The following is an 82,655-nucleotide window of genomic DNA, read 5'->3' as shown; positions in this document are numbered from 1 at the left end:
CTCTCCATAAAAGTAGATTGGTTTCCGTTCGAAGCCAAAGCTTCGAATGGAGCATTCTACTAGATGAATTCGCTTGTTAGCTCATTCAAAAAACTAGCTTTGCGAAACGTTCGTTTCGCGATTTATGACCATTTGACTGGTCGCTCATTGTTCAGTTTTCAAAGAACAAATACTTGGTTTATTTCCTTCCGGCTCATGACCGGAATTAGATCTTACCATGAATCGAAACATGATTGCAAGCTTTATTTTTCAGCTTGTTTTGGCTTCGATCGCCGCTTCCAAGTTGATGTCTCGGAGGCAGAAATAGAATATACCATGGATGAATAGGATGTTGCAACTGTTTTTTTGAAATTATTTGTTCTAGCTGCTTGAATACTTATACCCCCTCTCCCGGTAGGCTAAACGAACACCTCCGATGCCATCAGTTTCTCAATATGATGAATGGCCACTGCTCTATCTGACACTTCCTTACCACTACTACGATTTAGTCTGCCGATACTGACGCAGCAAGGACAATTGCTTCGTAAGAAAAACCGGCGTATACGGCATGTCTTCACGAAGCCAAGAGATGATCGTGCCGATCATGGCCGAGGAACTGTACCAGATCGCAATATCTTTGTGAATCCCCGAGCTGGCGAAATCACGTTCACATCCAGGACGTTCAACGCTCTCCGTGATCAGCTTCGTCAACAGCTTCAGCAGCCGTTCCGTAAAGACCGTCGTTCGTTTCGCGGCAAGAATGACTTTATAGAACTTGAAATTCTCCGCGATGTGCTCTAGCAGATTGACCATCAACGGCCAATCCACTTCTTCCGCGACGCTCCGGTTCGGCTTCGGCGCATTGATGATCGAAGTAATTTCCTCAATCATATCGTCGGCCATCTTATCTAACATATCCGGCATGTCCCGATAATGCAGATAGAACGTCACTCGATTGAGCGTGGCACGCTCCGCGAGACGATTGACCGATATTTTCTCGATTTCCATTTCCTGCAGCAATTCGATAAAAGCATCGCGAAGCAACCGCCTTGTACGAAGAATGCGGGGATCGATCTGATCCTTGGCATGACCCATAGTAGCTACTTCCTCTCCCGCTAACTCTATATACTGTAAACTATACAACACGATGTAAATTAGGTCTAGCATACAAAATAACCGCATCCGAGCATAATGCCCGAATGCGGTCAGTCGTCGTACAAGATCCCGTATACTTACCCTTTCACAGCTCCCGCCGTTATCCCGGCAACAATCTTCTTATTGAAGAAAATGAATAACACGAGAGGGGGAAGCGTAATGAGCAGAATGTTCGTATAGAGCAGGTTGTATTGCGATATGAATTGACTCATGAAGTTGTAGAGCGTGAGCTGGACCGTTGCATTCTTAGAGCCAGGGAAGAAGTAAAGCGGGTTGGTAAAATCATTGAAGATCGCCACCGACGAGGTCACGATGATCGTCGCGTTCACGGGCTTCAACAGCGGAAATATGATTTGGAAAAACAATCGGAATCCCCCGCAGCCGTCAACCACAGACGCTTCATCGATCTCTCGGGGAATCGCGCCCATGAAGCCGCGGTACAGCAGTACGCCAAACGGAAATCCGAGTGCTACCTCGACCATGATGAGTCCCAGCATCGTTTTGAACAGGTGAAGCTTTTCCAGTACCCAGATCGTAGGCACGATCGCGGGGGGAATAATCAAACCCGCCAGCACGAAGAAGCTGATCCAAGGCGTTACCCGGTCGGAGCGTCTCTGCATAACGAAGCCCGCCATGGCGCACACCAGTAACAAGATGGCGATCGATAGGATCGTCAATGTCGTACTGTTCACGAAAGCGAGCACCAGCATATGATCGCGGGACTGGATCACTTCCTTGATGTTGCCCCACAGATGATTTGCCTTCGGCCATGCCATGTTGCTCAAGGAAGCGCCTCTCTCGTCTTTCATCGCATTCACGATCACGAAATAGAGCGGAATCCAGAAAATAAGAATCGAAGCCAACACCGCTCCGAATTCCAGGCTGAACCGGCGGAGCTTGCCCATCATAGGTCCACCTCTCTTCGGTTCAGGTAAAGCGACAGCGGGAATGCTAGCGCGGATACAAACAAAAACAGAATGACGTTGCCGGCCGTAGCCAGTCCATAGAAGCCGCCTTGATACTGCTTATAAATAATAGAGGCAATGACGTCGGTCGCGAACCCGGGCCCACCGCGCGTCATCGACCAAAGGATGTCGAAGCTGCGCAACCCGCCGATAAACGCCAATATAATAACCGAATTCGTTGCCGGCCGGCTCAGCGGAAGGATGATATTCCAGAACTTATGCCAAGCATTGCCTCCATCGATCTGGAGTGCCTCGTAATATTCCTCGGGAATAGACATGATACCCGCAATGTAAATGACAGTAGCAAAGCCGACACCCTTCCACACATCCACGAAAGCTACCGACAACAAGGCAATCCGCGTATCTCCCAGCCAATCCGGACCGGATATGCCAAAGTACGCAAGCGTCGTGTTGATCAATCCCTCCGTAGGATGCATAAGCGTACTGAAGGCGATACCGACGGCTATCGTACTTACCAAAGTCGGAAAGAACACGACGGATCTCAGATAATTTTTCGTTCTTATTTTCGAAGTAAGGAAGACGCCAAGCAGCAGTCCGAATACCACCTTCAAGCCGCAGGTGACGACCGCATAGATGAACGTATTCTTGAAGCCGATATTAAGCGATGACTCTTGGAAGAACGTCTTAAAGTTCTCAAATCCGATATAAGTCCAATCCTGAAGCGTCCAACGGGTCATGCTGAAGAAGAAGGACATGAACGTAGGCACAATGAAAATGATCAAGTAGATGATCGCCGCAGGCAGCAGGAAGTAGTAGGTATAGGTGCTTTTCCAAACCTTGTTCATTGCGATCCCCCTTGCTGGTATGGTTGAGATAGGCAGGCAGAGTACGAGGCCGATAAAGGGAAGGAGCTCCTGATGCTGCCCCTCCCCTTTGGCCTTCAGCGCTCATGCCATTGATTCTACCAGCCGGCGAGTCCGAGCTGCTGTGCTTGTTTCTCAACGTCCTTGTCGTACATTGCCGCTGCGTCAGCTGCTTTGCGTTGACCCGAACCAACCTCGACTGTGATCTGAGGGAGGTTAGGCCCTTTGACCGGAGAGACAAATTCAAGCGCCGGTGCGGTTTTGCCGGAATCGAAATACGGGAGCATATCTTTCACGACCTGCGGAACGTCGTCCGGGATCGCAGCGCCTTTAATAACATAAGGGCCGGTAGGCTTGGATACCTTACCCACTACAGCCATACCCTCAGCTGAGGCGATGAAAGCGACGAATTTTTTGGCTTCATCCGCATGCTGTGTGTTTTTGTAAATGTAAGCTGCCGTCGGCATCCACACCGTGAGTCCATTCTGGTCCGCATGATCGCCGGGCTGAGCGAAGAATCCAATGTCATTGATGCTTTCAGGATTGTTCTGTGCGATGGTCGGGATGACGAAGGTCAGCATCGGATAGTGCGCTCCCTTACCCTCGGCCAGCATCTTGAGCCCTGCATCTAAGTTGGCAGCAAGGTAATCCTTGTTCATGTAGCCCACCGTTTCTTCAAGCTTCTGGAAGCCTCTTAATGCGATAGGCGTTGTCGCATACTTCGCTTTATTCGCGGTATAGTCGGCTGCGAAGTTCGTATCGTCGGCTTGAACGTTGTAATAGTCAGCGAGCATGATCAACTGTGAGGTCCACGAATCCTTGTAGGTCCCAATAATGGCGGTAATGCCCGCATCCTTAATCTTCTTGTTGTTCGCCATCAATTCATCCCAAGTCTTCGGCACGGTCAGTCCGAGGTTCGCATAGATCTTCTTGTTGTAGAACCAGCCCCCGCCCATCGTTCCGTTCGTTGGCGCACCGAATTGTTTGCCGTTAAAGGTTACCGTCTGTTTGAAGGAGTCAATAACATCCGCTTCCCAAGGTTCACTTGAGACATCTAGAATATTCTCCTCCGGATTAAGCGCTTGCATAAGTGAGCCTGCGTTGTAGAAGAAGACGTCGTTCATATCACCTGTCGATAGGCGTGTCTTCACGAAGTTATCGCCTTCGCTGCCCGCCGGCCTGGTTTCCGTCTCGATAGTAATGTTAGGATTCTTCGCTTGGAATGCATCTACTAATGCTTTGGCTACATTAACGGAATCTTGCGAGTTATCGACCAGCAGCGTTAGCTTAACCTTTTCCTGCGAATTACTGGATTCGTTCGTCGACGAGGATGTGTTATCGGATTGTGTGGTGTTAGCAGCTGTATTGTCCTTGGTGTTGGTAGTGGTGTTGTTGTTGGAATTTCCGCAGCCGACAAGCAAGCCGGCAAATAACGAAACGCACGATAGGACGGCTACATATTTTCTCGATATTGCTGCATTCGACTTCGCCATGAACAATGTCCCCCTGAATAAGTATCGTTCGCCAAGAAAGAAGTAATATAGGGCCCGGGTACCCATATCCCTATTATAAGTCCCGCACTACATCACGTTCAGTGGGTCATTTCATTGTTCGACGTCCGTATTTTTTAGATCATTTCACGGTATTGGCCGGGTGTGGTGCCCGTGCATTTCTTGAATACTTCGGAGAAATGCCGATATGTATGATAACCGACTCGCTCGCTTACCTCATTCACCTTCAAGCCTCTGCGGAGGAGCATTTTAGCAAGCTCCATGCGGTATCGAGTCAGAAATTTGATATAGGTCTCTCCTGTTTCCTCCTTGAACAGCACGCTCAAGTAGGCGGCATTCATGCCCACGTGTTCCGCTACTTCCTGCAGGGACAAGTCCCGATTCACATGCTGCACGATATACGTACGAGCCCGCTCCACTGCGGAATTCTTCGGCGTTTGGTCATCTCCTAACGTTTGACCATCCAAGTGCGCCTTCTCCACTAACTCCCGCTGGCTCTCCTCCCATTTTCTGCGGATGTCCATCGTTTCTCGCTGACTGGTTATCTTGCTGACGGCCTTATGTAGAGATCGCTCCACGCTCTCATCCGTTATCGGCTTCTCCAGATAATCCGTAACGCCAAGCTGGATCGCCTGCTTCACATATTCAAATTCATTGAAGCCGCTGAATACGATGCAGCACGTATCCTCCGCTTCTCGCATGATTTCCTGGATCAGCTGCAGGCCATCCATCCCCGGCATTCGGATATCGGTCAATACAATGTCAGGCTTTACACGTCTGAACACCTCTAGCGCGGAAATGCCATCACCTGCTGTCCCGACGAGCTCTACCTCCAGCCCGGTCCAATCAATGAGCGTTCGCAAGGCTTCAATTACGATATATTCATCGTCAAACACAACGGCTTTAAGCACGGCTTACGCCTCCTCGCGAATCGGTTTGAATCTGACTTCCACCTTGGTGCCCACGCCTTCTTCGCTTGTAATTTCAAAAAAACTGCTCGCCCCATAATAAAGCTCTATTCGTTCCTTTACATTGGCAAGCCCATACCCTTGGCGAGTAACAGACATATCCGCGATTCCAACCCCATCGTCCTCGACGATGAATACGAGATACTCGCCCTCCCGTCTCCCGGAAACTTCTATCTTCCCTTCGCCGAGCTTCGGTTCAAGTCCATGGTAAATCGCGTTCTCCACGAGCGGCTGCACGATTAGCTTCAGAATTTCAATCCCCATGATGGATTCGTCGAAGTCAGCGCGATAGGTGAAGCGATTATTGTACCGGATGTTCTGTATCGTCATGTAGTGCTCAATATGCTGCACTTCCTTAAAGACCGGAATCGTCTCTTTTCCTTTATTCAAGCTGAGCTTGAAGCTCTCGGACAAGGAAAGCGCCATCTGAGCGGCCTCCTGATTCTTCTGTAAACGGGCCATCCAATAGATGGAATCCAACGTGTTATATAGAAAATGGGGCTTGATTTGCGCTTGGAGCGCGCGCAGCTCCGCTTCCCTCTCCTTCAGTTCCGAATGAAGCAGTCTCTTCGCCAGCTCCTCGTTCTCCGAGGAAATGCGCTTGAATGTCTCGCCGATTGTCCCCACCTCGTCTTTGGAGAATTTACTGTCGAATTCCCGGGCTCCTTTGTTCCAATCGACCATCATTTTCTTGATTTGAATAAGCGGTTTGGTGATCGTACCTGAGATGATAACCGACAGCAGCAGCGCGACGAGTGCAATTAATGACGCAATCAACGTGGTTGCCGTACCGATCCAATTCGACTGCTTGAGCAGTTCCTTCTTCTGAATCAGATGCAGTAACGTCCACCCCGTCGTCTGGTTGCGATACTGACTGACCAGATAACCTTGTTCGCGCAGCTCGCTCACGGTCGCTGACAGGCCGCTTGCCGTCTTCGGCAATTCGATCGTCTGCACCTCCGGATAGACCACTTGAAGCTCCTTCTCCGAGGAATCCACGGCCATGAACATGCCGTTATTATGGCTTTCGCTGAATACGCTGCCGAACATCGACTTGGATAGATTGATGATCAAGAGGCCGATCGCTCTGCCCTTCGGATCCCCCGAATCGCGGAACAGCTTGACTGTAGAGAACGTATGGGATGAATCTCCAAGTACATTGTAGTTGAAGAACACCACTTTCCCTTTGGCCGCAACGGCTCGTTTGTACCACTCCGATGCTTCAATATCTTGTTTCTTCGCAGCGGTTTCGTAAATACCCGCATCATCGGATTTGCCCAGACAATAGGTTTGGTAGTAGAGATCCAGCACGCACAACGAGTCGACGTAACGGGAATCGTAAGAATCGCTGTTGATGACCCGCTGCAGGCGATTGCTGGTCGTGGCATTCATCTCGCTTTGCTGCGTACTCGAATTGAGCTCGCTGCTGCGCAGATCATTGCGGATTTCATCGTTTAAGACGATCGAGCGGTTCAGGTTAAGCACGTTGCGGAACAGCAAATCGGCCACTTCATTGGACGTCTCCAGGTGGTCGATATTCGTCTGCGTATTGTTAAGCGTCAATGTATCTTTCGCGATATTAAAGGATATATAACCGAGGAGGAACAGAGGAGGAACGGACAACAGAATCATTGCGGCCAGAAATCGACTTCTGACTTTGCGGAAACGAAGCAGCGATAACAGCCTTGATGTCCATCTCATAGGTTTGGCGCCTGCCTTTGATATAATAAACGGTCTGACTGTGGAGATCAGGCCGGATTCTACTTCATTATATAGTATGAAGCAACGAGGTAAAGATTGGATAGTTCGGATTTCATAGAATCGAGGTTCGTTATTTTTGGATCGTCTGGTTGTATCCAGACACAGATTTGTGGTGTAACATGGAGGTACAAGTTTGCTATTCCCAGCTGTATCAAGGTTTTTCCGGCATTTGAGGACGCGGAATTTGATTGATGACATTACATAATCGGGAGTGAAATCGCATGATTAAACTTCTAGTCGTGGAAGATGAGACCGTTACCAGAAAAGGTCTAATAAAGCACATCAAGTGGAAAGAGCTGGGTGTTGATGTTGTCGAGGAAGCCAAAGACGGAGTAGAAGGCCTCGAAGTAGCTCGCCGCATGCATCCCGATATCGTGGTATCTGATATAAGAATGCCAGGCATGAATGGTATAGAATTCACTTCATCTCTCCGGGAACAGTTCCCTGAATGTAAAATTATCTATATGAGCGGATATTCGGATAAGGAGTATCTTAAAGCTGCTATTCGCTTCAATGCTGTCAGCTATGTCGAGAAACCTATTGTTATTGAAGAGCTGCAAGAGGTTATACAAAAGGCCGTACATCTATGTATGGAGAATCATAAAGTCAATCATATCAACATGGCGCTTTCAGACAGCCTGCCCTTCATCAGGCAGAACATCGTGAACGAGCTTATTCATAACCATATCGAATGTGATGAACTGAAACGAAATTTAAATCTTATCGGCGTACCTTTTGACCAAGGCGACTCTTATACGGTCTCCATCGTTGTCCCTTCCTTTGATGGGGACAAAACTACCAATGAAGTTAAACAAAGCTGCTGCAATAGCATCATCGAATTTCTGAATCACTCCTCGCACGGCTATACCCATTTAGCGGTTATGAAGGACTCCGGCACTATTTTGGTCCTATCCGCACATAAGCCGGAACGCAAGATTGACTTTGTTGCGATCTATTCTCTTCTCTCCGAGCATCTGAAGGAGCGAGGAATGACATGCTCAAGACTATCTTGGGTAGTTGGAGGCGCTTCACCCGAAGTGTCGAAAATACGTGATTCCTACGAGACAGCAGCCGGTTTCCTCAAACATCTTTTTTATTACGACTTTGGCACTGTTTTTTACGCTGCCAACAGAGAAGTCTCCGTATACCCGATCCATGCGGAAATTTTAAAATCTTATGCCGAGCTCTTACAGGAGCTTCATAAAGATAAAATCATCCAGTTTACCGAACAGTTATATAGTGTTATTAAGACAAAAACAGGAACTCCGGTAGACGAAGTCAAGAATCTATTCTATCAAATGATGCACATGCTGGTTGAGCAAGCTTCAAAGAGGGGATTACATCTAAGCACATCCGACCATCAGAAAGAAGAATATGATTGGGCGATAATGTCGCGAATCGATACGCTCAAGCATCTTAAAGGTTATTTCCAGAAGAAGGCCGCGTATCTCCTGGATCGTATCGAAAATATCGAATTGAGCAGCAGAGCCGTTCTTGATGTGATCAAATATATACGAAGCAACTATAGCGACAAGGAAATTTCCGTGAATCTGCTTGCCGAGCACGTTTACCTGACGCCTACGTATCTCTCATCCCTGTTTAGGAAAGAGACAGGCAAAACCATCAGCGAGTTTATTACGGAGGTCCGAATTGAGAATTCGGCCAATTTGTTAATGAAGCCGCAAGCCAAGCTTTATGAGATCGCCGATCGATCAGGCTATAACGATGCCAATTATTTTACAAAGGCCTTTAAGAAAATAACGGGAATGACACCAACGCAATTTAGGAGAAAACACAAATCGTGAAAAAACGGTCCCGGGCTCTAGTCGGATTTTTTACGCATATGAATATTAGGGGAAAACTGCTCATCTCCTATTTCATTCTCATCTTCTTGCCACTGGCGCTGCTGACTACGATATCCTACACAAATGTATCCAGTGATTACGAGAAACAAATTCTCCATTCCGCAGATCAGTCGTTCGACCAAGCCTATACGTTTCTAAACTATAAGGTAAACACGCTAATAAAGGCATCCGATGTCATCTATTTCAATGCCGATGTTCAAACGATTCTGGCAAGAAACAAGGAAGAGTTCGAGAATGATTATGTGCAGCAGAACATCGACCGGTTGAAATTGGAAAATTTTCTAAGCAGCTTCCAAAATACCGAGGATGTCTACCGGGCGGGTCTGTACGTTCCCGGCTGGATGATGTATGCAGCGCAGAGCTTCAACTTCTATGATAAGGACAGCTTCTCGCATACGCAAAGCTACAAAATGCTCATGTCATCCAAGGATAAGGTCAGCTGGCTTCCACCCCATAGCATTAAAAACAACAGCAGCAACCTCGATCCGGTACAGGTGATTTCTCTCATCAGAAAAATCCGAAATACGGAGCAGACGACGGAATTCATCGGTATTATCGAGCTGAATATCTTAAAAGAAACGATTGAAAAGATGATTCAAAAGGCTAATATCACCTATGACGGCGTCGTCTATATTCAAAACTCCCATGGCGAAATCATAAGCTGCTCGAACCTGCTCAATTTCAATCGCATCGACCCGAACACGGAGCTTATCAAGGAACTTCAGAATAACGACACCTTATGGAATAACGCGAAATTCGGCAACAGCGATTTCGTTATTAAAGCAAGAGCGATCGAAAATACGGATTGGACGATGGTGACGGCGATTCCGTTTACGGAAATATACGCGCAAAGCATCCGAATTCGAGATCTCATGCTTGTATTGATGCTGATATGCGGACTAGTCTCTTATGGGCTTGCCTATTTCATTACAGGCGCTACCGTCAAGAGAATCCAACTGCTGAGGAAAAAAATGAGATTGGTCCAGGAAGGCTTTCTTAACGTGGAAGTGAACTCCAAAATTCACGATGAGATCGGCGACTTAACCGACAGCTTCAATCATATGGTCAAGCGAATCAAGCTTCTGGTGGATGAACAATACCAGAACGGCAAGGAGATCAAGAATCTGGAGCTCAAAGCTCTCCAGGCGCAAATCAACCCGCATTTTCTGTACAATACGCTTGAAATGATCAACTGGAAAGCCATTGACAATGACGTACCTGAGATTGCCGTCATCTCGCAATCGCTGGCCAAGTTTTATAAGCTAAGTCTGAATAAGGGCAAAGATATCGTAAGTCTCGAGGATGAGCTCGATCATATCCGCATCTATGTCAAAATTCAGAATCTGCGATTTGACGATAAAATCAAACTGGCAATCGATATTGACCCTGGCTTATATAGCTGCAATATCCTGAAACTAATTCTCCAGCCGATTGTCGAAAACTCCATTATCCACGGCATTAGAGAAGACAGGGATAAAGATAGAGGCTCCATTACGATCACAGGATTTCTGGACAGAAATGATCTGGTCTTGACCGTCAAGGACGATGGCGTGGGAATGCCGCAGGAAAAAGCCGAAGAGATCCTTGCAAACGGAAACGCAGCCGATGAAGTCCATGGCTATGGCGTGCGAAACATCAACCATCGGATCAAGCTCTGCTACGGCCAGGAATACGGCCTAACCTACCGCTCCTCGCCGGGAAACGGAACGTTGGTCGAAATCAGAATCCCGGCTGTACGTACCGCTGGATAACAAAAGGTTCAGGAAGGGGCAATCCCCTCCTGAACCTTTTGTCCATCTACTTCCCGTTAGCTATTTATTGGCTGCAAGAAAGGCATCCAGCTGTTTCTGCATTTCGGCGATGATCTTATCCGAGCCGGCATTTTTGATTTTATCGACCAGCGTCTTCAGACCTTGTTCCGGATCTTTAATATAGCCATAGTTGAGCGGAAGCGCGTACTGCTGCACGACGTTATTAACGGCAGCCATTTCGTTTTTGACAGGCTCGAAATCAGGCGTGAAGAGCGCATAAGGATTATCGAGTGCCCTGTCTGCCAGCTGCTTTCTCACTTCATTAATGTTCGGCGGAGAGTCGACAGGCTCTTTGTAGAACTCAGGCGACTTAAAGCCCCAGGAGCAATAGCCTTCAGGTGCAAAGCCGTCCAAATCTAGTGCTTTCAGCTTGTTGTCCGCGGTAATCTCATAATGTTTGCCCTCGATGCCGTAAGTGAGGAGGTTATAATAGCTTTGATCCGTTCTTAGCAATTCCAGGAACATCAGCGCCCGCTCAGGGTTGGCGGCCGATGCCGGGATCGCCATTCCATCCTGCATGGCAGACGTTTTATACGTGTATTTGCTGTTCGGGAAGAATCTGACATCCCAATCCGGATGCTTCATGTAAGCACCTTTCCAGGAATCCTGGTTATGCAAATTGCTGGCCGCTTTTCCGTTCTCGAACATCTTGTCGTCTTTATTGGACAAGATCGATTTGGACCAGTAGTTTTTATCGCCCCACTCCTTCATTTTCTTGTAGTAATCCGAAATGCCATCGGTTTCATACAAGTCCACGATTTTAGCGGAAGCATCATCCATGCTCACCATAAACGGGGAGTACTGCGTCGCCAGGATGTTATAGTAGCCATTTGCGTTTGCGTAATAGCTTTCAAGACCGCCCGACGAGCTAATCTGACCGCTTGGATCCAGCTGCGAATCGTTCTTCACGACGGCATCCAAATATTTGCCGTAATCATCCAAGTTTTCGATCGTTTTCAAACCGTATTTGTCCATCAAGTCGCCACGTACGATATAGCCCATGTCACCATACTGGTAGAATTGCGCAGGCATGGCGTAGAGATGGCCGTCAACTTCTGTCTGTTTATACGCATCAGGGGTGATTTGAGCCAAGCTTTTCGGCGCATACGTCTTAGCCAGATCTTCAATCGCCAGGAAAGCGCCTTTTCGAGCATTGGAATAGAAATTCGTCCACGTGGATGCGTAAATCAGATCGATCGGTTCGCCTGAAGCCAGGAGCAGCGGATATTGCGTGCCGAAATCGGCCCAGCCCACCCAGTTTACTTTTACGGTAGCATTCAAATCCTTCTCGAGCTTCTTGTTTACTTCGGCAAGCACCATGTCGTAATCCTTAGCAGGCGAGCCGATCAGGTACATGTTCAATTCAACCTTCTTGGAAATATCCACAGCTGTATTACCGGCATTTTCTTTTGAGCTGCTTGTATTGCCGTTTGAGTCATCGGATTCCGCACCGCCGCAGCCTGTAAGCACAAGCCCCATACTGAGTGCCACACTTAAAAGCAATGTTAGTGCTTTTGTCTTCCTCACACGTACTCCCCCTTAAAAATGTTGTTTATACGATAAACCGGATGAACCGAGATTATCCTTTTATTGCTCCGACGGTAAGACCCTTCACGAAATACTTCTGTACATAGGGATAGACGAGGATAATGGGGCCTGTAGCAATAACCGCCATAGCCAGCTTTAGGGATAAGGTAGGGACATCAATCATGGATACGCTTGCTATGCTGGATAGTCTGGATATGGCTTCGGACGATTGCAGCGTCGAGAACAACAAATATTGAAGGGGATATAACTTAATATCCGTTATAAAAAGCATGGCGTTATACCAATCGTTCCAATATTCCAGAGCATAAAACAGTCCGATTGTCGCAAGCCCGGGTTTCGTTAGCGGTAAAATCAGCTTTAAAAAAATGGTGAAGTCTCCCGCTCCGTCGATTTTTGCGGATTCGCTTATGGAATCGGGTATCGAGCTTATAAAGGTTCTCATCACGATCAAATAAAACACATTGATGATCAGCGGGATGATTAAGGAAAGCAGGCTGTTTTTCAAATGCAGGTATTTGACGAAGAAGATGTACAACGATAGAATCCCGCCATTGAACAACGTGGTGAAGTAAAAGAAGAACGCAAGCTTGTTTCGATATAAGAAATCCTTTCTGTTCAGCACATAAGCAGTCATCGAAGTAACAAACAGTCCTACGCCGGTTCCAACCACCGTAATGAAAATGGATACTCCATAGGCCCTTAAGATGTCCTCGGGGTACTTGAATAGGACTCTATAAGCCTGTAAAGAAAATTCAGATGGGATGATACCGTAGCCATGCTGCGTAATGGCACTTTCCGAAGTGAATGATCCGGACACCAGCATTTCAAATGGCAGCAGGCATAGAACTACAGCCACGATAACAACCGAATAGCTGATTATGTTGAATAACAGATACGTGCCTTCAATCTTCTTGTGCGCCTTTTCATTCGTGCCGGTAGCATAAGGTTGCTGCATAGTTCTCCTCTCCTGTTCCTAAAACAGAGCGTTGTCCGGTTTGGTCTTTCTGATGATTCCATTCACCACCATGATCGTGACGAAGCAGAGCACGGATTGATAGAAGGTGGCCGCAGCCGGCATCGCGATATCGCCGCTTGTAATCAGCGATCTGAATACGAACGTGTCGATTACATCGGTGGCGTCAAAGAGCTGGCCGTTATTCCCGACAATCTGGTAGAACATCTGGAAGTCGCCGCGTAATATTCGGCCCAGATTCAATAGGAAAATGATGAATATCGTTGGCATGATCGATGGAATGGTGATGTAGAATATTTTCTGAAATATATTGGCCCCGTCGATTTCCGCCGCTTCAAAGCACTCGGAATCGATGCTGACAATAGACGCAATATAGATAACCGACGTATAACCAACCCATTTCCACGCGTTAAAAAAGCAAATGATGAATACCCATACATAAGGCATGCTGTACAGATTAACCGGATCCAGGTTCAACGCTTTAAGCACCGTATTCAGCGTTCCGGTCTCATAGTTGAAGATGTTGAAAACAAAGACGCCAACAATCGTCCACGAAATAAAGAAGGGCAAGAAAATGATCGATTGCGATATTTTCTTGAAATACCGGCCTCTCATCTCATTGATAAAAATCGCGATCATAATGGCAGACAATTGCGAGGTTACAAGATTCAGCATGTTGTAGAGGATCGTATTTCTCGTTACCAATAAGCCTGTTCCGGAAGTAAAGAAATATTTGAAGTTCTCGAACCCATTCCATGGACTGCCAAACACGCCAAGGTTAAACCTGTAATCCTTGAATGCCAGTATGATTCCGGCCATAGGGATATAAGCGATCAAGAGAATCAAACAGATCGCAGGTAAAGCCATCAGAAATAAGGTTCTGTTTTTCCGGAGTTCATAGAGAAAGCCGTGCTTGTTCAAACCTGTTCACTTCCTTCGTCTGCAAGTCATATGGGAACTAGTAGCAAACCCTGTCCATATACAGCTTGATAAAAGCTTCCGAATCCACGTTCTTGGCAGCCTGGATGACGGACTGTTCCGCATTTCCGCGCCAGTAGAGTGCGGTTTTGTTATAAGTCGCCCCGCGTGTAAACTCACCTTGGGTCTCCACAACAATCTCATCCCGTTGGAATTCCAGAATTTTATCGTCAAATACCGCGCAAATCGCCAGAGGATCATGCATCATCGGATAGTGATCCGTTACCTGCTGCCACCTTCCGACTAATTCGCGAATATAAGCGGCCGACCGTTTAGGCTTGGTGAACAACCGGTCGACATCTTCTTTGGTCAGGATACATTGAACCGTAACATCCAGTCCGACAGCCTTAATGGGAATACCCGATTCGAACACGATTCTGGCGGCTTCCGGGTCGCATCTGATATTCCATTCACTGAGGTGGCTGTAGAAACAACCGCCCATCATTACGATTTCTTTCACCTTCGTTTTGAGCTCCGGCTCTTTAAGGATAGCAATCGCAATATTGGTCAAAGGACCGATCGGCACTAATGTGATATCCCCTTCGGATTTCATGACCGTATTGATAATGAAATCTATCGCATCTGTACCGTAGCCCTCCGCATGTCCGTCCTTTTCTTCAGAGAATTGGTTCGGGATCTCGTTCAAGTCAACCTTGTTGAGGATCGGACTTCCGATTCCGGCGTATACGGGAATATCCGACCGACCGGCCATCTCGAGCATGTTAACCGCTAGTTTTGCCCTGGCTGTCACATTTTTGAATACCGTCGTGATACCGATAACATCCAGTTCAGGCGACTCGAGAGCAAACGCGATCGCCAGTGCATCGTCGATATCATCGCCAATATCCGTATCTATAATTATCTTTGTTCTGTCCATCATTCATCCTCCGTATCATCAAATGAAAGGGCTTACAATTGCTTACAAGTAATATTGTAGTCTTAAATCAGAAACGGATATATAAACAAAAATATGATAATAAGTAAAAATATACGATGTTTTGAGCGGCCTCCTATTCGCCTCTTAAACTCTTAAACAACAGAAAAAAACCTTGATAGACCAAGGTCATCAAGGTTTTGGGGCTATTCGTTATGATCGGTTTGGAAGAACAACTTCGATCTTCTCTCCCGGCAAACAAGCATAGGTCAACGTTACTTCATTCACGTCCACTTGAATTTGGAGTCCACTCTCCGTTCTAGTCACATGAAGATCAAAGTTTCTTCCGAAGGCTTGAATGGAACGGAGGGCCATGGTGTTCCACTCCGCAGGAAGCTGCGGCGCGCATGTGAAGGAATCTAACCCTGACGGCTTGATGCCAAAAACCCCTTCCGTAAAGATACGGCAGTATAACGCGCTCTCTGCAGATAAATGTCTTTGGTTTCCTTCCGGGAACGCCTCAACCGCATAGGGTACGTGGTCGCCCAGCAGCCTTCTTCTTGAGTAAGCTTTAAGATATTGATGCGATTGATCGACTTCTCCCGCCATGAATGTCGCCTGAAAACCATATAGCGTAGAGCGATCCCAGAACGTCTTGTCTCCAGACTGCGTGGCGAGGCCATCCATCGTCCACAGATTAGGCGAATATAACGCTCTGACAGTGCCCTCTTTGCGATCCATGATTCCCATAGTCAGAGGCAGACAAATCCAAGAACGTAATTTATCATTGCCCTCATAGTAACGATAGGTTTCGTATCCATCGACGGTTGCGCCGAAATAACGTTCAATGGCCTGCCTTACTTGGATTGCTTCCGCACTATACGTTTCGTCCATCGTTTCTTCACCCAAAGATCGAGCTAGTTTAGAGGCTGCGCATAAAGCCCCGTAATAGAGAGAAGAAGTAGAGAGATTAGCTTTCCCCGTAGGAAATCTGCCCTCCAACTCATCCGAGTCGGATGCAACCACGCCTTCAACCGTAAGCATCCGTTTGCAGTATTCCAAACACCATTGAATGGCCGGCCACAATTCCCGGGCAATCGATACATCTCCCTGGGCTAGCGTAAATAAGGAGGCACCATAAGCATACATTGCCGCATCTCCCCGGTCTCCGGCACCCTCCCATACATCAACACCTTCCGCAATGATAGAGGAAGGAATACGCGAGTAGTCAGGACCCATGAAAGCGCGATATAGACGGTAGCAATTTAAGGATGCCTCGATTCCTGCGCTGTGCCCCAGATACGGAAAGAATGGACCGACGTACTCCGCTTGATCGTTGGCCCAGATAGCTGCATAATAGGAGCCTCCCCCGGGTCCGTGCATTAAACCGCCTTTTGTCGCGAATATGCTCTCCGACGCCCGCAGCTTAGCGAATTCAAACATTTGGTTTAGAACGGGATCAGGTGTTTCAAGCTGCAAAGTGGAACGAATTTGACTTACAAACCCCTCTCGCTTCTCCTCTTCTTCACGCCCGTTATAGACTTGAACAGAGTCGAGCAGCTTCCTTCCGCTGATCGTCAAATAGAAGGAAAAAGCCTCATCCGGCTGTAATGTCACTTCCGAAGGCGCATCGTGGATCACATCAAGCAGATAGATTCCATAGACTCCTCTCCTGGTGTGAGAATGAGCCAGAGAAGAGATTTCTATCGTCATGGGCTCCCGTGAATCATTAACAAGCGTGTATTTCTCCATCGCCGCGCTGCAATCCGTGGTTGGGAAGAGCAAATGCTCGATACGAAGCTTGTTGTCTGTTCGGCACTTAATGGCAAGCAATCCATTAAACGTTACTTCGTAGGGTTTCTCCGATCGCACCCGCTCGCCGTTGATTGTGATAGCTGGTAGGATCTCCGAGCCATATTCTTGTATTAGGCTGGCATGTGTATCATTAGGAATCGTCCTGAGCATGGGCCAGATCACGCCACGCTTCAGTACCAATTCTCCTTGTTCATCAATTCCATAATGGACGATCATGGATATTCGCTTCCCGCTCATTTCAATATGATCCTCGTGCGGAAGTCTTGTCTCGTTCTTAATCTCCCATGTGATCTGATGCTGACTGTTTAGCGACCAACGGTTGACTGTTTGGATTGCATTCATAGTTATCACCTCTCTGGTATTCGTTCGATTCCCTGCTGATATCATCTCTTATATTAGGGTACGCTAGGAAAATTGAGGATGTACATACCCTCACGGCATTGTCTTTTTCATCACTAAATGACAACGTTTACATCAATATACCAAACGCGGTTCGGCGTTACTACTCCATTCCAAGATGAACAAGCTCCATCCTCCATTGCCACAAAACCGTCAAACGCTTCCCATTGTGCATCATTGCCCATTGTGCAATAATAATCCCATGTTCATTATTGCCCATTGGGCAATAGGAGTGCTAAAGGTACGAATATGAAGTGAGGTGAAGGCCTACGGCCGATACACATGAATAAGCAAAGCTTGCGTGATGTCAAAAGAGAAGCAACCGCAAATCTACTTGCCGAAGCCGCATTTGATCTCGCACTGGAAAACGGGATGGACGGTTTTGTTGTCGAGGATGTTGTGCAGCGCGCGGGATATTCGAGAAGAACGTTCGCGAATCACTTTTCCTGTAAAGAAGAAGCTGTAGTGATGGGGGCATCTGCCTTTAATAACGTCGATGAAGTGAATGATTTGCTCGAGAACCTGGCCGATCATGCTACTCCGCTTGAGGTTTTGGAGCATCTGGTCAGGATGGAGCTTACAGCCGGTTTATTTCAAAAGACACGTGAGCTCGTCAAGCTTTCCAAAACTTATCCGACGTTAGAGCCTTATATCCTTAGTTCACTCCACCGTCATCAAGGTGATGCCGAGGAATTGCTGCTGGACTTATTCCAGGAACAATATGCGAATAGCTACATCCAACTGCTCGTTGGCGCCGTATATGGTGCTGCACTGCCAATGCTGTATGGGAGCAGCAACATCCTGTTTCCCGGTCAACCAAAGGATGAGTCATCAGAATCCATCTTGTTAGATCACTATCTGAACGAAATGTTTGGCTATTTAAAAAACGGTTTCCAAATGGTTGTACCGAAATAGCAATTTCTATATAAAAAGGAGAACCACACTGTTATGTCTACATTCCTGTACAGAATAGGTAAAACGGCTTACAACAAGCCTTGGCATTTCATTATTGCCTGGATCGCCATTCTTGGTGTTGTAGGTGCGCTTATTGGCATTAATGGCATCCACACCAGCTCCGAGATGAAGATAAAAGGTACGGAAGCACAAAGGGTACTCGATCAGCTGGTCGAAGAATTGCCGCAAGCTTCCGGCGGGCAAGCAAGCGTTGTCTTCACTGCGCCTAAAGGCGAACGTCTGGATACGCCAGATAGATTACAAGCCGTTACTAAAGCAATCCAAGACGTATATGGAATTGAGTATGTCATTAATCCTGCTGAAGCGGCAGCAGCAGCAGGCGCAACGGCTGCTGACAGCACGCAAGCAAGTGAAACGAACCAAACCGCTTCAGCAGAGCAGCCTCCGTATGGTCCGCTGATCGTGGATGGAAATCCCGTACCCGGCGTGATGATTTCCGCCGACGGCAACGTAGCTTTGTTCCAGTTCCAGTTTACCGTTCAGCAAATGTCGCTGCCCCAAGAGGTTATCGATACTGTCGTGAAGTCTGTTACTGCAGTTGAACAAGCTAACTTAGGCATTAAAGCATTGCCAAGCGACACGCTTGTAGGCAAACCGGCAATTGGCGCTACCGAAGGGATCGGGATTGTTGTTGCAGCGGTCGTGCTGTTCATCACACTTGGCTCTGTCGTTGCAGCCGGTCTGCCGCTCGTAACAGCACTCCTTGGTGTAGGTATAAGTATTGGAGGTGCTTATTCCCTCTCCAAATTTATTCCGATGACGGATATCACGCCTGCACTTGCCATGATGGTTGGTTTGGCCGTTGGGATCGACTATTCCTTATTCATTGTGAATCGTCAGCGCCGCATGATCTTGGATCAAGGCTTAAGCGCACGAGAAGCTGCGAGCAGAGCGGTTGGCACTGCGGGCAGCGCCGTATTCTTCGCAGGATTGACCGTTATTGTTGCGTTATGCGGGATGGTGGTCATGAATATTGATTTCCTATCCGCTATGGCACTCGTGGCGGCAGCCAGCGTCTTCATCAATGTACTGGTAGCCTTGACGCTGCTGCCGGCATTGCTTGGTCTCGTTGGTGAACGCATCTGTTCGGTCAAAGCGCGGAAGAACAATAAGGAACAGGCGAAGGTAGCCCGTCAAGGAGTAGCACATCGCTGGGCGAACGGCGTTGTGAAACGCCGCTGGCTCGTCATCATAGGTGTCATTGTTATTCTCGGGGCTGCTGCCGTTCCGGCGGCCGAAATGAAATTAGGCATGCCTTCCGGAGATACGGCAAACCTGGATACGGCACAAAGACAAAGCTACGACGCCATCTCCGCCGGCTTTGGTGAAGGCTATAATTCTCCGTTGCTGCTGGTTGCAGAACCTTCCGGCTCTTCGGATAAGATTACGCCTGAAGTGCTGGGCAAGCTTGTTCAAGCTATTCAGAAGCATCATGATGTCTCCATCGTAACGCCAATGGGGATCAACCAGACCGGGGACATCGGCATCATTAGCGTCATTCCTAAATCCGGTCCGACGGACGAAGCAACGAGCAATCTCGTTCAAGACCTTCGCGCTAAAGACTCCAGCATCTCACAAAGTAACAACGTGACGATTGGCGTGACCGGTTTTACAGCCATTAACATCGATATGTCAGCCAAATTGGCTGAGGTATTCCCGCTCTATATCGGCATTATTCTCATCCTGTCGCTGATCATTCTGCTTCTCGTATTCCGGTCGATTCTCGTACCGGTTAAAGCAACGATTGGGTTCCTGCTCAGCATCGTGGCTACCTTCGGGATTACGACAGCAGTCTTCCAATGGGGCTGGCTGCATGCTTGGTTTGGCTTCGACACCGGCGGCCCGCTTCTCAGCTTTATGCCGATCATGGTATCCGGTATTCTGTATGGTCTTGCGATGGATTATCAAGTATTCCTTGTCAGCTCTATGCGTGAAGCCTATGTCCATGGGCATAAAGGAACTACCAGTGTCGTCGAAGGCTACCAGCAAGCAAGCCGTGTCGTCGTGGCGGCAGCCGTCATCATGGTGTCGGTCTTCGCCGGGTTCATTCTGACCGAAGACATCATGCTGAAGCAGATCGGTTTCGCCCTCACCATCGGCATTCTGATTGACGCCTTCTTCGTTCGAATGGCGCTTGTTCCCGCGATTATGGCTGTCTTCGGCGATAAAGCATGGTCGATGCCGAAATGGCTTGACCGTATGATCCCGAACCTGGATGTAGAAGGCGACAAACTGATCGCAGAGCTCAAAGCTGCGAATACGAAAGATACTAAGGATTTGAAGAAGGCTGCACCAAGCCGGGCACATTAATTAAAAGAAAGGACCACTGCAGAAGCAGTGGTCCTTTTTTCGTCGATAGCTTACTTATAAGCACGCATCGCTTTAAACAGTTCTTTCATCGAAGGCTTCTTCCCATACATCAGCACGCCTGCGCGATAAATCTTCGCGGACAACCAGCCTGCTGCCAGAATGGAAGCCAGCAGCGTTGCAATGGACAGCCATACTTGCCATAGCGGCGGATCGGACAGGCCGAGCCGGGAGACCATGGCGTAGGGAGCGAAGAATGGAATAAACGAGCACACCTTCATGAGCAGCGATCCCGGATTGTTCATTCCGCCGAAGATGCAGATGTAGAAGCCGGCGAGTGACAGCATCGTAATGGGCAGCACCGCCTGGCCCAGATCCTCCGTGCGGCTGACGATGGAGCCGACTGCCGCGAAGAGCGTAGCGAACAAGAAGTAGCCCGTTAGGAAGAACACCAGCGCATAGGTCACCAGAACCGGATCGATATCGTTCAGCGAAATACCCAGATCGCCGAGTTTATCACTATTCTGCGGCAAAGTCATATTGATCACAATGACCACGATATATAACGCCAGCTGCAGCAGCACGACGAGAAACATCCCGAAGATTTTGCCGAACATCGCTTTCAGGGGCGAGACGCTTGTGATGAGAATCTCCATGACACGGGAGCTCTTCTCCGCCGTAATCTCGCTTGCGATCATTTGACCGCTGATCATAATCGCCATGAACAGCATAATAATGATCACGTACACCGTTCCGAAGTCCATGCCTTGCTGGGCCTTCGTCTTCCCTTGTCCAATTGAGCCTGCACCTTCCACAGTGGAAATTTGCACGGAATCCAGCTCAATCGGCTTCGTCAGGAGCGCCTTCACATCGTCGCTCAATCCGCCTCCGCCAATGACCGCCTCCATCTTGACCACCTGAAGTGCAGCGGACAACGACGACGACACCTTCGATTCCATCAAGCTCTCAGACTTATACGTAATGGCAGGGAAATCGCTCTCCTTGCCTGGCGAGAATTCGATATAGCCGTGAATGACATCATCGGCAATGGCCTGCTTCAGGGCTTTCTCGTTTGCATCTGCCGAACCGGCGTCTGCAATGGGAACCAGCTTCAGTTCCGGCTTCTCCTGCTTCCCATAGTAAGTATTCAGCATATTGGCAATTCGCGTGGAGGTGAACAGCTCTGATTTGGCTTTCTCACTCGTGCTGTCCAAGTAGCCAACCGCAGTCGGCTTCCCTTCGCCGCTAAATTGAGAGATTAAATACGGTAAATTGATAACAATACTCATGATGACTGCAATGATAAGCGTCGTAACGAGAAAAGCTTTCCCTCTCAGTTTGTTCTTCGCCGTAAAGCCTACAACTGTCCAGAAACCGCTATTCATGGCTCTCACCTACTGTCTTAATAAAGATTTCATTGAGCGTTGGTTCCAAAATTTCAAAGCGCTGCACGCCGGTTTGCGCCATGGCCAGCTCCAGCACAGGGCGACCCGCCGCCTCGTCATTGATCAGCAGCTCATAACCATACTCCTGACGTTTCACGTTCATGACACCGCCAACCGATTCAAGGCCGGAAACGTCGCCGTCCGTTGCCAGAATAATGCGCTCCCGCGGAAACTTCTTCTTGATGGCTTTCAGATTACCTTGCAGAACCGTGTTCGATTTATGCAAAATCGTGATGTTGCGGCACAGCTCCTCCACATGCTCCATCCGGTGGGTCGAGAACAAGATACATGAACCGGCATCACGCAATTCCTTAACCGTCGACTTCAGCAGCTCCACGTTGACCGGATCCAATCCGCTGAACGCTTCATCCATGATAACGATGCGCGGCTGGTGGATGACAGCAGCGATGAACTGGATCTTCTGCTGATTCCCTTTGGACAGCTCCTCTACCTTCTTGCCGTAGTACTCCGGTACGCCGAACCGATCCAGCCAGCGCTTCAGGTTCTGATCGGCATCCCGCTTGGACATGCCGCGCAGCTGGGCGAGATAAATGATCTGATCGGACACCTTTACTTTCGGGTACAGACCGCGTTCCTCAGGCAAGTAGCCGAGTCCCTTCAACTGCTCTTTCCCATACGCTTTGCCATCATATCGAATGCTGCCGGAATCCGGATAGATCAGACCAAGTACCATACGCATCGTCGTTGTTTTGCCGGCGCCGTTGGCACCAAGCAGTCCATAAATTTCTCCCGGTGCAACCTCGAGGCTGATGCCATTTACTGCCGTCTTATCTCCATATTGCTTATAAACTTGTTCAATCGACAACGCATTCATCTTCTATAAAACTCCCCTCGCATGTTCGATATGATACTGCAAAATCTCATCGAGCTCGCTCCGCCATCTCTTTATACGTGTTTCCTTCCGCAATGGTAGCATGAATTACCAATCTCATAAACAAACGAGCCGACTCTCTCGAAAATAATAAATATCTTCTCTCTTAAATCCATACTTGCCATTCTTTAAGCTAATATGCGGCTCAAAGGTAAACAGCGACGCCTCGCTGAGCATCGTCGTGTTTCCCAGCTCGAAATATAGTCCGACATTACATGCAAAATCGAGATTTACGTAGCCCCAATCCCATAATACCAGAAAGAATCGATTCCCTTACTGCGCATGAAGCTTTCGGCTCTGTGAACGATGTCACGCTCCGTTACTCCTTTACGAATAAAGGTTTGTAAGTCATTCATCGTTTCTCTCGCAATCGATTGGACTAGGCGGTAATTGGCCAAATGCTCCATGTGCACGCTGCCCCACTTTCTTCCTGTGCTTATATAAACCAGTAATGCCAACGATCAGTACGCTCACGGAAGAAATGAACCGAAGGATGAATGCTTTTAGAATAGCGGCATCATCCGGCCCATTGCCGACGGGACCAACCCGTGGCCTGTACGCATCCCAATAGGCCAATATGGCCAAACAAATCATAATAGACGCCGCGACTATGACGAACACGTATCGCTTCAATGGGCTTCTCTCCTCACTGCTGGTCAGGTTACTCCATTATAAAAAACCAGTTCCGTTCTTGTAAACAATTGGAAACAAAAAAACACCTTGCCAGAGCATCATACCTGCTCTCGTTTGGTGCCGGGTTTCTCATTTACTTGATTTACGATACGAATAATCTCTTCCTGCTCTTTCATTTTTGCAGCAATATCATAGTAGATATCGCTGAGCTGCGGCGGCGGAGACTCATCATCATTATAAATACCCGGGAAGCTCCCCAACCGCTCCTGCTTAGAGCTGCGAAGAGGCGGAAGCTTGGCGATCTCACGTTTCAAGATAAAGCGAAGAAGCAGTGCCGATACAAGCATCGTAGCTCCCGACTTCCAAGAGTCCGTAAATCCCAGCACCAAGATCGCGAATAGAATCGCCGGATAAATAAACAGCAGCGTAAAAAGCAGGATTAGAAGTTTTGTCAGGAATGATTTGAAAACCTCCATACGTACCACCCCTGCCCCAGTTGTTACTTATGTGTATGCCGCGAGGGGTTATCCATATTAAAATAGAACTATAAAACGAGTATACAAGGAGGCATTACTTTGACAGCAATGATCTTGTCAGGTGAACCGAGCGCTATCGTCATCCGAACGGAGGACAGTTGGCAAACACTTGCCCGTGCCGGAGCGGATAGATGGGAAGCGGCGGGACTGGCACTTACGATGAAACGCAGAGGGAATGTCATCTCGCTTGAGCTGGAAGCGCCAATTCTGCCCGTTCGCACAATCAAACTGCGCTGGAATGAAACGCCGGCAGGAAATCTGCTCCTCCTCGGCGATCACTGGGAGCGCGGTTACGGAGACTTGGAATGGCGAGGTATCGTGCCGGAGCGCGTAATGCCTTGGTATTTTCTCGCTCACGATGGGCTGCGCACAGCAGGTTACGGTGTGAAGACAGGCGCGAATTCGCTCTGCTACTGGCAGCTTGATTCAGATGGCATAACGTTCACTGCTGATGTCACGAGCGGCAGCGGCGGCGTATGTCTTGGTGCGCGTACACTTGCGGTTGCCGATATCATTTATGATCCGGGCACGCTTGGCGAAACGCCTTTCGCAGCGGCAAGGCGTTTCTGCGCCTTGATGTGTGACAAGCCTTTAATGCCGAAGCAGCCCGTATATGGCGGCAATAACTGGTACTATGCCTACGGGGAAAGCTCTCATAGGGAGATTTTAGAAGATTCGCGGTTTATTTCTTCGTTATCTTCGAATACGCTCAATCGTCCGTATATGGTCATTGACGATGGCTGGCAGTCAGCCAAAGACGACGGCGGCAGCTGTAATGGCGGACCGTGGATAGGGAACAGCAAGTTCCCTGACATGGAACGGCTCGCCGGTGAAATGAAAGAGATCGGCGTGAAGCCCGGCCTCTGGTTCCGTCCGCTCCTGACGACAGAGCAGGTACCTGCAGAGTGGATTCGTTACAAGGAAGCATCCACCGGCGGCAGTGTGCTCGATCCTAGCATTCCGGGCGTACTGTCCCATATCCGCGAATCGGTAGAACGAATGGTAGGTTACGGATTCAATATGCTGAAGCATGATTTTACGACGTACGATATGCTCGGTCAGTGGGGCTTTACGATGAAATCGAAGCCTCATGCACTGCCTTATCCGTTCCATGATCGTTCCAAGACAACCGCCGAAATTACGCTCGAGTTATACCGTACAATTGCCGAAGCTTCCGGGCAGGCGGACATTATTGGCTGCAACACCTTTAGCCATCTTTCCGCAGGACTGTTCGAGATTCAGCGGACCGGCGATGATACAAGCGGACGCTGGTGGGAGCGGACTCGCTACATGGGCGTGAACACGATGGCTTTTCGCATGACGCAGCATGGCACCTTCTATAGCCACGATGCGGATTGCCTGGGCTTAACGAAGGACGTGCCATGGGCTTACAACCGGGAATGGCTGCGCCTGCTTGCCGGCAGCGGCACTCCGCTGTTCGTTTCGGCCGATCCGGCCATCGTTTCGAAGGAGCAGGAGCTCGCACTGCGCGCCGCTTTTGAACTGGCGGCTCAGCCGCTGCCGGTTGGCGAGCCGCTGGATTGGCTGCGCACGACATGTCCGAGCCGCTGGGTGCTGGGCGGTGAAGAAACTTCGTTCCAATGGAACGAGGTTTCCGCAGAGCTGCTGGATGAGAAGGATAACGGCTGGTGGGTATAGTCGCAATTAATAACGCAAGCCCCTGATCCTGATCAGGGGCTTGTTTTCCATTAGTTAGCCAGCTATCTATAACCAAACTTGTCTCACTACCATATAGTAACTAGTAATAGTCACATCATATAAAGGAGGACGAGTTATGCCCATCTATGATTCCGGTCCGATTTGGAACGGCCAAGTTCCGCAGATCACAAGCCTTGCGATTTGTGTCTTCACGACCGACCGACAGCCTGCCGCCGCAGCCATCGAAGTCTATCAAATCGTGCCGTCCGGCTCCGGATCCGGCGAGAAAATCCCATATGTCATGAAGCTGGTATCGCTTAATCCGATCGGAGAGCCCAACTCCAGCTATACGCTGGACAATGTATATGCAGGTGTCAATGTCTTCGGCGTTCGTATTGAGACAAGCGGCATTGGGGGCAGTAACGTTGCTTTTACCGTTGGCGTCACTTGGGACCATGTTCACGTCGAGGATTACTTCCTCATTGGCAGATGCGAGTGACCGTTTTGCTGCATGAAAAAACAGTCCGTGGGTCGACATCCCCGGACTGTTTCTTTATGTGGCTATTCCGACTTACATATCCGCTCATGCAGAAAATCAACCAGATGCACGGCTTCCATCTTGCCGCTCATGCCATGCTTCTCGATGCCAAGCTTCATCTGCAGCAGACAGCCGGGATTGCTTGTGAGCAAGTAATGGGCGTCTGTTCGTTTCACATGGTCCATCTTATGATCCAGAATGTGGCCGGCCATCTCCGGCTGGGTCAAGTTATAAATGCCCGCCGAGCCGCAGCAGCGATCCGCCTCGTAGAGCTCGATGAACTCCGCATTCGCCACGCTGCGCATCAGCTTGCGCGGCGCTTCGGAGGAGCGCATCGCGTTGCGCAGATGGCAGGAATCCTGGTACGTGATGCGGACCTTGTCCGTGGAGGCGAAGCTAACGCCGCCTCCGCAGGAGCCGCCGCATCCGGCGGCAGCGGTTTCGGCCGCTGCCGCGCTGGCGGTTTCGGCCAAGCCCGAGCGAGGCTTCGCGCTGCCTCCGCCGCAGCTAGGCGCAGCGGCAGCCTTGCTCGCCGCCACGGCCAGCGTCGCCGCGTCCTGCAAGCGGCCGTGCTCCACGAGCAGCTTGCTCACATCAAGCGTGCGCTTCGCAAACCAAGCCGCGCCTTCCGCCCACTGCGGATCATCGTGCAGCAGGTGGTCGTATTCCACCAGCAGCGCGCCGCAGCCGCCGGCATTGGAAGCAATCCAATCGACGCCTGCGGATTGGAACGCCTTGATGTTGCGCTTGGCCAGCTCCTTCGCTCCTGCTTGCTCGCCGCTGTGCGCATGCAGCGCGCCGCAGCAATTTTGCGTCTCGGGAATGACGACGTCGAAGCCCGCTTCATTCAGCAGTTCAACCGTGTGCTTATTCGTTTCCGTGAACAACACATCCATAATGCAGCCCCGGAACAAGCCGACCGTTCCCACCCGCTCCCCTTTCGCCGGATGGTGGGAGCCGATTTGCTCAACCACGCCGCGATACGAAGCGTCCGGCAAGATGCTCTCCATCTGTCCCATATGAGCCGGAAACAGCTTCATGAAGCCAACGCCGCGAACGAGCTTGCGCAATCCCGACTGCTGATAGATTTGCAGCGCTCCCCCGAGCAGCCGCATCCGTTTCTGATGCGGAAACATGCCATCGAATGCGGTCTTCCGTGCCAGTTTTACCCACCACCGGTGGCTAGTCGTATGCTGCTCGATGGAGTCACGCGCCTGCTCCAGCAGCTGACCGTATTTTACATCCGCAGGGCATGCAGGCTCACATGCACGGCAGCCCAAACAATGATTCATCTGCGTTTCGAACGCATAGTCCGGATCCATGATTCCATCCGCCACGGCCTTCATCAGCGCGATTCGTCCACGCGGCGATTCCGCTTCGATGCCCGTTTCGCGGAAGGTCGGACATGCCGGCAAACAGAAGCCGCAGCGCATGCAATTGGTAAGCTGATCGTAATCGAGCGTACTCTTCAGCGTCGTAGCGAGCTCGCTGCACTTGCCGCCTTCCTTAGATTCCAGCAGGGAGACAAGAGAGTTAGCCATGGCCGAGCACCACCCTTTTGCGCGTGGATTTGGCGAACATTTTGCCCGGATTCAAGATGTTGTTCGGGTCAAAAGAAGTCTTGATCGCCCGCATAACCTCCATGCCTGCCGCGCCTACCTTCCACTCCAAATACGGAGCCTTCACTAGGCCAACGCCATGTTCGCCCGTGATCGTGCCACCGAGCGCAATGGCGGCCTCGAAGATTTCCTCGAACGCCAGCTCCACACGATGAATTTCATCCTTATCGCGCGCGTCCGTCGTAGCTGTCGGATGCAAATTGCCGTCTCCGGCATGGCCGAACGTGCAGATCGTCACGTTATGCCGCTCGGCAATCTCGTTGATGGCAAGCACCATCTCGGCGATCTTCGAACGCGGCACCGTCGCATCCTCCAGAATCGTCGTCGGACGCAGTCTCGCCAAAGCCGTAAAAGCACTCCGCCGCGCAGTCAACAGCTTCAGCGCCTCCGCTTCGTTCTCCGCAATGGAGACGCGTTCCGCATGCTCGCTGCGGCATATATCCGCGATCCGCGCAATATCCCGCTCCACCATCTCCGGATCGCCATCCTGCTCGATGAGCAGAATCGCGTCCATATCAAGCGGAAGCCCCAGCTTCGCAAAATCATCCACGACTCGAATCGTCGGATTATCGAGAAACTCCAGCGTCGCCGGAATAATGCGGTTCTCAATAATCTTCGAAACGGTGCGCGCCGCGCCATACAGATCCTTATACATCGCCAGCATCGTCTTCTTCGTCTTCGGCGGCGGGATCAGCTTCAGCGTCGCTTCCGTAATAACCGCAAGCGTACCTTCCGATCCGACCAGCAGCTTCGTCAAATCATAGCCGGCAACGTCCTTCATCAGCTTGCCGCCGGTACGAAGAATCTCGCCATTTGCGAGTACGGCTTCAAGGCCAATCACGTAATCCTTCGTCGTCCCATATTTCAAGCCGCGCAGTCCGCCGGAGCACTCGGCAATATTGCCGCCGATCGTCGAAATCGCCATGCTGCTCGGGTCCGGCGGATAGAACAGGCCAAGCTGCTCCACATGCGTAATAAACTGCTTCGTATTCAGGCCAGGCTGCACGGTAGCGGTGAGATTCTCGAGATCCACCTCAAGAATACGGTTCATGCGGTGCATGACCATGACAATTCCGCCGTGGACCGGTACGGTTCCGCCGCATAGATTCGTGCCGGAGCCGCGGCTGACAACCGGGATGCGGTGCTCCTGAAGCAGCTTCAATATGGCTGATACTTGCGCCGTATTCTCGGGATAAATGACGCCATCCGGCAGCGATTGCAGCATCGGCGTTCCGTCGTAGGAATGCGTAATTAACGATTCCGGATCGTCTTTGAACCACTGCTCGCCAACGATAGCGCGCAGCTTGATTTTGACCGTGTCATGAAGCATATAAGAGTTCCCCCCAGCGATAAATAGATCAGGTCGTCTGATGACTTTGCTTTGAAAAAAGTATATCATAAGATGGAGAAATGGAACATCGATAATTAGCCGTCATTTTGACGACGCCACCCGCTCAGGAGGATTCTCCCTATGAATATGAACGAACGCCCGCTCAAGAGTAATGAATGGGTTTCTCGCGAGCTTTATAATCGGATTACATCCGGTGCCATTCTTCCCGGCGACAAGCTTCCGTCCGTTGTTGACCTCGCCGCCGAATACGGCGTCGGTCGCTCTACTATTCGCGAAGCGCTAAGCGCGCTCAAAGCGAAAGGACTGCTCGATATTCGTCAAGGCGGCGGCACCTTCGTCAAATCGCCTGATCCCGGACTGCTCGAGGACAACTCGCCCGCCGCCCTCAAGGAAGACTGGCTGGATCGCGCCGATTCCCTGCTTCAACTGCTGGAGGTGCGCAAAGTGCTCGAAACCGGCTGCGCCGCACTAGCCGCTAAACATCGCAGCGCTGACGATCTTGCTGCCTTGCACGAGACGCTGCAGCAGATGGAGCAGCGGCTGCCTGATGAAGCCTTCAGCGAGCAGGCTGATGTCCGCTTGCATGAGCAAATCGCGGCCGCGACCCATAACCCGATGCTCATCGAGCTCATGAAGTCACTCTCGATCCGGCTGCATGAGAGCATGCGCGATACGCGTTCCCTCTGGTTCTATGCCGAACGTCAGTCCGCGCGCAGGCTGCTCGAAGAGCATAGCGCCCTCGTTGATGCGATCGAACAGCAGAATGAAGCACTCGCATCCTCGCGCATGGAGATTCATCTCGCCAAAGTCGAGCAGGTGCTGCGCGACAAAACCGGTACCCTCTAGCAAGCAGAGCATCGGTCAACAACAAAACCGGTACCCCATAGCGGAGATACCGGTTTTCGCTCTGCACATCCTATAGATCTTCTTCGATGACAGGTATACGCAGCACATTCGGATCGGTGAATATATCACATTCATCGCGGCTCGTGCTGGAAAACTCCGACACAATCGCGCCTTCGCTGCCCGCCTGGAACCAATGCTTCGTGCCAGGGGAGATGGTATATTGCTCGCCCGGATTCAGCTCAATCTCATGGAACACCGTGTAATACGGCTCACTGCCTGCCGGGACTTTCGCTTGAATTGCGGCAGCTGGCTCTCCTTCGACATAGAGCCACACTTTGCCGAATCGGCAGCGGAACGTTTCCAGCTTGCCGGGATCCGCACCAACCGGTGGATGCAGATGCTCAGGACAGGTTTGGCCGGCGAACAAAACAAGCTCCTTCGCGCAATAGCGATCATTATTAATATACGTAATGAGTTCGAGTCCTTGCGTTTCCAAATCCTCTAGTCCGAACGTTGCGACCTCTATATTGTCACGTTCCTCCGCTGTCAGCACAATACCGACTTGACCAAATAATTCCGCCGTCCGCTGCTGCGCGGCCCGCACTTCGCTTCTCTTCACGCTCATCCGCCTCCTTATGATTCGGCCATTCGCTTTCGTTTCACCGTTTCTCCCTTGGCCCATACCAAACGCCTTCTGCAGCTTGCCCCTCCGCCTCCGCAGTCACCGCGGCACTTGCACTACTCCAGCCTGGCAATGCCAGCGTCACCGCTTTTCTTTGCCAACCTGCCGCCATGCGCTGCTGCACGGTTTCCCATGCCGGAACGCCGCTCGTCGCATCCGCATGCTCTACATTGCTGGCACCAACCGCTACCGCGCCATTCAAGACCGCTTCAGGACTCAACCCCTTCAGCAATCCGGCTATGAAACCTGCAATCGTGCAATCCCCCGCACCGGTTGTCCCCACTACTTCGACCTCGAAGCATGGCACTAGCAGCTCGCGGTCCAGCCATGCATCTACATCCGTTGGTGCGCCAGCCCCCATTGCCGCCAGCTTCTCGCGATTGTCCGTTGTCCGCAAATAGAGACCGTGCTCGCCCAGCTTCAGCACAACTACGCTGACACCAAGGTCCAGCAGCTCTTGCGACAGTTGCCGTAGCAGCGAACCATCTGCAAAAGGCAGCAAATCATTCGTATCATGAACGGACAACAGCCGATCATACTCTTCACGCCTAAGCATATACAGAATCTCCTCGAAGCTGGGCAGGAACACATCAACGTTCGGCAGCGCTTTCACAAATACGCTTCGCCAGTCCGCCAATCCTGCCGGCGACTCCGGATCCGGTTTCGCCAAGTCCAGCGATACCGTGAGCCCTGCTTCCTTCACGCGCGACAACAGCTTCGCCAGCTCCGTTCCGCCATCCTCGTACATGTTCCGCATGAGCGGCGGGTAGCCAAAATGAAACAAACGCGCGCCTCGCAGCGCTTCGACAGGTAAATCATTGGCCGAATACGTATCGTTCGCCCCCGTGCAATGGAGGAAGATCCGGTCTATATTCGGCGGACTGATAACGAGCGAGTAGGAAGTGTGCTCACCTGCGGCGACTATCATCCCACCTGCAAGCTCTTGCCCGTACCCGCGCAGCACATTCATAATCGCTCCGCCGAACAAATCATCGCCGATCTTCCCCATCAGCTTGGTTCCTAAACCAAGCCGGTGCAGCGCAAGTCCCGTGTTTGACACAGCCCCGCCCGTTGAAATGACGGCAGCGCCAATATCCACCAGCTTGCCCGGAACGAGTATCGCCCCCATTCCGTCCTTCTTCGCCTGCATAGCAGGGATAACATCCAAACAAATATGTCCTGCCACTACGACTTCGACGACATTCATGTTTGCGCGTGCTGCGCTCAAGGTTAATCCCTCCAGTCGATCGATACGGTTTCTCCGGTGCGCTGCGATTCCAATGCCGCCGTAAACAAGAGGTGGCTGCCGTGCGCCTCTTCCGGGGTTGCGCAGTAAAATGGCTGCTTCATCCCAGCTTTGCCGCTGACAAGTTCATCGCAGAAGGCCGCCCACATTTGCAAAATCGAATCCGAAAACCCAAACTCGAAAATCCCGCCCGTAATCGTCCCATACGCCGACTTGTACGGTACATCCACCGTATGCCAGGCCTGCTGCTTACCCGGTGAATAAGGGAGCGATGCTACCTGCTTTGGATTTTTCGTGCTGAATTCCGCTGACATCTCCGTTCCTTGGATACGAATGAACCATGTATTGGCATGCCCCGGCGCAATACGTTTCGTCGATAGTACCATCGGGAATTCTTGATCAGCCGTCTCAACGTCGCAGGCTAAGATGGCATTATCCCAGGTTTCGCAAGGGACTTTATCGCCTTTGCCGTCCGGGCGTTCGGAAACAATTTTGCTCAGCAAAGCGCGAACGCTTCTCGGCTGCCAACCGAATCGCATCGGCAGGTGCAGCACGTGCATCCCCAGATCGCCCATACATCCATACTCGCCATTGGTCGCAATGCGGCGTTTCCAATTGATCGGCTTCGTTGGATCGAGGTCGCTCGAATGCCAGAAGCCTGCCTCCACTTCAATGATTCGTCCGAATTTGCCTTCATTCACCCACTGGATGATTTGATGTGCCCCGGGATAGAAAGGGAACTCCGATGAACAGCGGACAATCACCTCGGGATGTGCCACCAGCGCGGCATTAATGCGTGAATTCGCCTCTTTGTCGATACCGAAAGGTTTCTCCCCAAGCAAATGTTTGCCCGCGGCAATAATATCCACATAGATCTGCGCATGCAAATTATGCGGAACCGCGCAGTATACAGCTTCCACATCAGGATCGGACAGCAGATTCTTGTAGTCGGAATACACGCGTTCAACGCTTGGCACTTGGCGCTGAAACCACTCTGCCGCAGCCGGATTCGCATCGCATACCGCTACAATGCGAGGTTCGAATTCGACTCCCTCTAGGTGCAGCCATCTTGCCGCTGCACTTGCGAACTCCTTGCCCATCAACCCACAGCCGATGACGCCGAAACGAACGATCCGTCTGCTCATCCTACTTCGCACCCTCTCCGCCTAGAATAGCTAGTGCTTCGGATGCCGTGGCACCATGATGCACGATCGACATCAGTGCATTCGTCATCCCTGCCGGATTCGGATGCTGGATCACATTGCGTCCGTATACGATACCGGATGCGCCTTGATTCATGAGCTCCACCGTACGGTTCACGATTTCTTCGTCGCTTGCCCGGCCGCCGCCGCGAACCAGTACCGGTATTCCGGAGGCTACCTCAATAACGCGGCTATATTCCGTTACATCATCGCATGGATCTGCCTTAATGACATCCGCGCCAAGCTCTACGCCTTGGCGGACGAGCGGCATGATTTTGTTAATATCGCCGTCAACCATATAACCGCCTTTCGCCTCATTCGGCAGCATGACAAGCGGTTCAACCATAAGCGGCATCCCATATTTCTCACACTCGCTCTTCAGCAGCGAGATGTTCCGTACGCACTGATGGTGCAGCTCCGGTTGACCCGGCAGCAGCAGCAGGTTCACGCACACAGCGACGGCATCGAGCGCGACTGCCTTCTCAATCGCACGATCAACAAGCTCACTGAACAAGAAGCGAGGCAGTTCAGTACCATAGATATTCGCCGCATCCGTACGCAGTACAAGACCAGGCTTCTTCTTGCCCGGAACAGCCTGCAGCCACTTCGCTTGGCCAATGCTAAGTTGAATACAGTCCGGATTCGCTTGTACGATCGTTTCGATCGCCTGCTTCATATTCTCAATGCCCGAAAGGAAGGAAAACTCGTTGAAAAAGCCGTGATCTACCGCTACATCAAAACACTTTCCTTGCTCGCTAAACATCCGATTGAGACGTGGTGCTGCCGATGCCATATCTACCATTCCCCTCTGTTCTGTTGGAACAAATAATGTTCGTTTATAACATTATTCTATATGAGCTCCGTGCAGCTGTCTATCAAAATGTTTAAAACAAACAACTTTGCTGCCAACTACATTAAGCTTCCAGCAGCTGTACCCCGTTCTCGCTACATGCCTCAATCAACGATTGCTCCGGCAGCTGATCGCAAATGATGCGATGGATTGCTGACAGCGGAGCGAATGAGAACAGCTCCTTCGCCCCATATTTCGTATGATCGACAACGACATTAACCTCTGTCGCTTGCACGATAGCCGTCCGTTTAATTTCAGCTTCGTACATATTGGAGTTGCTAAAGCCATGATTTGCCGTTATCCCTGTAGCGCCGAGAAATACACGGTCAAATGCCATCTTCCCAATGGCCTCCACCGTTCCGGGCCCCACTAATGTTGACGTCGTTTCCAGCGCCATACCGCCTGTGACAACTGTGGTAATCCCGCGTTCTAGCAGCTCCAGCGCGATATTCAGCGCATTTGTCACTACCGTTATGTTCATGCCAGCCTTCAAATGCCGCGCGACATAGAGGGTAGTTGTACCCCCGTCAATAAATATCGAGTCGTTCTCACTCACCAGAGCTGCGGCTGCTCTGCCGATTCGATTCTTCTCCTCGGTCATGACGACGGACCGATCCTGCAGCGCTACATCCTTCGATGCCAATATCGCACCGCCGAAAGTCCGCTTTACGTAACCCGCCAGCTCCAGCTTCTCGAGATCACGACGAATCGTCATCTCTGTCACACCAAACGTTTCTTTAAGACCGGCGACCTTCACCTCGCCGCTGCTTTCCAGCATCCCGAGCAGCTGCTGCTGTCTCTCATTCATGCTCATCGACATCTCGTTCTCTCCTTTCCGCGCCGCTTTTAGCTAACGGTTAATTCCAATTCATAGACTAGCGATGCTCCCGGCTCCAGCATGAACAAGCTTCCTCGTTGCCGTTCAATTTCCATCCCTTCCACATCACAATTAGAAGGCTCTATGCCAAGAGCATGTACGCCGGCACCCGGCATCTTCCACTGCACCAGCTTCGGAAGGTTGTCGGTATTCCAGCTGAGTTTTACGGCAATTGGTGCATGATGTCCCCATGCAATCGGAAACGCCGGCTGATGGATGGTTACTGCAGCCCTATCACCCGCACGCTCAGCCAGTTCATGATAATACACACGCTCCGCATAGTCCGGATCCGGCGCATTCCAGCTGTCATAGCCCTCTACCGGAACTTCGGCTTCACGCGGCACAACCTTACCCCCATCCGGAAAATCAATCCGCGACTGCTCCGTCAGCAGCGGATAACCAAAATTCACATGATAAAGCATCATATGCGGGCAAGCTTTAAAGCCCGCATTCTCAACGACGTCGCGAATCGTAACCCGATTCTCGCCAAGCCTGCACCTGATTTCACGTCTCAGCCTTAGATGCCCGCCGAACATGGATGTTTCCTCCAGCGTTCCTGCGATACGCATCTCGTACTCGTCTCCTTCCCACCAGCCTTCGGCAACCACCTGCCTTGCAGCCGTATGATGCGCTCGGCCATGCAAACCATAGGATTGGCCATCTACTTGGCTTGGAGAACCCGCGCTTATGAGCCCGCAGGTCATTAGCAATCCACCCGAAGCGGTACGCAGCCAGCCTAATCCCTGATCATCATAGTGAGAAGGATGCACATCACCGTTCGCTGACTGCCAGGATAACGAGCCGCTACCGAATAATGCGGATGAAATATCCAATCCCTTGTCAGGCATAACATCAAACGATAAGCCTGCCCCTGTTCGAACGGACAGCACGGATGAACCTGCTTCATTGCCCTCTGTCAGCGTCAGTTTGCGAATCCCGCCAATTTGCTCGATTCGTCCAACTCTAGCTTCTATTTCCCTGCGTGTATATTGTCGTTCATGCAGCTGCATCGATTACACTCTCCTGTTCGATTCAAACATCGATTGTTCCTTATTCACATATTTTACTGGTTCACTACCTGTCTGTAAACCTAAGCCTACAGGTTGACAGCACAAAAAAGCGGTAAATCCCGTGATAGGATTTACCGCCATGCTTTCCGGCAGCTTAACCGCCGAATAGAACATCCAGTACCGGCTTCGTATGACCGCCCGGATACAAGAGATAAAGCAGCACATATACCGTAACACCGGTAATGGCCGTGAAGAACCAAATGATTGACGTAACGCGTCCCCATTTGCGATGTTTGGCGAAACGGCTCTTGAAGCCAAGCGTCAATGTAGTCAGTCCGAATACTGCACCTACTGTTGCCAGCACGATGTGGAAGAATAGGAATGTCAGATAGTAGGGCTTCAGTTCATCTGAGCCGCCCCAGTCTGTGTTGCCTACGAATATCGTACGCGATACGTAGATAATAAAGAAAAGCAAGGCAGATATAGCGCCTGCAATCATCACTTTCTTGTGAGACTCCAGCTTTCTCTTGATTGCCAGGCTCCAGCCGATTGCAACAAGAATCGCGCTAAGTGCGATAAAGGTAGTACTGATCGTAGGTAGTACCGTGTAAAGTGACAAGGAGCATCCCGTCCATTCATAAATAATCAATTAAACCTATCTATTAGTTAAGCGCACCGCTGTCCGGCAATTCGTCATCGGAATCAGCATGCTCTTTCTTATACCAATGGAAGAAGACATAGGCCAGAATCGCGCCGTACATGATTTCCTGAACAAGCTTCATGACAATACCGCCAAGCTGCTGATCCTCGGTTTGTCCCATTAGATTGAAGAAGGTTGGTCCTTTGAAGCTGGCCAGCAGAGCGCTTGGATCGCCGGATACGCAGTAACCCATCGCTTGCGCCCATACTTCCGGGTCATTATAAGTGGCATACATCGTATGGCTCGCGAAAATAATAAGCGCGCATGCAGGTGTAAGCAGCATCCCGCTAGCGAAGATATACGCCATCTTGCGTACATCCGTCAGACGGTTCCACTCCGGTATTGGGCAAGTGATTTGCCACCACATCATAAACGAAGTGACAAGTAATACCATGTAATAGATTCGGTGGATCAGAAAATGCGTCATCACGTAATCATGTACAGCCGGAACGTGATAGACCGAGAACAACATGTTAAACACCACGAGTGTAAAGATCGGATTCATCAAGGACCGATATTTCGACCAGAACGGTCTCTCAAATACGTAACGCCATATATATCCAGGAATGCCGAGCAGCAATAGCGGCGGAGCAATTAAATACGAAAGTGACATATTCACCATGTGGAACGTGAACATGAGATGACCGAGCAATTCAAGCGGCCCGCCTTGTGCTAAGTAATACAGCACCATTCCGATCACGAACCATGTTTTCTGCATCGCCGTGACACGAGGTTCATTGGGCGCATGTTTTTCCTTCCAAGGGCCAGCCAAGTAGAAATAGAGAATAACCAATGCTGTCATAAAGAAGAAAAACCACGGGCTCCATAACTCTTCAAAGCTGAAATATTGCAATCCGAGCATGATGGTACCCCTTTCCATTCACACATACATTTACAACAAAAGAGGGGGCCAACTAGGACCTCCCTCTCTTCAATTTAGAACCGTATTACCACCAAGCCCAATATTCGGCCATGATGACAATCGTGAATACGACGAACACACCCATTAGAATACCGACAATCGCGAAAACATGACCGCGGTCTTTCATGTGCATCCAGAAGCCCATTTGAATGAAGACTTGCAGAAGCGCCATCAGAACCAGCGTGATGTAGATAAACGAAGTGTTAACCTCGCCTGCAGCTACCATTGCGAATGCAATGACAGTCAGCAGAATCGAGAAGATAAAAGCAATGATATGCTTCTTAGGACCTTCGTGTTTATGGTGTTTCTTCTCTTCGGCAGCAGAATGTTGACCAGCCATTCGTTAGCCCACCTTTCCCATCAAGTACACGACGGTGAAGATGAATACCCACACAACGTCGATAAAGTGCCAGTACATACCGGCAACATATATCTTAGGAGCAGTTACGACATTTAGACCTTTTTTGAAGATCTGCGCGATCAGAATCGAAATCCAGAGAACCCCGAACAATACGTGAGCCCCGTGGAATCCGACAAGCGTATAGAACGATGTACTGAATGCGCTGGTTGAGAACTTATGACCTTCGTGAACGTAATGCGTGAACTCATAAATCTCTAGGCCCAAGAATGCAAGACCGAAGAGTACTGTGATAACGAGCCACCATACCATCGACTTCACTTTGTTCGTGTGCATCGATTGAATCGCGAACACGCTAGTCAATGAGGATGTTAACAAGATGAACGTTGCGATCGCAACGGTTTTAAGATCGAACAACTCCATTGGAGTTGGGTTGCCGTCGCCGACTTGATGACGAAGTGCCAGGTACGCCGAGAACAGCGTACCGAACAATACCGTTTCACCGCCTAGGAACAGCCAGAAACCAAGAACTTTATTACGTCCCTCGAGGGTTGCTTTTTCCGGCTCATGAGGGAGTTGGCCGTCTACGTGTGTATGTCCGCTCATGCTTTAACCCCCTTATTCCCTTGAATCTCATCCACTTCGATATGGAAGCCATGATCGTCATACACCGAACGCAAGAACATGCATGCAAGTGTAATGAGCATTCCGAATATAGCGACAATGTGATGATTTAAAATATACGCCCAAGCGCCAGTACCGTAATCGCCTTTCGCGTACATGAATCCTAGACCTGCAATGAAAAGGCCAACGGCCATGAAGAGCGGCAGAATAGATGGTGATGGCATATGGATAGGACCAAGCGGTTCAGCCGGGATCATTTCCTTTTTGCCGTCCATTTTTTCTTTCCAGTAAGCATCATATCCGCGAACGAGCGGAGTTTGTGCAAAGTTGAACTCTGGTGCTGGAGAAGGAATCGTCCATTCCAGTGTACGTCCATCTTCCCAAGGATCATTACTTGCATTACGTGGTTTCATCGAAGTAATTACAACGTTAATCAAGAACATGATTGTACCAACACCCATCAGCATTGCGCCGACTGTACTGATCATATTCAGGTTGTTAAAGCCCAAACCGTCTAGGTATGTCCATACACGACGCGGCATCCCCATCAAACCAAGGAAATGCTGTACGAAGAATGTAAGGTGGAAGCCGATGAAGAATGTCCAGAACATGATTTTACCGAGTGTTTCGTTAAGCATGCGACCGAACATTTTAGGCCACCAGTAGTACAGACCGGAGAAAAGACCCATGATCAAACCACCAACGATAACGTAGTGGAAATGGGCAACTACGAAGTACGAATCGTGATATTGGAAGTCAGCTGGTGCAGCTGCAAGCATAACGCCTGTTACGCCACCCATTACGAATGTCGGAACGAAGCCTACTGCGAACAGATTAGCCGTTGTGAAACGGATCGAGCCGCCCCACATCGTAAACAACCAGTTGAAGATTTTGATACCTGTCGGAACCGCGATCAACATCGTTGCAATGGAGAACAATGCGTTCGCAACCGGGCCAAGACCCGTTGTGAACATATGATGCGCCCAAACCATGAAGCCCAAGAAACCGATCAATACTGTTGCAAATACCATGGAGCTGTAACCGAACAACCGTTTACGCGAGAATACGCTGATGACTTCGGAGATAACCCCGAACGCAGGCAGGATCAAGATGTAAACCTCAGGATGTCCGAATATCCAGAAGATATGCTCCCATAGTACTGCATTACCGCCGTTGGTCGGTTCGAAGAAGTTACCGCTGAATACGCGGTCAAACATCATCGCTACTAAGCCAACTGTCAGCGCAGGGAAAGCGAACAAGATAAGCGCCGAAGTAATGAACGCGGTCCATGTAAACATTGGCATACGCATGAAGCTCATTCCCGGTGCACGCATGTTAATAATTGTTGCCAAGAAGTTAATACCGCCAACCAACGTTCCGATACCGGCGATTTGAAGACCGATAACATAATAATCGAGACCGTGCGTTGAGCTATAAGTCGATGTCGAAAGTGGTGCGTATGCTGTCCATCCTGCATCAGGTGCGCCGCCAGCAAACCAGCTGACGTTTAGCAGAACGCCCCCTGCGAAGAATGTCCAGAAACCAATTGCGTTAACGAACGGGAATGCAACGTCCCGCGCGCCGATTTGCAACGGCACGATCGCATTCATCAAGGCGAATATGATCGGCATCGCTGCAAGGAAGATCATTGTTGTACCGTGCATCGTAAGTAATTCGTTGAACGTATGCGCCGCTACGAAATCATTTAACGGCTTCCATAGCTGAATCCGAATCAGGAGTGCTTCCAATCCGCCAACCAGGAAGAAGAATCCGCCCGATAACAGATACAGAATGCCGATTTTTTTATGGTCAACGGTTGTCAGCCAATCCATCAGGCCACTATACCGTTTAACCGCATGTCCGTGAGCCAAAGTAGGTACCTCCTTCATTCCGTAAGTAATTAATATTCTAGCTTCAAGCCTGCCAGGTATTTCGCGATGGCATCGACTTGGTCTTGGGTCAAGTCAACCTTAGGCATCAACGTGCCCGGTTTTACTTTCTGTGGATCGGAGATCCATCTCTTCAGGTTCTCTTCAACCGTGCCTTCGTTCGCGTACTCCGCTTGGTCAGTATTGACCAGAATACCCGCTACCGATTGACGGCTTCCGACACCTGTCAAGTTCGGATAAATTTGTCCGCCGTTACCGCCGATTGCGTGGCAGGACAAGCACTGTTTATTGAGCAGTTCCGCAATTTCCTGATTCTCAGGAAGCGCGACCGGATTCTTCATAGCAGCTACCCAGCGGTCAAACGAAGCGTGGTCTACAACCTTCACTTTGAAATCCATCAAGGAGTGAGACGGTCCGCAGAGCTCGGCACATTTGCCTAGGTAAACACCTGTCTTCGGTGCTTTAAAGTACATGATGTTCACGTTACCGCCTGGATTCGTATCTGTTTTACCAGCTAGCGATGGAATCCAGAAAGAGTGAAGCACATCAGCTGTTTTCGCTTCGATCGAGATAACCGCATCGTTAGGGATGAGCAGCTCTTGTGCTGTCTTCACACCAAGGTTCGGATATTCGAACTCCCACCAGTATTGGTGAGCTGTAACTTTAACTTGTATTGCAGCAGGATCCTTGGTGTAGTCCTTCGCGAGCCCGAAGACGGACTTAACTGTTGGAACGCCGAGGATGATCAGCAGGATAATCGGAATGACTGTCCAAATAATCTCCAGCTTGTGGTTCCCTTCCACTTGAACAGGGATCGATTTGTCGCCTGGACGACGGCGAAAGCGAATAATTACATAAACTGCAATAGCGAAAACGACTAGAACGACCCCGATCATGATCCAGATCGTTAATTTCATTAGTCCGTACTGTTCTTCGGCAACCGGCCCTTGCGGTCTAAGCGTCGACAAGTCAGCTCGTCCGCAAGCTGACAGCAGCAACACCATTCCGGCAAGAAGCGGCATTAGCCGTTTTAGAACGTGCCACCGATTCATCATCAATCAACCCCACTTTTTACGTTTTCGCAGCTGCCGTAGATGGCGCAAAAAGCGGCTGTGCTGCGTGAAATCCTAGATGTTTAGACAACTTCTTCAATCTAATCACTTTATTAAATATAAAGTTGAAGGTGGTATTTGTCAATGTTCCCAGGCGTGTTCACAAATTGTTCTCATACCAGTAAAATCGCCGATTTTTACGGTTTTGCCGCTTGCCATTTTACCGTTTTGAACCACCATGTCTATCCTACATTGTGTGCAAAAACCATGGTTCTTTATGTATCGAAATAGCATGCATATTTGTTTCGCGCTAGCCCATCCTAAAGCTAGGTTAATGAAAGGAGCTACCCTTAATGAAAAAGCGAGCAGCATATCGTTTATTTCTCATTTTGATTGCCGCCTGTGCAATGGTAACCGTCATGGCCTTAAGCGGCTGCAATTACGAACGCCACGTTCAGAACAGCACGTTCGATTACGGCTCCAAGAAGAAAGGCGATCCCAAAATGCTCGGCAGCCGGATGTATGGCACCATGAGCGGATTGCCGGGACAGCACGACAATGCCTGGTTTGAATACAGCTCCCTCATTTCGAATGACGTGTCCAATATTAACGGTGTTGCCGGTGCGATCGTCATGCTTACCGATAAGAACGCCTATGTCGCAATTACAACAGACTGGACTGCAACAGGCACGCGCAAAACAGGCGGTCCCAGAGAGCAAAATAACGGCGGGACAACCGAAGGCGTCTATAATGTAGATAACGGCAGCCCTTATTGGAACAACCAAAGGGTCGCAACGCCATACAACTCTGCACTCACCATCAACGATCACAATGAAATTTCCGGCGAGTTGAAACAAACGATTGCGATTCACGTGCGCAAGCTGGCTCCGGCGGTTCAGGAAGTTCATATCTCGGCGAACAAAGAGTTCAACAACCATATGGTTCAATACGCGCAGGAAGCATGGGCGGGACACTCCCTCACGCCATGGCTCCCTTCATTTAATACGCTCGTACAGCATCAATTCGTAGGCGGAGACAAAGTACCCGAACCGATCGACAGCCAGCTTCGATCATCTCGAGCTCACATGAACCAATAATAATGATTTTGTTAATATGGACTGGCGGACTGAAGCGCAGTATGCGTTTCAGTCCTCTTTTGCGAGTGAAAAATCGCCTCTATATAATGAAGGAAAAATTCACGCCTGCATGATTCACTAGCATTAGTGTGCTCAATATATGGGTATGGCAGTCCCCTTGACAAACTGGCCCAAAACATTTATCTTTAAATTAAGATATTAAGTATTAAGACAAAAATCTACATCATTCGAGGTGAAAATCATGTCTGCCGAGACCGATCAAGAATTGCATCTCTTCATTATATTGTCTCGTGCTCATCAGTGGGTTAGCGCTCATGTTCATCAGGATATTCGTAAGCACGGCCTCAACCCAACTGAGTTTGGCGTTCTCGAGCTTCTCTATCATAAGGGCGAACAGCCGCTGCAGCAGATTGGCGAGAAGATCCTCATGACGAGCGGCAACATTACTTATGTCATCGACAAGCTTGTTTCCAAAGGATTGGCACACCGTAAAGCATGCCCTACAGATCGTCGTGTCATTTACGCTGAAATTACAGACCAAGGCAAGCAATTTCTCGCAGATGTGTTTCCGAGTCATCGTGAGGTTATTTCCAATGCAGTGAGTGGTTTAACAACGGAAGAACAAGAGCAAGCGATTCATTTATTGAAGAAACTAGGTATCGCGGCACAGAGCAGCTATGCATAGCGCTTTGTAATAGCTAGCATGCGGAACAAATATCTTAATATTAAGAAACTTTATATTTTTATTTTATGGAGGAAAATCAAGCATGAGCATGGCATTAGGTTTATTACTTATTCGATTGGTTGTCGGCTTGACCTTTGCAGGACACGGCGTGCAGAAGCTGTTCGGTTGGTTTGGCGGGTACGGCCTGAAATCGACCGGAGGCTGGATGGATTCCATTGGTTTAAAACCAGGCATTCTGATCGCGCTGGCTGCTGGACTTGCTGAGCTTATCGGAGGCTTGCTCTTCATCCTTGGTTTATGGCTGCCGGTATCGGCTGCGCTTCTTGTACTGACTATGCTTGGCGCCATCATTTCGGTTCATCGCAGGAACGGCTTCTGGATTACGGCTAACGGCATGGAATACAACATTGTCCTCATTGCAGTCGCAATTGGCATCACACTCATTGGTGCAGGCGAATATGCAATCGGCGACTGATCTAATCACAAATTCATTTATTGGAGGTCATAATTATGATACAAACACTCGTATATGGACCATCTCTTCAAGCTACAGGCGCATTTGACGGCGGCAAAATCACAGAGCAGAAGCCAATTGGCTTCTCCGGTGAAGGATCTGTCGTGAAACGAGTAAGTCCATTATTCTACTGGGCATGGGCTCATGCCAAACAAGGAGGCTATATCCCGCTTCATCCTCACCAAGCGTTCGAGATCATGACCTATGTTGTAGCCGGTCAAGCGGAACACGGCGATACGCTCGGCACCAAGAGCACGATCGGTCCAGGCGGGGTTCAGCTTATGCAAACCGGCTCAGGCGTCAGCCATGAAGAACGTTTTGTGGGACCGGACATGGAGGGCTTCCAAATCTGGTTCGAGCCATCCATCCAAGAAGCCTTGAAACGGCAGCCTACTTACAACCAATATGAGCATGAGGATTTCCCGATTGCCCAAGGCGATGGTTATACCAAGAAAACGGTCATGGGTGAAGGGTCGCCAATTTCCATTGATGCTGATGCGCTCATGTGGGATGTTGAGCTTGCGCCAGGCGCGCAGTATACGCATTCGATCGCTGGTGGACGGACTTTGACTGCTCTGGCCATTCGCGGAGATGGCTCATGGACATATTCATCGGAAGATGCGAAAGATACAGCTTTCAAACATAAAGACTTCATCTTAGCCAGAGCCGCCGAAGCCCAAGAAGCCGTCATCACGGCAAGCGGCGATACACCGCTGCGTCTCATTCTGATTGATGTCCCTACAAACGTAGATTACCCGCTCTATCCTAAACGTTAATAGTAATGGTGTGTAACAAAAAGGGATCAAAGTGCCGCCCCGGCGCTCTGATCCCTTTTCTTCTTATTTAGTGTGCTGCAGCAGGACGTTCCTTCGCTTTGTCCGCTTCGCCCGCATTGCGGGTCGCCGCTTCGCGATCTTCCAGCATCTCTTCGATTGACTTGGTTTTGAGACGGGCCGCACCTTTGTAATCCTCGCGTGTCGGAATGAGATTGCCTGCAGCGAGCCGCTCCTTCGCTTGCTCGATAGACGCACTGTACTGCGGCAGCCATTTGGCTTGCGCGACAAGCATTTCATCGACCATTTGCCAAATTTCCTTCGGATTACAGACAGCACCTACAAGCGGATCCATCATCATCGCTTGGCGGAGCAGCTTATCATCCCCATGAACGGCAGCTTCCACTGCGAGCCGTTGTACGGAAATACTCACGTTGCACACGGCCGCGCAGCCAAGTGGCAGGTCACCGACGACCGGCATGTTAATGCCATTCGCATCGACATAACCCGGCGCTTCAATGATGGCATCATTCGGCAGGTTCGCAATCACGCCGTTGTTCACGACGTTGAAGTGACCGCGGTACAACCTGCCTGTTTCCAACCCTTCAATAATGTAGGAGCCGTGCTCTTCCGAACGTTTCTCCGGGCTGTATACGTAAGGATCGCCTTTCATCCAGTTCGGGAAGTCCGTCTCGAACCAGTTCCGCCCTTCCGTACATACGCGCAAATAGCCGCCGGTTTCCCCATTGATCCATACGCCCATATCGATCCAATCCTGAATCTCATCCGCGCGTTTGCGGTACCATGGCACATACTCGCTGAGATGTCCGTTCGATTCCGTTGAATAGTAGCCGAATCTGCGCAGCATATCGATGCGCACCTTCTCCGTCTTCTGATACTCCGGATGGTTCTCGAATGCCTCAAGCACTTCGCCTGTCTTATCAACACCGTTATGCTTAACGGATATATACCAAGTCTGATGATTAATGCCTGCGCAAATAATATCGACTTCTTGCTTCTTCAGCCCAAACGCAGTCGCAATTTGATGATGACCGCCTTGAACGCCGTGGCAAAGTCCAATTGTACGCACGCCGCCGTATTTGTTGCAGGCCCATGTCAGCATCGCCATCGGATTGGCATAGTTGAGCAGCAGCACATCCGGTCTGGCTACCTCGCGGATGTCTTTACAGATGTCTAGCATCGCGGCAATCCCGCGCTGGCCGTACATGATTCCGCCTGCACAGAGCGTATCGCCAACACATTGGTCTACGCCATATTTTAGCGGGATGTCGACATCATGCTGGAAGGCTTCCAAGCCGCCGATCCGGACGACGGTAAGTACGTATTTGGCATCCTTTAATGCTTCTCGGCGGTCGGTCGTCGAATGAATTTGGATATGAAGCCCATTCTCGATAATGTCTCGTTGGCACAGCTGTGTCACCATGTCCAGATTGTGCGCATTAATGTCCGTAAACGCAAGCTCGATGTCGCGAAACTCGGGCACCGCAAGCAAATCACGCAGCAATCCTCTCGTAAATCCGATACTGCCCGCTCCGATAAACGTAACTTTAAAAGACATGCTAAACCCTCCTGAGGTTAATGGAATAGGATACACGTTCATTACCCTCATTCTAGCAGGAGCTCCAAGAATGCGTTTCCACAAATCCAACCGGATTGCGCCAAGCATGTCAACTATTGCAACTGCTTATCGAAGCCTTGCATCGTTTCGATGGATTTTCGATAAGCCGCAGGAGACATTCCGGTCACTTTCTTAAACAGCATGCTGAAATACTGCCGGCTGTTCAAGCCGATATAATCGGCAATATCGATGATCGGCACATCGGAGCGCGCAAGCAGCATCTTAGCTTTCTCCACGCGCAGCTCGGCCAGGTATTCCGTGATCGTCACATTCATATTCGCCTTGAAAATCCGCTGCAAATAGACCGGGTGCAAGCTTACAGCGGCAGCAACATCCTTCGCCTGGATATCGCAATCATAATGCTGATGGATGTATTCCGTTGCCTTCCTTACATAGCGGTGATGCTGCCCCTGAGCCACATCCTTCGCTTCATCTGCCGCGAGCCGTGCCACACGAACGAGCAGCTGCGCAAGCAGCAAATGCGTCATACTCCGGCGCTGCGCTCCGCCGGTATCCATCTCCATGACGATACTCTTGAGCGTATGATGAATTTCATTGGGATCCCGCAGCACGATGGTACTAACCTTGCGGTCAAGCAGCTCCGCCAGCGCTTCATGTCCTTGAGCAAGCTGCATCATGGACGGGTATATGCCCTCGCATTCCGTGAATATAAACTCGACATTGAGCATCCGGCACGGACTTTCTTTCGGTACGATAAGCTTATGCGATACGCGGGCATCCAGTAAGATCAGATCGCCTTTGCGCATCTGGAACACATCATTCATCGTCTCCACCGTACATGTACCGGAAATGACATACATAATCTCGATGGCATCGTGAGCATGAAAGTCCATATCGTAGTCGAGCCACTGCTTATAATAGTAAGCCACGATGTTTGGGCGGAAATCTCCGCTTTCTCTCCAATGAGGATCGTATAGGCTGTAAGATCGCATACAAACATCCGCCTCCATGTTCATCGATTAGTGGGTAGACTCCCAGCTACATATAGACAGCTTATTAGCTTATCGTTCAAGCGAACCGCGCCTCAGTGACTTCTGCAGCTGGACGATCAAGTAGCTGAGAATAACGCCGACGATCACTCCAATCGCAAGGTCATGGGTCACGACAACCGAAGCCACAGTAACGACCATGACGATCGTTTCGCTGGCTGGGACCGAACGCATTTTGAATACCGATTTCCAGTCGAATATCGCAATACACACCATCAGCATAATGCCAATAAGGGCTGCCATCGGAATAAGAGCGAGCAGATCGCCAAGCACGACAACGAGCAGTAAGAGGAATAACGCCGCAACGAGCATCGAGAGTCGATTCCGGCCCCCCATCTTCACATTAAGAACAGACTCCGCAACAAGCGCGCAGCCCGCCATGCCGCCGAAGAACCCCGCGATGAAATTCGCAATCCCTTGGCCTCGCATCTCTCGGTTCTTGTCCGTCGTTTCGCCCGTCATCTCATCCAACAGGTTCTGCGTCAGCATCGTTTCGGTGAAACCGACAACGGCCAGAGACAGCGAGTAAGGCAATATAATGAAGAACGTTTCCCACGTAAATGGAATACCCGGCAGTAAGAATGAAGGCAGCGAAGCATCGATGGCTGCAATATCGCCGATTCGAGTGACGTCGCTGATGCCAAGCGCCCATACTAGGATTGTCAGCAAGGCCACGGCAACAAGCGGCGACGGCACCGCTTTGAAATATCGTGGGAGAATATAAATAATGAGAAGTGCTGCTGCAATCAACACGTACATCATGAAAGACGCATCCACCAAGTAACGCAGCTGGGAGAGGAAAATCAGTATCGCAAGAGCGTTTACAAAGCCCGTTAACACCGGCTGCGGTACGAAACGCATCACTTTGCCAAGCTTGAAGACACCCATTACATATTGAATAACACCGGTCAAGACCGTCGCGGCGAACAAGTAAGCAATCCCATGCTCCTTCACCAGCGTCAGCATCAATACTGACATGGAGCCGGCTGCCGCCGAAATCATGCCGGGCCTGCCACCCAGGAACGTAATGACTAGCAAAATACAAATCGTCGCGTAAATCCCTACTTGGGGCGGCACTCCAGCCATAAACGAAAACGCCAAGGAGTCGGGTATTAAAGCAAGTGTCGCCGTCATGCCGGCAAGCACATTGAGTCTGACATCCGATGTCCATTGGTCACGCCAAGTTCCAATCACGAACCGTTCACCTCTACCTATAGTAATAGATACCGAAATTTCGCTATTCTATCGGTTAGCATAACCCCCGATTCCACGGACGGTCAACGTTCTTTTTTGAGCGTTTCCATATATGAAAAAAAGCCCGCAAACTGGCCCCTTTAGAAGAAAGGCACAGCTTACGGACTAGATTGTAATTAGCGAATACGATATTCGTCAAAATAGCGAGGGAGAATCGTCGTCGAAGCACCTGGCTGCTGAGGGAGCGTGTAGAAACCGTCAACGACAGTAGCCGGTTCTTCAAAAATATGACGAATCCACGGGATGTACTCCAGCATAATCGCATTTTGCGTGGAAGCGACCAAATGCTGATGGATTTGGCCCATATCCCCAACATGCGGGCAAATCGGCAAATCATATGCTGCTGCGAGGCCGGCAACCTGCAGCCATTCCGTAATGCCTGCTACACGTGTCACATCGACTTGAACGTATTCAACCGCGCCTTGGTGGATGTAGTCACGGAACGCATATTTATTGTAAACATGTTCGCCGAGTGCAATCGGCACATTCAATTCATCCGCCAATTTGCGGTGCCCGGCCACATCGTCCGGATTGAGCGGCTCTTCCAGCCACATCAGATCAAACTGCTCCAGCTTCTTGCCCCACGTCATCGCCGTTGTAATGTTCCACTGCTGATTCACATCGATCATCAAGCCGATATCATCGCCAATTGCTTTGCGTACCGCTTGCACACGATCAAAGTCCTCACGCGGATCCGGTTTGCCAACCTTCATTTTCACAGCCGTGAATCCTTGATCCACAATGCCGGCAATATCCGAAAGCAGACGTTCCTTGCTCCAGTTGAGCCAGCCGCCGTTCGTATTGTAGGCTTTGATTTTCTCCGGCTTATGACCGCCGAGATACTTCCAGAGCGGCAGATTCGCTGCTTTGGATACGATATCCCATAGCGCGATATCAACGGCAGCCAGCGCCATATGCGTAATACCAGCCCGGCCGATCCAGTGCATCGGTCCAAAACGCAGCTCGTCCCAGATCTGTTTGATCATCGTCGGATCCTTACCGATCAGCACAGGAGCATAGTAGCGATCGATCGTGTCCGCAATCATCTCGTCACCCTTCGCTGTCGTTCCCGTGTAACCGTACCCCGTAATGCCCTCATCCGTTTGAATTTTGATGCCCGTCACGCCCCAATGAGTCGCCACGTTGATTGCATCGGTAATTGGTGGCGTGATCGGTACATGAAGGATAAAGCTTTGCGCGCTAACAATTTTCACAGTTATTCCCTCCGGTTGTTTGGCCGACTCTGAAAGGGTAAGGAGACAAGCCCCTCACTCCCCCAGTGGCGACGAATATTAGAATATAGGTCCCTTAAAACGTGCTTGCTTTGTGCGTATCCGGACACCAGCGTGCCGCGCGATATTGAGAAATGAGCACATCGACGGCTTTCTCCGTTCGAATGGCTGTCAGCGCCTCGAAGGCATATGCGCGTGTATAGCGGTCCGAACTAAGCAATCCTGACTGCAAACCGGATACGACTAGATCCGGATCACCGAACTTCCCGATGCGAAGTAAGGACAGTGCTGCCGTATAGCCGATTTTGTTCTTGATATATTCCTGGTTGTAGACATATGAGCCATTGCTGCCTGCAGCCTCATTCTCCGATTGCTCCTGCTCGACCGCTTCCTCCAGTACACGAACGAGTGCTGGAATTGTTAGTTCAACCGCACCGCCAATCATCCCAAGCGCTTCTACAGCGTTACGGCGAACCCATTCGCTGGAGTCCGTGAGTGCAGCTATTAATGCCGGTACTGCAGATTCAGCCTCTATTCCGATCATGCCGAGTACAAAAGCGGCATGCGCTCTGCTGTTCTCCTCTGCATGCTCAAGCACTTCGATCAGACTCGGCACAGCCGCAGCCCCTGCTGCTTGAAGTCCATAAGCTGCACGCTGCACCGTTAATTTGGATCCATCCTTAAGTATGCTGATCAATTGCTGCATGCTACCCGATCCGATATGACCCAGCGCATAGGCTGCGTTCAAAGCCACATCTTCAGTGGTATCGTGAATCAGCGCTGCAAGCTTCGGCGCTGCAACTGCGGCCGCTTCGCCCATTAGGCCCAGTTTGTCGGCAGCACGTCCGCGACTAATCGCATCTTCGCTCGCCAGCATTTCAATCAGACCCTGTACCTCGTCTTCGTTACCGGTGATGACAGGCTTAAAGGTCTTCTCTCCTCTGAGCCAGTTCCATGCATCATGCCACAAGTTAAGATGCGCTGCCGGTGCTTCGACCGGAAACACCGGCGAAGCATTCTTATGATTCCAGCTCGGCGATACCGGCTCCCGCAGACGAACGAATTGGAATTTCAGCATGTAACGATCGAGATTCGAAGTGTTCAGCGATGCTTTATGCCAGATATCAAAATGGACTAAGGCAATCGTTCCCGCTTTGCCTGTAGGTAAAACCAGCCCTTCACCCGGAAGCTTCTCGTTGTACTGGGAACCCGGCATAATCGCCGTTGGTCCCATCTCTTCGGTAATGTCCTGCGTGTAGTAGAACATCATTACCCACCATGGACGATGACTGCGCATCGAAGACCAGAAGCCGTCCTTATGCCACTGCCCTCCGCCCGGTGCTTGATTTCCCGGTTGGTTGTAATGCATGTGCCGGTGGGGATGCATATAATAGTCAGGTCCGAGGACGCTTGTCAGTGCACCTTTAACCGTCGGCGTATCGAAGAAGCGCTGGATATCTGGCACACGCGGCAAAATATTATTGCCCGGGTTGCCTTCATTTTGCAGGACATAATCAATTTGTTTCATGACACTTTGATGCAGTTCAGACGGCAATTCATTGTGTAAAACAACGAATCCATTGGTTATAAATGAGATCATCTGCTCGTCGCTTAGCAAATTCATTTCATTAAGCACTAAGATGCAGCCCCTTCATTCGTCAGTTAATGTGTTATATTTAATGTAAACGAGAAGGTGGATTTTGTATTTAGCATACAGTCATCCAGTTGCACAATAGTCAGGTAGTTTTTAACCAAACGCGTTAAAGGAGATTGCTGCCATGGATTTTTCCAAGTTCCATCCCTATGTCTATTACGCGACCAAATATGCCTTCTATCGCGGACAGACCAGCTATAACCGTTATGTTTATTCAAGCTCCATCTATATCGTGACCGAAGGGAAGGGCATCTTCGGCTTGCGCGGCGAGCAATACGAAGCGCTGCCGGGCATGATGGTCTACATGGAGGCCGGACAGCCGCATGATTGGATCGCTGACGCCTCCGACCCTCTGGTGCATGTTTGCTGCTATTTCGATTGGTATTATGTAGACAGAACCGAAGTGTTCAAGAATCACGCCGCTCCGCTATGCTACGACTACGCCCAACTGCGAACCGAGCTGGTAGGTGAAGCATTCCCATACCCGTTGCCCGAAATCTCTACGATCAGTACTTCACTGCTCAACTGGACTGACCTGCTGCAGAGAAGCTTTATATCAAGCGAGCATACGACGGAGCGAACCTTTCTGCGGAGCATGGCTGCCCAAAGCCATTTTGCCATATTTATTAATCATTTCTTAACCTACTCGCTTCAAGAGAGGCACATCCCAGACCCTCGGGTCGGCAGACTGCTCGAACGCATTGAGGTGGATTTAATCAATGGCCATGAAATTGATTTGGACAACTATTCGGAGTCGCTTGGCGTAAGCCGCGGTTATTTCTTCGAGCTGTTCAAGAAAACAACGGGTTTATCACCGATTCAGTACATCAATCAATTCCGCATCAACAGAGCTAGGGAAGATCTGCGCTCCTCCAATTTGAGCGTTATGCAGATCGCGGACAAATACCATTTCAATTCCGTTCACTACTTCTCCCGAATGTTCAGCAAATACGCCGGCATGTCTCCCCAGGCTTATCGCGAATACGAGACTTCAAACAAAATTCCACTCTAAAACAAAAAGCCTGGCAGTGTAGTCACTGCCAGGCTTAAGGGTATAACAATCACATTTTAATCCATCCGAACCTAGCCGCTGTGCACATCCGCTCTACGGAAATACAAGCCAATGAAGAGAAGCGGAACGAAGAAGGCGATCAGCATCGTCGTCACTCCGATTGAAGCCGTGTTATGAGCAGGCGACATGTTGGTAACCAGATTAAGCGGTACGCTCCACGGATAATACATAATGAATCTGGACTGCATGATGGTGAGCTCCGAAACGACGGCAAACACGCCAAGGCCCATCGCCGGAATATAACTGCGCCACATAAGAGCTACTGCTGCCGCAATTGGCACTAGGGCGTATTGCAAGATGAAGAGCAGTCCATATTTCCCGGCTACTTTACCAAATACAGCTAAAGTAGGCATTTCGCTTGTAAACAAGAAGCCTGTACCGAAAGTAATCAAGAAAGCTAACAGGATTACTGACAACAGCACCGGAATGGCAATGATAAATTTCGCAGCAAGCACTTGATTGCGCGAATGAGGCCCAGTCAATAGATTATTCACGGTGCGCTCTTGGAACTCCCTTGCGAATAAATAACCAGCTAATAAAGCAAATAAGGCCGGGCACATCAGCATCGTCAAAATCACCAAATTATAATCAAACAATTGCGCCCAATCAAAGGATTCCGAGTTGTTCAATTGAATGAAGAACACAAGAGCCCCGGGAAGCAGCGCGCCAAGCAAAATCAGCCAAAGCATGCGGGAATTACGCCATTTGAACCATTCACAGGCAATGAGATTAAGCACGGGCCGTACCTCCTTCCACAAGTCGCACGAAGTAGTCTTCAAGCGAATCCTTCATGGCGGAAAGGCTATTCACGAGAATGCCTTCCTTCACGAGCAACCGATTCATCTCGCCCGGCATCAATCCTTCATCATAAACACGCAGCCAGCCGTCCTCATCGACTCGGCAATCGCGAATGCCCATCTCCGAAACTAACAGCTCCCTTGATTTTGCCTGTTGATCCACCTGCAGACTAATATAGTGGCGATTGCGCTCCTTAAGAGCATGCATCGTCGTTTCCTCCAACATGACGCCGCGATGGATGATGCCGACTTTCGTCGCCAGCTGCTCCACCTCGCTTAGAATATGGCTGGAGACGAGAATCGTAATTTTCCGCTTCTGCGCGAGCTCCTGGATCAACAACCGAATTTCCTTGATTCCCATCGGATCAAGTCCATTGGTCGGTTCATCCAGAATGAGCATCTCCGGGCTGTGAAGAATCGCTCTCGCAATGCCCAGACGCTGCTTCATACCCAAGGAGAAGTCTGCCGCCCTGCGGTTTCTGGCTTCCCATAAGCCTGTTGTACGGAGCGCGTCCTCCATCGTATCTTGTCCGCGAACCCCCATCATTTTGCGATGAATGTCCAGGTTCTGAATCGCCGTTAAGTTTGGATAAAAGCCAGGATATTCAATAACAGAGCCTACTTTGCGGAGTACAGCATTACGGCCCTTCCCGATTCGCTCCCCAAGCAGCTCTACAGATCCCGCCGTCGGCTGAATGAGTCCCATCATCATACGGATCGCCGTCGTTTTACCAGCCCCGTTCTGTCCGAGGAAGCCGTAGATATCGCCGGGCATTAACGTCATATCAATGCCGTTCACGGCTTTAACCCCTTTATAATGTTTGCAGAGTCCGCGGACCTGCAGGATTGGCTGATTCATTTCAAGTAACACTCCTTTTATTGTTTAAGCAATGTCCTTGCGCCGGAAAGCCGCACAGCCCAGTCCGAGCAAGACGATTAAATAAATGACGCTATATCCGATAAAAGCTGCACTCGGCACATTGATGGCAGAGAAGGGTCCGAGCGACTGGATCATATCCGTGGTCACCGGTAGATCCAGCCCGTTGAACAGCTCATAGGTCACTCGCCGCAGCATCGCGTTGGAAGGCATAAGCAGCGAGATAAACAGCGACAGCTGGCTGGCCGTTTCGTTGCCGCCGGTGCCTCCGATGGCATACAAGTTCTCAGCGAAGCCGCTGAACAAAGCTAAGCCATACAGCATCGCGCATGCTACCCCATTACCGAGCATCGGTAAATAAATCGAGCCGATCAATGTAACCGCAAGCAGCAGAAGAGGCGCCCAGATGAAGAACAACAGTGCTTTCACGACAGAGGGCAGATCAAGCGGATAGTCGAGCCAATAATGAACAGGAAGCAATATGGCTACAAACAAAATAGCGCTGTACGCAACAAGCCAGCTTGCAATGCCTGCATATCTGCCGAGATACACCTTCCACCTCGGAATAGGACGTGCTAAGACGGCCAGCATTAATCCGCTTTCCACTTCCCCCGAGATGACCCCCATCGTGGAGAACAAGACGAGGAACGCAATAATCATCTGCGAGAAGATCAGTCCAAGCGTAAGAAACGACAACCCGTTCATTAACGCCTGTGCCGGAACGAGCTCCCCTTGGGTATGCGCTGCGATCTGGGATAACCCATAACAGAACAAACCGACAAACAGCGCGGTAAGCACAAAGCTGACCATCCATATTTTCTTGCGAAACAGTTCCTTACCCGCATAAGAGACCCATATCATAAACGTGCGCCTCCTTCACCGGTGCCAGTGCCGCTGCCTCGATTCTCTCCCGACATCGCGAGAAACCAATCCTCCAGCTTCTCTTGAACAGGACGGATCTCATAGACGGTTACGCCTTCTTCCATCAACAAACGATTCATGTAGCCAATCTGCTCATGGCCCCTTGCAGTCACTTGAAGCACAGCACTACCATCGTTTTCTTGCTTCGCAATTGCGAAGGACATCCCTGGCAGCAGTTGTTCCGTGAGTACCTGCTGAAGCTCCGGCAGCCAGCCGGAAACGGTAATCCGCCAGCTCAAACCGCTCCGCAGAAGCTCCCGCATCGGCCCAACTGCACGCAGCTTCCCATGATGAAGGAAAGCTACCTCATCACACACGGCTTCGACATCTTCAAGTAAATGCGTATTCAGGAACACGGTCTTTCCTTCCGAACGAAGCCGCTCCAGCAGCACTCGAACCTCATAACGTCCAATCGGATCAAGTGCCGACGAAGGCTCATCCAAAATAATCAATTCCGGGTCCAATAACAGCGCGCATGCAATGCCGAGTCGCTGCTGCATCCCCTTCGAGTAGTGCCGCACACGATTCAAACCGCGCTCATGGAGACCGCTGATGCGCAGCACTTCCTTGATACGTGCCGTAAAATCGACCGTCTTCGACTCCGAGCGAGAAATGCCGCTTAAACCGGCATGATAACGCAGCACTTCCTCTCCCGTTAACCACTCTTGGAAGCGAAACAGCTCAGGCAAATAACCAACCTTGCGCCTCGACTCCGGATGGCCGATCGGCATGCCGAAGAGGGTTCCGCTTCCGGAATCCGGACGCAGCAAGCCGACAACCATCTTCACAAAAGTGCTCTTACCTGCTCCGTTTGGCCCAAGCAGGCCGAATATTTGTCCCCGCTCTATTTCCAGGGAAATATCGGTACAGCCCGCACCGGATGCATAAGTCTTAGTTAGCCCATTCGTTTGCAATATGGTCATTTCATAATTCCTCTTGCTTCATCCAAAATGGCCTCTTCCGTTGGATACTCTTGCATCGAGCCGCTCAACTGATAAACCCAGTCATTTTGCAGCCAAATGATTGAACGCCCGTTGACCGATGCCGATACAATCGCATCATTGCCATCCACCTTTGTCGTATGGATGTTGTCTGTAGAGGTCGACGGGATCGGAAGCGTATGACGCCAATCTCCGATACCAGCCAGCTTCGCACGCATGTCTTCTGGAATGACAGGCAAATCAAGCACAGCCTGCCGAATTTGCTCCACATCGATATCATCGGATACCTCAAGGGATGGTGCCGGCATCTGAATCAGCTGTTTGGACGTCTGCCCCTCCTGTGTGACCTGTTTCGTCATAAAAGTACCCGGCATCTTGAGCACGATTGGGGAGTTCTCGACGGAGTCCGGGAATTCGGTTTTTCCGCCGAACATGGCGAGCAGTTTATTGATCTCCTTGGGATGCAAATTGAAGGTGATCTGCTGCTCCGGCATATATCTCATGACGATATCTCCCTCACCGGAGAGCTGCTTCAGCGAATGACTCCCCGCCAACTTGGCTGCTTCTGCCTGATCAACCTCGCGCTGCTGACCGCCGCCTTGCTGCTGAATGTCACCATACCGATTCAAATCCAGCTCCCGCGAGCCGACTGTTCCGTCCTGCAGCGCTCTCTGGAAAGCATTCAAATCGGATTGGCTGATCTCAATGGTTTCAAAGTGCTGGACGCGGAATGTGCTGAGCATTGCCGCCATCACGCCTTGCCCCCAAGAAGTGAACAGCAGCATGCTCGCGAGCACCGCGGCTGTAGCGCCGGAGATCCATCTTTTCTTCAGCCAAAGCGGCTTCTTCTTCCGTGTTCCTTCATTAATAGCAGCCAAACGCAGAGGTGTTTGCGGCTGCTGTTCCGACACCAGGGCAATCTCCTCAATCGGCTGCTGCTCGCTAGGCTGTTGTTCGGCTTGCGCCGCCGGTTTAGTTTCCTGCGCTTCCTGCATCCAGACCGCAGGTACCTCTTCGTCCTTTACTACCTCAAACAACCGGTCGAGCGCGTTCTCGATTTCAGCATCGCTAATGCTGAGCTCTTGCGCATCTGTATGACCCAATCGCTTATTTTTCATTGCTCCATAACCTCCTCGGCACTCATATTCTTCTTAAACCGACTGGCAGCGCGCATGAGCAGCGTCCCGACAATCTTGGGATTCACCTGCAGCGCCTCTGCAATTTCAGCATGCGTGTAGCCTTTTTCTTTGAGCAGCAGCGCCTGTCGGTCCCGCTCGGATAATTTATTCAGCACATTTCGGACGACGTCGCGTTCCCAGTTCTGAATAACAGCCGCATCATTAGAAGGGTGGTTCTGCTCCTCCGTTAACGCTTCGTTCATTTGTTTCTCCGTCAGATTCTGTTGTCTGCCGGTCTTGCGGTAATGATCATATACGATACGGGTTAACACCCGGTGCAGCCATGCTCCGGTGCGGTCAAGATCTTCCGGTGGATTTCGGTAAAGACGCAGGAACACTTCCTGGGTCAAATCCTCCGCTGCTGCGCGATCTCCGATTAGAGAAATAATTTTCCGCAGCACGGCGGGATAATGTTCTCGGAACAACGCTTGAAACCGTTCCGGTCTATTGTGGTTTACCATGTATTCGCCTCCTTCATCTGTTAAGACGACGCAATTAGCCCAAATATAGCACACCCTATAAAAAAAGCTAACAACCGTACTTCCATGCTGTCTTAACACGGCTGAGAACGAAAAAAAAATCAGCCGGGCAGAGCGAACTCTGCCGGCTGATTCTCGTTAAGCATTAACCTTCAATTAGTGTTTTGTAAGCATCCAGTTGTTTTTGGATTTCGTCTTTCACTTTGTCATAGCCGGCAGCTTTCAGTTTGTCGCGAAGTGCGTTAACTGCAGCAGCAGGGTCGCCTGCTTTACCGAACAGAATCGCCGGAAGCTGCTCGCCGATTACTTGGGAGATCGCAGTCATCTCAGGATCTACGCTTGCTTTGTCAAATACGAATTTGCCGTAAGGGAATGGTTTTTTAATGGCATCGTATTTCTTGTAAACGTCGCCAATACCGCTCCAATCTGTGTCGGAAGGAATTTCGAATTTGTCGACGCGGCCGCCCCAGAAGTCGGTGTAGAAGCCGTCTCTTGCATCGTCGTAAGCAGCTGGACGAACGCGACTGCCGTCTTTGATTTCATATTGTACGCCTTCAAGACCGTAGTTGATCAGTTGGTATACTTCTTTGTCTTGACGGATAAGCTCATACGCCATCAGCGCACGCTCTGGGTGTTTGCTGTGTGCGCCAACCGACGTACCGCCATGCGTAATTGGCATGGAGATCAAGTTATTGCGCGTATCGGAGTACGAGAACATTTGCAGCTCGGAGCCCGGTTGCTGTTTATCCATTTCAACGCGAAGACCTTTGTACGTATTCGTATGGTGGGAATCAGCGCCGCTCAGACCAGCCTTGAGCGCTGCACGAGTATCCCCTTTATAGTTAAGAACATCTTCACGCCAGTAGCCTTTATCTGCCCAGTCTTTCATCATGCCTGCGAATGTAATGAAATCATCGTTGAAGATCGGGCTGTCAACTGTGTAGCGATCGTCGTAGGATTTCGCATAGTAAACGTTCGCATAACCGGTGGAAATCGGCAGCTCAATATTATCTGTGTATGTTGTAGCAAAACCGTTATAGAACGTGCTTGTGCCGCCGTTTACATCGTAAGGGACAACGCCCTCTTTCTTGTCTTTCACGCCTTGGAAGTACTTGCCGAGTGTTTCGAAGTCTTTAATCGGCTCTGTGATACCGAATTCTTTGGCCCAGTCGCCGCGGTAGAACATACCATGGTTAACCCATTGCGTGTAGTGATCTTCCGGAATTAGGATGATGTCATCCTTCAGTTTACTTTGATCCCAATCCTCTTGCGGAATTTCAGAGAAGGTTTGCGGTGCATATTTCTCCAGCAAATCGTTCAGCGGGAGGAACGCTCCGCGTTGTGCATTACCCCATGTATCGAGCCAGTCCGTACCGATTGTGATTAAGTCAATCGGTTCGCCGGAAGCAAGCAGCAGGTTGTATTTGGTTTGCCAGTCTGCCCACTCCACCCATTTAAACTCGAGCTTCGCATTGATTTTTTCTTTCATGATCGCATTTACTTTTTCCATTACTTTGTCAAGTTGGCCGTTCTTCGGTTTATCGCCGAGCACGACATACGAAATGGTCTCGAATTCGCTGGTATCAATCTTGCTTACATCTGCGCTGTCATTGGTTGATGCGTTGCCGGAGGTATCACTAGAGGAATTACCGGTATCGCTCGTGTTACTGGTTTTCGTGTTGTTATTACTGTTGTTGCCGCAAGCCGCGATACTGAAAACTAGGATGAGCATGAGTACGATGGTGGATACCCGCTTCAAGTTTCCCATTCTTTGTAGCCTCCCTATTTTTGATAAAACTGGATTTGCTCCGCTCTCACGTCACGTAAGCGCTTTCGAGCGGCTATGGCAAGAGGGACGTTAAACATTCCCTCACATACCCGTTACCTGTTACCCCTTTACTGCTCCAACTGTAATCCCTTGAATGAAATAGCGCTGCACGAACGGGTAGAACAGGATAACCGGACCAGTTGCGACGACCGCTGTCGCCATCTTCATCGATTCCAGCGGCATATCCCGCAGCGGAACGTTCGAAGAGGCAGATGAGTTTCGAATGAAGTCGGCGCTTGTAATGACGTTATAGAGGAACAACTGCAGCGGACGATATTTCATATCCGGTGACAGGAACAGCATCGCGTTATACCACTCGTTCCAAAAACCCAGTGCGATAAACAAACCGATCGTAGCGAGCGCCGGTGTTGTCATCGGCAGAATGAGTCGCATGAAGATTGTAAAATCGCCTGCACCATCAATCTTAGCGGATTCCGTAATCGCATGCGGGATCGACCTCGTGAAGCTCTTCATCATAATGATGAGGAACGGACTCATTAATCCCGGCAGCAAGACGGCTAGGTAATTATCACCTAAGCTTAAGTATTGTTTGATGAGCAGATAGAAAGGAACGAGACCGCCGGAGAACAGCGTTGTGAAATAGATGAAGAACGAAATGGAATTCCGCTGCTCGAAATCCGGCCGCTGAAGCGCATATCCGGTCATCGCAACCAAGAACAATCCTGCAATGGTACCCACGATCGTAAGACCAATCGTCACGGCATAGGAACCGATGATCAGGTCCGGATTCTCGAAGACGATTTTGTAAGCAAACAAAGTAAATTCCCGAGGCCATATATTAAAGCCATGTTTCGCTATGGAAGCTTCATTCGTAAACGAAGTTCCCAGTACGACAAGAAACGGGACCAGGCAGCAGAGCGCGAACAAGCCGATGAATACATAACCGAAACCTCGAACCATTAAGGACGTCCCATCCGTCCGAATGCGCTTTTGGACCACTTCCATGCGAGTCCCTCCTAGAACAATGAGTTATCCGGCGATGTCTTCTTCACGAGCCAATTCGCTGTGAGGACGACGACGAAACCGAATACCGACTGATACAAGCTTACTGCGCTGCCCATGGAGAAGTTGAAATTGTTCATCAGGGAGCGGAATACATACGTTTCGATAATATCCGTTGTCGCATAGAGCGAAGTATTATTCGCGCCGACAAGGTTGTAGAACAAGCCGAAGTTCCCTCGAAGCACGCCGCCAAGCGAGAACAGCAGCAAAATGATAAAGGTTGGCTTGAGCCACGGCAATACGATGTAGCGAATACGCTGCAGTGCATTGGCCCCGTCAATTTCGGACGCTTCCACGATTTCGGAATCCAGCCCCATGATAGCGGCGAAATAAACGATGGACCCATATCCGGTCGACTGCCAGAGGTAAGTGATGATGATGATGAACGGCCAAACATGCGGATTGGAGTAGGTTTTGACCGGATCCGCGCCTACGGATCTCAAGATGCTGTTCAGCATCCCGTAATCGTAGCTTAGGATGTTGTAGGCAATGAGGCCAATAATAACGAATGAGATGAAGAATGGCAGGAACATAATCGTTTGCGATACCTTCTTGAACCATTTCTTGCGCAGCTCATTCAGCAGAATGGCGATGAAGATTTGCAGGAAATTGCCTAGTATGATGAAGGCCAGATTGTACAAAATCGTATTGGTGGTCAATCGCCACAGATCGCCTGTCATCACGAGGAACCGGAAGTTATCCATCCCGATAAATGCGCTTTTGAAAATACCGTCCGTATAGTTGTATCTAATGAAGGCGAGGTACAAGCCCGGCATTGGCAGATAAGCAAATATTGCGAAGAACAGAATTGCGGGCACACACATCAGAATGAGCGTACGATTGTTCCATAGCCTCTTTCTGCGCGTTTGCAGTGTTTGGGAATTCGACTTCACTGCTATTGCCGGCTGCGCGATCGTTTTCATCCTAATCTCCCCCCTCTAAACAAATTCAAATTCATTATAGCTGCACGCCGGTAGGTACAAAGGTTAAGCTCTCGAGCTGCGATGTCGATCCGGCTTCAACCGCTTCCAGCAGAATGAGCAGCTTATTCTCTCCTTCTGCGAACCAAGGCCCTGGGAGGAAGAAGGAATCCTGACTGCCCCCGCTCATCGATGGTCTCGACTTGCCGCTCGCTGTCCATAACCGCCCTACAATTACGCCGCCAAAATAAACCGTTGCCTTCATCCCGCTGCCTTTCACATACACCCGCCAGCCATTAGCACGGCTAGCTTCCGGCAAAGTCCCGTACAGCCAAGACACGCTTCCCGCTTCCATTGTGACCGGAAGCGTGACAGTCGATGCGTCCTGCTCGGAGACTTCCGCATGTGCGAGCAATCCGGCTTCATCTGCAGCAGACAGCTGCCAGTTGCGAGCGGCGTTTCCTTCGTAGACGAATACCTCTCCGGCTCCTAATCCAAGTACGCGTTCCAGGAACACGGTGACTTGCACCTCTTCGCCCGGCTGTACATGCGCTGAGATATTGAGATAAGGATCAAACGGGTGTACCGTACCGACGGATGCACCGTTCACGAATACCTGTGCCAATGCTTGAATGCCTTGGAAGTGCAGTGTCCATGTATCTGCATGCGCTGCCGCCTTGAAGGTTTTGCGGTAATATTCACTGGATGGATGATCCGGTGAGAGCCAGCCGCCAAAGCTGCAAATCGCCCAAGCTTGATCGTCATAATCACGTTCCAGTACTTCCGGCTGCAGCGTGCGCGTTTTCACCCGCAGCATGCGCCAATGCAACAATGGCTTCACACCTGTAACGGAGACAAGTCCGGTTAATCCCTTCATCGAATCCAGGCTTAGTGCCGGCAAACGAGGATCATCGAAGTTGGTATGTCCCCAAATTTCTGCGCGAGCCGTCAGTTTGCTTCCTGCGCCGCCGACATTGCTGCTGTTGCTGCGGATAAATCGGCTGCCTCCGCCCGGCGTAATCGTTCCCAAGTAGCTCTCTCCTGAGTAGAGCGAGATCATGTCGCTGCCATTCTGAACGAGAATTCCTTGCACAGCTTGTTCAGCTTCATCAACGCCGCTCTCAGCTTCGTACCAAGCATAACCGCGGTAAATGCCGCTATGCTCCAGGAAATCCGCTGCTGGTAGTGATACCGCTGCAATCGCCGACATACTTGCTTGCGGCGTTACTTCTTTCAAGGACCAATTTACACTCGTTTCGCGAGGCGAAAGATCATAAGTAATTGGGCTGCCGATCGTGATTTCTCCACCGGCTTGGATGACATTCATGAGCAATGCATCTTTTCTTGCCAAACCGATCAGCTCAAGCTCCGTGCCGTCCGCCAGCTCTAAGCTGCAAGAAGCAATCGTTCCGGCTTTTGCTTGGAAGACGAACAGATAATTGCCTTCTTCATCGTGCGCCGATGCTGCAATGCCATTCTCTTGGATGCGAGCTGCGGGCTGCTTCAAGTTCAGCGCGATTTCACCTTCGTATTCACTGTGGAACACGATGACCGTCTTCCCGGCCTCGCGGTATACATCCGCCAGTTCTGCCGTTGAATAACGCAGGACGCCTTCGACTCCCCAGCCGCTCATCGGAACCCCGATCGGCAGCATCTCGCATCTTGCCGGAACGGTATGAAGCTTCGAAGCTTGTGGAATTAAGCCTCCTCCATCAGCGCCTTGCAGTTCAAGCTGTACGACTTCCTCTTGTTCGCCTACATTGGCTACAAACAGGAGATGACCGCCTTGCGCGAGACGCAGCTGTCTCTGGACCAGTGTCCCCGGTGCTGCTGCATCAGCTGAATCGACGAATCGTCTAGCTGTTACAATGTCCGCTGCAGGAGCAGATTGCGCTTCAGCAAGTGAGCTGCCGTAAGCGGTAAGTACGCGGCGCATCAAGCGACCTTCGTACGCTTCCTCGCGAATGTGGCCTTCCGGCGAAATCATCCCGTAGAAGTCATAATCGGATGTCATCAGTGCCAGCGGGTTTCCCCAGTTGTTCGTACCGTTGGTGAAGCCGAAGTTTGTTCCGGAAACTTGAAGGTAAGGACCGAGCAGCTTCGCTCCGCAAGATAACAAGCGGCGAAGCAGGAAATGTGATCTGTTCGTCTCCGTGACGAGCAGCGGTAGGTTTTGCTGAGAGAGTCTTTGTTCATAAGCGGTTACTTTGTATTCAAACTCGGGGTCTTTGTCGTTCGGATAAAAGTTGCAAGTTGGCGCGACGCCCTCTACAAGGCCCGAAGCCTCGAAAAGTCCGCCCTGTCCTGCACAAGCAATTAACGGAACCTGTATGCCATGGCTTACTGCCATGTCTCGAAGGGCGGTTATGTACCCTTTCGGATCAGGACAGTCGTAGAAGTCGAGCTCGTTCTCAAGCTGCACGCAGATGATGGAGCCGCCTCGCTGTTGTTCATACTTGGCCAGAAGCGGGAGAATGCGATCAAACCATTTCTCTACGGCCTGCATATAAGTGCTGTCTGTGCTTCGGATGATGATATCCGGTTTAGCGAACAGATAAGCGGGAAGTGCGCCTCCATCCCATTCGGAGCAAATGTACGGCCCAGGTCTTGCTACTACCCAGAGACCAACTTCAGCGGCCATCTGCAGGAATGTTTCTACATCTCGCTCGCCGGTGAAATCCCAGCTGCCTTCTTCCAGCTCGTGAAAGTTCCAAGGGAAGTAAACATCGATGGCGTTGTACCCGAAGGCCTTCACCTGTTCCAAACGTTCGCGCCAATGAGCCCGAGGATTGCGGAAGTAGAAGAGTGATGCGCACAGGATAATTTCGGCTTGACCGCCGATGCGCAATGCGGAAGACGAAAGCTGCAAAGCGGAACTCGTTTTCATGTCCATATTCATGCGTTCGATCCTCCCTGAGGTGACCAATGACCCTTTTTTATGAAACCCATTTCATTCGCTGTTAAAATAAAAATACACTTTAACGTTGCGGGTTTGAGCGAAGTTTGAACAACATCACAGATACCGTTTGTAAGTGTATTTCGGGTGACTTCATGCGTTTGCATCATGCCGGGATTATACGATTGTGTGGGTTTTATGAAACCCATTTCATACCTGGGTTAAAATTAAACCCTTGCTAGAGGGTCATCTTGATTTGAAGTGTACATTCAAAATGATAGCGCTGTCAATACTATTTTTTTGAAAGATTTTTTACCCCTGCGACGATGCGTTACCGGCCGCGCTAATGCTGATCCCTGCCCGCAAAGGTGCCGTGCTTTCACGTACAACGAGCTCAGGTTGAAGGACGGTCAGCGTATCAATGCTGTTCTTCCCGATGAGCTGATGGAGAATATGAGCAGCCGTACGGCCAAGCTCCAAACACTTGAGCGAAATCGTAGTCAGCTCCGGAATAACGTTAGCCGCAAGCGGAATATCGTCGAAGCCAATGATCGACATATCTTCGGGAACACGCAAACCGTGCTTAACGGCTGATTTGATTGCACCGATTGCAGATAGATCATTCGCGCAAACAATAGCCGTCGGTCGTTTTCCATCTTCCGCGCTAAGCAGCTCGTTCATGAACACTTTGCCCGCCTCAACGGTGAAACCGCCGGTAATAATCCAATCCTCGCGAATGGGCAATCCAGCCTCCTGCATGGCTTTCGTGTAGCCTTCCAAGCGCTGCACCGTATTGGACATCTGTTTGTATCCGCCGATAAAGGCAATATCCGTGTGACCAAGCCCAATCAGATGCTCAGTCGCAAGCATGCCGCCGGCAATTTCGTCGATGATCACGCGGTGGAATTTTGCCCCTGGCAAATTCCCGTTAATCAGCACGACCGGGAGACGCTTATTCACTTCCGCTACTTCCTTCGCCATCTCCTTGCTGCAACGAGCAAGGTCAATCCGGCCGCCAATCATAATGATGCCGTCAACCTGTTTCTCCATGAGGATATTCAAGTACTGGGATTCCCGCTGATACTGTGCTTTGATGTCCTGGTTGGAGGAGCCGGTGTCGCAGAGGAAGAACGTATAGCCGTTATTTCTTGCTTCCTGCTCAAGACCTGCCAGCACTTCCGGAAAGAACGGATTCGTAATGTCAGGCAAAATAATGCCGATCATGCCGGTTTCCTTCTTGATCAGGCTGCGAGCAAGCGCGTTAGGCTGGAACTGGTGTTTCTGGATGAGACCTAAGATACGTTCGCGAGTTGATGCTTTTACAGGCGCCGTGTTGTTCAGGACACGTGAGACGGTTGCGACGGAAACGTTTGCTTCTCTGGCAATGTCGTAAACAGTAACCGGTTTCATTTTGCCTCACCCTTTGGGCTAAGATCTGTCTAGGTGACAGTTTTTCACTAGCATAGCAGAGTTTTTTCCCACTTGTAAATGGGGCAAGCCAATCTACTAATTTGTGCATATGCAAGTAAATGAAATACATATATTTGAAAATAATATTGAATAACATCCATTTCATTATAACTGATATTTTTTATACTTTATAGCCTTCAATTGGGATCGCTATACAAATTTTTCAGGTAGAAATTATACATATGAGTGGAACCCGCAATTCGACGTGTCAGGTTAAACTTCAACTGGGACCGCGCGGAATGGGTACATTCTTGCTATACATCATGCTGATGAAGCCAGCTACATGTCCGAGCCGGATCTTGGAGATTCGTTCATTTGTTGGACACAATCTCCAAAAAGCGAACAATACGATATAACAATAAATAGAAATAATGCGGATGTTATTTCTACTGCAACTATTACTGTAGATTGCTGCTATATGTAGAGCAGGTGGATGCAGCCATTGGATTAAAATGGATATTCCATGTTAGAGTCCAACTGGATTCGGTTGAAAATCCATATTTCTTTCCAAGGAGATCTAACGACAAGTCTATATTCGTTTCGACAAGATCGCCGCTACAGTTCGTTAGCTTCTCGCGAAGAGTTCTAACGAACCGTACGGGGCTTATTTGTCCATTTCTGGCCCTGAAATATTGCTAACGAACCGTAGGGGCTCTATTTAGTGGTTTTTGGGTGTTTGGGAGCCGATTAGTGCCCCTACGGTTCGTTAGCTTTCGCGGAGAGTTCTAACGAATCATATGGGGCTTATTTGCCCCGAAATAGCTCCAAAAAAATTCTAACGAATCGTGGAGGTCCTATTCGGCGAATTATGGACAAATTGGAGCTGATTTTCTCATAATAAGACCTCTACGATTCGTTAGCTTCTCGGAGGCGAGATATCCGGCCATATAAGGCTTCTAGGATTCGTTAGATTTTCGCGTAAAGCTCTAACGAACCGTACGTCGCTTATTTACCCATTTATGGCCCCGAAATAATTGTAACGAACCGTACGGGATCCATTTAGTGGTTCTGAGGTGTTTGGGAGCCGATTAGTGCCCCGCCTCTTTAGGTTCTCGAAGCTCCGAATTTTCGGCTAAATAACGTCCCCATGGTTCGTTAGATTCTCGCGGAGAGTTCTAACGAATCATACGGGGCTTATTTGCCCCGAAATAGCTCCAAAAAAATTCTAACGAATCGTGGAGGTCCTATTCGGCGGATTATGGACAAATTGGAGCCGATTTTCTCATAATAAGGCCTCTACGATTCGTTAGCTTCTCGGAGGCGAGATATCCGGCCATATAAGGCTTCTAGGATTCGTTAGATTTTCGCGTAAAGCTCTAACGAACCGTACGGCGCTTATTTGTCCATTTCTGGCCTCGAAATAATTCTGGTCACTATATAGAGGAATAAACTCCGAAACGGCAAAGGGTATTTATCGCAAATAAGGGCTGCTGTGAGATCCCAAACCATCCCAACAACAACAAAAGCCACCTCAAAAGTCATTGCACTTTTGAGGCGGCCCTTCATCAACCACTGAAACATTAAGCAAAAATCCTACAAAATCTGCGCTGCTCCGCAGCTCCGAAAAGCAGCCTCAGCCGCACCGCCGCGCGATAAATCCGGGCCATCCGCCTCGTCGCTGTTGCCGATATCCGCTGCCACGATAATGGCTCCCTGACGGAGTGCCTCGCGGCATGGTTCGGTATCGCTGCTCTCCAGGCCAATGTCGGCAAGCGCGTGCTCCATATTGCGGTCATCGCCCAAGAAGGCGGTCGAGATCAGGAATCCATTGCTCGGATAGGTCATGCCGCCGATGAAGCCGCCGCTAATATTGAGACCGCTCGCCGCAGACATCGGCGCGTAGATTCGAAGATCGTCGACCCCATGGTCGTTTGCCGCTGAACGGGTTAAGAGCAGGTCCGTCATCTCGTCGGCATGCACGTTCGTTTCCGATTCGATCTGCCTGGAGTGTTCCCGATCCTTAGCCAGCACCTTCAGCTCGTGGTTCGTAAACCCAGCCTGCTCCAGTGCCTGAATGGCCGCAATTGCTTCATTTTCCGTATTAAATATGCCAATTTTGTACGTCATGTTCATCGCCTCCGCATCCCTGTTTAAGTTAGGTATACCCCAATTGGGGAGGATTAAACCGGATGACGAAGGAAATTCTACCATACGAAAACAAGCCTCGAACCGAAACCGCTGACCTTTATGGCCGTGACGGAGAACCATCCGGAATACGTGAGAGCGTCCACCCCGGCAGCACATCATGGCATGGGTAAAGCGCCGCTTTCTGCTCATCCAGTTCAACGCCGAAACCGGGGGTATCCGGTACGTACGCATAACCGTTGCGGAGAACAGGACTACCCGGGAACACCTCGCGCATCCGATCCGATATCGCGCTCCATTCCTGGACGCCGAAGTTCGGACTGCTAAGATCCAGATGGATGTTCGCGGCCATGCCGACCGGTGACAGATCCGGAGGACCGTGCCAAGCCGTGCGAATACCGAAGGCTTCGCATAGCGTACCCAGCTTCTCCGCGGGAGTAAGGCCCCCAATCGCGCTGACATGGCAGCGGATGAAGTCAATTAACCGCTCCGTAATAAGCGGCATCCATTCCGCGGAATGGACGAACAGCTCCCCCATTGCGAGCGGTGTCGCACTTTGCGCACGGATATGTCGAAACCAATCGAGATGCTCCGGCGGCAGCGGATCTTCGAGAAAAAACAAACGATGCGGCTCGAGCTGCTTCGCCAATCTTACGGCCTCAATCGGCACGATCCGCTCATGGATATCATGCAGCAGCTCAATCTCGAAACCAAGGTTAGCGCGCAAATGATCGAACATTTGCGGCACGCTGCGCACATAAGCATCCGGGTCAAAATAAGCACCCGGCAGCACATGATCAGGCTGATGCAGCTTATGGCCCTGTCCGCCATATCCGCCTAATTGGCAGCGGACATAACGGCAGCCCTGCTCCATAAACATGCGCACATTCTCTTCCACTTCGCTGGCATCCCGTCCGTCGGCATGGCGATAAACAGCCGCTGCTTCCCGGACTTTTCCGCCAAGCAATTCATAGACGGGGACACCGCATAGCTTGCCTTTAATATCCCATAAGGCCATATCAATTCCGGAGACGGCATTGTTCAGCACCGGACCGTTGCGCCAATAGCCGCTGACCATGGCGGTTTGCCAAATATCCTCGATCCGTCTTGGATCCTTGCCCACCAGGAACGGCTTCAAATAGTGTTCCACCGCCGAAGCGACTGCAAGATGCCGCTGCGTAAATGTTGCACAGCCAAGGCCATATAGACCGGGCTCATTCGTTTCGATCTTCACGACAACGAGATTAACCCCATCGGGCGCGGTCATGATGACCCGGACGTCCCTGATTTCCAATTGTGCCATAGAGAGGACAGCTCCTTTTGAACCCTATAGATTAGCTAACTGCTCTTCAGCATCCGCGGGAATCTCATGCCAGCCGTCAAATTTGCCAAGGAGCTGCTGAATGTAGAATGGTCCGCTCTCACGGAGCTGACGAGAACGCTCACCGACGAAGTTATCCACCCGATTCTTGCAGAACGACTGCAGGTAGTTATAATACAAGGCGCGCCGCTCCTCAGTCGGATGCACATTCGGCTTCGCCGCATGCCACAACGCACCATGGAAAATAACGGCGTCTCCCGCTTCGGCCATCACATCGATCTGCCCTTCAATCTCGCTCAGCCCATCGGGCGGATTCTTGCCTGAGAGATGGGAGCCCGGAACGACGACAAGCGGCCCCTTCTCCAGCGTAATTTCATCCAAGTAATACGCACAGTTGATCGATATCGGAAAATACCAATAAGGCGGCATCGGATCCGGATAAACATGCGAGTCCATATGCCAGCCGACCGGCATGCCTTTGCCCGGCTTAATGCGCGTGGCATTCACGCTTTCCATCTGAATGCGCGGCCCCATCAACGCCCGCATGAAGTTAAATACCGGCGGGTTAACGAGCAGCGGCACAAACGCCTCATCCCGGTCAATAATGTCGGGGATTTCCCGCGTCGTAAAGCCCTCCGATATGGCGATAACTTTATCGATTAACGTAGCTACCTGTTCAGGAGACAGAGCTTGCTTCACGACAAAATACCCGTCCCGCTTAAACTGCTCGACCTGCTCCTCCAGTGTCATGCTCATTTCAATAATGCCCCCTTGTCATCATGATTTTAAGATGAGCGCCTTGTTCATCGGCATCACGCCTCTTGGGCTCACATCAAATAATCGATTGCCGATCCAAGAGCCTTCATATCGCTCGCCGGCTACGATTTCTTCCCGCTTCACAAGCTCGGAAGGAAAGGACACTTCCACCGTTTCGCCGGCTTCCAGTCCCGCAACAACCAAATACGGATGTGCCAGCGAAACGCACTGCTTGCGCGGCGTATGACAAGTAATCGCATCTGTCGACAGCCAGCCCGGGACGCGGATATACAGATCGCCGGCTTGCTTCGGCTGTATGCGCAGCACACCGACCTCCGGCACCTCGTACTCCATCTTGACGTGCTCATTCTCCTTCGTCAGCCACAGATTGACATAGAGCCGATCTCCGCTGAGCGAGGTCGCATGATCCCAAATCAGGTACAGTCCTCTTCCCCCGGCAGCGCAACAGCAAGCCATCGTGTCCACCTTACCGCGGTTGGAGAAATCATTTGGGTTCATCCGGCCCGTAAAGCCGCCCATATAACGTTTTGGTACATTCCGATAGGTTCTAGTAGGCGTGTCCGGCTTATCGGTTACTTCTCTCGCCCACGATACGTCGCGCACCTGCGAGGCAACAAGCGTATTCGCGAACCGATCCGCATCGTCCCAGCAGGCAATATTGCCGTTCTTCGCCAAATAAATGGCCGTATGAATCATGTCCGTCGTGCAGCAAGTTTCGCTGTGCTGAATGACGCCCGGCAGCCAGCGGTATCGCTCATCGACCGGCTCCTCCCCGTTCAGGCCCGTGCCTTCCGGGAACCAACCATATGTACTGCCCATGCTGCAGGCCCAATCATATACCTTCTGACACCAAGCGATGAGCTCCGCATCCTGCTTGATCGTGGCATATCGCAAAATACCGGCAACGGCGCCCATCTTAGAGTGGAAATGGCCGTCATCCGGGTAGCGCCCCTGTGACCAGAAGCTGCCGTCTGCTTCGAATACGCGTGAATGATTCACGACGAAGCGCGTGAGCTTCTCCAGCATTTCCGCGGCCAGCGGATCGCCATATTGCTCATAATAAATCGCCAGCGGCAGGATAAAGACGCCTCCGCCATAATGCGTCGGCTCTACGATAAACCCATGCTCCGTGTAGATTTCCTCCGGTACAGCCATCCCCGGAACATACGTCTCAAACGGATAGCAGATGTAATCCTCACGCTCGACCGCAATGCTTCGCATCCCTTGCAGCATGCGCTCGATGCGCGTCTTCGCCTCATCCTCTTGATCGAATTTGAGCCAGCTCAACAGGCCCAGAAACACGCTCCGCTGGTCAAACATATTGGCGCCTGCAGGAACATCCCAATCGTTGCTCATCCGGTAGAACAGCCCATCCGACTCGCTTTGCATCCAGCGCAGCGCATCCTTCATATGCGTCTCGGCATCCCGGCCAAGACGCTCCCCGACGATCTCGCCGCACAGTATCGAGGCATCGAGAAACCGGCCAACCGCATCGCCAAAGTCCCACTCGCTATGCCAAGCAAAGGATTCGTCACTGCCGATTTTCGCGAAGAAATACGGTAGATGATGATAGTCCGGATCAAGCATTTCCTTGTAATGATGAATCGCCAGCGCTGCCAATTCTCTGTAATCCAATGATCTGCCGAGTTCCACCTTCTGATCACCCTTTCAATGAGCCTAGCATGATGCCCTTCACAAAATATTTCTGCAGGAACGGATAAATACATAGAATCGGCGCCGTCGTCACGATCAGCATCGCCATCTTGATCGATTCCGCCGTTACCGTCACGGCTCCCTGATGCATCTTGCTTAGTACCGCGAGGTTGGACGCTTCATTCGATTGAATCAGGAACAGCAGCAAATTCTGCGCGGTCCACAGCTTCGTATTGGAGATGAACGTAAACCCTGTGAACCAATCGTTCCAGTGTCCTACACCGACAAACAGCGCAATCGTAGCGAGCACCGGCTTGGAGAGCGGGAAGACAATGCTGAAGAAAATCCGGAAGTCCGAAGCACCGTCGATCTTCGCCGATTCCTCGAGCGCCTCAGGCAGCTCCGTCATAAACGTGCGCACCAGCATAATATTAAAGGCGCCGTACAGTCCGGGAATAATATACGTCCAGAAGCTGTTCAGCAGATGCAGCTGCTGCAGTGTAATGTAGAACGGAATTAGCCCACCGCTGAGAAACATCGGAATGACAATCCACCAGTTCAGAAATTTGCGCAGCGGGAAATTTTTCTTCGTCAGCACGAAGGCAAACATAGCTACCAGCAGTACCTGGGTAACGACGCCTACAAGTACCCGGGCAATCGTTACGCCATAGGCAAGGAAAATATCTCTATCGTTGAAAATAACGCTGTAGTTCTTCCAGGTGAACATACGCGGCCAGAGGTAAATGCCCCCCTTCTGCGCATCCATCGCATCGTTCAGCGAAATCGCTAAAATATAGATAAACGGATAAAGGCACAGAAACGAGAACGCGAGCATGAGCAGCATATTGACAACGTTAAACCATTTTTCTCCACGTGATCTCTGCATGAGGCAATCTCCTTTTAGCCATGCTAGCCGATTGGTTGATCCACCTGCCGGTGGCTCAAACCAATCGGCTCTAAATAAGCGATTCCTGCTTAAACAGCTTCGCGATAAAGTTACAGAGCAGGAATAGAATCAGTCCAACCGTCGCTTGGAAAACACCCATGGTCGCGCCGAGCGATAAGCCCATAAATCCGCCGGAATTGCGCAAATAGCTCAAGATGAGCGTATCCAGGATTTGACCGACCTCTTGCACCTGCAGGTTCCCCATTGTCCACAGCTGATCGAAGCCCGCGCTCATGAGGCCGGAAGCGCTCAGAATGAATAGGAGCACCATCGTGCCGCGAATGCCGGGCAGCGCGATATGCCAGATCTGGCGAACCCGGCTTGCGCCGTCGATGCTGGATACCTCGTACAGATGCGGATCGATGCTTGATAGCGCTGCTAAATAAATGATGGCGTTAAAGCCGATATTTTTCCAAAGTTCGGTGAAGATAACGATCGGCAGGAAGGCACTCGTGCTCCCCATGAAATAGAAGGAATCGTTCAAGATGCCGATTTTGGTCAGCATTTCGTTAATAAGACCGCCATCCGGAGACAGCAGCTTATACCACAGCCCCGCCGCGATAACCCACGAGATAAAATAAGGCAGGTAGCTGATCGTCTGTACGAAGCGCTTAAATACGGTTTGATGAATCTCGTTAATGAGCAATGCGAATAGAATGGTAGCCGGAAACCCGATGACCAATTTCAGTCCGCTGATGATCAGCGTGTTGCGCAGGGCGTTCGTAAAGTCGGGCAAATGGAAGATCGTTTTGAAATTATCCATCCCGACAAAATCGCTGCCGGAGTACCCTTTAACCGGATTGTAATCCTGGAAAGCCATAATAATGCCAATCATCGGGTAATAGGAGAACAACAGAAAGAAGATAAGCCCTGGTATCGCAAAAATATACAACCAGCGCTGATCCCACATTTTGCGGCCTATTTTCCCCATGAGAAGCTGTCTATTGCTTGGCGTATGCGTCTGCGTTTCAGCGAGAGTCGTCATCGCGAGTGACCCTCCTTTTCGGATAAATGGTGGAGGAGAGCGCCGAAGCGCTCCCCTCGTATGCGAGTTTGGTCAGGCATGCTGATTGGCTTGCGTGTACGATCCAAAGATCGGACATGCAGCATTCAGCTATTACTTCGATTACTTTAAGCTTTCGAGATTAATGGACTTCGCCGCTTCCGTTCTTTCTTCCACGACTTTGTCGTAGCCGAGCGCACGTGCATTTTTGCCCCAATCCTCAACTAGCTTCTTGATATCATCCGGGTTCTTGGCCGTTACAGCCTTCGCCACCAATTGCTTGTAACGATCGCTTTCGCCCACTGTCACTTTGTTCTCTACATCGCCCGGATCCACATAACGCTGCGGATCAGTAATATACTCCGTAGGGAACTTGGAGCCTAGGTTCTTCCACGTTTCGATCATATCCTCGCGCATTTCATAGCCGGATGGAGCTTGGTTCTTGATCAGCGCTTCGTAGTTCGGAATGAAGGAGTAGACGTCGATACCGGCATGAGCGCGTTTGTTCCAGTCGCCTTGCGTCTCATCGAAGAAGGCTTTCGTATCTACGATTTTGCCATCGGCGTTACGCTCCCATTGCTGGCCTTCCAAACCATATTTGGTCAAGATCGTACCATCCTCGGAAAGGACATAATCCAGCGTCTTGAAGAAAGTGTTAACTTCTTCTTTCGGAAGACCGGCCTTCACAGCCCACAGACTCCAAGCTTCCAGTCTAAACTGCGGCAAGCTTGGTCCCGAAGCGATTGTCGGATCATACAGCTGCACGCCGACGAACTTCGCGTTCGGATCGGTTTTCTTCATGCTGTCCGTGTAAGGGTTCGCCTGCTCCCAATAAGCGCCGTGAACGGCACCGATGCGGCCTTGGTTCCCTTTCTCGTCAATTTGACCTTGCTTGAGCGAGAAGCTTTCTTCTTCAATTAAGCCTTCTTTGTACAGCTTGTTATAGAAGGTCAGCGCTCTGATCAAATTCTCGGGCTGCGATACATCGGAGCGTGCAGCTTTACCATCCGCATCCGTATACCACCATCCCGTGCCGTTGTTTTGGCCCGGCGGGAAGAACACGTTGATCATATTGCGGAAGTTTTCGCCGAATGCCGAGTACGGCACGACCGGCTGGCCGTTTACATCTTTGATTTGTTCCTTGAATGCTTTCAGCGCATTGTAGAACTCATCAACTGTTTTGGGATAACCCAGATTGACTTTATCGAGCCAGTCCTTGCGAATCCAAATCGTCGGCTGGTCGATCGCATAAGCCTGCATGTTGGAGAAGTTTTGCGGGATGCTGTACAGCTTGCCATCATGAGGATTGGTTGAGAAAGGAAGCAGCTTCTCGACGGCTTTCTTCACATTCGGGTATTTATCCAGCCAAGGCGTCAAGTCTTCCAGCTTGCCGCTTTCGCCCATGGTGTTTAGAATAAGCTTTGTTTTACCGTCTGCCCCAACCGCTACGAAATCCGGCCAATCGGAACCGCCGGTGGATGCCCACAGCTGCAGCTTCTGCACGACATCGCCGTAGCTGCCCGTTTTGAGCACATCGTAGGTTAAATTGTTCAGTCCGAGGCGCTTCGTCAGCTCCGGGAGCACGATATCCTTAGCCGGATCGGCATTATCCCAGCCCCAGTTGAACGCGGTGATTTTCAAATCACTGACCGTTCCAAGCGGCTTCTCTTCTGTATTTGTCGCTGCTGCATTGTTCGAAGAGGAGTTGTTCGTTGCTGCTGCATTGTTTGTTTTCGTTGCGTCATTCGTGGCGCTATTGGTCGTATTATCGTTGTTGTTGCTGCCGCTGCAGCCAACGACGCTTAGAGAAAGGGTTGCTACACTTAACAGAATGCCTACTTTACGCTGGATTCTCACACGTTATTCCCCCTGTACATGAGTGATGGAACCTTGCTCAATAAAGGAACAAAACCGTTTATTCTGTGCAGTCCATGCCACCCGGCCAATCGACCGTGCTCCACTCCCCCTTGCTCCATTCATGCGATACATGCGCGCGGGATTCTCATGCCCCCCTTGGCATTGCCAAGCATTCGCAACCCCTAGTGTTATCTATGTGGTACAGGTGATCCGGGAGATGCACGCCGCTTATGAGAAACGGCCGAAACACTCCCCGCTCATCCTCATCCCAAATTCACTGCAGCCATTCGGCCGCGACGACAATGACGACTAGCTTACCAATGGACCCTGCCGCTGCGCTGCGCTGCGTAAGGGATGCCTTGAACCAGCGGCGCAGCCTGCTGATCCATCCATTCGCGCTTAAACAGCGGATAAATGTGCCCCGAAGGCGTAACGGAGAGCACCGTGTCGCCGCGCCAACGAACATTGTAATCCTGTCCGGAAACACGCTCGACCTTCTCTACAGTGGTGATTGGGTACAGCAGCTGCACAAGTTGACCCGATTGCAATCCATGGAGGCGAATATAACCATCCTCTGGAAGCGGAGCACTTATGACCTCACCGTCGATCGATACGGTAATATCCTCGAAATCAACCCAATCCGGCACGCGTACACGCAAGTTTGGCGCGTCGTGAATGACGAGCTCGAGCTTGCCCTCATACGGCTGATAGCTGATGACCTCAACCCAATCGCTGTTGCGGCTAAACGACATATTGACGGAAACGACCTCATTTTGCTTGGTGACGATATCATCCCAAACCAGGTAGCAGGCCCGAATGCCAGCTCCAAGGCAGCAGCCTTCCACGCTCTCGCGGCAGTTGTCCAACGATCCCGGCTTCGACCAGGAAGCCCAGCTTCCGTAGAGCGCCCGTTCGAATAGCGGCTTCTGCGCTTGATCGACATTCGGCAGCATCGGATCGGTATGTACAATTTGGTTCTCCAGCAGCTGATTGCGGGCGAACCGCTCCAAGATCGCATAATAATTCGGATCGATATGACGGGCGATTAGCAAGCCCAGATGAATAGCATCCGTGATTGAACAGGATTCGCATGAAGCGTCATCCGGACCGACGCCATCCGGTATCCAGCCCCACGTGCTGGAATAACGCAGTGTCCAATCGAAGACGGTTTTCATTTTCGCAATTGTTGCTGCGTCATTGGTTTTCAGGGCACGGCGCATTAGGGCAACGGCCGCTGTGAGGATGCCGCCGGAATGCGTATGTCCCTGATAATGCCCCTCTGCATTAAACGTTCCGCTGACATTCAGCACGAAACGACCCATCCGATCAAGCAAGTCCTCGCAGTCCGGTGCATCGACACTTTCGGTGTACCGAGCTAACGCGAGCATGATTCCGCCGAGCGGGAAGGTGGGATACCCGTTGAAATCGCCGAATACGGCATGCTCCATCGTGTTCCAGCCTTCGGCATTGCGGAACCAGTAGCTGTAGTCCTCTTCATGCTGCAGCTTGCTTCTTATCGCAACGGCGAGCTTGTCGATGACCTCTTTACCGGCTTCTGAAGGCGAATCCAGGTACAAATCCACGTAAGCCAGCAGCATCCTGCCTGCCATGAACGGATTCAGAAACGGATCGCAAGTGTCCAGCATCGCACGGAGCGCTTGTTCTTCTTCCACATAATCGGTGGCCCCGGTAATCGGACGACCCAGCAGATACGCATCGGTAAAACGGGAGCACATATCACCTAGATCCCAGATATGATGTTCGAGCTTAGGTTCGGGCTGCAAGCGAAGCAGAAAATAAGGCCGCATATTCTGTTCGGGATCCAATCGGTTCGCAATCGCACTGAAACCGCGTTCGATTGCTTCCTGCAAATAATACGTCTTCGGTCTGCTTGCCATGTGAACTTCGTTTACCATCCTTACTCCCCCTGTTTGTTGACGCGTATGAAGACAGACGAAATAAATAGAGCGCTTACATTTTGAGTTTGAAGAAAAGTTGGCAGCTGTCTGATGACGTTCTTGAAGAAGACCATTGAAGTTGAAGGTTGATGTGAGATGCACTTCGAAAAGGTGGGTATTGCTGAGTGGTGTTCTAGGAGGCGTTCATAATTATATATCAAATATACAACTTATAAACTTTGCTTGGTGGCTGTTTACCTGCATCATACTCCCATGTTATAACGTCTGTAAAGAAAAAAATTGGAAAATCAAAAAGAAAGTTGTATATTCATTATATCAGGAGAGAGAGTGTGATTAGATGTCCGTACCAACGAAACGCGTCCCCCTTTACAACCAAATCCGCACGTATATAACCGACCAAATCGCACAAGGCCAGCTGATCCCCGGGGATCGTCTGCCATCGGAAAACGAGCTCGCGGAGCATTTTGGCGTCAGCCGTATTACCGTTAAAGGCGCCTTGTCCTCACTCGTGAAAGAGGGTACCGTTTACCGCATTCAGGGCAAAGGCTCCTTCATCGCGGATCAAGCACAAGGCGAGCCTCTTCGTTATCAGTCGCCGGAGACTCGCAAGCTGAAGCTTATCTCCTTGCTGATTCCCAGCCTGAAGACCGCCTATATGGTGAATTTGGTCAAAGGTGTGGAAAATGCCGCTTCGAGTCAAGGCTACCGCGTTATTGTCTCGCTGACCCATGAGTCGGTGGAAACGGAATGTTTATTGCTAGCCGAGGCCGAAGAGATGGGTGTAGCCGGAGTGATCGTCTACCCTGTCGAAGGGGAGAGCTATAACGAGGATATTCTGCGAATGACCTTGCGCGGTTACCCCATTGTGGTCATCGACCGCTATCTGAAGGGGCTTGAAACCAACTGTGTTTGCACGGATCATTTCAGCGGCGCGTATGCTGCAACTACCCATCTGATCGAGGCAGGCCATTTCCGGATTGCCTTCCTTACAGCTCCCTACACGGGAACGACCAGCATGGAAGACCGGCTTGAAGGGTATCGGCAAGCATTGGCTGACCATGCCCTATTAAGCGATCCTAGGCTTGTGTTTACCCGCACAGAGCCCGAGCAAATTGAGCTGTACCTGCAGCAAAATCCGGATGTCACCGCTGTATTTGCGCTTAATTCCTCCCTTGGCCTCAAAGTATTTGCGGTCGCCGAGCGGCTGCAGCTCTCCATTCCCGATCAGCTGTCGGTGATCTTCTTCGACGACTATGAATATTCGACCCGTTGGACGCTGCGCCCAACCTGCATTTTGCAGCAGGAGGAAGAAATCGGTGCCCAAGCCGGACGGCTCATGCTCTCGCTTGTCGCCAATCCTGCTCAGGAGCGGAAGAAGATTGTACTGTCTCCGCGCCTTGTTATCGGGGGCACGACGGCTGCGCCGTCTTTTCGGTCATAAGCCTTATGTTTCAAGACCCCTTGGAAGGGGTATACAACTCGTAATAAGAAATTTTGGATACAGGAGCGTCGAGCTATGAAACAAACCGATAAACTATTTTTGCGTACGGAGAATCAGGAAGGCAAATGTATCGTTTATGTCGGAGGCGAGCTGGATTTGGAATCCGCCGTTCATATGCGTGCAGTCATGACTCCACTGATTGAATTGACTGATCGAGAGTTAACTCTTAATTTGCGCGAGCTCCGTTATGTGGATAGTACCGGCATCGGCATTCTCGTGTCCGTGCTGAAAGCCAGACATGCCAAACAAGCGCCTTTTAGCGTGGAAGCTGTCCCTCCTCATATTCGCAAGCTGTTCGATATGACGGGCATCACGCCATTTTTACTCAAACAAGCCTAATTCGTAATTGCCGCAGAAAGGGACGAGAGCATAATGAACATACGGGTCGAAGAAGTAATCACCTTGCAGGTGCCGGCTTCGGCGGAATATATTGATCTGGTTCGATTAACTCTCTATGGATTAGCTGTCAAAATCGGCTTCTCCTACGAGGAAATCGAGGATATGAAAGTAGCGGTATCCGAGGCGTGTAACAATGCCGTTCTATACGCATACGGCGACCTGAGCACTGGGGAGGCCGCTCCGGTTCCACAGCCAGCGCCGCGGATTGAGGTGCGCTTCATTAAGAAGAACGATGCCCTCTCCATTATCGTCAAAGATGATGGCCGCAGCTTTGACGCATCAGCCGCAGCCGCACGTGCGAAGCCGGTAGACGGAAAGTCGATTGATGAACTCCAAGCAGGCGGACTTGGCCTGTTCTTGATGCAAGCACTGATGGATGATGTGGAAGTGAACAGTGAAACCGGAACGGAAGTGGTTCTTACCAAGCGCCTAGTAAAGAGCGGTGAATTGTGATGAGCGCGCAGCCGGTTAAGCAGCCCAAGCCTACAAGCATGGAACTTATTATGGCTTATCAAAGCGATCCGACTAACGATATCGCCGAACAGCTCATCACCCATTACGAGTCTATGGTTCGAATGGCCGCCGGTAAAATCTCGCGGAACCGCCCGGATTTATACGAGGATTTAATGCAAGTGGGCCAGATTGCGCTGCTTCGTTTATTCGGCCAATTCGACAGCTCGCTCGGTGTGCAGTTTGAGCCTTACGCCATGAAAAGTATCATCGGGCATATGAAAAATTATTTGCGTGATAAGTCGTGGTATGTTCAGGTCCCTCGCCGTATTAAGGAGAAAGGGATCGCCGTTCAGCAAGCGATCGATGAGCTGACCGTGAAGTTTGAACGCTCTCCGAGGATTGAAGAAATCGCGGAGGCCATGGCGCTCACCGTGGAGGAAACGACTGAGATTCTGGCAGGTCGGGAGCTTTATCATTACGTCTCGCTGGACACGCCGATTTCGGATGATGACAATACGTCATCGCTCGGTGATTTGCTCGGGTCGGACTCCAATGATTTTGAAAATATTGATCGTCGGCTCGATCTACAGGCTGCACTTTCGAAGCTGAAGCCTGAAGAGCAGAAAGTGCTGCTGCTGGCTTATCAGGATGGACTCCCCCAGCGACAGATCGCGGATCAGCTTGGTATCTCTCAGATGAGCATTTCCCGGATACAGCGGCGTGCTATCGATAAATTAAAGCAGCTGCTGCATGAACACCATGAGCTGGAAGAGTAGAAGCGCGCTGTAGGCCTAGCATGATGGCCGCGGCGTGCTTTTTGTGTTTTTGGATAAAATTGTCGGCGGCGCTGTTGTGCTTCACTCGGGGTTCGCGTTATGATGGTAACATGTATAGCTATACGCACGGACAAGCAGGAGGCTTCTAAACCATGATGCATCGGATGCTGCAATTTCCGCAAGCGTGGGAATGGCTCATGCTTCACGAACAGCGGCCGGAAACGTCCGGTCTTAGTCGCAGCAGCAAAGCGGCAGTCGATGATGCCACTTCGGGGGTGCCAACTGCTGCTGATCTGGCGGCGGAGCTTGCTCACGCGAAACAAGCCGTTGTGCAAGCCCATCCGGAGCTCGCTGGCTGGCTTAATGATGTTGAAGGCATTGCTCACAATCAAATTATCGTTTCCGAGCTTCCGGGCGGTGACGCTATCTTGCATGGGACCTTGCTCTTTCAGGTGTCTGAGGATGAGAGTGATATCCTCCCCTTGCATTTTCGAATGACCGATCGGAAGCTGGTCACTTATATGTCGGATATGCGTTTATCCGTTCGGCTGCAGCTCGATCCTTGGCAGGATAAGCTGAACCGTTGCCAGAGTGCGCCGGAAGGTTTCTTCGTGCTGCTTGGCGCCGTGCTGGAGACGTTTCATGACGGACTCGATCGGTTCGAGACGCGGCTCAGCGATTTGGAGCTGAAGATGCGTAAGCAGAATCGCACCGGCCTGATGAATGTCATCTTCGAGCGGCGCTATGAGCTTCTGCATTGGAGTCACTTGTTTATTCCGATCAAGGAAATTCAAGGCGCAGCCAGAGAAGCCTTCATGCATACGCTGCTGGAGCAGGAAGAGTTCAAACGGATGGAGCTGAAGCTCGACCGTATTCAGGGACTGCTCACCCATTATGCGATGGAGATCGATACGCTTCTGATGATGGACGATGCCATCTCGAACTTCCGCGGCAACGATATCATGAAGACGCTGACGATCTTCACCGCCTTGTTCATGCCGGCAACGGTCATCGGCGCCGTCTGGGGCATGAACTTCAAGGACATCCCTTGGGCCAGTGAGCGCTGGGGCTTCATAACCGTCAGTCTCGTCATTGTCGTCACCACCATCCTCATCTATTGGTGGCTGTGGAGCAAGGGCTGGACGGGCGATCTGCTGAACGGCCGTCACAAAGGCGACCGCGTCGGCAGCTCGGGCGGCGCGGACCTCGCGCTAGCCGGCGGCGACGATGCGCCGCGGTCGCGGCTTCGCCGAGGCGGCCGCGCCGGCGGAGCTGCTGCGGAGGCGGAGCCTGGCGCGCGCTCGGCGGACGCCGGGAGCCGCAGCGGCGTCGAGCACGACGCGCCGCTGCCGTCGCGGTCGAGCCGGTAGGGATAGGAGCGCGCGATGGCACGAACGCGCCATAAGGCGCTGGTCGCGGGGGCTCGAAGCGGCGTGAACGCCATCAGGGCGTTGGTCGCGGGGGCTCTCGAAGCGGCGTGAACGCGATCAGCGCTAGTCGCAGAGGAGCAGTTTGGGGCTGAGAGACGGATTTCCGTACTCTCAGCTCTTTTTTGTGCGGTTTCGCCGCTGAGAGTTCGATTTTCGAACTCTCAGCCCTCGGCGCGGACTGTTGGAGTTACTATTGAGAGCGATAGGCAGCTATCGACGGGGAAATCATACACGGAAGGCAAGTTAGTTGAGTTGCTGAGCATTGTAAGCGGCATATCCGCTTATAATGCTTTTTTCGGGTGATTTCCCATACAGTTAGCGGATATACCGCTTAAGGCAATGGATATCATGCGAGAATGCCTAGTTAGTTGGATTATCGAGCATTGTAAGCGGCATATCCGCTTATAATGCTTTTTCCGGGTGATTTCCCATACAATTAGCGGATATGCCGCTTAAGGCAATGGATATCATGCGAGAATGCCTAGTTAGTTGGATTATCGAGCATTGTAAGCGGCATATCCGCTAATAATGCTTTTTTCGGGTGATTTCCCATACAGTTAGCGGATATACCGCTTAAGGCAATGGATATCATGCGAGAATGCCTAGTTAGTTGGATTATCGAGCATTGTAAGCGGC

The 82,655-nt window shown here is 50.6% G+C and carries 71 protein-coding genes; 17 read left to right on the top strand and 54 right to left on the bottom strand.

Going from position 1 to position 82,655, the window contains the following annotated elements; genetic code table 11:
- Window positions 1-477: 477 nt before the first annotated feature.
- The 6 genes from AC50Y3_RS28480 to AC50Y3_RS28455 form a co-directional block, all read right to left on the bottom strand.
- The gene (locus AC50Y3_RS28480; protein ID WP_494822086.1) at window positions 478-1,074 is read right to left on the bottom strand and encodes a TetR/AcrR family transcriptional regulator; all 597 of its coding nucleotides are present in this window, start codon (window positions 1,072-1,074) and stop codon (window positions 478-480) included.
- Between the two features lie 137 nt (window positions 1,075-1,211).
- Window positions 1,212-2,042, bottom strand: coding sequence for a carbohydrate ABC transporter permease (locus AC50Y3_RS28475; RefSeq protein WP_494822085.1), 831 nt, complete (start codon window positions 2,040-2,042; stop codon window positions 1,212-1,214).
- Entirely contained in the window at window positions 2,039-2,905 is an 867-nt protein-coding gene (locus AC50Y3_RS28470; protein WP_494822084.1) for a carbohydrate ABC transporter permease, read from the bottom strand. Before AC50Y3_RS28470 ends, AC50Y3_RS28475 begins: the two co-directional genes overlap by 4 nt.
- A gap of 116 nt (window positions 2,906-3,021) precedes the next feature.
- Window positions 3,022-4,416 (bottom strand): ABC transporter substrate-binding protein, encoded by a 1,395-nt coding sequence (locus tag AC50Y3_RS28465; RefSeq protein ID WP_494822083.1) that lies wholly within the window; start codon window positions 4,414-4,416, stop codon window positions 3,022-3,024.
- Window positions 4,417-4,550: 134 nt separating this feature from the next.
- A complete protein-coding gene (locus AC50Y3_RS28460) occupies window positions 4,551-5,345 on the bottom strand; it encodes a response regulator transcription factor (protein WP_494822082.1) in 795 nt (264 codons plus the stop codon).
- Window positions 5,346-5,348: 3 nt separating this feature from the next.
- A complete protein-coding gene (locus AC50Y3_RS28455) occupies window positions 5,349-7,103 on the bottom strand; it encodes a cache domain-containing sensor histidine kinase (RefSeq protein WP_494822081.1) in 1,755 nt (584 codons plus the stop codon).
- A gap of 299 nt (window positions 7,104-7,402) precedes the next feature.
- Between AC50Y3_RS28455 and AC50Y3_RS28450 the strand changes: the two genes are divergently transcribed.
- Both AC50Y3_RS28450 and AC50Y3_RS28445 read left to right on the top strand, forming a co-directional pair.
- Window positions 7,403-8,968: a response regulator gene (locus AC50Y3_RS28450; protein WP_494822080.1), complete on the top strand. Its 1,566-nt coding sequence runs from the start codon at window positions 7,403-7,405 to the stop codon at window positions 8,966-8,968.
- Window positions 8,965-10,779, top strand: coding sequence for a sensor histidine kinase (locus AC50Y3_RS28445; RefSeq protein ID WP_494822079.1), 1,815 nt, complete (start codon window positions 8,965-8,967; stop codon window positions 10,777-10,779). Before AC50Y3_RS28450 ends, AC50Y3_RS28445 begins: the two co-directional genes overlap by 4 nt.
- Before the next feature lie 60 nt (window positions 10,780-10,839).
- On the opposite strand, the gene AC50Y3_RS28440 is transcribed toward AC50Y3_RS28445, so the two are convergent.
- From AC50Y3_RS28440 to AC50Y3_RS28420, 5 genes are all read right to left on the bottom strand, one after another.
- Window positions 10,840-12,366, bottom strand: coding sequence for an ABC transporter substrate-binding protein (locus AC50Y3_RS28440; RefSeq protein WP_494822078.1), 1,527 nt, complete (start codon window positions 12,364-12,366; stop codon window positions 10,840-10,842).
- Window positions 12,367-12,418: 52 nt separating this feature from the next.
- Window positions 12,419-13,342 carry a carbohydrate ABC transporter permease gene (locus AC50Y3_RS28435; RefSeq protein ID WP_494822077.1) on the bottom strand — a complete coding sequence of 308 codons (924 nt, stop codon included), beginning with the start codon at window positions 13,340-13,342 and terminating at the stop codon, window positions 12,419-12,421.
- 18 nt (window positions 13,343-13,360) lie between these two features.
- Entirely contained in the window at window positions 13,361-14,281 is a 921-nt protein-coding gene (locus AC50Y3_RS28430) for an ABC transporter permease (protein WP_494822076.1), read from the bottom strand.
- 37 nt (window positions 14,282-14,318) lie between these two features.
- Window positions 14,319-15,218: a nucleoside hydrolase gene (locus tag AC50Y3_RS28425; RefSeq protein ID WP_494822075.1), complete on the bottom strand. Its 900-nt coding sequence runs from the start codon at window positions 15,216-15,218 to the stop codon at window positions 14,319-14,321.
- 207 nt (window positions 15,219-15,425) lie between these two features.
- Entirely contained in the window at window positions 15,426-17,369 is a 1,944-nt protein-coding gene (locus AC50Y3_RS28420) for a glucosidase family protein (protein WP_494822074.1), read from the bottom strand.
- A 339-nt stretch (window positions 17,370-17,708) separates the two neighbouring features.
- Between AC50Y3_RS28420 and AC50Y3_RS28415 the strand changes: the two genes are divergently transcribed.
- On the top strand, window positions 17,709-18,341 hold the full coding sequence (locus AC50Y3_RS28415) for a TetR/AcrR family transcriptional regulator (RefSeq protein WP_494822073.1): 633 nt from the start codon (window positions 17,709-17,711) through the stop codon (window positions 18,339-18,341).
- Between the two features lie 33 nt (window positions 18,342-18,374).
- The gene (locus tag AC50Y3_RS28410) at window positions 18,375-20,711 is read left to right on the top strand and encodes an MMPL family transporter (protein ID WP_494822072.1); all 2,337 of its coding nucleotides are present in this window, start codon (window positions 18,375-18,377) and stop codon (window positions 20,709-20,711) included.
- 50 nt (window positions 20,712-20,761) lie between these two features.
- On the opposite strand, the gene AC50Y3_RS28405 is transcribed toward AC50Y3_RS28410, so the two are convergent.
- From AC50Y3_RS28405 to AC50Y3_RS28385, 5 genes are all read right to left on the bottom strand, one after another.
- Window positions 20,762-22,093, bottom strand: coding sequence for an ABC transporter permease (locus AC50Y3_RS28405; protein WP_494822071.1), 1,332 nt, complete (start codon window positions 22,091-22,093; stop codon window positions 20,762-20,764).
- The gene (locus AC50Y3_RS28400; protein ID WP_494822070.1) at window positions 22,086-22,988 is read right to left on the bottom strand and encodes an ABC transporter ATP-binding protein; all 903 of its coding nucleotides are present in this window, start codon (window positions 22,986-22,988) and stop codon (window positions 22,086-22,088) included. Before AC50Y3_RS28400 ends, AC50Y3_RS28405 begins: the two co-directional genes overlap by 8 nt.
- Window positions 22,989-23,275: 287 nt before the next feature.
- On the bottom strand, window positions 23,276-23,401 hold the full coding sequence (locus AC50Y3_RS28395; RefSeq protein WP_494822069.1) for a hypothetical protein: 126 nt from the start codon (window positions 23,399-23,401) through the stop codon (window positions 23,276-23,278).
- Window positions 23,394-23,678: a hypothetical protein gene (locus tag AC50Y3_RS28390; RefSeq protein WP_494822068.1), complete on the bottom strand. Its 285-nt coding sequence runs from the start codon at window positions 23,676-23,678 to the stop codon at window positions 23,394-23,396. The genes AC50Y3_RS28395 and AC50Y3_RS28390 overlap by 8 nt, the downstream gene beginning before the upstream one ends.
- A gap of 98 nt (window positions 23,679-23,776) precedes the next feature.
- Window positions 23,777-24,154, bottom strand: a complete 378-nt coding sequence (locus AC50Y3_RS28385) for a hypothetical protein (RefSeq protein WP_494822067.1) — start codon at window positions 24,152-24,154, stop codon at window positions 23,777-23,779.
- Window positions 24,155-24,262: 108 nt separating this feature from the next.
- Here AC50Y3_RS28385 and AC50Y3_RS28380 point away from each other — a divergent pair, with 108 nt between their 5' ends.
- Both AC50Y3_RS28380 and AC50Y3_RS28375 read left to right on the top strand, forming a co-directional pair.
- Window positions 24,263-25,873: an alpha-amylase family protein gene (locus tag AC50Y3_RS28380; RefSeq protein WP_494822090.1), complete on the top strand. Its 1,611-nt coding sequence runs from the start codon at window positions 24,263-24,265 to the stop codon at window positions 25,871-25,873.
- A gap of 136 nt (window positions 25,874-26,009) precedes the next feature.
- Complete coding sequence (locus AC50Y3_RS28375; RefSeq protein WP_494822066.1) at window positions 26,010-26,372, top strand: hypothetical protein; 363 nt, start codon at window positions 26,010-26,012, stop codon at window positions 26,370-26,372.
- 62 nt (window positions 26,373-26,434) lie between these two features.
- On the opposite strand, the gene AC50Y3_RS28370 is transcribed toward AC50Y3_RS28375, so the two are convergent.
- Together AC50Y3_RS28370 and glcD are read right to left on the bottom strand one after the other, a co-directional pair.
- A complete protein-coding gene (locus AC50Y3_RS28370; protein WP_494822065.1) occupies window positions 26,435-27,952 on the bottom strand; it encodes a (Fe-S)-binding protein in 1,518 nt (505 codons plus the stop codon).
- On the bottom strand, window positions 27,945-29,360 hold the full coding sequence (gene glcD / locus AC50Y3_RS28365) for a glycolate oxidase subunit GlcD (protein WP_494822064.1): 1,416 nt from the start codon (window positions 29,358-29,360) through the stop codon (window positions 27,945-27,947). The genes AC50Y3_RS28370 and glcD overlap by 8 nt, the downstream gene beginning before the upstream one ends.
- 141 nt (window positions 29,361-29,501) lie before the next feature.
- Between glcD and AC50Y3_RS28360 the strand changes: the two genes are divergently transcribed.
- Entirely contained in the window at window positions 29,502-30,227 is a 726-nt protein-coding gene (locus tag AC50Y3_RS28360; protein ID WP_494822063.1) for a FadR/GntR family transcriptional regulator, read from the top strand.
- A 70-nt stretch (window positions 30,228-30,297) separates the two neighbouring features.
- Here AC50Y3_RS28360 and AC50Y3_RS28355 read toward each other — a convergent pair whose 3' ends face one another.
- From AC50Y3_RS28355 to coxB, 12 genes are all read right to left on the bottom strand, one after another.
- The gene (locus AC50Y3_RS28355; RefSeq protein WP_494822089.1) at window positions 30,298-30,852 is read right to left on the bottom strand and encodes a D-lyxose/D-mannose family sugar isomerase; all 555 of its coding nucleotides are present in this window, start codon (window positions 30,850-30,852) and stop codon (window positions 30,298-30,300) included.
- Window positions 30,853-30,886: 34 nt separating this feature from the next.
- On the bottom strand, window positions 30,887-32,137 hold the full coding sequence (locus tag AC50Y3_RS28350) for a carbohydrate kinase family protein (protein WP_494822062.1): 1,251 nt from the start codon (window positions 32,135-32,137) through the stop codon (window positions 30,887-30,889).
- Window positions 32,138-32,139: 2 nt separating this feature from the next.
- A complete protein-coding gene (locus AC50Y3_RS28345) occupies window positions 32,140-33,300 on the bottom strand; it encodes a Gfo/Idh/MocA family protein (RefSeq protein WP_494822061.1) in 1,161 nt (386 codons plus the stop codon).
- A 1-nt stretch (window position 33,301) separates the two neighbouring features.
- The gene (locus tag AC50Y3_RS28340) at window positions 33,302-34,150 is read right to left on the bottom strand and encodes a class I fructose-bisphosphate aldolase (RefSeq protein ID WP_494822060.1); all 849 of its coding nucleotides are present in this window, start codon (window positions 34,148-34,150) and stop codon (window positions 33,302-33,304) included.
- Window positions 34,151-34,271: 121 nt separating this feature from the next.
- Complete coding sequence (locus AC50Y3_RS28335; RefSeq protein WP_494822059.1) at window positions 34,272-35,027, bottom strand: DeoR/GlpR family DNA-binding transcription regulator; 756 nt, start codon at window positions 35,025-35,027, stop codon at window positions 34,272-34,274.
- A 26-nt stretch (window positions 35,028-35,053) separates the two neighbouring features.
- On the bottom strand, window positions 35,054-36,094 hold the full coding sequence (locus tag AC50Y3_RS28330) for an aldose 1-epimerase family protein (protein ID WP_494822058.1): 1,041 nt from the start codon (window positions 36,092-36,094) through the stop codon (window positions 35,054-35,056).
- A gap of 154 nt (window positions 36,095-36,248) precedes the next feature.
- The gene (locus AC50Y3_RS28325) at window positions 36,249-36,713 is read right to left on the bottom strand and encodes a DUF420 domain-containing protein (RefSeq protein WP_494822057.1); all 465 of its coding nucleotides are present in this window, start codon (window positions 36,711-36,713) and stop codon (window positions 36,249-36,251) included.
- Between the two features lie 43 nt (window positions 36,714-36,756).
- Window positions 36,757-37,656, bottom strand: coding sequence for a cytochrome c oxidase assembly factor CtaG (ctaG, locus tag AC50Y3_RS28320; RefSeq protein WP_494822056.1), 900 nt, complete (start codon window positions 37,654-37,656; stop codon window positions 36,757-36,759).
- Window positions 37,657-37,741: 85 nt separating this feature from the next.
- Window positions 37,742-38,056, bottom strand: coding sequence for a cytochrome C oxidase subunit IV family protein (locus AC50Y3_RS28315; RefSeq protein WP_494822055.1), 315 nt, complete (start codon window positions 38,054-38,056; stop codon window positions 37,742-37,744).
- A gap of 3 nt (window positions 38,057-38,059) precedes the next feature.
- On the bottom strand, window positions 38,060-38,680 hold the full coding sequence (locus AC50Y3_RS28310; protein ID WP_494822054.1) for a cytochrome (ubi)quinol oxidase subunit III: 621 nt from the start codon (window positions 38,678-38,680) through the stop codon (window positions 38,060-38,062).
- Window positions 38,677-40,587 (bottom strand): cytochrome c oxidase subunit I, encoded by a 1,911-nt coding sequence (ctaD, locus tag AC50Y3_RS28305; RefSeq protein WP_494822053.1) that lies wholly within the window; start codon window positions 40,585-40,587, stop codon window positions 38,677-38,679. Before ctaD ends, AC50Y3_RS28310 begins: the two co-directional genes overlap by 4 nt.
- 11 nt (window positions 40,588-40,598) lie before the next feature.
- A complete protein-coding gene (coxB, locus tag AC50Y3_RS28300; protein ID WP_494822052.1) occupies window positions 40,599-41,642 on the bottom strand; it encodes a cytochrome c oxidase subunit II in 1,044 nt (347 codons plus the stop codon).
- A gap of 350 nt (window positions 41,643-41,992) precedes the next feature.
- Between coxB and AC50Y3_RS28295 the strand changes: the two genes are divergently transcribed.
- From AC50Y3_RS28295 to AC50Y3_RS28280, 4 genes are all read left to right on the top strand, one after another.
- Window positions 41,993-42,736 (top strand): hypothetical protein, encoded by a 744-nt coding sequence (locus AC50Y3_RS28295; protein WP_494822051.1) that lies wholly within the window; start codon window positions 41,993-41,995, stop codon window positions 42,734-42,736.
- Window positions 42,737-42,977: 241 nt separating this feature from the next.
- Window positions 42,978-43,421: a MarR family winged helix-turn-helix transcriptional regulator gene (locus tag AC50Y3_RS28290; RefSeq protein ID WP_494822050.1), complete on the top strand. Its 444-nt coding sequence runs from the start codon at window positions 42,978-42,980 to the stop codon at window positions 43,419-43,421.
- Window positions 43,422-43,503: 82 nt separating this feature from the next.
- A complete protein-coding gene (locus AC50Y3_RS28285) occupies window positions 43,504-43,896 on the top strand; it encodes a DoxX family protein (RefSeq protein ID WP_494822049.1) in 393 nt (130 codons plus the stop codon).
- Window positions 43,897-43,934: 38 nt separating this feature from the next.
- Entirely contained in the window at window positions 43,935-44,711 is a 777-nt protein-coding gene (locus tag AC50Y3_RS28280; protein ID WP_494822088.1) for a pirin family protein, read from the top strand.
- 67 nt (window positions 44,712-44,778) lie between these two features.
- Here AC50Y3_RS28280 and AC50Y3_RS28275 read toward each other — a convergent pair whose 3' ends face one another.
- From AC50Y3_RS28275 to AC50Y3_RS28255, 5 genes are all read right to left on the bottom strand, one after another.
- Window positions 44,779-46,287, bottom strand: a complete 1,509-nt coding sequence (locus tag AC50Y3_RS28275) for an alpha-glucosidase/alpha-galactosidase (protein ID WP_494822048.1) — start codon at window positions 46,285-46,287, stop codon at window positions 44,779-44,781.
- Between the two features lie 113 nt (window positions 46,288-46,400).
- On the bottom strand, window positions 46,401-47,300 hold the full coding sequence (locus AC50Y3_RS28270) for an AraC family transcriptional regulator (protein ID WP_494822047.1): 900 nt from the start codon (window positions 47,298-47,300) through the stop codon (window positions 46,401-46,403).
- A 69-nt stretch (window positions 47,301-47,369) separates the two neighbouring features.
- On the bottom strand, window positions 47,370-48,551 hold the full coding sequence (locus AC50Y3_RS28265; protein WP_494822046.1) for a SulP family inorganic anion transporter: 1,182 nt from the start codon (window positions 48,549-48,551) through the stop codon (window positions 47,370-47,372).
- A gap of 176 nt (window positions 48,552-48,727) precedes the next feature.
- Window positions 48,728-49,825, bottom strand: a complete 1,098-nt coding sequence (locus tag AC50Y3_RS28260) for a mandelate racemase/muconate lactonizing enzyme family protein (RefSeq protein WP_494822045.1) — start codon at window positions 49,823-49,825, stop codon at window positions 48,728-48,730.
- Window positions 49,826-49,919: 94 nt separating this feature from the next.
- A complete protein-coding gene (locus AC50Y3_RS28255) occupies window positions 49,920-51,479 on the bottom strand; it encodes a HEAT repeat domain-containing protein (protein ID WP_494822044.1) in 1,560 nt (519 codons plus the stop codon).
- Between the two features lie 142 nt (window positions 51,480-51,621).
- On the opposite strand from AC50Y3_RS28255, the gene AC50Y3_RS28250 reads away from it, so the two are divergent.
- Window positions 51,622-52,509, top strand: a complete 888-nt coding sequence (locus AC50Y3_RS28250) for a helix-turn-helix transcriptional regulator (RefSeq protein WP_494822043.1) — start codon at window positions 51,622-51,624, stop codon at window positions 52,507-52,509.
- Between the two features lie 71 nt (window positions 52,510-52,580).
- Here the strand turns inward: AC50Y3_RS28250 and AC50Y3_RS28245 are convergent, their stop codons facing one another.
- From AC50Y3_RS28245 to AC50Y3_RS28155, 19 genes are all read right to left on the bottom strand, one after another.
- On the bottom strand, window positions 52,581-53,306 hold the full coding sequence (locus tag AC50Y3_RS28245) for an ABC transporter permease (protein ID WP_494822042.1): 726 nt from the start codon (window positions 53,304-53,306) through the stop codon (window positions 52,581-52,583).
- Window positions 53,299-54,225 (bottom strand): ABC transporter ATP-binding protein, encoded by a 927-nt coding sequence (locus AC50Y3_RS28240; RefSeq protein ID WP_494822041.1) that lies wholly within the window; start codon window positions 54,223-54,225, stop codon window positions 53,299-53,301. The genes AC50Y3_RS28245 and AC50Y3_RS28240 overlap by 8 nt, the downstream gene beginning before the upstream one ends.
- A 24-nt stretch (window positions 54,226-54,249) precedes the next feature.
- Window positions 54,250-55,104, bottom strand: coding sequence for an ABC transporter permease (locus AC50Y3_RS28235; protein ID WP_494822040.1), 855 nt, complete (start codon window positions 55,102-55,104; stop codon window positions 54,250-54,252).
- Window positions 55,101-56,087: an ABC transporter ATP-binding protein gene (locus AC50Y3_RS28230; RefSeq protein ID WP_494822039.1), complete on the bottom strand. Its 987-nt coding sequence runs from the start codon at window positions 56,085-56,087 to the stop codon at window positions 55,101-55,103. Before AC50Y3_RS28230 ends, AC50Y3_RS28235 begins: the two co-directional genes overlap by 4 nt.
- The gene (locus tag AC50Y3_RS28225) at window positions 56,084-57,223 is read right to left on the bottom strand and encodes a hypothetical protein (RefSeq protein WP_494822038.1); all 1,140 of its coding nucleotides are present in this window, start codon (window positions 57,221-57,223) and stop codon (window positions 56,084-56,086) included. Before AC50Y3_RS28225 ends, AC50Y3_RS28230 begins: the two co-directional genes overlap by 4 nt.
- Complete coding sequence (locus AC50Y3_RS28220; RefSeq protein WP_494822037.1) at window positions 57,220-57,744, bottom strand: sigma-70 family RNA polymerase sigma factor; 525 nt, start codon at window positions 57,742-57,744, stop codon at window positions 57,220-57,222. Before AC50Y3_RS28220 ends, AC50Y3_RS28225 begins: the two co-directional genes overlap by 4 nt.
- A 163-nt stretch (window positions 57,745-57,907) precedes the next feature.
- Window positions 57,908-59,530 carry a DUF3502 domain-containing protein gene (locus AC50Y3_RS28215; RefSeq protein WP_494822036.1) on the bottom strand — a complete coding sequence of 541 codons (1,623 nt, stop codon included), beginning with the start codon at window positions 59,528-59,530 and terminating at the stop codon, window positions 57,908-57,910.
- 120 nt (window positions 59,531-59,650) lie between these two features.
- Entirely contained in the window at window positions 59,651-60,556 is a 906-nt protein-coding gene (locus tag AC50Y3_RS28210; RefSeq protein WP_494822035.1) for a carbohydrate ABC transporter permease, read from the bottom strand.
- Between the two features lie 11 nt (window positions 60,557-60,567).
- The gene (locus tag AC50Y3_RS28205; RefSeq protein ID WP_494822034.1) at window positions 60,568-61,536 is read right to left on the bottom strand and encodes an ABC transporter permease; all 969 of its coding nucleotides are present in this window, start codon (window positions 61,534-61,536) and stop codon (window positions 60,568-60,570) included.
- Window positions 61,537-61,570: 34 nt separating this feature from the next.
- A complete protein-coding gene (locus AC50Y3_RS28200; RefSeq protein ID WP_494822033.1) occupies window positions 61,571-64,432 on the bottom strand; it encodes a beta-galactosidase in 2,862 nt (953 codons plus the stop codon).
- A gap of 309 nt (window positions 64,433-64,741) precedes the next feature.
- A complete protein-coding gene (locus AC50Y3_RS28195; RefSeq protein WP_494822032.1) occupies window positions 64,742-65,839 on the bottom strand; it encodes a LacI family DNA-binding transcriptional regulator in 1,098 nt (365 codons plus the stop codon).
- A gap of 1,593 nt (window positions 65,840-67,432) precedes the next feature.
- Window positions 67,433-67,966, bottom strand: a complete 534-nt coding sequence (locus AC50Y3_RS28190; RefSeq protein WP_494822031.1) for a general stress protein — start codon at window positions 67,964-67,966, stop codon at window positions 67,433-67,435.
- A 118-nt stretch (window positions 67,967-68,084) separates the two neighbouring features.
- Complete coding sequence (locus AC50Y3_RS28185) at window positions 68,085-69,287, bottom strand: enolase C-terminal domain-like protein (protein ID WP_494822030.1); 1,203 nt, start codon at window positions 69,285-69,287, stop codon at window positions 68,085-68,087.
- 24 nt (window positions 69,288-69,311) lie between these two features.
- Window positions 69,312-70,061 carry a phytanoyl-CoA dioxygenase family protein gene (locus AC50Y3_RS28180; protein WP_494822029.1) on the bottom strand — a complete coding sequence of 250 codons (750 nt, stop codon included), beginning with the start codon at window positions 70,059-70,061 and terminating at the stop codon, window positions 69,312-69,314.
- A gap of 21 nt (window positions 70,062-70,082) precedes the next feature.
- The gene (locus tag AC50Y3_RS28175) at window positions 70,083-71,735 is read right to left on the bottom strand and encodes a glycoside hydrolase family protein (protein WP_494822028.1); all 1,653 of its coding nucleotides are present in this window, start codon (window positions 71,733-71,735) and stop codon (window positions 70,083-70,085) included.
- A gap of 7 nt (window positions 71,736-71,742) precedes the next feature.
- A complete protein-coding gene (locus AC50Y3_RS28170) occupies window positions 71,743-72,621 on the bottom strand; it encodes a carbohydrate ABC transporter permease (RefSeq protein ID WP_494822027.1) in 879 nt (292 codons plus the stop codon).
- 70 nt (window positions 72,622-72,691) lie between these two features.
- Window positions 72,692-73,666 carry an ABC transporter permease gene (locus AC50Y3_RS28165; protein WP_494822026.1) on the bottom strand — a complete coding sequence of 325 codons (975 nt, stop codon included), beginning with the start codon at window positions 73,664-73,666 and terminating at the stop codon, window positions 72,692-72,694.
- A gap of 141 nt (window positions 73,667-73,807) precedes the next feature.
- Complete coding sequence (locus AC50Y3_RS28160) at window positions 73,808-75,541, bottom strand: type 2 periplasmic-binding domain-containing protein (protein ID WP_494822025.1); 1,734 nt, start codon at window positions 75,539-75,541, stop codon at window positions 73,808-73,810.
- Window positions 75,542-75,855: 314 nt separating this feature from the next.
- Window positions 75,856-77,457 carry a hypothetical protein gene (locus AC50Y3_RS28155; RefSeq protein WP_494822024.1) on the bottom strand — a complete coding sequence of 534 codons (1,602 nt, stop codon included), beginning with the start codon at window positions 77,455-77,457 and terminating at the stop codon, window positions 75,856-75,858.
- Window positions 77,458-77,797: 340 nt separating this feature from the next.
- Between AC50Y3_RS28155 and AC50Y3_RS28150 the strand changes: the two genes are divergently transcribed.
- From AC50Y3_RS28150 to AC50Y3_RS28130, 5 genes are all read left to right on the top strand, one after another.
- Entirely contained in the window at window positions 77,798-78,901 is a 1,104-nt protein-coding gene (locus AC50Y3_RS28150; RefSeq protein WP_494822023.1) for a LacI family DNA-binding transcriptional regulator, read from the top strand.
- Window positions 78,902-78,976: 75 nt separating this feature from the next.
- Complete coding sequence (locus tag AC50Y3_RS28145; protein ID WP_091225376.1) at window positions 78,977-79,300, top strand: STAS domain-containing protein; 324 nt, start codon at window positions 78,977-78,979, stop codon at window positions 79,298-79,300.
- A 33-nt stretch (window positions 79,301-79,333) separates the two neighbouring features.
- Entirely contained in the window at window positions 79,334-79,813 is a 480-nt protein-coding gene (rsbW, locus tag AC50Y3_RS28140; RefSeq protein ID WP_494822022.1) for an anti-sigma B factor RsbW, read from the top strand.
- Window positions 79,813-80,589 (top strand): sigma-70 family RNA polymerase sigma factor, encoded by a 777-nt coding sequence (locus AC50Y3_RS28135; protein WP_494822087.1) that lies wholly within the window; start codon window positions 79,813-79,815, stop codon window positions 80,587-80,589. The genes rsbW and AC50Y3_RS28135 overlap by 1 nt, the downstream gene beginning before the upstream one ends.
- Before the next feature lie 152 nt (window positions 80,590-80,741).
- Window positions 80,742-81,959: a magnesium transporter CorA family protein gene (locus tag AC50Y3_RS28130; RefSeq protein WP_494822021.1), complete on the top strand. Its 1,218-nt coding sequence runs from the start codon at window positions 80,742-80,744 to the stop codon at window positions 81,957-81,959.
- Window positions 81,960-82,655: the final 696 nt, after the last annotated feature.

It is taken from the genome of Paenibacillus sp. J22R98 (assembly GCF_059383835.1).
The sequence above is the reverse complement of the archived record's forward strand: the minus strand, read 5'-3'. Positions and strand labels throughout refer to the sequence as shown.

Bases quoted from the DNA above. Each gene is read 5' to 3' on its own strand.
- AC50Y3_RS28480 (WP_494822086.1), bottom strand. From the start codon at position 1,074: ATGGGTCATGCCAAGGATCAGATCGATCCCCGCATTCTTCGTACAAGG.
- AC50Y3_RS28475 (WP_494822085.1), bottom strand. From the start codon at position 2,042: ATGATGGGCAAGCTCCGCCGGTTCAGCCTGGAATTCGGAGCGGTGTTG.
- AC50Y3_RS28470 (WP_494822084.1), bottom strand. From the start codon at position 2,905: ATGAACAAGGTTTGGAAAAGCACCTATACCTACTACTTCCTGCTGCCT.
- AC50Y3_RS28465 (WP_494822083.1), bottom strand. From the start codon at position 4,416: ATGGCGAAGTCGAATGCAGCAATATCGAGAAAATATGTAGCCGTCCTA.
- AC50Y3_RS28455 (WP_494822081.1), bottom strand. From the start codon at position 7,103: ATGAGATGGACATCAAGGCTGTTATCGCTGCTTCGTTTCCGCAAAGTC.
- AC50Y3_RS28435 (WP_494822077.1), bottom strand. From the start codon at position 13,342: ATGCAGCAACCTTATGCTACCGGCACGAATGAAAAGGCGCACAAGAAG.
- AC50Y3_RS28425 (WP_494822075.1), bottom strand. From the start codon at position 15,218: ATGATGGACAGAACAAAGATAATTATAGATACGGATATTGGCGATGAT.
- AC50Y3_RS28420 (WP_494822074.1), bottom strand. From the start codon at position 17,369: ATGAATGCAATCCAAACAGTCAACCGTTGGTCGCTAAACAGTCAGCAT.
- AC50Y3_RS28415 (WP_494822073.1), top strand. From the start codon at position 17,709: ATGAATAAGCAAAGCTTGCGTGATGTCAAAAGAGAAGCAACCGCAAAT.
- AC50Y3_RS28410 (WP_494822072.1), top strand. From the start codon at position 18,375: ATGTCTACATTCCTGTACAGAATAGGTAAAACGGCTTACAACAAGCCT.
- AC50Y3_RS28405 (WP_494822071.1), bottom strand. From the start codon at position 22,093: ATGAATAGCGGTTTCTGGACAGTTGTAGGCTTTACGGCGAAGAACAAA.
- AC50Y3_RS28400 (WP_494822070.1), bottom strand. From the start codon at position 22,988: ATGAATGCGTTGTCGATTGAACAAGTTTATAAGCAATATGGAGATAAG.
- AC50Y3_RS28395 (WP_494822069.1), bottom strand. From the start codon at position 23,401: ATGAATGACTTACAAACCTTTATTCGTAAAGGAGTAACGGAGCGTGAC.
- AC50Y3_RS28385 (WP_494822067.1), bottom strand. From the start codon at position 24,154: ATGGAGGTTTTCAAATCATTCCTGACAAAACTTCTAATCCTGCTTTTT.
- AC50Y3_RS28380 (WP_494822090.1), top strand. From the start codon at position 24,263: ATGATCTTGTCAGGTGAACCGAGCGCTATCGTCATCCGAACGGAGGAC.
- AC50Y3_RS28375 (WP_494822066.1), top strand. From the start codon at position 26,010: ATGCCCATCTATGATTCCGGTCCGATTTGGAACGGCCAAGTTCCGCAG.
- AC50Y3_RS28370 (WP_494822065.1), bottom strand. From the start codon at position 27,952: ATGGCTAACTCTCTTGTCTCCCTGCTGGAATCTAAGGAAGGCGGCAAG.
- glcD (WP_494822064.1), bottom strand. From the start codon at position 29,360: ATGCTTCATGACACGGTCAAAATCAAGCTGCGCGCTATCGTTGGCGAG.
- AC50Y3_RS28360 (WP_494822063.1), top strand. From the start codon at position 29,502: ATGAATATGAACGAACGCCCGCTCAAGAGTAATGAATGGGTTTCTCGC.
- AC50Y3_RS28355 (WP_494822089.1), bottom strand. From the start codon at position 30,852: ATGAGCGTGAAGAGAAGCGAAGTGCGGGCCGCGCAGCAGCGGACGGCG.
- AC50Y3_RS28345 (WP_494822061.1), bottom strand. From the start codon at position 33,300: ATGAGCAGACGGATCGTTCGTTTCGGCGTCATCGGCTGTGGGTTGATG.
- AC50Y3_RS28340 (WP_494822060.1), bottom strand. From the start codon at position 34,150: ATGGCATCGGCAGCACCACGTCTCAATCGGATGTTTAGCGAGCAAGGA.
- AC50Y3_RS28335 (WP_494822059.1), bottom strand. From the start codon at position 35,027: ATGTCGATGAGCATGAATGAGAGACAGCAGCAGCTGCTCGGGATGCTG.
- AC50Y3_RS28330 (WP_494822058.1), bottom strand. From the start codon at position 36,094: ATGCAGCTGCATGAACGACAATATACACGCAGGGAAATAGAAGCTAGA.
- ctaG (WP_494822056.1), bottom strand. From the start codon at position 37,656: ATGCTCGGATTGCAATATTTCAGCTTTGAAGAGTTATGGAGCCCGTGG.
- AC50Y3_RS28315 (WP_494822055.1), bottom strand. From the start codon at position 38,056: ATGGCTGGTCAACATTCTGCTGCCGAAGAGAAGAAACACCATAAACAC.
- AC50Y3_RS28310 (WP_494822054.1), bottom strand. From the start codon at position 38,680: ATGAGCGGACATACACACGTAGACGGCCAACTCCCTCATGAGCCGGAA.
- ctaD (WP_494822053.1), bottom strand. From the start codon at position 40,587: ATGAAGGAGGTACCTACTTTGGCTCACGGACATGCGGTTAAACGGTAT.
- coxB (WP_494822052.1), bottom strand. From the start codon at position 41,642: ATGATGAATCGGTGGCACGTTCTAAAACGGCTAATGCCGCTTCTTGCC.
- AC50Y3_RS28295 (WP_494822051.1), top strand. From the start codon at position 41,993: ATGAAAAAGCGAGCAGCATATCGTTTATTTCTCATTTTGATTGCCGCC.
- AC50Y3_RS28290 (WP_494822050.1), top strand. From the start codon at position 42,978: ATGTCTGCCGAGACCGATCAAGAATTGCATCTCTTCATTATATTGTCT.
- AC50Y3_RS28285 (WP_494822049.1), top strand. From the start codon at position 43,504: ATGAGCATGGCATTAGGTTTATTACTTATTCGATTGGTTGTCGGCTTG.
- AC50Y3_RS28275 (WP_494822048.1), bottom strand. From the start codon at position 46,287: ATGTCTTTTAAAGTTACGTTTATCGGAGCGGGCAGTATCGGATTTACG.
- AC50Y3_RS28270 (WP_494822047.1), bottom strand. From the start codon at position 47,300: ATGCGATCTTACAGCCTATACGATCCTCATTGGAGAGAAAGCGGAGAT.
- AC50Y3_RS28250 (WP_494822043.1), top strand. From the start codon at position 51,622: ATGGATTTTTCCAAGTTCCATCCCTATGTCTATTACGCGACCAAATAT.
- AC50Y3_RS28240 (WP_494822041.1), bottom strand. From the start codon at position 54,225: ATGAATCAGCCAATCCTGCAGGTCCGCGGACTCTGCAAACATTATAAA.
- AC50Y3_RS28235 (WP_494822040.1), bottom strand. From the start codon at position 55,104: ATGATATGGGTCTCTTATGCGGGTAAGGAACTGTTTCGCAAGAAAATA.
- AC50Y3_RS28230 (WP_494822039.1), bottom strand. From the start codon at position 56,087: ATGACCATATTGCAAACGAATGGGCTAACTAAGACTTATGCATCCGGT.
- AC50Y3_RS28225 (WP_494822038.1), bottom strand. From the start codon at position 57,223: ATGAAAAATAAGCGATTGGGTCATACAGATGCGCAAGAGCTCAGCATT.
- AC50Y3_RS28220 (WP_494822037.1), bottom strand. From the start codon at position 57,744: ATGGTAAACCACAATAGACCGGAACGGTTTCAAGCGTTGTTCCGAGAA.
- AC50Y3_RS28215 (WP_494822036.1), bottom strand. From the start codon at position 59,530: ATGGGAAACTTGAAGCGGGTATCCACCATCGTACTCATGCTCATCCTA.
- AC50Y3_RS28210 (WP_494822035.1), bottom strand. From the start codon at position 60,556: ATGGAAGTGGTCCAAAAGCGCATTCGGACGGATGGGACGTCCTTAATG.
- AC50Y3_RS28205 (WP_494822034.1), bottom strand. From the start codon at position 61,536: ATGAAAACGATCGCGCAGCCGGCAATAGCAGTGAAGTCGAATTCCCAA.
- AC50Y3_RS28200 (WP_494822033.1), bottom strand. From the start codon at position 64,432: ATGAATATGGACATGAAAACGAGTTCCGCTTTGCAGCTTTCGTCTTCC.
- AC50Y3_RS28195 (WP_494822032.1), bottom strand. From the start codon at position 65,839: ATGAAACCGGTTACTGTTTACGACATTGCCAGAGAAGCAAACGTTTCC.
- AC50Y3_RS28190 (WP_494822031.1), bottom strand. From the start codon at position 67,966: ATGACGTACAAAATTGGCATATTTAATACGGAAAATGAAGCAATTGCG.
- AC50Y3_RS28185 (WP_494822030.1), bottom strand. From the start codon at position 69,287: ATGGCACAATTGGAAATCAGGGACGTCCGGGTCATCATGACCGCGCCC.
- AC50Y3_RS28180 (WP_494822029.1), bottom strand. From the start codon at position 70,061: ATGAGCATGACACTGGAGGAGCAGGTCGAGCAGTTTAAGCGGGACGGG.
- AC50Y3_RS28170 (WP_494822027.1), bottom strand. From the start codon at position 72,621: ATGCAGAGATCACGTGGAGAAAAATGGTTTAACGTTGTCAATATGCTG.
- AC50Y3_RS28165 (WP_494822026.1), bottom strand. From the start codon at position 73,666: ATGACGACTCTCGCTGAAACGCAGACGCATACGCCAAGCAATAGACAG.
- AC50Y3_RS28155 (WP_494822024.1), bottom strand. From the start codon at position 77,457: ATGGTAAACGAAGTTCACATGGCAAGCAGACCGAAGACGTATTATTTG.
- AC50Y3_RS28150 (WP_494822023.1), top strand. From the start codon at position 77,798: ATGTCCGTACCAACGAAACGCGTCCCCCTTTACAACCAAATCCGCACG.
- AC50Y3_RS28145 (WP_091225376.1), top strand. From the start codon at position 78,977: ATGAAACAAACCGATAAACTATTTTTGCGTACGGAGAATCAGGAAGGC.
- rsbW (WP_494822022.1), top strand. From the start codon at position 79,334: ATGAACATACGGGTCGAAGAAGTAATCACCTTGCAGGTGCCGGCTTCG.
- AC50Y3_RS28135 (WP_494822087.1), top strand. From the start codon at position 79,813: ATGAGCGCGCAGCCGGTTAAGCAGCCCAAGCCTACAAGCATGGAACTT.
- AC50Y3_RS28130 (WP_494822021.1), top strand. From the start codon at position 80,742: ATGATGCATCGGATGCTGCAATTTCCGCAAGCGTGGGAATGGCTCATG.